110 protein-coding genes, 5 tRNA genes, 4 pseudogenes and 1 riboswitch (1 of these 120 only partly in view) are annotated in these 108,984 nt (G+C 49.7%); of the genes and pseudogenes, 55 read left to right on the top strand and 64 right to left on the bottom strand.

Going from position 1 to position 108,984, the window contains the following annotated elements; genetic code table 11:
- The 3 genes and pseudogenes from DNK57_RS09175 to DNK57_RS07355 all read left to right on the top strand — a co-directional run.
- A pseudogene (locus DNK57_RS09175) lies at positions 1-326 on the top strand (hypothetical protein); the annotation flags it as partial.
- 12 nt (positions 327-338) lie between these two features.
- The gene (locus tag DNK57_RS07360; RefSeq protein WP_192962295.1) at positions 339-737 is read left to right on the top strand and encodes a hypothetical protein; all 399 of its coding nucleotides are present in this window, start codon (positions 339-341) and stop codon (positions 735-737) included.
- Positions 738-781: 44 nt separating this feature from the next.
- Entirely contained in the window at positions 782-1,138 is a 357-nt protein-coding gene (locus DNK57_RS07355) for a hypothetical protein (RefSeq protein ID WP_192962294.1), read from the top strand.
- 560 nt (positions 1,139-1,698) lie between these two features.
- Here the strand turns inward: DNK57_RS07355 and DNK57_RS07350 are convergent.
- Complete coding sequence (locus DNK57_RS07350; RefSeq protein WP_320056878.1) at positions 1,699-2,463, bottom strand: MBL fold metallo-hydrolase; 765 nt, start codon at positions 2,461-2,463, stop codon at positions 1,699-1,701.
- A 62-nt stretch (positions 2,464-2,525) separates the two neighbouring features.
- Entirely contained in the window at positions 2,526-3,455 is a 930-nt protein-coding gene (locus tag DNK57_RS07345) for a DUF2121 family protein (protein WP_192962293.1), read from the bottom strand.
- 237 nt (positions 3,456-3,692) lie between these two features.
- Between DNK57_RS07345 and DNK57_RS07340 the strand changes: the two genes are divergently transcribed.
- The 5 genes from DNK57_RS07340 to DNK57_RS07320 all read left to right on the top strand — a co-directional run bounded on the left by DNK57_RS07340 (position 3,693) and on the right by DNK57_RS07320 (position 9,619).
- Positions 3,693-5,720, top strand: a complete 2,028-nt coding sequence (locus DNK57_RS07340; RefSeq protein ID WP_192962292.1) for a thioredoxin domain-containing protein — start codon at positions 3,693-3,695, stop codon at positions 5,718-5,720.
- Positions 5,690-7,705, top strand: coding sequence for a heavy metal translocating P-type ATPase (locus DNK57_RS07335; protein WP_226891163.1), 2,016 nt, complete (start codon positions 5,690-5,692; stop codon positions 7,703-7,705). The genes DNK57_RS07340 and DNK57_RS07335 overlap by 31 nt, the downstream gene beginning before the upstream one ends.
- 86 nt (positions 7,706-7,791) lie before the next feature.
- Positions 7,792-8,376, top strand: coding sequence for a rubrerythrin (rbr, locus tag DNK57_RS07330; protein ID WP_192962291.1), 585 nt, complete (start codon positions 7,792-7,794; stop codon positions 8,374-8,376).
- A gap of 9 nt (positions 8,377-8,385) precedes the next feature.
- A complete protein-coding gene (locus DNK57_RS07325) occupies positions 8,386-8,760 on the top strand; it encodes a desulfoferrodoxin (protein ID WP_192962290.1) in 375 nt (124 codons plus the stop codon).
- Positions 8,761-9,130: 370 nt separating this feature from the next.
- Entirely contained in the window at positions 9,131-9,619 is a 489-nt protein-coding gene (locus tag DNK57_RS07320) for a hypothetical protein (protein ID WP_192962289.1), read from the top strand.
- A gap of 13 nt (positions 9,620-9,632) precedes the next feature.
- Here the strand turns inward: DNK57_RS07320 and DNK57_RS07315 are convergent, their stop codons facing one another.
- The 3 genes from DNK57_RS07315 to DNK57_RS07305 all read right to left on the bottom strand — a co-directional run bounded on the left by DNK57_RS07315 (position 9,633) and on the right by DNK57_RS07305 (position 13,144).
- Complete coding sequence (locus DNK57_RS07315) at positions 9,633-10,832, bottom strand: cation:proton antiporter (RefSeq protein ID WP_192962288.1); 1,200 nt, start codon at positions 10,830-10,832, stop codon at positions 9,633-9,635.
- Between the two features lie 40 nt (positions 10,833-10,872).
- Positions 10,873-10,935, bottom strand: a riboswitch (Fluoride riboswitch).
- 133 nt (positions 10,936-11,068) lie between these two features.
- Entirely contained in the window at positions 11,069-12,220 is a 1,152-nt protein-coding gene (locus tag DNK57_RS07310) for an MFS transporter (protein ID WP_192962287.1), read from the bottom strand.
- Positions 12,221-12,376: 156 nt separating this feature from the next.
- Complete coding sequence (locus tag DNK57_RS07305; RefSeq protein WP_192962286.1) at positions 12,377-13,144, bottom strand: prenyltransferase/squalene oxidase repeat-containing protein; 768 nt, start codon at positions 13,142-13,144, stop codon at positions 12,377-12,379.
- Positions 13,145-13,242: 98 nt separating this feature from the next.
- Between DNK57_RS07305 and DNK57_RS07300 the strand changes: the two genes are divergently transcribed.
- Positions 13,243-15,420 (top strand): DHH family phosphoesterase, encoded by a 2,178-nt coding sequence (locus DNK57_RS07300; RefSeq protein ID WP_192962285.1) that lies wholly within the window; start codon positions 13,243-13,245, stop codon positions 15,418-15,420.
- Positions 15,421-15,525: 105 nt separating this feature from the next.
- Here DNK57_RS07300 and DNK57_RS07295 read toward each other — a convergent pair whose 3' ends face one another.
- The 4 genes from DNK57_RS07295 to DNK57_RS07280 all read right to left on the bottom strand — a co-directional run bounded on the left by DNK57_RS07295 (position 15,526) and on the right by DNK57_RS07280 (position 20,657).
- Positions 15,526-16,122, bottom strand: coding sequence for an endonuclease III domain-containing protein (locus DNK57_RS07295; protein ID WP_192962284.1), 597 nt, complete (start codon positions 16,120-16,122; stop codon positions 15,526-15,528).
- Positions 16,123-16,209: 87 nt separating this feature from the next.
- Positions 16,210-16,668: a GTP-binding protein gene (locus DNK57_RS07290; RefSeq protein WP_192962283.1), complete on the bottom strand. Its 459-nt coding sequence runs from the start codon at positions 16,666-16,668 to the stop codon at positions 16,210-16,212.
- Positions 16,669-16,734: 66 nt separating this feature from the next.
- Positions 16,735-17,994, bottom strand: a complete 1,260-nt coding sequence (aroA, locus tag DNK57_RS07285; protein WP_192962282.1) for a 3-phosphoshikimate 1-carboxyvinyltransferase — start codon at positions 17,992-17,994, stop codon at positions 16,735-16,737.
- 29 nt (positions 17,995-18,023) lie between these two features.
- The gene (locus tag DNK57_RS07280; protein ID WP_192962281.1) at positions 18,024-20,657 is read right to left on the bottom strand and encodes a valine--tRNA ligase; all 2,634 of its coding nucleotides are present in this window, start codon (positions 20,655-20,657) and stop codon (positions 18,024-18,026) included.
- Positions 20,658-20,798: 141 nt separating this feature from the next.
- Between DNK57_RS07280 and DNK57_RS07275 the strand changes: the two genes are divergently transcribed.
- A complete protein-coding gene (locus tag DNK57_RS07275; RefSeq protein WP_192962280.1) occupies positions 20,799-21,158 on the top strand; it encodes a hypothetical protein in 360 nt (119 codons plus the stop codon).
- A gap of 65 nt (positions 21,159-21,223) precedes the next feature.
- Here the strand turns inward: DNK57_RS07275 and DNK57_RS07270 are convergent, their stop codons facing one another.
- A complete protein-coding gene (locus DNK57_RS07270) occupies positions 21,224-22,054 on the bottom strand; it encodes a hypothetical protein (protein WP_226891161.1) in 831 nt (276 codons plus the stop codon).
- A 378-nt stretch (positions 22,055-22,432) separates the two neighbouring features.
- On the opposite strand from DNK57_RS07270, the gene pheT reads away from it, so the two are divergent.
- Complete coding sequence (gene pheT, locus DNK57_RS07265; protein ID WP_192962279.1) at positions 22,433-24,088, top strand: phenylalanine--tRNA ligase subunit beta; 1,656 nt, start codon at positions 22,433-22,435, stop codon at positions 24,086-24,088.
- Positions 24,089-24,103: 15 nt separating this feature from the next.
- Here pheT and DNK57_RS07260 read toward each other — a convergent pair whose 3' ends face one another.
- The 9 genes from DNK57_RS07260 to DNK57_RS07220 form a co-directional block, all read right to left on the bottom strand.
- Positions 24,104-24,517: a secondary thiamine-phosphate synthase enzyme YjbQ gene (locus tag DNK57_RS07260; protein ID WP_226891160.1), complete on the bottom strand. Its 414-nt coding sequence runs from the start codon at positions 24,515-24,517 to the stop codon at positions 24,104-24,106.
- Positions 24,518-24,764: 247 nt separating this feature from the next.
- Complete coding sequence (locus DNK57_RS07255; protein WP_192962277.1) at positions 24,765-25,892, bottom strand: DUF362 domain-containing protein; 1,128 nt, start codon at positions 25,890-25,892, stop codon at positions 24,765-24,767.
- Between the two features lie 41 nt (positions 25,893-25,933).
- Positions 25,934-26,896, bottom strand: coding sequence for a methenyltetrahydromethanopterin cyclohydrolase (gene mch / locus DNK57_RS07250; protein ID WP_192962276.1), 963 nt, complete (start codon positions 26,894-26,896; stop codon positions 25,934-25,936).
- Positions 26,890-27,558 carry a thymidylate synthase gene (locus DNK57_RS07245; RefSeq protein ID WP_192962275.1) on the bottom strand — a complete coding sequence of 223 codons (669 nt, stop codon included), beginning with the start codon at positions 27,556-27,558 and terminating at the stop codon, positions 26,890-26,892. The genes mch and DNK57_RS07245 overlap by 7 nt, the downstream gene beginning before the upstream one ends.
- Positions 27,559-27,569: 11 nt before the next feature.
- On the bottom strand, positions 27,570-28,496 hold the full coding sequence (locus tag DNK57_RS07240; protein WP_192962330.1) for a methionine synthase: 927 nt from the start codon (positions 28,494-28,496) through the stop codon (positions 27,570-27,572).
- Positions 28,497-28,506: 10 nt separating this feature from the next.
- Complete coding sequence (locus DNK57_RS07235; RefSeq protein ID WP_192962274.1) at positions 28,507-28,812, bottom strand: DUF1894 domain-containing protein; 306 nt, start codon at positions 28,810-28,812, stop codon at positions 28,507-28,509.
- The gene (locus DNK57_RS07230) at positions 28,809-29,282 is read right to left on the bottom strand and encodes a DUF1890 domain-containing protein (RefSeq protein WP_192962273.1); all 474 of its coding nucleotides are present in this window, start codon (positions 29,280-29,282) and stop codon (positions 28,809-28,811) included. The genes DNK57_RS07235 and DNK57_RS07230 overlap by 4 nt, the downstream gene beginning before the upstream one ends.
- A gap of 51 nt (positions 29,283-29,333) precedes the next feature.
- On the bottom strand, positions 29,334-30,410 hold the full coding sequence (locus DNK57_RS07225; RefSeq protein WP_192962272.1) for a hypothetical protein: 1,077 nt from the start codon (positions 30,408-30,410) through the stop codon (positions 29,334-29,336).
- A gap of 109 nt (positions 30,411-30,519) precedes the next feature.
- On the bottom strand, positions 30,520-31,017 hold the full coding sequence (locus tag DNK57_RS07220; protein ID WP_226891158.1) for a GNAT family N-acetyltransferase: 498 nt from the start codon (positions 31,015-31,017) through the stop codon (positions 30,520-30,522).
- A gap of 84 nt (positions 31,018-31,101) precedes the next feature.
- Here DNK57_RS07220 and DNK57_RS07215 point away from each other — a divergent pair.
- Positions 31,102-31,175, top strand: a tRNA-Ala gene (locus DNK57_RS07215).
- 181 nt (positions 31,176-31,356) lie between these two features.
- Here DNK57_RS07215 and DNK57_RS07210 read toward each other — a convergent pair.
- Genes DNK57_RS07210 through hypA form a run of 3 tightly spaced genes read right to left on the bottom strand, consistent with a single transcriptional unit; the run spans position 31,357 to position 33,440 of the window.
- Positions 31,357-32,385 carry a DUF354 domain-containing protein gene (locus DNK57_RS07210; protein ID WP_192962270.1) on the bottom strand — a complete coding sequence of 343 codons (1,029 nt, stop codon included), beginning with the start codon at positions 32,383-32,385 and terminating at the stop codon, positions 31,357-31,359.
- A 20-nt stretch (positions 32,386-32,405) separates the two neighbouring features.
- Positions 32,406-33,059, bottom strand: coding sequence for a hydrogenase nickel incorporation protein HypB (gene hypB, locus DNK57_RS07205; RefSeq protein WP_192962269.1), 654 nt, complete (start codon positions 33,057-33,059; stop codon positions 32,406-32,408).
- A 12-nt stretch (positions 33,060-33,071) separates the two neighbouring features.
- A complete protein-coding gene (gene hypA, locus DNK57_RS07200) occupies positions 33,072-33,440 on the bottom strand; it encodes a hydrogenase maturation nickel metallochaperone HypA (protein ID WP_192962268.1) in 369 nt (122 codons plus the stop codon).
- Positions 33,441-33,532: 92 nt separating this feature from the next.
- Here hypA and DNK57_RS07195 point away from each other — a divergent pair, with 92 nt between their 5' ends.
- On the top strand, positions 33,533-34,390 hold the full coding sequence (locus DNK57_RS07195) for a ribose-phosphate diphosphokinase (protein WP_192962267.1): 858 nt from the start codon (positions 33,533-33,535) through the stop codon (positions 34,388-34,390).
- A gap of 173 nt (positions 34,391-34,563) precedes the next feature.
- Here the strand turns inward: DNK57_RS07195 and lonB are convergent, their stop codons facing one another.
- Positions 34,564-36,498 (bottom strand): ATP-dependent protease LonB, encoded by a 1,935-nt coding sequence (gene lonB / locus DNK57_RS07190; RefSeq protein WP_192962266.1) that lies wholly within the window; start codon positions 36,496-36,498, stop codon positions 34,564-34,566.
- A 144-nt stretch (positions 36,499-36,642) separates the two neighbouring features.
- Positions 36,643-37,884, bottom strand: a complete 1,242-nt coding sequence (locus DNK57_RS07185) for a PAS domain S-box protein (protein ID WP_192962265.1) — start codon at positions 37,882-37,884, stop codon at positions 36,643-36,645.
- 160 nt (positions 37,885-38,044) lie between these two features.
- Between DNK57_RS07185 and cobQ the strand changes: the two genes are divergently transcribed.
- Positions 38,045-39,559, top strand: a complete 1,515-nt coding sequence (gene cobQ, locus DNK57_RS07180) for a cobyric acid synthase CobQ (RefSeq protein WP_192962264.1) — start codon at positions 38,045-38,047, stop codon at positions 39,557-39,559.
- 217 nt (positions 39,560-39,776) lie between these two features.
- Here the strand turns inward: cobQ and DNK57_RS07175 are convergent, their stop codons facing one another.
- Positions 39,777-41,192, bottom strand: a complete 1,416-nt coding sequence (locus tag DNK57_RS07175; protein WP_394354491.1) for a DASS family sodium-coupled anion symporter — start codon at positions 41,190-41,192, stop codon at positions 39,777-39,779.
- A gap of 144 nt (positions 41,193-41,336) precedes the next feature.
- Entirely contained in the window at positions 41,337-42,053 is a 717-nt protein-coding gene (locus tag DNK57_RS07170) for a heparan-alpha-glucosaminide N-acetyltransferase (protein WP_192962263.1), read from the bottom strand.
- A gap of 127 nt (positions 42,054-42,180) precedes the next feature.
- On the opposite strand from DNK57_RS07170, the gene DNK57_RS07165 reads away from it, so the two are divergent.
- The 4 genes from DNK57_RS07165 to DNK57_RS07150 all read left to right on the top strand — a co-directional run bounded on the left by DNK57_RS07165 (position 42,181) and on the right by DNK57_RS07150 (position 44,817).
- Positions 42,181-42,254, top strand: a tRNA-Gly gene (locus DNK57_RS07165).
- A gap of 2 nt (positions 42,255-42,256) precedes the next feature.
- Positions 42,257-42,330: transfer RNA gene (locus DNK57_RS07160), tRNA-Gly, on the top strand.
- A 283-nt stretch (positions 42,331-42,613) separates the two neighbouring features.
- Complete coding sequence (locus DNK57_RS07155) at positions 42,614-43,654, top strand: hydroxymethylglutaryl-CoA synthase (protein ID WP_192962262.1); 1,041 nt, start codon at positions 42,614-42,616, stop codon at positions 43,652-43,654.
- 11 nt (positions 43,655-43,665) lie between these two features.
- Positions 43,666-44,817, top strand: a complete 1,152-nt coding sequence (locus DNK57_RS07150; RefSeq protein WP_192962261.1) for an acetyl-CoA acetyltransferase — start codon at positions 43,666-43,668, stop codon at positions 44,815-44,817.
- A gap of 319 nt (positions 44,818-45,136) precedes the next feature.
- Here DNK57_RS07150 and thsA read toward each other — a convergent pair whose 3' ends face one another.
- On the bottom strand, positions 45,137-46,753 hold the full coding sequence (thsA, locus tag DNK57_RS07145) for a thermosome subunit alpha (RefSeq protein WP_192962260.1): 1,617 nt from the start codon (positions 46,751-46,753) through the stop codon (positions 45,137-45,139).
- Between the two features lie 129 nt (positions 46,754-46,882).
- Between thsA and DNK57_RS09170 the strand changes: the two genes are divergently transcribed.
- The 4 genes from DNK57_RS09170 (at position 46,883) to DNK57_RS07135 (ending at position 48,892) form a co-directional block, all read left to right on the top strand.
- On the top strand, positions 46,883-47,104 hold the full coding sequence (locus tag DNK57_RS09170; protein WP_226891187.1) for a pseudomurein-binding repeat-containing protein: 222 nt from the start codon (positions 46,883-46,885) through the stop codon (positions 47,102-47,104).
- A 76-nt stretch (positions 47,105-47,180) separates the two neighbouring features.
- Positions 47,181-47,648 (top strand): hypothetical protein, encoded by a 468-nt coding sequence (locus DNK57_RS09165; RefSeq protein ID WP_226891156.1) that lies wholly within the window; start codon positions 47,181-47,183, stop codon positions 47,646-47,648.
- Between the two features lie 51 nt (positions 47,649-47,699).
- Complete coding sequence (locus tag DNK57_RS09160) at positions 47,700-48,080, top strand: transglutaminase-like domain-containing protein (protein WP_320056877.1); 381 nt, start codon at positions 47,700-47,702, stop codon at positions 48,078-48,080.
- A gap of 218 nt (positions 48,081-48,298) precedes the next feature.
- Positions 48,299-48,892, top strand: coding sequence for a cyclase family protein (locus tag DNK57_RS07135; protein WP_192962259.1), 594 nt, complete (start codon positions 48,299-48,301; stop codon positions 48,890-48,892).
- A gap of 50 nt (positions 48,893-48,942) precedes the next feature.
- Here the strand turns inward: DNK57_RS07135 and DNK57_RS07130 are convergent, their stop codons facing one another.
- The 9 genes from DNK57_RS07130 to DNK57_RS07090 all read right to left on the bottom strand — a co-directional run bounded on the left by DNK57_RS07130 (position 48,943) and on the right by DNK57_RS07090 (position 55,714).
- Positions 48,943-49,479: a hypothetical protein gene (locus DNK57_RS07130; protein ID WP_192962258.1), complete on the bottom strand. Its 537-nt coding sequence runs from the start codon at positions 49,477-49,479 to the stop codon at positions 48,943-48,945.
- Between the two features lie 236 nt (positions 49,480-49,715).
- Positions 49,716-50,192 (bottom strand): phosphatase PAP2 family protein, encoded by a 477-nt coding sequence (locus DNK57_RS07125; RefSeq protein ID WP_226891154.1) that lies wholly within the window; start codon positions 50,190-50,192, stop codon positions 49,716-49,718.
- Between the two features lie 90 nt (positions 50,193-50,282).
- Positions 50,283-51,326: an aspartate-semialdehyde dehydrogenase gene (gene asd / locus DNK57_RS07120; RefSeq protein ID WP_192962256.1), complete on the bottom strand. Its 1,044-nt coding sequence runs from the start codon at positions 51,324-51,326 to the stop codon at positions 50,283-50,285.
- Positions 51,327-51,338: 12 nt separating this feature from the next.
- On the bottom strand, positions 51,339-52,160 hold the full coding sequence (gene dapB / locus DNK57_RS07115) for a 4-hydroxy-tetrahydrodipicolinate reductase (protein ID WP_192962255.1): 822 nt from the start codon (positions 52,158-52,160) through the stop codon (positions 51,339-51,341).
- 12 nt (positions 52,161-52,172) lie between these two features.
- Positions 52,173-53,063, bottom strand: coding sequence for a 4-hydroxy-tetrahydrodipicolinate synthase (gene dapA / locus DNK57_RS07110; protein WP_192962254.1), 891 nt, complete (start codon positions 53,061-53,063; stop codon positions 52,173-52,175).
- Complete coding sequence (locus DNK57_RS07105; protein WP_192962253.1) at positions 53,060-54,280, bottom strand: aspartate kinase; 1,221 nt, start codon at positions 54,278-54,280, stop codon at positions 53,060-53,062. Before DNK57_RS07105 ends, dapA begins: the two co-directional genes overlap by 4 nt.
- 50 nt (positions 54,281-54,330) lie before the next feature.
- Positions 54,331-54,519, bottom strand: coding sequence for a 30S ribosomal protein S17e (locus tag DNK57_RS07100; RefSeq protein WP_192962252.1), 189 nt, complete (start codon positions 54,517-54,519; stop codon positions 54,331-54,333).
- A gap of 1 nt (position 54,520) precedes the next feature.
- Positions 54,521-54,817, bottom strand: coding sequence for a chorismate mutase (locus DNK57_RS07095; RefSeq protein ID WP_192962251.1), 297 nt, complete (start codon positions 54,815-54,817; stop codon positions 54,521-54,523).
- A 36-nt stretch (positions 54,818-54,853) separates the two neighbouring features.
- Positions 54,854-55,714 (bottom strand): shikimate kinase, encoded by an 861-nt coding sequence (locus DNK57_RS07090; protein WP_192962250.1) that lies wholly within the window; start codon positions 55,712-55,714, stop codon positions 54,854-54,856.
- Positions 55,715-55,957: 243 nt separating this feature from the next.
- Between DNK57_RS07090 and sppA the strand changes: the two genes are divergently transcribed.
- The 7 genes from sppA (at position 55,958) to DNK57_RS07055 (ending at position 62,001) form a co-directional block, all read left to right on the top strand.
- Entirely contained in the window at positions 55,958-56,821 is an 864-nt protein-coding gene (gene sppA, locus DNK57_RS07085) for a signal peptide peptidase SppA (protein ID WP_192962249.1), read from the top strand.
- A gap of 75 nt (positions 56,822-56,896) precedes the next feature.
- Positions 56,897-57,154: an MJ0307 family thioredoxin gene (locus tag DNK57_RS07080; protein ID WP_192962248.1), complete on the top strand. Its 258-nt coding sequence runs from the start codon at positions 56,897-56,899 to the stop codon at positions 57,152-57,154.
- Between the two features lie 81 nt (positions 57,155-57,235).
- Complete coding sequence (cbiD, locus tag DNK57_RS07075; protein ID WP_192962247.1) at positions 57,236-58,321, top strand: cobalt-precorrin-5B (C(1))-methyltransferase CbiD; 1,086 nt, start codon at positions 57,236-57,238, stop codon at positions 58,319-58,321.
- Between the two features lie 35 nt (positions 58,322-58,356).
- Positions 58,357-58,830 (top strand): cyclic pyranopterin monophosphate synthase MoaC, encoded by a 474-nt coding sequence (moaC, locus tag DNK57_RS07070; protein ID WP_320056886.1) that lies wholly within the window; start codon positions 58,357-58,359, stop codon positions 58,828-58,830.
- Positions 58,831-58,840: 10 nt separating this feature from the next.
- A complete protein-coding gene (locus DNK57_RS07065; RefSeq protein ID WP_192962246.1) occupies positions 58,841-60,913 on the top strand; it encodes a DEAD/DEAH box helicase in 2,073 nt (690 codons plus the stop codon).
- Entirely contained in the window at positions 60,858-61,364 is a 507-nt protein-coding gene (locus DNK57_RS07060; protein WP_226891152.1) for a DUF2115 domain-containing protein, read from the top strand. The genes DNK57_RS07065 and DNK57_RS07060 overlap by 56 nt, the downstream gene beginning before the upstream one ends.
- A 55-nt stretch (positions 61,365-61,419) precedes the next feature.
- Entirely contained in the window at positions 61,420-62,001 is a 582-nt protein-coding gene (locus tag DNK57_RS07055; RefSeq protein ID WP_226891150.1) for a DUF2115 domain-containing protein, read from the top strand.
- On the opposite strand, the gene DNK57_RS07050 is transcribed toward DNK57_RS07055, so the two are convergent.
- From DNK57_RS07050 to DNK57_RS07040, 3 genes are all read right to left on the bottom strand, one after another.
- Positions 61,998-62,477 (bottom strand): DUF308 domain-containing protein, encoded by a 480-nt coding sequence (locus tag DNK57_RS07050; protein ID WP_192962245.1) that lies wholly within the window; start codon positions 62,475-62,477, stop codon positions 61,998-62,000. The two genes, DNK57_RS07055 and DNK57_RS07050, sit on opposite strands and share 4 nt — an antisense overlap.
- A gap of 82 nt (positions 62,478-62,559) precedes the next feature.
- Entirely contained in the window at positions 62,560-62,859 is a 300-nt protein-coding gene (locus DNK57_RS07045; protein ID WP_192962244.1) for a DUF2098 domain-containing protein, read from the bottom strand.
- A gap of 12 nt (positions 62,860-62,871) precedes the next feature.
- Positions 62,872-63,141, bottom strand: coding sequence for a PRC-barrel domain-containing protein (locus tag DNK57_RS07040; RefSeq protein WP_226891148.1), 270 nt, complete (start codon positions 63,139-63,141; stop codon positions 62,872-62,874).
- A gap of 73 nt (positions 63,142-63,214) precedes the next feature.
- Here DNK57_RS07040 and DNK57_RS07035 point away from each other — a divergent pair, with 73 nt between their 5' ends.
- From DNK57_RS07035 to DNK57_RS07020, 4 genes are read left to right on the top strand one after another with little or no spacing between them, the layout of a single operon-like run.
- Positions 63,215-64,237 (top strand): CBS domain-containing protein, encoded by a 1,023-nt coding sequence (locus tag DNK57_RS07035; RefSeq protein WP_192962242.1) that lies wholly within the window; start codon positions 63,215-63,217, stop codon positions 64,235-64,237.
- A 55-nt stretch (positions 64,238-64,292) separates the two neighbouring features.
- Positions 64,293-65,900: a tRNA uridine(34) 5-carboxymethylaminomethyl modification radical SAM/GNAT enzyme Elp3 gene (locus DNK57_RS07030; RefSeq protein ID WP_192962240.1), complete on the top strand. Its 1,608-nt coding sequence runs from the start codon at positions 64,293-64,295 to the stop codon at positions 65,898-65,900.
- Positions 65,901-65,909: 9 nt separating this feature from the next.
- Positions 65,910-66,575, top strand: coding sequence for a deoxyribose-phosphate aldolase (gene deoC, locus DNK57_RS07025; protein ID WP_192962239.1), 666 nt, complete (start codon positions 65,910-65,912; stop codon positions 66,573-66,575).
- Between the two features lie 4 nt (positions 66,576-66,579).
- Positions 66,580-66,936: a cyclophilin-like fold protein gene (locus tag DNK57_RS07020; RefSeq protein ID WP_192962238.1), complete on the top strand. Its 357-nt coding sequence runs from the start codon at positions 66,580-66,582 to the stop codon at positions 66,934-66,936.
- Positions 66,937-66,988: 52 nt separating this feature from the next.
- Here DNK57_RS07020 and cofH read toward each other — a convergent pair whose 3' ends face one another.
- Positions 66,989-68,104 carry a 5-amino-6-(D-ribitylamino)uracil--L-tyrosine 4-hydroxyphenyl transferase CofH gene (gene cofH / locus DNK57_RS07015; RefSeq protein WP_192962237.1) on the bottom strand — a complete coding sequence of 372 codons (1,116 nt, stop codon included), beginning with the start codon at positions 68,102-68,104 and terminating at the stop codon, positions 66,989-66,991.
- 152 nt (positions 68,105-68,256) lie between these two features.
- Here cofH and hmtA1 point away from each other — a divergent pair.
- Both hmtA1 and DNK57_RS07005 read left to right on the top strand, forming a co-directional pair.
- Positions 68,257-68,464: pseudogene (hmtA1, locus tag DNK57_RS07010) on the top strand (histone HmtA1).
- Between the two features lie 167 nt (positions 68,465-68,631).
- Complete coding sequence (locus tag DNK57_RS07005; RefSeq protein WP_192962236.1) at positions 68,632-69,123, top strand: rubrerythrin family protein; 492 nt, start codon at positions 68,632-68,634, stop codon at positions 69,121-69,123.
- Between the two features lie 102 nt (positions 69,124-69,225).
- Here the strand turns inward: DNK57_RS07005 and DNK57_RS07000 are convergent, their stop codons facing one another.
- Positions 69,226-71,346 (bottom strand): PAS domain S-box protein, encoded by a 2,121-nt coding sequence (locus DNK57_RS07000; protein ID WP_192962235.1) that lies wholly within the window; start codon positions 71,344-71,346, stop codon positions 69,226-69,228.
- Positions 71,347-71,685: 339 nt separating this feature from the next.
- On the opposite strand from DNK57_RS07000, the gene DNK57_RS06995 reads away from it, so the two are divergent.
- Positions 71,686-71,757, top strand: a tRNA-Val gene (locus DNK57_RS06995).
- 4 nt (positions 71,758-71,761) lie between these two features.
- A tRNA-Phe gene (locus tag DNK57_RS06990) sits at positions 71,762-71,834 on the top strand.
- A gap of 213 nt (positions 71,835-72,047) precedes the next feature.
- Here the strand turns inward: DNK57_RS06990 and DNK57_RS06985 are convergent.
- From DNK57_RS06985 to tes, 6 genes are all read right to left on the bottom strand, one after another.
- Positions 72,048-73,322 (bottom strand): tRNA (N(6)-L-threonylcarbamoyladenosine(37)-C(2))-methylthiotransferase, encoded by a 1,275-nt coding sequence (locus DNK57_RS06985; protein WP_192962234.1) that lies wholly within the window; start codon positions 73,320-73,322, stop codon positions 72,048-72,050.
- A gap of 99 nt (positions 73,323-73,421) precedes the next feature.
- Complete coding sequence (locus DNK57_RS06980; RefSeq protein WP_192962233.1) at positions 73,422-74,075, bottom strand: protein-L-isoaspartate O-methyltransferase; 654 nt, start codon at positions 74,073-74,075, stop codon at positions 73,422-73,424.
- Between the two features lie 99 nt (positions 74,076-74,174).
- Complete coding sequence (locus tag DNK57_RS06975) at positions 74,175-74,783, bottom strand: HVO_0476 family zinc finger protein (protein WP_192962232.1); 609 nt, start codon at positions 74,781-74,783, stop codon at positions 74,175-74,177.
- A gap of 2 nt (positions 74,784-74,785) precedes the next feature.
- Positions 74,786-75,298, bottom strand: coding sequence for a homoaconitase small subunit (gene hacB, locus DNK57_RS06970; protein ID WP_192962231.1), 513 nt, complete (start codon positions 75,296-75,298; stop codon positions 74,786-74,788).
- 53 nt (positions 75,299-75,351) lie between these two features.
- Positions 75,352-76,329, bottom strand: coding sequence for a beta-ribofuranosylaminobenzene 5'-phosphate synthase (locus DNK57_RS06965; protein WP_192962325.1), 978 nt, complete (start codon positions 76,327-76,329; stop codon positions 75,352-75,354).
- Between the two features lie 15 nt (positions 76,330-76,344).
- The gene (gene tes / locus DNK57_RS06960) at positions 76,345-77,829 is read right to left on the bottom strand and encodes a tetraether lipid synthase Tes (RefSeq protein ID WP_192962230.1); all 1,485 of its coding nucleotides are present in this window, start codon (positions 77,827-77,829) and stop codon (positions 76,345-76,347) included.
- A 148-nt stretch (positions 77,830-77,977) separates the two neighbouring features.
- On the opposite strand from tes, the gene DNK57_RS06955 reads away from it, so the two are divergent.
- Positions 77,978-78,493 (top strand): CDP-2,3-bis-(O-geranylgeranyl)-sn-glycerol synthase, encoded by a 516-nt coding sequence (locus DNK57_RS06955; protein ID WP_192962229.1) that lies wholly within the window; start codon positions 77,978-77,980, stop codon positions 78,491-78,493.
- A 185-nt stretch (positions 78,494-78,678) separates the two neighbouring features.
- On the opposite strand, the gene DNK57_RS06950 is transcribed toward DNK57_RS06955, so the two are convergent.
- The 7 genes from DNK57_RS06950 to truA form a co-directional block, all read right to left on the bottom strand.
- Complete coding sequence (locus DNK57_RS06950; RefSeq protein ID WP_192962228.1) at positions 78,679-79,344, bottom strand: hypothetical protein; 666 nt, start codon at positions 79,342-79,344, stop codon at positions 78,679-78,681.
- A 31-nt stretch (positions 79,345-79,375) separates the two neighbouring features.
- On the bottom strand, positions 79,376-80,404 hold the full coding sequence (locus DNK57_RS06945; protein WP_192962227.1) for a hydantoinase/oxoprolinase family protein: 1,029 nt from the start codon (positions 80,402-80,404) through the stop codon (positions 79,376-79,378).
- Positions 80,405-80,568: 164 nt separating this feature from the next.
- Positions 80,569-81,543, bottom strand: coding sequence for an ATP-grasp domain-containing protein (locus tag DNK57_RS06940; protein ID WP_192962226.1), 975 nt, complete (start codon positions 81,541-81,543; stop codon positions 80,569-80,571).
- Positions 81,540-82,868, bottom strand: coding sequence for a nucleotide sugar dehydrogenase (locus tag DNK57_RS06935; protein WP_226891146.1), 1,329 nt, complete (start codon positions 82,866-82,868; stop codon positions 81,540-81,542). The genes DNK57_RS06940 and DNK57_RS06935 overlap by 4 nt, the downstream gene beginning before the upstream one ends.
- Position 82,869: 1 nt before the next feature.
- Complete coding sequence (wecB, locus tag DNK57_RS06930) at positions 82,870-84,186, bottom strand: non-hydrolyzing UDP-N-acetylglucosamine 2-epimerase (protein WP_192962225.1); 1,317 nt, start codon at positions 84,184-84,186, stop codon at positions 82,870-82,872.
- Positions 84,187-84,205: 19 nt separating this feature from the next.
- Positions 84,206-85,552 carry a DUF460 domain-containing protein gene (locus DNK57_RS06925; protein WP_226891145.1) on the bottom strand — a complete coding sequence of 449 codons (1,347 nt, stop codon included), beginning with the start codon at positions 85,550-85,552 and terminating at the stop codon, positions 84,206-84,208.
- Positions 85,553-85,683: 131 nt separating this feature from the next.
- Entirely contained in the window at positions 85,684-86,514 is an 831-nt protein-coding gene (truA, locus tag DNK57_RS06920; protein ID WP_192962224.1) for a tRNA pseudouridine(38-40) synthase TruA, read from the bottom strand.
- A gap of 174 nt (positions 86,515-86,688) precedes the next feature.
- On the opposite strand from truA, the gene DNK57_RS06915 reads away from it, so the two are divergent.
- A complete protein-coding gene (locus tag DNK57_RS06915) occupies positions 86,689-87,606 on the top strand; it encodes a DMT family transporter (protein ID WP_192962223.1) in 918 nt (305 codons plus the stop codon).
- 97 nt (positions 87,607-87,703) lie between these two features.
- Here the strand turns inward: DNK57_RS06915 and DNK57_RS06910 are convergent, their stop codons facing one another.
- On the bottom strand, positions 87,704-88,285 hold the full coding sequence (locus tag DNK57_RS06910) for a V4R domain-containing protein (protein ID WP_192962222.1): 582 nt from the start codon (positions 88,283-88,285) through the stop codon (positions 87,704-87,706).
- 126 nt (positions 88,286-88,411) lie between these two features.
- Between DNK57_RS06910 and hisA the strand changes: the two genes are divergently transcribed.
- Entirely contained in the window at positions 88,412-89,152 is a 741-nt protein-coding gene (gene hisA / locus DNK57_RS06905) for a 1-(5-phosphoribosyl)-5-[(5-phosphoribosylamino)methylideneamino]imidazole-4-carboxamide isomerase (protein ID WP_192962221.1), read from the top strand.
- A 12-nt stretch (positions 89,153-89,164) separates the two neighbouring features.
- A complete protein-coding gene (locus DNK57_RS06900; RefSeq protein ID WP_192962220.1) occupies positions 89,165-89,620 on the top strand; it encodes an FAD synthase family protein in 456 nt (151 codons plus the stop codon).
- 52 nt (positions 89,621-89,672) lie between these two features.
- On the opposite strand, the gene DNK57_RS06895 is transcribed toward DNK57_RS06900, so the two are convergent.
- Positions 89,673-90,542, bottom strand: coding sequence for a transglutaminase-like domain-containing protein (locus DNK57_RS06895; protein WP_226891144.1), 870 nt, complete (start codon positions 90,540-90,542; stop codon positions 89,673-89,675).
- A 279-nt stretch (positions 90,543-90,821) separates the two neighbouring features.
- Here DNK57_RS06895 and argC point away from each other — a divergent pair, with 279 nt between their 5' ends.
- From argC to DNK57_RS06865, 6 genes are all read left to right on the top strand, one after another.
- Positions 90,822-91,826 carry an N-acetyl-gamma-glutamyl-phosphate reductase gene (gene argC, locus DNK57_RS06890; protein WP_192962219.1) on the top strand — a complete coding sequence of 335 codons (1,005 nt, stop codon included), beginning with the start codon at positions 90,822-90,824 and terminating at the stop codon, positions 91,824-91,826.
- A gap of 80 nt (positions 91,827-91,906) precedes the next feature.
- Complete coding sequence (locus DNK57_RS06885) at positions 91,907-92,404, top strand: flavodoxin family protein (protein WP_192962218.1); 498 nt, start codon at positions 91,907-91,909, stop codon at positions 92,402-92,404.
- Positions 92,405-92,429: 25 nt separating this feature from the next.
- Positions 92,430-93,272 carry a protein translocase subunit SecF gene (locus tag DNK57_RS06880; RefSeq protein WP_192962321.1) on the top strand — a complete coding sequence of 281 codons (843 nt, stop codon included), beginning with the start codon at positions 92,430-92,432 and terminating at the stop codon, positions 93,270-93,272.
- A complete protein-coding gene (locus DNK57_RS06875) occupies positions 93,269-94,480 on the top strand; it encodes a preprotein translocase subunit SecD (protein ID WP_192962217.1) in 1,212 nt (403 codons plus the stop codon). The genes DNK57_RS06880 and DNK57_RS06875 overlap by 4 nt, the downstream gene beginning before the upstream one ends.
- A gap of 98 nt (positions 94,481-94,578) precedes the next feature.
- Positions 94,579-95,049 (top strand): aspartate carbamoyltransferase regulatory subunit, encoded by a 471-nt coding sequence (gene pyrI / locus DNK57_RS06870; protein WP_394354490.1) that lies wholly within the window; start codon positions 94,579-94,581, stop codon positions 95,047-95,049.
- A 10-nt stretch (positions 95,050-95,059) separates the two neighbouring features.
- Positions 95,060-96,793: a pseudomurein-binding repeat-containing protein gene (locus tag DNK57_RS06865; RefSeq protein ID WP_226891142.1), complete on the top strand. Its 1,734-nt coding sequence runs from the start codon at positions 95,060-95,062 to the stop codon at positions 96,791-96,793.
- Positions 96,794-97,030: 237 nt separating this feature from the next.
- Here DNK57_RS06865 and DNK57_RS06860 read toward each other — a convergent pair whose 3' ends face one another.
- The 4 genes from DNK57_RS06860 to DNK57_RS06845 all read right to left on the bottom strand — a co-directional run bounded on the left by DNK57_RS06860 (position 97,031) and on the right by DNK57_RS06845 (position 101,047).
- Positions 97,031-97,825: a succinylglutamate desuccinylase/aspartoacylase family protein gene (locus DNK57_RS06860; RefSeq protein ID WP_192962215.1), complete on the bottom strand. Its 795-nt coding sequence runs from the start codon at positions 97,823-97,825 to the stop codon at positions 97,031-97,033.
- 104 nt (positions 97,826-97,929) lie between these two features.
- Positions 97,930-99,102 carry a GMC family oxidoreductase N-terminal domain-containing protein gene (locus DNK57_RS06855; protein ID WP_192962214.1) on the bottom strand — a complete coding sequence of 391 codons (1,173 nt, stop codon included), beginning with the start codon at positions 99,100-99,102 and terminating at the stop codon, positions 97,930-97,932.
- Positions 99,103-99,119: 17 nt separating this feature from the next.
- Positions 99,120-99,506, bottom strand: coding sequence for a 4Fe-4S binding protein (locus tag DNK57_RS06850; RefSeq protein ID WP_192962213.1), 387 nt, complete (start codon positions 99,504-99,506; stop codon positions 99,120-99,122).
- Positions 99,503-101,047: a homocysteine biosynthesis protein gene (locus tag DNK57_RS06845; protein WP_192962212.1), complete on the bottom strand. Its 1,545-nt coding sequence runs from the start codon at positions 101,045-101,047 to the stop codon at positions 99,503-99,505. Before DNK57_RS06845 ends, DNK57_RS06850 begins: the two co-directional genes overlap by 4 nt.
- A 168-nt stretch (positions 101,048-101,215) precedes the next feature.
- Here DNK57_RS06845 and DNK57_RS06840 point away from each other — a divergent pair, with 168 nt between their 5' ends.
- The 8 genes and pseudogenes from DNK57_RS06840 to DNK57_RS06810 all read left to right on the top strand — a co-directional run bounded on the left by DNK57_RS06840 (position 101,216) and on the right by DNK57_RS06810 (position 107,110).
- On the top strand, positions 101,216-102,580 hold the full coding sequence (locus DNK57_RS06840) for a TldD/PmbA family protein (protein ID WP_192962211.1): 1,365 nt from the start codon (positions 101,216-101,218) through the stop codon (positions 102,578-102,580).
- Positions 102,577-103,155, top strand: a complete 579-nt coding sequence (locus tag DNK57_RS06835) for a TIGR00296 family protein (protein WP_192962210.1) — start codon at positions 102,577-102,579, stop codon at positions 103,153-103,155. Before DNK57_RS06840 ends, DNK57_RS06835 begins: the two co-directional genes overlap by 4 nt.
- An 85-nt stretch (positions 103,156-103,240) precedes the next feature.
- Positions 103,241-104,272: an NOG1 family protein gene (locus DNK57_RS06830; protein WP_192962209.1), complete on the top strand. Its 1,032-nt coding sequence runs from the start codon at positions 103,241-103,243 to the stop codon at positions 104,270-104,272.
- On the top strand, positions 104,214-104,681 hold the full coding sequence (locus DNK57_RS06825) for an Hsp20/alpha crystallin family protein (RefSeq protein WP_226891141.1): 468 nt from the start codon (positions 104,214-104,216) through the stop codon (positions 104,679-104,681). The genes DNK57_RS06830 and DNK57_RS06825 overlap by 59 nt, the downstream gene beginning before the upstream one ends.
- A gap of 482 nt (positions 104,682-105,163) precedes the next feature.
- Positions 105,164-105,364 (top strand): annotated as a pseudogene (locus DNK57_RS09390) (hypothetical protein); the annotation flags it as partial.
- A gap of 213 nt (positions 105,365-105,577) precedes the next feature.
- On the top strand, positions 105,578-106,186 hold the full coding sequence (locus DNK57_RS06820) for a hypothetical protein (protein ID WP_264291561.1): 609 nt from the start codon (positions 105,578-105,580) through the stop codon (positions 106,184-106,186).
- An 83-nt stretch (positions 106,187-106,269) separates the two neighbouring features.
- On the top strand, positions 106,270-106,860 hold the full coding sequence (locus DNK57_RS06815; RefSeq protein ID WP_192962208.1) for a hypothetical protein: 591 nt from the start codon (positions 106,270-106,272) through the stop codon (positions 106,858-106,860).
- The gene (locus tag DNK57_RS06810) at positions 106,820-107,110 is read left to right on the top strand and encodes a DUF483 domain-containing protein (RefSeq protein WP_192962207.1); all 291 of its coding nucleotides are present in this window, start codon (positions 106,820-106,822) and stop codon (positions 107,108-107,110) included. Before DNK57_RS06815 ends, DNK57_RS06810 begins: the two co-directional genes overlap by 41 nt.
- Before the next feature lie 8 nt (positions 107,111-107,118).
- Here the strand turns inward: DNK57_RS06810 and DNK57_RS06805 are convergent, their stop codons facing one another.
- The 4 genes and pseudogenes from DNK57_RS06805 to DNK57_RS06790 form a co-directional block, all read right to left on the bottom strand.
- Positions 107,119-107,712 (bottom strand): DedA family protein, encoded by a 594-nt coding sequence (locus tag DNK57_RS06805; protein WP_192962206.1) that lies wholly within the window; start codon positions 107,710-107,712, stop codon positions 107,119-107,121.
- 362 nt (positions 107,713-108,074) lie between these two features.
- On the bottom strand, positions 108,075-108,314 hold the full coding sequence (locus DNK57_RS06800) for an ATP-binding protein (protein ID WP_394354494.1): 240 nt from the start codon (positions 108,312-108,314) through the stop codon (positions 108,075-108,077).
- A 54-nt stretch (positions 108,315-108,368) separates the two neighbouring features.
- Positions 108,369-108,770 (bottom strand): annotated as a pseudogene (locus tag DNK57_RS06795) (histidine kinase dimerization/phosphoacceptor domain -containing protein); the annotation flags it as partial.
- Between the two features lie 89 nt (positions 108,771-108,859).
- Positions 108,860-108,984, bottom strand: the 3' end of a protein-coding gene (locus DNK57_RS06790; RefSeq protein WP_320056876.1) for a PAS domain-containing protein. Its footprint extends 145 nt past the window's final position; the window shows 125 of its 270 coding nt (coding positions 146-270); the start codon falls outside the window, past its right edge — the gene reads right to left on this strand; its stop codon occupies positions 108,860-108,862.

The following is a 108,984-nucleotide window of genomic DNA, read 5'->3' as shown; positions in this document are numbered from 1 at the left end:
CTAATAATCCGGCGCAGGTTAACGAATCCACGGATCAGACAAATAATCAAACAGATCAAGGCAATGAAAATACAAACTCGTCAGAATCTGCAAATAACTTGATAGATACCAGCTCAACCGGTGTGCAAGCAGACAACAGAACCTTGACTGATGAGGAAATGAAGAAAATCAAGGGTAAGTTCTTGCAGGTCATCTGGGAGGGTATCCAGGCATATATGGGAGTTTACGGGCTAATTGAGTGGTATGGTGATAACGTTAATCCTGGATTTAAGAGGGCATATATTAGATCTTACAGGTGGGTTCACAGGTATCGTCTCGACAGGTAAAGGGTGTTTTCAATGATATGGAGATCTCGTGTCCGTTCAATTGGATTAGGGGTTGTTTTCCTCTCAAGCCTTATCTTTTTATTTTCAGGGGAGCTCCCCCTCAGTGACCTCTTTTATAGAATCTGTGATCAAGGGCAGTTCCAACCTATAATTTATCTCTTCCTTAACGGAGTGATCTTTGGGGGTCTGCTGGAATGGTGTGAAGGTAAAAGGTTAATTTCTGCCATGTCTCTTGTTATAATCAACATGATGGGCATTCTTTCTTCAATATATATGGATGCCAATTTAATTAAAAGCACTTTAGAGATTTTATGGTCGGCTTTACCCTCCCTGATAGTGCTTAACTACGCACTCCTTTTATATAAACACGTCTCAGAGAGGGGGTCAGAGAACCGCAGGAATGAGAAATGAGTGATTTTTAATCAATCCCTTATATTTTTTGTTGGGGTTAAAGTATGGTGAGGAATAATTGGGGGATGTTCACAGTCTTTCTAGCAGCCTTCATCATCGTGGTGGTAATATCTGAAATCCGTGACTTAATCCATGGCTATAAGATATCCGTGCCCACTGTCCCCCTCCTACTCTTCCTTGTAAACATACTCCTCAAGGAGGTCCTGGAGGTGGAGTCCTGGTTACTGGATATTCCTGTAGGTGTGCTGATGACAGTATCTACGCTGCTGGTGGCCTGGATCAATAAAACATCCCTACTCTCAGATGAAGTACTGATATTCTCTGGAACGGGAGTACTATTTATCACAGCCGGAATCCTGGATATCATAAAGGGGGCCAGGAGTGGAGGCGGGGATTTGTGAAGTGATAAGGGTCATCACCCTGCTTGCAACTGTCACATCATATAGGGCCTGAAGTGGTTTAAGAAGATAAATTTAGGGGGAAGCCTTTTTAAAGTTCTGTCCCTAACTTTCCACTCTTCTCCATCAAGTAATAGGTTGCAGGTGATCCGTAATATATATGAGTTTTGTGTATAATCCTATTATCAACTGATTGGAGGTGTTTAGGTGAAGGATTTTTATGTCCTGTTGCTGGCTGTTCTTATCTTTATGGTGTCTGTTAGTTCCGCAGCCGCTGCAGACAACCCCACAGCGGATTCCACGGCCTGCAAAGGTAACTTTACAGAGAACACAACCCAAAGACAGCTAGATTACAGCACCGAAAAACCAACCCATAGGATTCCTAAAAAGCCCTTAACTGATTTCAAGACCATGCGAACAGCCGCTAATTTGAGTGATCCTGAATACCCTTATCCTCAAAATCCAAAAAAACCTTTGAAGTTCATTTATACCACCAATAGCTGGATAAATTCAAAGCCCGGGGCTTTGACGGGCCCATGTGTGGATGTGGATGAAGAGCGCCCTCAGGAAATATCAAGGCTGCTCCCATCCAGGTCAAGTTTCATGCCATCCCTCGCTGCCAGTGTCCTGATACCCGTTGCCTCCTGGACCCTGAATGCCTCCATCTCAGGGTCGTTGAGTATCATCTTCATTCCAAGGTGGGTCATCACTGCAATACCCGGCTCCACATCCTCCACGAGTCTTATGAAATCATCCGTACACATGTGACCCCTTATATGCTCATCCCCGGGTCTTATGACGCTTGCTATGAGGACATCCGCCCCCCTGTGGTATTCTGCAAGTCCATCGAAGTACTCTGTATCCGAGGTATAGGAAACTGAAAGGTCATCAGCCCTGAACCTGAACCCCACACCTGTCGGGTCCCCATGAACGGTACCGGTACCTGTGACCTCAAGATCCCCTATATCAACGGTCTCACCGGCTGATAGTGTTATGCATCGTGATTTTCTCATATGGTAATCTGAGATGCATGGTCCCCAGTCCCTGTAACCCTCCATTACACTTAAACTTCCCATGATGGTGCCCCTCTGGCGCGTCATGCCCCTGGTCATTGCCTCTATTAGGACCTCTGCATCGGTGTAATGATCGGTGTGTGAGTGGGAGACCATCACAGCATCCAGCTTCTTGGGGTCAGAGTCGAACTGATAGGACCTCACAAGCGCCCCCGGCCCAGGGTCGATGTGTATGTTCATGCCGGCGATTCCATCAATCCTCAGGCCGCCGGTCATCCTCTTCTGTGTTATGGTGGCGAAATCGTCCGCCACCACTCCCTAGAAACGTTAACCTCATTCAATCACCCATCCTATCTTTATCCGCCGCCAATAAAAATTTATTCCTCCCTGCGACAGATTATGACGTCACAGTCAATCTTTATATCCCTCCCCTCCACGCAGAGGTTCTCATCCCTTACAGCTATTTTCTCGCCGGGTGAGATGGTGCCGCCATCTGCTACCCTCATGAGTACCATGTCACCTGGACCTGCAACCTTCTTCCAGCGGGTGTCATAGGCCTCAACATCACCTGCAAGTTTAACCTCAACGTGGTTTCCCTCCTGCCTCATAACCCTGCCGACCTCGCCCTCTGTGAGGATCCTTGAGGCCAGTTTCATCTCCTCCCGTCGGTCTAGCATCTCCTGTTTGAGTTTGGCCCTCCATTTCTGGAGGAGGCGGACATCCCTCACAATGGTGTCACTCAGAAGTTTGTGGGCGCTCTTCTTATCCAGGGATGGGCTCTTTATGAACAGGTCATATTCGCTGCCAACAGAGGGTGTCTGTGAGGACACATGGTCCATGAGTTCCCTGAAGAGGTCAGCGACATCCTTAAGGCTTGTCTTTGTCCTCCACCTCTTTTTGAGGAACCTGTTTGTAATCTCCTTGGCTATCTTATTCCCGAAGACTATTATTGCAGTATCGCCCTTTTCCATGCTGGTTATCCTTGAACCTGTGAGTTCAATTATCTGGTAGGCCCCTGTTGTTGCGTATATCCTTCTTCTTCTTGTCTCAAAGGGTGTCTTCTGGCTTATTTCACCTACAACAACGTCTCCAAGGCTTCTGACCTTGCATGTGTCATCTGTGACCTTTATATTCACCCCAAGCTCTGACGCCCTCCTCTGGAGTTCATCATCACTCTTTATCTTACCGGCGTACAGTTCATCCTCAAGGATCTCTCTACTTGATTTATCACCAAAGTAGGCTATTCTCCGTTTGTCCCCGGCCATGACACATCCTTTGCTACTTATGTAGGTTATGATGAGACTCATTGCGGATCACCTGATCATTTATACAGATGAATTTGAAGGGAGAATTAATTAAAGGATTCGATCTTATGACAGGATGCTGGAATATTATGGAACAATTTTAATGAAAACCTGGAATGCAAGTATCTCATCTGGCACAGCAAGAGGATGGAACAGTTTACAATCAGCAGACCAGGATAGTAGAATCAACCCCTCAATTAATAAAGTGTCATCAACATATATACCATTGAGGGGGAGCCAATGAAAGATGAGTACACCAATTCTCTCATAAAGGAGAAGAGTCCCTATTTACTGCAGCATGCACACAACCCTGTGAACTGGTATCCATGGGGTGATGATGCCTTCAGAAGGGCCATTGCAGAGAGGAAGCCAATATTTTTATCGATAGGATACTCCACATGTCACTGGTGCCATGTGATGGCAAGGGAATCCTTTGAGAACCCTGAAATCGCAGATATACTAAACAGGGAATTTGTTGCTGTTAAGGTGGACCGGGAGGAGCGTCCGGATATTGATGCCATCTACATGAGGGTCTGCCAGATGATGACAGGTAGCGGTGGATGGCCCCTGACAATCATCATGACACCCGAGGGTGAACCCTTCTTTGCAGGGACATACTTCCCTCCAGATGACAGAGGAGGAGCCCCCGGTCTCAGGACAATCCTTGAGAGGATTGCGCTGCTCTGGAAGAACGACCCCGACGGGATAGCTGAGACCGCGAGGAAGGTCGTGGAGGCCCTGAAGGAAAAGTCTTCTTCATACCAGATTAAACTTGAAACCGTGGATATGGCCTACGAGTACCTCAGAAGGAATTTTGACAGGAAAAATGGAGGTTTCGGGTCCCAGCAGAAATTTCCCACCTCCCACAACATCCACTTCCTGCTCACCTACCACCTCAGGAGGGGTGACGGGGAGGCCCTTGAAATGGTCAGACTCACCCTTGAGAGGATGAGGTACGGTGGAATATATGACCAGCTGGGTTACGGTTTCCACAGATACGCTGTTGAGCCAACATGGACGATACCCCACTTTGAGAAGATGCTCTATGACCAGGCACTCACAATGACAGCCTACCTTGAGGCCTTCCAGGTGACGGGTGAGGAGCTCCACCGGAGGACCGCCCTTGAGATTTCAGAGTATGTCCGCAGGGACCTCCAGTCCCCTGAGGGCGCATTCTACTCGGCCGTGGATGCTGAGAGTGGTGGCGTTGAGGGCGGTTACTACCTCTGGAGGGCATCAGAGATACGGGAGGCCCTCGGTGATGATGCAGACATCGTGATGCGCTACTTCAACGTCCTTGAGGATGGTAATTTCAGGGGCGAAGTTAGGGGTGAGAACATACTCCATGTGGACTCCCCTGAGGGGGTGGCAGAGGAGTTCAACCTGACCCTGGAGGAACTCAGTGAGAGAATAGAGGAAGCAAGGAGGGTGCTGCTTACCAGGAGGCTTGAGCGCCAGGCCCCTGCAGTGGATGACAAGATACTGACAGACTGGAATGGTCTGATGATCGGCGCCCTCGCACGCTGCAGCAAGGTCCTTGATCACGATGAATCCCTCAGGGCAGCTGAAGGGTGCCTTGAATTCATTGAAGATAGGCTAATGTCCGATGGGGTGCTGCTCCACAGGTACCGCGATGGTGAGGCAGCCATAAACGGGAAACTTGATGACTACGCATTCCTGATATGGGGCCTCCTTGAAATGTATGACGCAACCCTCAGGGAGGGCTACATCAGAAAAGCCCTTGAACTCACAGAGACCCTCAGGGATAACTTCAGGGATTCTGATGGTGGCTTTTATCTGACGGATGATCCGGACGTTATTGTGAGGCCAAAGGAATCAGTTGATGGTGCGATTCCATCAGGTAACTCTGTTCACATGCAGAACCTTCTGAGGCTCGGTGGCATCCTTGAGGATGATGAACTTATAGCTGAGGCCCGGGGGATACTGGGCGCCTTCGCCAGGAGGGCTGAATCCTCTCCAGGGGCCCACACCTTCCTCCTGTCATCTGCAGAGTGGGCCATCCATGGTGGAAGGTCCCTTGTGGTTGTCTGCACTGGAGAACCAGAAATACCTGCAGTTCTCAGGAAAACCCTGATACCGGATTTCACCCTCACAGTAATGGGGAAAGACTGGTCCTTTGCTCCGCCACACCTCAATGAGAAGGTGGCGCTGGGTGATGGCTGCACCTACTACCTCTGTGATAGAAAAACGTGTCACCCACCAACGGAGGACCCTGAATGGATCATGGAGTACCTGGGGGTGAAATGATGGACAGGCACAGGAATCACGGAAAGGAGAGTTCAGATATGATGGATATGCACAGGCACCACGAGGAGGACTACAGGAGGAGGTTCATGGTATGCCTTCTACTGACGGTTCCCGTCATCCTTCTGGGTGAACTTCCAACAGGCAAGGTCCTGTTCAGTTTCAAGGGCAGCGAATACTTGGTGCTCATCCTATCATCAGTGATATTCCTTTATGGTGGATACCCCTTCCTGAGGGGGTCCCTGGGGGAGCTATCATCACGCAGCCCCGGTATGATGACACTCATTGCAGTTGCAATCACGGTGGCATACACCTACAGCCTTGGGGTGATTCTGGGCCTCGAGGGGATGGTATTCTTTGTTGAACTCGTCACACTGATAGATGTTATGCTCCTGGGTCACTGGATAGAGATGAGGTCCGTGGGGAGTGCAGCGGGGGCTATTGAAAGGCTTGCAGGGCTACTCCCAGGGAGGGCCCACCTTGTGGTTGATGGCAGGGTTGAGGATGTTGAGGTTAGCACCCTCAAACCAGGCGACCTCGTGGTTGTGAGGGCCGGTGAGAGGATACCCTCAGATGGAACCGTCATCAGGGGGGAGTCCCATGTCAATGAATCGCTCCTGACAGGCGAATCAAGGCCCGTGAAGAAGGTGCCCGGGGATGCAGTCATCGGGGGTTCCATCAACATTGGAGGATCCCTGACAGTGGAGGTTGAACGTGTGGGTGAGGAGTCCTTCATCTCCCAGATCATTGAACTTGTGGGCAGGGCCCAGGAGGGGAGAACAAGGACCCAGGTGCTTGCAGACAGGGCCGCCTTCTGGTTAACATCCATCGCCCTCCTGGGTGGGCTTCTAACGTTCATGGCCTGGTATTTACTGGGGATGGGTGTCTTCTTCTCCCTTGAAAGGGCCGTCACCCTCATGGTCACCGCATGCCCCCATGCACTGGGACTTGCAATACCCCTCGTCATAGCAGTCTCAACAGCCATCTCCGCAGGTAGGGGTATACTCATAAGGAACCGTGAAGCCTTCGAGAATGCCAGAAAACCTGATGTGGTTGTATTTGACAAGACAGGCACCCTCACCATGGGTGAACCTGGAATAACCGATGTTATATCCTTTGACCCTGAAATGGATGAGGGTGAAATATTGTCCTATGCCGCGGCCGTTGAATCAGGATCCAGCCACCCAATAGCAAGGGGGATAGTTGAAACCGTGGATGAGGTCCTCCCGGTGGAAAACTTCAACTCAATAGAGGGTAGGGGTGTGATGGGACGTGTTAACGGCTCAATGGTTAAGGTGCTCAGTTACGGCTACACAGAGGAGCTTGGTTTCAGAATCAGTGACCCCCGCGTTGATGAGCTGATGGAGCAGGCCAAGACCACCGTATTTGTGATTGTGGATGATGAACTCAGGGGCTGCATCGCCCTGGGAGACATGATAAGGCCGGAGGCCAGGGAGGCTGTAAGGATACTCAGATCAAGGGGTGTCAGGTGCCTCATGTTAACAGGTGACAGCAGTGCAGTGGCTGGGTGGGTTGCCTCAGAGGTTGGTATAGACGATTACATGGCTGAGCTCATGCCCATTGAGAAGTATGATGAAATAAGGAAGCTTCAGGAGGAGGGGCTGAGGGTTGTGATGGTGGGTGATGGTGTAAATGATGCCCCGGCCCTTGCACAGGCAGATATTGGTGTGGCAATAGGGGCCGGCACGGATGTTGCAATGGATAGCGCCGATGTCGTCCTTGTGAGGAGCAACCCCCTCGACGTTGTGGATCTCATGGACCTTGCAGCAGCCACCTACAGCAAGATGAAGGAGAACCTCATCTGGGCAACAGGATACAATGTCATAGCCCTCCCACTGGCAGCAGGAGTCCTCTACGGGCAGGGCATCATCCTAAGTCCTGCGGTGGGGGCAATTCTCATGTCACTGAGCACCGTCATAGTCGCCCTGAACGCAAGGACCTTCAGCTTCAGGGGGCACAGTGGATAGCAGCTTTGCTTCAACCAGCAGATGAAATGAAATTATTAATATCATTATGTTCATAAATATTGATGTAAAAAGTGATGGGTGAAAAAATGAAAAGAACCCTTGAAAACCTTACAAAGGCCTTTATCGGTGAGAGCCAGGCAAGAAACAGGTACACCTTCTATGCCAAAATCGCCAAGAAGGAAGGATTCGAGCAGATATCCGAGATATTCCTGACCACAGCAGATAATGAGAGGGAGCATGCCAAGTGGCTCTTCCGCCTGATAAATGACCTCAGGAAGGAGGCCGGTGAGGATCTCAGCTCAATTTTGGTGGATGCAGAGGCCCCCCTGACACTTGGAACCACAGATGAGAACCTCATAGCCGCCATTGAAGGTGAGCACTATGAGAACAGCGAGATGTACCCTGAATTTGCTGATGTGGCAGAGGAGGAGGGATACCCTGAAATTGCAAAGAGGCTCAGGGCAATAGGAGAGGCTGAGAAGCACCACGAGGAACGCTACAGAAGGCTCCTCAAGCTGGTTGAGACAGGTAAGGTTTACAGGAAGGATGAACCCGTGGCCTGGGTCTGCAGAAAATGCGGCTACGTCCATGAGGGAACAGAACCACCCGAGAAGTGTCCATCATGTGACCACCCCAGCAGGTACTTCCAGGTGAAATGTGAGGAATACTGAGGGTCTCCCATGACAGAAACAAACCAGGTATTCAGGTGCAACGTCTGCGGTAACATCGTTGAAGTCCTTAACCCTGGAGCTGGACAGCTTGTATGCTGTAATCAGCCTATGGAACTACTGGTTGCAAGAAGAACCGATGTTGGACCAGAGAAGCACGTCCCGGTGGTGGAAGAAACCGGTGCTGGCATCAGGGTCAGGGTGGGTGAGGTTCCACACCCAATGGAGGAGAACCACTACATCCAGTGGATAGAGGTCATGGCAGGAGACAGGGTCTACAGAAAGGACCTTAAACCGGGAGATAAGCCGGAGGCAGAATTCCCCCTTGAGATGGCTTCAGAACTCATGGTGAGGATATACTGCAACATACATGGCCTCTGGTACTGAGACCCTCAAATTACCTTTTTTCAGTGGTATTGAGACCGAATACACACCGCATCCTCAAATCAAAAGGCTATAAAGATCAGACACGCCACCACTTGCTTGATGACATGGATTGCCTTGAACTCAGGGTTTTATGGAGTTCAGGACAGCCAGCAATTATGATCCTGAACTTTAAGAAACAGCAATCCTGAATGACCTGAGATTAGGTGGTCAGCATGAGCCACCATACAATGGGTCGGGTGCTGGGGCATTCACAGGGGAACCTGATCGAGTCCTTAGCCAGCTGAGCACCTTCAGTCAACAAATAAATCAATGCAGTGTATCCGCCCTTAACCCCAAAACTTTTATTTTCCAGATTATAAAGAGATCCAACATGAAGCGTATCCAGTTTATCACCCTTTTAATTCTCGTTGTGGCTGTGAGTGGCTGCATAAACTCTGGAAACAGCAGCATAAATACGCTGGTGCCCGAGATAAACGATCATATAAAGAAGGGCGACTCCTATTTCAATGAATCCGCCATTGCAGCCAACAGCTTCAAACTCGATGAGGCACTATCAAAGTGTGAACTCGCAGCTTCAGAGTACAGATCCGCCAGGGACCTTGCATCCGAGGCCCTGGGCTATGCCAGGAATGGTGGAGATCCGGTAATTGTTAATTACCTTGAAATCCTCGTATCTGAACTTGAAGCCAAGATAAACGCCACCAGTGAACTTAAAAATGCCATCCAGATGTTCAGCCTCAATCAGACAGAGAACGGTAACTCCAACATTGAAATGGCAAACAGCTACATGAGAACAGCAAAAGAACTTGAAAGTGAAAGGATGGAGATTGTTAAAAAAAATCCTGAAAAATTTGTCTGATCAACAATCAGTTTTAATCCGCCCTTTCAACCTCCAGGAACCTCTCACCCGTCCATTTCACAGCCAGGGATCCGAGGGGTGCTGTGAAGAGGATAGCAAGCACAGCCATTGCAAGTATTGTTTCACCAGCAGCCACTCCGGCGGCAAGGGGTATTGCACCTATGGCCGCCTGTACCGTCGCCTTTGGTATGTATGCCGCGATGCAGAACACCTTCTCCTTCAGGTTAAGATCCGTTCCTCTAAGGGAGACCAGCACACCGAGACTCCTCACCATCAGTCCAATGGTGATCACCGCAAGCCCCAGCAGGCCAACATGGAATATGAGCCTCACATCCACCTGTGCACCGACAAGGACGAAGAGGAGTATCTTCGCGAATATCCAGACCTTGTTGAACTTCTCAGATAATTTGAGACCAGTCTCAGGCATCCTCTCGAGGATGACAAGTCCCACCACCATGACGCCCACAAGGGCGGCGACTGGAATATGGGTGCTGAGAACGTCACCAATGTTCTTGAGCAGAATGGCCGCACCCAGAATTATGAGCGTCTTCTCTGTGTTCCTTATCTCAAACCTCCTGAAGAGGTATACCAGACCAAGACCAAGAGCAAGGCCTGCGATTATCCCGGTCAGTATCGATAGTGGAACTCCAATGGCCTCAACAAGCAGGTTAACTTGCTGTCCCTGGTATATGCCCAGGAATACAGAGAACAGCGTTATTGAGACCACATCATCAACTGATGCCCCCGTCAGTATGATCGTGGGTATGCCCTTGGCTGTTCCCATCCTCCTCTCGATGAATGATAGCATCTGGGGGACTATGACTGCCGGTGAGACTGCGGCTATAACAAAGCCCAGTATACCCGCCTCAATGATGGGAAGTCCGAGTATGTAGTGTGAGGCCACCATCACTGCAAGGCCCTCAACGACGTCGGGTATGAAGCTCATCTTGACTGCAGTCATTCCCACCTTCCTGAGGCTCTCAAGGTTTATACCAAACCCTGCCCTCAACAGGATTATTATGAGGGCTATAACCCTGAGGTCAGGGGATATATCCATTATGCTCTTTGAGATCAGGTTCAATCCATGGGGCCCTATAAGGATACCCAGTATCAGCATCCCAAGGATTCCCGGGAGCCTTGCCCTTGTGAAGACCTTGTTGAATAGCAGACCAAGTAGTATGATAACAGCTACGCTGAATGCAACATACTCCAAGTTAATACCTCCATTAGGAAGACAGCTCCTCCTACATTTTTTTTATGCAGGAGTCATCAGCCAGAAAAAGCGGTTAAAGGTGGACTCCATCACCTAATGGATACACTTTATCTGTTAACATTTATCCATATATACTTTAGGATGATAATGCTGAATCTGATGGTATGTTCTTTTCGGTCGAATATAAATTGTGGAAAATCCGCAGGTCTAAGGAAATTCCATGTTGCGGGGGGCTTTTAACTAACAGACCTGAATCTTTCAAGGCTCAGAAGAATGATCAGAGCCGCGGACTGTGTGATGATTGAGAATGCCACAAGTCCATGTACAGACACTCCATAGAGGTAACCCATGATGAGGCTACCTGAAAACCAGGCCACACCGAAGATTGTATTAAATGTGCCGTAGGCAGAACCCCTCCTCTCTGGGGATGAGAAGACAGAAACAGCAGCCCTCATAACAGACTCCTGGGCCCCCATACCCACACCCCAGAGGACAGCACCCACAAATGCAGCCCATGAACCTCCAAGGAATGACAGTGGTGCATAGAACATTGAAATGAGAACTGCAAGGGCCATGACCCTGAAACCGTACCTGTCAAAGTATCTGCCAAATAAGGGGGCTGAAAGGGCGTCGGTGAGCATGGCGAGTGAATATATAAGGGGGATCTTTGAGGGCTCCAGCACACTACTGACTCCAAGATGATATCCGATCAGGGGGAAATCAGCATAGCCGAGGGCAACGAAGCATACCGAGGCAAGGTAAAGCCAGTAAGCCCCCCTGAGATGTCTGTAATCAATCTCACCTGATGCCTCAAGTTCAGATGGCCTCGGGAACAGGATGTAACCCATTGTGAGAACTGCAATGGCAACAGTGGCGGGTGCCAGGAGGACCAGAAATCCCTCCCTGTAGCTTCCACCTGATGCCAGGACCATGAATAGTATCAGGGGACCAGCAACTGCCCCTATCTGATCAAGGGCTTCATGCAGTCCAAATCCAGCACCATGACCCATATCAGATGATGCATAGGATAGCATGGCATCCCTTGGGGGTGTCCTGAGGCCCTTACCGAGCCTCTCAAGTATGATCAGCAAAACCGCGACCTGCCAGTTACCTGCAAATGCAAGGAGGGGGACTGCAAGCAGGTTTATCAGGTATCCTGCAAAGGTTATGAGCCAGTACCTCCCGGTTCTATCAGAGATGTATCCTGAGAGAAACCTTACAAGATAGCCTGATAGCTCCCCGAAGCCGGCTGCAAATCCGACCATGAAGGCACTGGCACCAAGGAAAGCCAGGAAGGGCCCCGTTATCCCCCTGCCACCCTCATAGGTCATGTCAGCGAAGAGACTCACGATTCCAAGAATTACAATGAATGCCGTTGATTTTCTCATAATAAGAGACTCACGATTCCAAGAATTACAATGAATGCCGTTGATTTTCTCATAATTATACTCCTTAGAATGATTTCTCAGTATTGGTATCTTCAGGATCAATTCGTTTTTGTAGAGCTTAAAGAGAATGATTTCATCATATGCTATTGTGGTTCATCATCCATGAATACGTGTCAGCATGTAGATTGCCCTGTATGTGTATTCCGGTTCAGAGATTCCCATGTAAACTGACCTCCTGAAGCCGCCATCAGGGTTCCTTATTTTCATTACAAAGTCTGTTACATCCTCCGCTCTCCCTCTCAAGATCTCATTGATTCGGAAGCCAGAGTGGACGGTTTCAATGTAGGGCGGATATGATATGGGTGTGAAGTTCCATGCACCATCCGAGAAACAGGAATCCGTGAACCCGAGGACCCTGTCAACCTCAATCTTCACTCCATGGGAACTGAGTATTTCAACCGCAAATCGGGTGTTGATAATATCTGAACCATAGACCCCGAATCCCCCATCCTCATTCTGAACTGAGAGCACCCATTCAGGTATTTCATCAAGGTACTCACCATGCATCCTCAGGATGGAGTCCATGTAGTAGGTTATCTCAATGTTTGATTTCCTGTAGGATCTCCTAAGCATCTCAGTGAATTTCTCAGGTATTTCAAAGTCCATGCCATAATCTCTGAGGATACTGCACCTGTAGAAGAGCCCCTGGGTAGCGAAGGTCCCTCCCCTGTGGAGGTCCTCGAGCCAGTCAAGGGTCTCCTCAAGGCCGGGGGGTTCGTAGTCAAGGACCTCAAAGGATCTGATGGCATAGAAGGTGTTCTTTGAATCAGGGAGGCCCTCGTAGAGCGTGTAACCTCCACCGGGATGTCTCCTTTTATTGAAAAAATTTATGACTGAATTTTTCAGTTCCAGTGGATCAAACATACACAACCTCCGGTGACACACAAATATATATGGATCACGGTTTAATATAATAAATCTAACATTTATCATCTAAATAAATCGTTTCTATGAGGAATACCATGATTCAGTCATGTAGTGAATGTAAGGGTAAGGGTTACCGTGTTAAGAGTTACAAGATATGCAGCGCATGCCATGGAACAGGTTTCAGATCAACAGAGGATATAAAGGATCATTTCAAGGGTGTTTCAAACAGTGCAAGGCAGAGGTTCGACCTGGAGGACTCCCATGAGGTCCCCTGTGATGTCTGCAGGGGTAAGGGTGAGGTGGAGGTGAGGGAGACCTGCCCCACCTGCAAAGGTAAGGGTGAGGTGAACATCTGCCCATCATGTGGAAGGATGATAAAGGGTAGGGATGAGTACTGCCCGGACTGTCAGAAGAAGGAGAAGGTCTACATCCTCCACCCTGCATGCACAATGGACGACCTCGAGGTTGGAAGCATATACCGTGGAAGGATAACCAGAGTGGAAAAATATGGGGTCTTTGTGAGCCTCAACAGTCACGTCTGGGGACTCATGAGGGGAGTGTTCCCAGACTACAAGGTGGGGGATGAAATATTCGTCAGGGTATCCCAGGTGAAACCCTACAAGGGCGAGGTTGACATGATCCCCGCCAGTATAAAGGGCCCCTACGAGGTTATCAAGTTAAAGAAGGACCTGCCAAGGACCAGGATATCAGATATAGATACAAAGAGCCTTGGTAAAACCGTGCGGATAGTGGGAGAGGTTATACAGATACAGCAGACATCCGGTCCCACCATATTCACAGTATCCGATGAAACAGGGACCACATGGGCCGCCGCCTTCGACGAGCCAGGTATAAGGGTCTACCCCCACATACAGATCGGCCACATAGTTGAGGTTATAGGGGAGGTTAACCAGCACACAGGAAAGATTCAGATAGAATCCGAGTCAATCGAACGCCTGATAGGTAAGGAAGCCGCTGAGGCCAGGCGACTCATAGATGAGGCCATAGACAGAAGGGCTGAACCAGAAAGGAAGGACCTGCTAATTGAAAGTGAAACCCTTGAAAAATTAAGGCCAAAGCTTGTTGAGGCGGCCAAGGCAATAAGGAGGGCTGTCTATGATGGAAGATCAATCCTTGTGAGGCACCATGCAGACGCTGATGGTATCTGTGCCGGTGTCGCCATTGAGAAGGCCGTTTTACCCCTCCTCCGTGACCTCAACCCCAGCACAGATGCTGAGTGGCACTACTTCAAGAGGGCCCCCAGCAAGGCACCGTTCTATGAACTTGAGGATGTCGTGAAGGACCTCTCATATGCCCTTGAGGACCTTGAGAGGCACGGGCAGAAACTTCCCCTCCTTGTACTCCTGGATAACGGGTCAACAGAGGAGGACATCCTCGCCCTCATGAAGGCCAAGATATATGACATTGAAATCGTGGTTGTGGACCACCACTACCCTGGCGAGGTCCAGGATGGACGTGTTGAGGTTGATGAATACGTTGACACCCACGTGAACCCATACCTGGTCGGTGGCGACTCCCAGATAACTGCAGGGGCGCTATCAGTGGAGATAGCCAAGATGATAAACCCTGAAATTGCAGAGAGGATTATGCATCTCCCAGGTATAGCTGCGGTTGGTGACCATGCAAATTCCCCTGAAGCCGAGGCCTACATTGAGCTTGCAGCCGAGCGCGGCTATGAGAGGGAGGACCTTGAGAGGATCGCCGCATGTATAGACTTTGAGGCCTTCTATCTGAGGTTCATGAATGGCAGGGGAATCATTGACACCATACTCGGGCTTGGAAGTCTTGATAAACACAAGAAACTTGTTGATGCACTCTACAGGGAATACGAGAGGAAGGTTGACACCCAGCTCCGGGCAGCCATACCCAACCTCAAATCCACAAGGCTGCCCAACGGGATACTCTTCAATGTCCTGGATGTTGAGAAGTACTCACACCGCTTCACATTCCCTGCCCCCGGCAAGACCTGTGGATTCGTCCATGATTACATGGTCCAGAAGCATGGCGAGGAGACACCTATAATCACCCTGGCCTACGGGCCTGACTTCGGTGTTATAAGGGCCACTGATGCTGTCAATGAGAAATTTGGATTCAACCTCAACGAGATAGTCTGGGAACTCGCAGAGGAGATCCCTGAGGCAGTGATAGATGGTGGTGGCCATGAATGTGCCGGTTCACTCAAGTATATCGAGGGACTTTCAAAGAAGGTGCTATCAGCCTTTGCAGAGAAGGTCGCTGCACTTAAAGAGTGATCCGATCAACCTATAGATGTTCCCGGCTTTTTAGAAGGTCTGATATGAGCTCTTTCCGATGTTACTAGAAAGGCAAAAAACGGACGTGGTTTATAGATCACTTCCTTAAACCTTCTCCTTGTCTTCTTCAATGTTAATCCTGAGGTAATAGTCGCAGTGATCTGCTATGGGGCACTCCTCATGGCGTGGGCCCAGGGGCCTGCATATGTCCTGGCCGAACTGTACCATGAGGTCATTGAGCTCTATCCAGTACTCCTCTGGAATCACCTCCATCAGTGCCCTCTCGGTCTCCTCGGGGGTCCTGGTATCCACAAGCCCTATTCTGTTGGATATCCGATGGACATGGGTATCCACCGGTATGGCTGGCCTGCCAAAGGCATAGACCAGTACACAGTTGGCTGTTTTCCTTCCCACACCCGGGAGTTTAAGAAGTTCATCGATGTCATCAGGAACCTTCCCATCATATTCCTCAAGGATTATCCTGGAAACCTCCCTTATCCTCCGGGCCTTCACATGATAGAAGCCTGCCTTCCTGATGAGGGCTTCTAGTTCCTCGAGGGGCGCATAGGCCACATCCTCAATGGAAGGGTACCTCTCAAATAGAGTGGCTGTGGCCTCATCTGTGTTCTCATCCCTCGTCCTCTGTGACAGGATGGTCCTTATAAGTACACGGTAGGGGTCCCGGTCCTCAAAGACACGCATGGAGTATACCCTCCTCAGACCCCCAATTATGGCATCAATATCCTTGATGAGATCACCAGAAAAGCTTATTATCCTAAAAAAATGAAATCAGTTGAGCTTTTCAAGTAGAACTTCAAGGCCCTCCATGAGCCCACTGCCCTCTGTTGCAACTGTAGGAAATACCTCCACGTCGAAGTCTATCTCCAGTTCAGAATCATCAAGGTCCTGTTTATTTGAGAATACAACATAGGGTATGTTTTTCTCATCAAGTTCAGCCATTATCTCCTTCTCCGCCAGGGTGACGCCCCTTGAGTTATCAACAACTATTATTGCAGCGTCAAGGCCGTTTGATATTATCTCAAGCATGAACTTGAACCTCTCATGGCCCGGTGTTGCAAAGAGGTGTATCTTCTCACCATTAACAATGCAGTTACCATAATCAAGTGCAAGTGTTGTGCCCTTGTATTCCACCTTGGTTATCTTATCACAGAGCTGTTCAAGGGTTGTTGTTTTACCGGTATCATAATCCCCAAAGATTACAACCTTTGTCTCCTTGGCTTTCTTCATATAATCAACTCACAGTCATTCAGTTAGTCTAACATTTGAATATGGGTTAACCATATTTTATATATTTTAGGATAACTTCATTCTGCAACCAATCTGCATCATTCTCTCTGGAAAATCCGGGAAGGATACCCTGAAAACCTCAGCATCCCTTATCCTTATACCCTCCCTGAGGCCTATGAGTGTGAAGGCCATTGCAAGTCTGTGGTCACCATGGGACCAGACCGTACCTCCACTAACACCGCCCTCTATGATCATGCCATCCGGGAGTTCGGTGACATCAACTCCAAGCCTTCTGAGTTCAGCTGCACATGTGCTTATCCTGTCTGTTTCCTTGTACCTCGCATGTTCAACACCAACTATCTCAGTATAGCCAGAAGCAAGGGCTCCGAGGACAGCCACCGTTGGCAGAAGGTCAGGGGCGTCGTGGAGGTTGACAGAGACCCCTGAAAGTTCACCTGTTGAGGATATCCTCACATTATCCTGGCCCATCCTCACCTCGGCCCCCATATCACTGATTATGTCCAGTATGATGCGGTCACCCTGCCTCGAATCACTGAAGAGGTTCTCTATCCTGACATCACCGCCTGCAGCAGCCACTGCCCCTGCAAGGTAGGATGCTGATGAGTAGTCACCCTCAACCGTGTAGTCTAATCCCCTGTAAACTGCTGGTTCAACCCTGAAGGTGCCTTCAGAATAATCAACGGGGACAGCGAACCTATCCATTACATCAACTGTCATGTCAACGTAGGGTCTTGATATGAAGTCGCCCTCCACCATCACTTCAACACCCTCTGTGAGGGGTGCTGCGATGAGGATGGATGATATGAACTGTGAACTGACATCCCCCCTGATGGATGTGCTGCCACCCCTTAAACCTCCCCTCACGATAACCGGTGGTAGCCCATTCATCCTTGAGGAAATTGCCTCGGCACCGAGTGGTTTCAGGGCATCAAGGAGTGGCTGCATTGGCCTTGTCCTGAGGGATTCATCCCCTGTGAGTACCGTGTAGTTTTCTGCAAGAGATGCCACTGAGGTCATGAGGCGGAGGGTTGTGCCAGAGTTCCCAAGATAGATAACGTCATCAGGGGTTTCAAGTTCCCCTCCGCTTCCATGGACGGTCCAGGTTTCACCCTCATCAATTCGGACTCCGAAGGCCCTGCAGGCGTTAAGGGATGATAGTGTGTCCTCTGCCACGAGGGGGTCCCTGATCTCTGATACCCCCTCTGCCAGTGCTGCGATTATGACTGCCCTGTGGGTGTAGCTCTTTGATGGGGGTGCCTTAACGGTTCCTTCAAGGTTCCCTGACCTTTCAACTGTGAGATACATACAAACACCTGCAGATACCCTCAAATGGATCAGCGCACTATCTCGATTATGACCTCTGGTTCGTCAAGGTTCAGAACATCAACCCTCTCCCCTGATGTTCCGATGACCTCCTTCCTGAAGCTTATGTGATCCATGGTGAGTTTCTTACCCTCAACCTCGATTTCACCGTCCATCTGGATCTCCTCGTAGACCTCCTGGGGATCAGCGCTTGTGAGCCAGGATATTATGGCGGGGGCATCGGATCTGAACTCTGGACCTATCCTCTCCATCCTTGGCTCCAGTTCCACGGCCCTCTCGGTTATCTCTGGTCTGCCAGCCACGAGGCTGATGTCACCTATGTTCATTGTACCGGCGATGTCATCCAGGAAGGGTTCTATCATCTCTGCGGATTCCTCATCGGTGTAGAGTGTGGCTGCTCTGAGTGGCGCGTTGAGGGGCATCTTGGATGATGACTTGAACCTCCTGATCTCCCCTATAATTTCGACTGCAAGGTCACCGCTCCTTTCTATTTCAGGGTCAGCGATTTCAGGTATGTGCTCTGGCCAGCCCCTCATGTGGATGGATCCATCCCCCACGTGCTGGTACACCTCCTCTGTGAAGTGGGGTGCCACGGGGGCCAGGAGCCTGAGGCATGTGTCGAGTACCCTCCTGAGGGTGTTCTGGGCTGCCATCTTTGACTCAGGATCCTCATCTGAGTATAGCCTGTATTTAACTGCCTCAATGTATTCATCGCAGAATTCATGCCAGACGAAGGTCTGGACGCGGTTAACTGCAGCTGCGAAGTTGTACTCCTCGAGGCTCTCTGTCACCTCTGCCACGAGGGTCATGAGCTTGGAGAGTATCCAGCGGTCCAGGGGTCTGGCTTCAACCTCCGGGTTCTCTTTGAGGTGTATGCTTATGAATCTGAAGGCGTTCCAGAATTTTCTCAGGAACTTGTAGCCGTACTTCACGTCCTTCCATGCGAAGGGAACATCTGATCCCGGCACACTGCCTGCAGCCCATAACCTGAGGGCGTCTGCACCGTAATCCTCCAGGACCTCCTCGGGTGCTATCACGTTTCCACGGGACTTGCTCATCTTGTGGCCGTCCTCTCCGAATACCATACCATTTATAACTATCTCGCTGAATGGTTTATCACCTGTGAGGGCCATGCATCGAAGTATTGTGTAGAAGGCCCAGGTACGGATTATGTCATGTCCCTGGGGTCTCAGATCGGCAGGGAAGAGTTCCCTGTAGGACTCATCTGGCCATCCTGCAACTGAGAGGGGTGATATTGAGCTGTCCATCCATGTGTCAAGGACGTCCTCCTCTCCTATGAATTCTGTGCTTCCGCATTCACATGTTATTCCTGGTTCATCCCTTGTGGGGTCTACTGGCAGCATCTCCTCATCTGCCACGTGGACCCTGCCACATTCACTGCAGTACCAGACAGGTATGGGTGTTGCGAATATCCTCTGACGTGATATGCACCAGTCCCAGTCCATTGAACCCGTCCAGTTGAGTAGCCTTGTCTTCATATGTTCAGGTACCCATTTCATCTCCTCTGCAGCTTCCCTCACCTGGGGTATTAGTTTCTTGACAGCAACAAACCACTGCTTCTTGACAAGGATCTCGATGGGTGTCTTGCACCTCCAGCAGGTTCCAACGTTCTGCTTGACAGGTTCCTTCTTTAACAGGAACCCTTCACGCTCAAGATCCTCCACTATCTTCTCCTTGCACTCTGCTATGGTAAGTCCCCTGTATTTACCTGCGGACTCTGTCATGTACCCCCTTTCATCTATCGCCTCTATCACGTCGAGGCCGTGCCGGTTGACCCAGCTCACGTCGGTTTTATCACCGAATGTGCACACCATAACTGCCCCTGTACCGAATTCAGGGTCCACTTCAGGGTCCTTTATGAGTTTAACCTTCTGTCCGAAGAGGGGCACCTCTATGAGTTTGTCCTCAAATTTCCTGAACCTGTCATCATCAGGGTGTACAACAACGGCCACACATGCAGCCATGAGCTCTGGCCTTGTTGTTGCTATTGTGATGTGTTCATCTGCACCCTCAACCGGGAACCGGACGTAGTTAAGGTTTGTCTCATTCTCAACGTATTCGACCTCTGCGAAGGCTATTGCAGTCTCACACCTCGGGCACCAGTTCACAGGGTGCACTCCCTGGTATATGAGTCCATCCTGGTACATGCGGAGGAATGATAGCTGGGTCCTCCTCATGTACTCCGGGGTCATGGTTACGAATTCATGGTTCCAGTCCTGGCTGAAGCCGAGGCGCTGCATCTGCTCCTTCATCATCCTTATGTTTTCCTGTGTGAGTTCAACGCAGAGGCGCCTGAATTCTTCACGTGAAACATCACTCTTCTTGATGTTATGTGTCTCCTCGACCTTGACCTCAGTTGGGAGGCCGTGGCAATCCCATCCCTGTGGGAAGAGAACATCAAAGCCCCTCATCCTCTTGAAACGGGCTATTATGTCCATGTAGACCCAGTTGAGCACGTGGCCCATGTGTATTGAGCCTGTGGGGTAGGGTGGTGGTGTGTCTATAATGTACCTTGGCTTTGTCCCTGACCCTATGAAGCGGTATATGTCCTCTTCCTGCCATTTTTTCTGCCATTTAACCTCGTTTTTATGGTTGTAATCCTTTGGGATCTGATTATCGGTCATCTTATTCTCTCCCTGATAGAAGCTGTGATTAGTGCTCGGTAGTTATAGATAATATTCACTACCCAATCTTTATAAAGATGTTTGAATACTCTAACCTTGTAGGAGAATTAAGGGAAGCAAGTTCTCATATGGTGAATATCGATGGAGTTAATCTGGTTCTACATAGCACTCTTCCTTGCAATAAGTGATGAGATACATACAAAGATACTCTGGAATGTGTTCTTTGACTTCTACATACTCCTGGCGGGGATCCTCAAGGAGACCTTCTCATCGAATATACAGCTCTGGCTGGTCCATGAGTGCCTGGAGGCCCTCTTCCACTTCCTGATCCTATCGGCTGTGTTTTTATCCCTCGAGGTAGGGTTCCTTGCCGCCACAATACACCTGGTTGTTGACCTGTACCACCAGGTTAGCGGGGTTGATCATGGCTGGCTGTACCACAGGGCGCTGCACTTCACAGTTGAATCCCTCTTCTTTATAATGATATTCTCAGCAGCATAGCTAAGTTATTTAAAGCATGATAATAAATTAAAAAGGATAATATGGGGTTTATGATGTTCATTTAATCATTTGGCCATTCTTGCAAGGGTTACAGCCCCAAGGAAACTTGTCCTGGGTATCCGTGGAATTGATGATGCCCTGACATAATTTCCAAGGAACAGAAGGTTATCCGGCCTTCCCCTGTATCTCCCTATGAGTCTTCCCCCATCAAAGGTTACATGGACCTTCACGGATGTTGAGTTTCCTCCTGATGTCTCATAGACCAGTATGTTGCGTCTGTTAAAACCCCACCTGTCTGTTCCGGCCGCATAAACCGCTGCCTTCACAGGGTCCCTGCTCCAGCAGGAATAGTAGCCCCTTCTGTAGTATGAAGGACTGTTCGGGACATTAATGTATTCGCCGCTCTTCAACCTGAACACCGAAAGCCTTGAATATCCTCTCCGGTAAATTGAGACTCCCGTCTGTCCTCCAGGACCCCTTATAACGAAGTGGCCAAGTCCCAGTCTCCTCACAAGGCTGTGGGCCCTCTTCATGTCACTGTAGGTCACATTACCATGGCGTATAATGTCGCCGCCAATGGACTCAAGGGCCCGGTTTATCCATACAACGTCGGGACCCCCTGAGCCCATCATCCAGCCCCCCTCAGAGATTACTGTGTGGAAGAAGTAACCGTTGGTGGTCTTGTATTCCTTGAGGGTATCCCTGCCATTCCATGCCGTCCTCTGGATGTTGAGGCGGGCTGCGTAGGTCGAATCCCTCCGGTAGGCGAAGACCGCGCATGTATCATTTACGTTCACGATGACTGAACAGCAACCATATGATGTCTTGACATGTGAATGGTTAGCTGTGGATCCCCATCTGCTCCATGTCTGATTTTCAGGTGCCGCTGAAACCATTCCAGGGGAGAGTGCAAGAAAAATCAGAACAGCAACCCCCCAGTATTTATTTATTAATACACCCCACATTTAAAAAATCATCTCCAAAATTAATATGATTTTAGAGGTATATGTAACTATGGTTACACACCATACCAGAACCACACCTCCTCAATGACCAGGAAAAAAACCAGTGATAGGCAACCATCAGAACCTAATGATCAGAAAAAAGCCTTCCTCCAGAACCCCCCATGGAGACCATCGAGAGGGTGGAAGTCCTCCGCAATCATCAGAAAAGGTTTTCCTCCCTGAACCTCCGAAGAATACTGATGGTGGCGGTTAATTATTTATTTGATACCCATGATAACATTGAAACATCACATTTACTGGAGGATCACCATGCCTGTTATAACGTTCGATTATGATGACCTGAAGGAACTGGGCATTGATATTGACAGGGAGAAGCTCCTTGATGTTCTGCCGATGATGGGAAGCGATATAGAGGACTTTGATGATGAGAGCATTAAGGTTGAGTTCTTCCCCAACCGTCCTGACCTGCTCTCGGTTGAGGGTGTTGCAAGGAGCCTCCGGGGATTCCTTGGGATTGAAAAGGGTATGCCCTCCTATGATGTCCATGACTCCGGGGTGGAGGTCACAGTCGATGAGTCTGTACTGGATGTGAGGCCCTACCTTGGAATGGCAGTCATAGAGGATGTCAGTTTCACAGATAAAAAACTTAAGCAGGTGATGGAGTTCCAGGAGGACCTCCACTGGGTCATAGGCAGGGACCGGAGGAAGGTGGCCATAGGCATCCATGACCTTGACCAGGTGGAGCCACCCTTCCTTTACAGTGGCGTTGAACCGGAGGGGGTCACATTCACACCCCTTGACAGCCTTTGTGAGATGACACCCCACGAGATACTTGAGGAGCACCCCAAGGGTGTCAGTTACGCCCACCTCCTCAGGGACCATGACCGCTACCCCCTGATAACAGATAAGAAGGGGGACGTCCTATCCATGCCACCCATAATAAATGGGGAACTCACCAAGTTAACCGTTAAAACCAGAAGGATACTCGTGGATGTCACAGGAACCGATGAGAGGGCCGTCAACCAGGCCCTGAATATCATCTGCACATCCTTTGCAGAGGCGGGTGGAAGGATAGGCTCAGTAAGGGTTAAGCGCCCCGACGGGGAGCTGCACCTACCCGACCTCAGACCGGGTGAGATGAGGGTATCTGTCTCAGAGGCCTCAAGGATAACAGGAATTGAACTTGATGCAGATGAGGTCATGGATCTCCTCATGAAGGCCCGGATGGACGCCCGGCTGATCTCAGATGATGAGGTGGTTGCTGTTATACCCCCATACCGGGTGGATATACTCCATGAGGTTGACCTTATTGAGAACATAGCTGTGCAGCACTGCATCGGGAGGATTGAACCCGAACTTCCTGATATAGCGACCATTGCAGAGGAGGACAGCTGGAGCCGTGCAGACGCATTTATAAGGGAGGTCATGGTGGGCCTTGGATTCCAGGAGGTTATGAGCCTCATGTTAACCAGTGAGGAGAGTCACTACCATAGGATGAGACTTGAGGAGGATGAGAGGGTTGAGGTTGCCCAGCCCATCTCCCAGGACAGGACCATGATCCGCAAGAGCCTCCTTAATGGTCTCCTTGAATTCTTTGAGGACAACAAGCATGAGGACCTGCCCCAGAAGATATTCGAGGTCGGGGATGTGGTGTACATTGACCCTGAATCTGAGACCCGAACCAGGGTCGTGAAGAAGCTTGCATGCGCCGTCACACATTCCAGTGCAGGTTTCACCGAGATGAAGTCCATTGCAGCGGCTGTGGTTGAGAATCTAGGGTACAAGTTCAGGATAGAACCCCTTGAACACCCGTCCTTCATTGATGGAAGGTGTGCGGCCATAGAATCTGAGGGCAAATCCTCAGCTATAAGAGGATTCTTCGGTGAGGTCCACCCAGAGGTTGTAACAAACTTCAACCTGGAATACCCTGTCATTGCCCTTGAAATCGAATTTAAAGAGAAATAAATGGAAAGGGAACTTTCAGGGTTTCCCAGCCACTGAAACCCTTATCCTCCTGTTTCTGGGTCCGTCGAATTCTGCGAAGAATATGCTCTGCCAGGTCCCAAGGTCCATTGATCCATTGATGACCGGAACTGTCTGACTTCCCCCGAGGAGGACGGCCCTCAGATGGGAGTCTGCATTGTTGTCGATGATGTTGTGTCCATAGGATGCATCCACCGGCACTGCACCCTCAAGCATGGATTCAATGTCGCTGAGGAGTCTGCTTTCATTTTCATTTATGAATATCGCTGATGTTGAATGCCTTGAGAAGACGTTCAGTATCCCGTTCCTTATCCCTGAGGACTCAAGAACACCTGTAACCATGGAGGTTATGTCAATGAGTTCAACCCTTCTTGAGGTCCTCATGGGGAGTTCCTGTGTATAGACTTCCATGAAAACACCATATTCCATTTATGTACCTCATTTAAATAAAAACTTCGCCCAGAAAAGCAGGGTTTTGAGGATATACTGCCAGGATGCTGGAGGCTTTGAGCTGGATGGTTGAGGAAGACATGCCTAACTTCAGCCATTCCACAGTAACCTGGAAAGGCCACTGGAAGAAAGACAGACCAGCCTATTTCAGGACCCCTGAAGGAAGAACTTAAACTGCCTGATGCAAAGACAAGAAAGACAAACCAGCCTATTTCAGGACCCTTGAAAAGAGGCTCGTGAACCTGTACATGAGGCTCCTGTCCTGATAGAATGCTGCGTGGGGACATACCTCCATGCAGCAGAGACAGTTGATGCAGCGGGAATAATCGAATTCCGGTATAACTGCCCCTGCCTTCAGGGCCTCAACCGGGCAGCTCTCAACACAGACGCCGCAGTTCCTGCACCTCTCAGAATCTATGGCTGGCCTGGACCACCAGAGCTTCATGATGGCACGTGCAAGGGCAGATGGTAGGAGGTCAAGGGTGTAATAGATGTTTGATGGCCACCTGAAGTCATCCACCCTTTCAGGTTCATAACCTGCAATTTCAAGTTCACCTGGATCCGGGGCGAGTCCCTCCATCCTGGCGGCCTCATTGACCGGGACCCTGAAGGGGTCCATCCCCAGTAGCCACGGGATGTATACGTCAAGTGCGATTGCATCCTCTGATGCCAGAAGGATCCCAAGGTCCCTGGGGTCTCCCCCCGATGGACCGTTCCCCTCCATCCCGACCACACCATCAACCAGGGTGAGGGATGGTTCTGTGAGAAGGTAGATTTCAAGGAGCCTCCTGGCAAACTCGGATGGTCTGGGGTGCTCCCTGTGGTAATCTGCCTTCCTGAATCCAGGAACTGCACCGTACATGTTCTTAACGGCACAGGTGAATATGGTCATGCTGTGGGTCTTCAGCTTGGGGAGGTTAACGACAAGGTCACTGTCCACAACCGGCCTTGAAATAGGATACCCTGAACCCATGATGTAGGACCCCGAGGCCTCAAAATTCACGGCTTCAATATCCAGTCGCCTGCACACGTCAAGTATTCCAGTGACCCTCCAGAATCTCTCTATGTTCCTGAATGAACCGCCAGGACTGTCCCCTATGGATACCTCAGCCCCAATGTCCAGAAACACCTCTGCCACGGCCTCGATGACTGCGGGGTGGGTTGTGACGTGCCTCTCTGGTGGTGCCGCCATGAGCATGTTGGGTTTGAGTAGAACCCTGTCCCCCCGGGAGGCGAACCTCCGGGCTCCACCCAGAAGTTCAATACACTCATCGACCGATTCCCTTACCTCCTCAGGGTCATAGGAACGGCACCCTGCTACCGCTATCCTTGTCATTTTTCAGGTGCTCCAGAAAAAATAGAAGTGTTCAGGGATGTTTAAAGTCCGAAGGATTTCATGAGTAGCTCTTCATTGACAAATCCTGCCCTGAAGACTTCACCTGTCCTCAGGTCATTTATAACGACCTCTGCAGGTGCAAACATTCCCTTGTCTATCTTGTAGAAGTCGTAGTCGGCCTCCCTGAAGATGTCATAGAAGGGTTTACCATAGCCCTCAGAGGCCGAGGATGGTAGGTTCTCTGCCAGGGATTTTATGTCATCTCCTTCCTCAGATTCTATGTAGTAGTAGGTTCTTCCACCGAAGAGGACCGCGTCATTGGTTTTACCCATGGCCTTGAGGCTGTCAGGGTCAACCGGGGCTATCGGAGCTATACCCGCAGCATATCTGACCTTGTTAACATCGAAGTGGAGTGCCTCCAGCATCTTGTAGGTACCATTCTCGACTACACGACCTGAAATCTGTATTGAACCAACCAGGGAGGATGTTGGGGCAACCAGGACGTAGACGTTCTCTGCTGCCACATCACACTCCTCTGCAATCATGTCTGTGACATCCTCACCGGGAAGCTTGTCTGCCTCAAGGGTGAGTATTGCAATATCTGCATCATCCCTGTATCCTATCTCCTCATAGGTCTCTGCGGGTTTCAGTGAGAGGGCCCTTGCAGGTCCAGAGCCCAGTGCAAAGAAGTCACCCACACTGACAGACCATCCAGCCTTCTGGGCTCCAAGTGTTGATACTGCCGGGAAGTCTGTTTTTATCTTAACGGATGGAAGTGCGAACCTCTCTGAAAGGTCGCCGGGTATGGAGATCCCCACATCTGCAAGTCCTCCGAGGCAGACCCCTGTGTAGAGTTCACCCGCCTTGATGCTTCCGTCAACGTTAACTCCGCAGTCGATGACTGTTGAACCATTTTCAAGTTTATCAACATTTATTTTAAGGTCGTCTGCCCTTTCAATCATTCTGTCGACTATCTTCTTTGCCTCAAGGTTTACACTTACCATTTGATCACCTCTTCTGCTTCTTTAAAGTTAACCTCATATATATGAGCGCTAATGGAGTGGATGGTTATGTGACCCACTTCAACACCCACCTCTGATGCGACGTGATCTGCAAGGTATGCCAGGCCCACCGCATTGGGGAACCATGCACCGTAGATGTCATGACTTCGCCACAGTGCCGTTGTGAAGAGCCTCCCATCCCTTATCTTGAAGTCAACCAGGATCATGCAGGGGACCTCATCACTCTCGGTGTCCTCAGGAGGATCCCAGGTTACCATGGTGGCCCTCCTTGATTCCGTGCAGTTTTTAAGTCTCCCTATGGCCTCATTCACCTGGTCCACACCGAAGTGGGCCCTCAGCCGGTTACCATAGGTGTAGACAAAGCCCTTTCGGTCTCTGGAGAGGAACTGTTCAGAGTACTTCTCAAGTTTTTCGCCGCTCCAGAAGTAGCCCTCAGGTACCTTTATGTTGAGCAGTGAGCCCCTCCTGATATGGTAGAAGTCATCTGATTTACCGAGGGGCTCCTTTATGGTTACAACGGTGTTCATGACCTCCCTTGTAAGGGATCCCCTTTCGTCCCTTATCTCCCTACCATCACGCATTATCTTCTCAACCAGTTTCTTCCATCCATCTGCAATTTCACTGACTTCTATACTGTAGGCCATCATGAACACCCTCAATTACCTGCTGCCATAACCATGTTGCGGAGTTTACTGAAGGCTGCCTCCCTTGGGAGTTTTCTCATTCCACAGTCAGGGTCGATGTAGAGGTTCTCCTCTCCAACTATATCAGCACCCCTTTTAATAAGGTTTCTTATCTCCTCGATGGACTCAACCCTGTCTGTTGTGGTATCAACACATCCGAATCCTATCCCCTTATCACCCCGCCATTTCTCCTCGAGGACCTCCAGGTTGGAGGGTCTCCCCGCGAATTCAAGGTCCAGCACATCAACCCTAAACCTGAGGAGATCAGAGAGGACGTCCCTTATGTCCCCGCAGACATGCAGGGATACCTCAACTTCGAGATCGGCTGCAATGTAATCTATGGCCCTCTCAGCTGTTTTAATATCCACAATTCCGGTTGAGAGGAATGGTTCATCTATCTGTATCATTGCAGCACCTGCATCCTGAAGGTGCTGAGCCTCTATTTTAAGAGCCCCTGCCATGTCCATGACGGCCCGGTCCCTCCTCATGGGGTCGTAGAATCCCTCTATCCTGGATGCGTGGACCATGGTTGATGGTCCCGTTATTATTCCCTTAACACCCCTTGATTCGTCATCTGTGAGGTTCCTTAAAATCCTCTGCGCATATCTGAGGTCATCTGCACCTATGGAACCTGCAGGTGGTGTTATCCTCGAGTATATGATTGATGTGCCGTCCTCGACCCTCATGCCCCCGATTGCCGCTGCGAAGTGTCCCACCATGTCGCCCCGGACCTGTCCATCAGATATTATATCAACTCCCGCCCGGACCTGGTCCCTCACAGCAGCCTCTATGGCCGGTCTGTAGCTATCGTAGGACCCTAAAAAACTCATTAAACGTTCACCCAGTGTCTCAGGACCCCTGGGGTCTGCAGGGTAGCTTCCAACGACTGTTGTGATCACAACATCACCCTCAGGGCTCTGCAAGTTCAAGGATTCTCTTTATCTCCTCTGGATCAACCGGTAGCTCAACCACTGCTGTCCCGTAGCATGGCTTGGTGTATGGTATCATGACGGTTGATCTTTCCTCATCGATACCTATGGGTACGGGTGGTATGCCGATTATCCTTGCGCCAAGGATCTTCTCACCGGGCTTTATGTGGACGACCCTCCGTGCCTTCTTTTCTATCATTGCTGCACATTCCCTGAAACCAGCCCTCTTCATGTGGACCTCATAGTCCCCTGACTGCTGCAGATAGGTCTCAAGGCAGAATGTCATGGTCTCTCCTCCATGAACCTGTCTATCCTCACCCGCAGGGGTGCCGGGTTGTGGTGTGCCCTTGCAGCTATGATCTCTGCGTCAAGGTTCTCCATTATCTCATTAACGAGTTCCTCAAGAACATCCACATCCCTGTCAAATACTACTGCCAGGGTTTCCGTATTCAGTATCCCTGCAAAGGTAACAAGGTATGCTGCAGCAGCATCGTTGGGTACAAAGCCCGTGAGAAATTCGTAGTCGCCCTCAGATAACTCGTTGAGGCAGGATTCAAGGTCCACCATTTCATCGGTGTATATGCCCTCAGGGTCCGCGACCTGGACAAGCCGTAGTGCGGCTGGATTGGCTGTCACCGTAACCCTGAAGCCCTTCCTTTTGAGTTTATGTGATGTGTATATTGCCAGAGGGATCTGCACCGGCGATTCCGGGCATCCCAGCACCATTAAAGCCTTCCCTGTTGATTCAGTTTTCATGAATTATCTCCCCCACATCATTGGGTTCTTGATTATCAGAAGAGGGCCATCCTACTCCTTCACCCCGACGGAGTTTGCAAATATGAGTGCGCTGAGGAAGATGAAGGTAAGGAGGGCTGTCCCGTTTATTGTCCTGTTTATCACGAAGAGTCCTATTATGGCCTGTGACATGAAGGCTGCGAGGGCCCCGGTCAGCAGCACCTCCCTTCCAAGGTAGCTTCTTGAGCCATTTTCACGCATTTCGCGGTATATGCGTAGCACCTTTAAACCCATTATAATGATACCCGCACACCAGATCAGGAGGAAGAACAGTGTAATGTATCCAAAGTCATAGGCCCACCCAAATACTCCTGGCACCATGTAATCTATCACGTCCTTCTTGTTAACCAGTATCCCATAGAAGACCGGGAAGGGCAGGCCAAAGAAGAGTATGAGCTGAAGTGGAAGTGAAATGTATCCATCGCCAAATCCGGTTGATAGTTCACCCCAGTAGGACGACATTGGATTGTGGCCAAGGAGGGTGGTGTTCTTGAGGACAAGTTTGATGCTCGGCAGCGAAAAGGTTTCAAGTCTCTCTATACGGAGAAGAGGGCTTAGAACAGGCATCTGGAGTATCCTTGATAGTAACTCGAGGCCCCCGAATCCTGCCAGTGCAAGTAATGTGAAGCCTGCGACCCGCTTAACTGTGATGATGGACCTCTGTCTCATGGACTTTGATATTATGAAAAGTCCTATAACAAGGCCCAGAAGCCATAGAAGAAGGAATGACCTGTGCATAAGACCCCCAAAGATTGTTATACCCGCCATGAGCAGGTAAACAAAGCCTCTGAGACCCCTCACATCAACCCCGGATTCCTCCATGATTGCAAGGGCTGCAAGAGAGGACACTGACACGAGTAGTGCTATGGGGCCAAAGGGGTGGGTGAATTCGCTCTGACCGAATGATATGAAGAGCGCAACCACGTCCAGGCCGAAGATTATGTTGAATCCGATTCCGAGGACTATGCAGATGAACAGAATCATACTAAGGGATAGGGGTGCAAGGTTGAGCAGAAAAACCATTGCTGCGTAGAGTATTATACCAACCTCAATTATTAACTGAAGGTGGTTCTGTGCTATAAGGGCCAATTTAATCCTCCCGGGTGTTTATGACTGGGACTGCAGACATGTTCAGGGCGAAAATCCGGGCCCTGAAGCCACAGGTATATGGGGTTGCAACTAGATCATATATTGCGGGTTATCTTAAAAAGTTTTTCTGGCCATGGATGGATTTTCGGAAGACAACCATGTCCTCTCCGGGACCATTATAGTCTGCTAAAGCCACTACAGGGCCAGCATCAACTGTTTTACCCTCTTCAACTGGTCTGAAACCGTTTTTAAGGTAGAACCTTATTGCGCGGTGGTTTGATGGTTTTGTGATTAGGTATATCTCCCTCGCACCCATCCCCCTCACGGTTACTGTGAAACTCTCAAGAAGCCGCCTGGCAGTCCCCCTTCCTCGTAGGGATGGTGAAACACAGAGGAGGTGGATGTATGCCTCGGAGGGGTTATCCTGTGATATGAAGCCCAGGAGGAAACCCATGATTTCATCCCCATCTTCAGCCACAAAGGATGTCGTGCTGAAGAACCGGGTGAATATATGGTAGATGGAGTTTCTCTCTGTGACCATGGGCGGACATTCATATGCCAGTTCAGCTATTGCCAGGAAGTCCTCCTCCCGGACGTTCCTCACCATCACATGAATCACCATATTAAGTATCCATGGAATATTTAATAAGGTTAAGTTTAAATATTAAAAGGCTTAATGTATACTTTGTTAGGGCTGGTAGCTCAGGTTGGTAGAGCGTCGCCTTGGCATGGCGGAGGCCCCGGGTTCAAATCCCGGCCAGTCCACTCAAAATTGTTTTTAGACTGTTTTTATGGTTCTAGATTTATTTTACTCATCATATGAAGGTTTCATGTTCATTAAATGAAAATCATCAGGAAAATAATGACTTCCGATTCTGGTTTATGAATCCAGAGCCCCTACCTTGCATCTATGGACTGCCACCAGCACCTTTTTAAGGGCGACCCCCTAACTGGACTCTGCGGCCTCATAGACCATGTCAACTATGATCCTGAAGAGGTCATCCGTCCTTAACTTCTTCCTTTTCCTCTTTGAGACAAGGAGTCTCAGGGCTGTGTTCACGATTTCGTCCACGTCGGTGGATCTGTACATGAGGCCATTATCTATATAGAACCTGTCCACTGAAAGGGGCTTGCCAGGGTAACATGATATGACAGGTGTGCCGAGGAGAGCCGCCTCCCTGTTCATGGTCCCGCCGGCGCCTATAACAAGGTCACATCTCTTCATGAGGCTGAAGGTGTCAACGGGTGGCTTTATTATGGTAACATTATCATATCCCTCGAAGATCTCTGCCTGTTCCCTGAACCTGGGTATTATGAGGATGTTGGCATAATCCTTCAGGACCTCCACTATGGGTGTGAGGACAGATTCATGGCAGTCAGCGTCAAGATAGGATGCCAGTGAAGGCTCCGGCCTCATGAGTATCGTCTTCTCCCTGTCAAGTTTCAGGTTCAGGTCCTCGAATATGTTCTCATTGTATTCAAAGTTCTGGAAGTGGATTATCTCGGAGGTGCCCCTGTACCTTTTTATCCTGTTTGGGTCAGCACCGGTCCTCATTATGTCCCAGAGGTCAATGACCTCAGGCATTATTATATTGTCACAGAGTGGGAGGGTTAACTTGTTTGCTGCCAGGGCATGCTCGTTGTCAAGCACATAGACACTTGGGATTCCCAGACCAAAGGTTACCCTGGGGAGTTCTATGGAGTGTTTTGAAAGGCCAACATCTGGTTTCTGTTCCGCTATAAACTTTGAGAGTTTATATGCTCTCTTTGTGCTCTCAATGAGTTTCTCGGAGAGGGTTACTCCATGTTTGCCTATTGATGTGAATTCAAAGCCGAAGAGCTTCATGAGCCTGTGTATATCACCGAACTTCCTGGCGGTGATTATGACATCCTCGCCCTCCTCCTGGAAGTAGGTTATAACGTCCCTGAAAAACCTGACGTGGGGGGCGTTGGTGATATCAATCCATATCTTCAAGGGAAACCACCATAAAAAATTTAGTCCGCCATTTCCCCTTCAATGGCGTCTATGATCTCCTGAACACCCTCACCGGTCTTGAGGCTGGTCCTGAGTACCTTCACGGTAGGGTTGATTTTTTTAACATCACTGACCATCTTGTCAAGGTCCGCGCCAACGGCCTCTGCAAGGTCGGCCTTGTTAATAACAACCAGGTCCGCCTCCCTGAATATGAGGGGGTGCTTCTCGACGGTGTCGTCGCCCTCTGTGGAACTTACAACAACAACCCTCATGTGTGATCCGAGGTCAAAGTCCACCGGACAGATGAGGTTGCCGACGTTCTCAATGAACAGGAGGTCCACGTCGTCAAGGGGGAGGTCCTCAAGTCCGTGCTCAACCAGGTGGGCGTCAAGGTGACACTCCTTACCTGTGTTGAGTCCAACGACAGGTACTCCATACTTTTCGAACCTTCCAGCGTCGAATTTGCTTATAACGTCCCCTGCGATAACCGCAACCTTCCTGTCCATGTTCTCAATGAGTCTCTCTATGAGAGTTGTTTTTCCGGACCCTATTGCGCCAAGAAAGTCAACTGCAAAGACATTTGCCCTGTCAAGGCGCCTCTGATTCTTCCTGGCGAGTTTCCTGTTTGCAAGTAGTATGTCATTCTGAATTTCAACCTCTGCTACCTTATGCATTGAATTCCTCCTCTATTCCCTCTTTTCAATCTTTATGTTTTTAACGTTGCATTCCCTGCCAGCCCTCACATGGAACCCATGGCCGCCACAGCCAGGACATGCTATAACCGGGGTGAAGTGGTCAAGTTCATCTGCCTCAACCACGCCCTCATATCCGCATTCACACTCTATCTCCACCGGGACAACCTCAAGGTTGAATCTGGCACCTTCAAGTATTGTGTCCTCGCTGAGGACCTCCAGCATGAATTTTATCTGTTCAGGGTTCAGCAGGGTAAGCTGGCCGATCTCAACTGTGACCTCAAGGACCTCAACGGCGTCATTCTTCTCTGCAGCATCGATAACCGTCCTTACAATTGCATCGGCCATGGATAGTTCATGCACCCATTTCACCTCTTTAGTCTGACAAAATTTTATAATTAGAATTAATAGAGTTATCTATATAAAAATTGTTAATTACCTGAAGGTGATTTTTCATGATAATAGGTTGTTCAGCGTCACAGAAACTTGCTGCATCAGTTGCAGATTTATTAGATGAGCCTCTATGTCCGGTTGAAACCCGTAAATTCCCTGATGGGGAACGTTACATCCGGGTTAAGGGTGAAGTGGATGGAGAGGTTACCGTTGTGCAGTCAACAGGTTACCCCCAGGATGAGAATCTTATGGAGCTCCTTTTCATGATAGAGAACCTCAAGGACCTGGGAGCTGATTATGTGCGTGCAGCCATACCTTACTTTGGTTACGGGAGGCAGGAGAGGCGTTTCAAGAGCGGTGAAGCCGTTTCGGCGCGGATAGTCGCCCACCTCCTTGAGTCTGCCGGTGCAGATGAGATTGTAACCGTGAACCTCCATGAGAACTGCCTCACAGGGTTCTTCAGTATACCTGTAAGGGAACTCTCTGCAATGCCCCTCATCGCGGAACACATCTCCTTCCTTGATGATCCTGTGATCATCGCCCCTGATAAGGGTGCCCTCGGCCATGCCCGGGATGTTAGCAGCATAGTTGGATGTGAATGTGACTACATGGAGAAGGTCCGAATATCCCCTGAGGTTGTTGAGACCCGTGTTAGGGACCTTGATGTTGAGGGTAAGGACGCTGTGATTGTTGATGACATCATAAGCACCGGTGGGACCATAGTAAACGCCGCCGGGATTTTAGGGGAATGTGGAGCCTCAAGCATAACTGTTTGCTGTGTCCATCCTGTACTGGTGGAGGACGCCCTCCTGAAGATATTCTCAGCCGGTGTTGAGAGGGTCATTGCAACAGACACCCTGAAATCTGATGTCAGTGAGATCTCGGTTGCACCGCTTATTGCAGATGCCATAAAGGATTAATCTAAGTAACCTTTATTCATTATGGTTCCTGAATTGGGATCAAACTATTATTACTTTTTTAACCATCATACCTTAATCAGAAAAGAGGGCATGCAAAGCAGCATATAAAAACACATTTCGCCCTTACAAAAAAATCAGATCTAAGATATTCCAAAAAAGAGTTAAATGGAGGATCAATGCATAGCAGGTTTCTTCATGATTGAAGGCACAATATCACTTATCTTCTGCATCCTCTCAATGAGGCTCTCCTTACCCTTACCGATGAGTGCATGTTCAAGGACATCCCCGAGGGTCTCAACCGGTATTATCTCAACCATGTCCTCATACTTCTTCTCAATCATCACATCGCCCATGTTGGATGCAGGTATCAGTACCTTCCTTATGCCTGCCTCTGCAGCAGCCTCGATCTTCCCTGTGACCCCCCCAACCGGGAGCACGTCTCCACGTATGCTCAGTGAGCCGGTGAGGGCAACTGACTGGTCAACGGGTATCTCCTCAAGGGCTGATATGACGGCTGTTGCAACTGAGACACTTGCACTGTCACCCTCAACACCATCATAGGCCTGGAGGAACTGTATGTGGATGTCATAGTTGGATATGTCTGTACCTGTGTACTTCTTTATGAGGGCGCTAACATTCTGCACAGCCTCCCTTGCGATTTCACCGAGTTTACCTGTTGCTATTATCCTCCCCTCCTCCTTGCTCTGGGCAGGGGCAGCCTCTGCGGCTATTGGGAGTATGATTCCACTCCTATCACCGATTATTGCAAGGCCATTGACGCGTCCGACCTCTCCACCCTCTGATTTGAAGACACTGTACTTCTTCTTCTGAACGATGTATCTATCTGCAATCTGCTGCTCAAGGGTCCTTGAAAGCTTTTTAGCCTCTATAACGTCCTCTGTCTCCACAAGTTCTGCTCCGCGGCTCTTGGCGATGTCACCTGCAGCCCTTACAAGACCCCCCAGTTCACGGAGTTTGAGGGTAAGGGAGTCCTTCTTACCGGCCCTCCTCTGGGCCTCCCTTATTATCTCCTCAACTGCCTCCCTGCTGAAGTGAGGGATCCTGCCATCCTTTTCAACTTCCTGCGCAACGAACTGAACGAGTTTGTCCCTGTTTTCTGGTGTGTCCGGCATCGTGTCCTTCATGAAGACCTCGTATCCGTATCCCCTTATTCTTGAACGGAGGGCAGGGTGCATGCCCTCAAGTACCTGGAGGTTACCTGATGCCACCAGTACGAAGTCACAGGGAACCGCCTGTGAGCGTACCATGGCGCCGCTGCTTGTTTCGCTCTGGCCTGTGATTGAGTACTTCTTCTCCTGCATTGCTGTGAGGAGTTCCTGCTGGGTCTTCATCTTCATTGTGCCTATCTCATCTATGTAGAGCACTCCCTTGTTGGCCCTGTGGATCATCCCTGCTTCCACCCTCTCATGTGCAGGTGTGCCCAGACCACCTGACTGGTAGGGGTCATGCCTCACATCACCGAGGAGGGCCCCTGCATGGGCTCCGGTTGCATCGACGAATGGTGCGACCTGCCTTCCCTCATTGTTCACCAGGAGTTTCGGGACCATGACCGTTGTCCGTGGCCTGAACTGCTGCAGTGCCAGGAATATTATACCTGCAGCTATTATCGCTGCCAGGAACTGGTTCATCATGAACCCAAGGACAAGGATGAAGGATATTATGAGCATCATGAAGAGGTTCTTCTTCTCATCCTGGGCCCTTGCCTTGTTCTTGTGGTTCATCACGATCTTACGGCCCTCTCCTGCTGGCACGGCCCCTATGAGGGGATTGTTGGGGTCCTCTATGTTGGGGTAGACCAGTATGTCCTGCAGCTGTTCGCGTGGCAGCAGCTCTGCCATCGCCTTTGCCAGCATGGATTTACCCACACCTGGTTCCCCTATTAATAAAACGTTACGCCTCTGTTCAGCCGCCTTCTTTATTGTCTCAACGGCCTCTTCCTGCCCTATGATCTGATCTATGAGTCTTTCTGGGACTTCTATATCCTTTGAGGTTTCATATGAAAGGGCCTTCCCTGTTCCCTTTTTAGTCTCGTTACCCTCATATGAAACAGATTCCTGAGTTCTGGAGTTTTTAATGGTGGTTTTCATTTCTATTCAGATGCCTCCATTAAGTGAAGTGGTTAAAATTAAAATCACAGTTCCCAATTGTTTCTTCTACTTAAAATATTTTACTTACAAATTTTTATTTTAATATATGTGGGTCCCATTTATAAAGGTATCCCCCATGGCAGGTCACCTGTTTATTTCAGATATAAGGGCCAGGGCGTTCTGTATGAATTTCTCAACTATTTTACGGTACTTCTCCTCGCTCGCCTCCAGTGCCTGCTGGGTCCTCTTCATCTCGGTGATGTCCCTTGCAATGGTTGAAATCCCTATGATCTCACCATTGAAATCCCGTAGTGGTGACAGGGATATTGAAACCCAGATCTCCTCACCATCCTTCCTTATACGCCTTGCCTCAAAGTTTGAAACTGAATCCCCTGATTTAACCTCCGATATCAGGCCCCGAAGCCTCTCAAGTTCCTCCTCGTCCATTAGGATGGAGATGTTCTTCCCCTTAACCTCATCTGCACTGTAGCCATAGATCACCTCAGCTCCCCTGTTCCAGTCCATTATGTTACCCTCAAGGTCATAGCTGATGATGCCATCACCTGAGGATTCAACTATGGCTGCCAGTCTCTCAAGTTCCCTCTGGAATTTAATTTTCTCTGTAACGTCCCTGAAGATCGCCCTGCTGTATTCGACCTTCCCGTTCCTCATCCTGACATTGACGTTCCCCTCAACGAATACCTTCTCCCTGTCACGGGTTATGAAGGCCGTCTCGACGGTGGGTATGTTCTCACCTGACATCACTCTCCTGAAAAGTTCACGACACTCCTGGAGTTTATCCGGGTGTATCACATCGAAGAGTGTGAGTTCCTCAAGGTCCCTGTCGGTGTAGCCAAGGGTCTCCTTCCATGCCCTGTTAACATAGACGAATTTACCCTCAGGGTTAACGGCCTGTATCATGTCAGTGGCGTTCTCAAGGAGGTCCCTGAACTGTTCCTCACTGCTCCTAACTTCCTCCTCCATTTTCCTCCTCTGGGAGATATCCCTTATTATTGAAGTTATATACCGCCCGGTAGGCGTTTCAGCAGGGTTGATGGTCATCTCAACAGGAAACTCTGTCCCATCGGATCTGAGGGAAACCGTCTCAAAAACCCTTCCGCTGAGCTCATGTCTACCAGCAACACGGTACTCCTCCATTTTAATGTGGAGATCATCCCTCATGTGTTCAGGGACCAGGATATCCAGATTTTTACCCCTAAGTGTCGGGTATCCGTACATCCTGTCTGCTGCAGGGTTTGAGAAGACTATGACACCATCCATGTTAGCCGTTATTATGGCATCAGGACTTTTACTGATAACAGTCTCAAAAATTGTCTTAAGATCCTCTTCAGACATTTCAGGAACTTCAGGGGGAACAGAGGCCATTTAATCATCTCCCACAATGAACATCTTGAGTAATATTTTCGCCAGCAATGTATTTAAGATTTTAGTGTCCAATATTGTTAGGAACAGGCTCCAGTTAACCAAGGTCATATTAAATAGAAAACAGTTAATGGGGCAATTTCCACTGATCAATGGTGAGGCCATGAGTGCAAAGTGTATAATGGTTCAGGGCACGTCATCGAGTGCAGGTAAGAGCGTCCTGGTTGCAGCCCTCTGCCGTATATTCTCAAGGAGGGGCTACAGGGTTGCGCCCTTCAAATCCCAGAACATGTCACTGAACTCCTTCACAACAGCTGAGAACAGGGAGATAGCTGTGGCCCAGGTCCTCCAGGCAGAGGCCGCAGGGATAGAACCATCACACCACATGAACCCCGTCCTCCTCAAACCCAAGGAGGACTTCACATCCCAGGTAATAGTCCATGGAAGACCCGCAGGGAACATGAACTTCCAGGAGTACCAGACAGAATTCAGGGATACCGCCCTTGAGGCGATAAGGGAATCCCTCGAGTACCTTAAGAGCAGATATGAGCTTATAGTGATAGAGGGGGCAGGATCCCCCGCCGAGATAAACATGAGGGACAGGGACCTCGCCAACATGGAGATCGCCCACCTTGCAGATGCCGACGTTATACTGGTTGCTGACATAGACCGTGGGGGTGTCTTCGCATCAATTGCAGGCACCATGATGCTCCTTGATGAACCTGACAGGTCCCGGATAAAGGGTGTTGTCATAAACAAGTTCCGTGGCAACATTGACATACTGATGCCCGGCATTGAGAGGATCGAGGAGATCACAGGAGTCCCAGTGCTGGGTGTTCTGCCCTATGATGAAGGCCTGAAGCTCCCTGAGGAGGACTCAGCATCCCTATCCCAGAGGAAGTACCGGGGGAGTGGGGATATAAGGGTTGGAGTTATGAGGCTGCCCCGGATATCAAACTTCACAGATATAGACCCCCTTGAGTACGAGGAGGACGTTGCTGTGAGGCTCATAGAGACGGGTGACAGCCTTGATGACCTTGACGCCATCATAATCCCCGGCACCAGGAACACAGTAAGCGACCTCATCCACCTTGAGGAGAACGGCTTTGCTGACGAGATCCGGGACTTAAGCCGTGAGATACCCATCTTTGGCATATGCGGTGGCTTTCAGATGCTGGGGAAGAGGATCATTGATGATGCCCGGCAGGAGTCCCTTGCAGGGAGTGTTGAGGGTCTTGGTCTTCTTGACTGTGAAACCCGGTTTACAGGGGAGGGTAAGATAATATCTCAGAGCAGGGGAAGGGTCCTTGGTAACGGGATCTTCAGTGGTATCAGGGGAGAGACCGTGGAGGGCTATGAACTACATGAGGGGACCACAGTCCTCGGTGATGTGAAGCCCTTGCTGCGGGTTGAGAGTGGTTTCGGGAACACAAGGGGAGGAGGATTTGATGGGGCGGTCGATGGAAACGTGGCCGGAACCTACTTCCATGGAATATTCCATAACTTCCGCTTCAGGAGGTACTTCACGAATATCCTCAGGGAGAGGAAGGGCCTTGAAACCCTTGATTATGTGGACGATAACTTCAGTGCCTCAAGAAGGTTCTCAATTGACAGGCTGGCAGAGATCGTTGAGGAAAACATGGACCTCTCCATCATCGAGGAGATCCTTGAAGGATAGATTTTAAGGACCCAGTCTTCATTTTCAATCTTAATTCTTTTAGAGGATTAAGGACGCCATATTTTAAAAGAGACTGTTCCATGCATTAACCAGAACAGACATCCTGTCAGGATTAAATTCTGGACTCCCAATCTCTAACAGAATTCCTTTGAAGTTCAGCATTTAGAGAGGACCATCATCAGTTAAAAAATAGGGGGGATGCATCTGCAGACCCGGGTCATGATATGAAGGGCACTGCCAGGGTTGTGATCACAAGGACCGTCAGGATGATACCCACAGCTATGATGGGAATCCCGGCCCTCGGTATATCCCTCAGCTTAACGTAGCCGGAACCGTAGGCCATTGCAACCGTGGGGTCTGCCATCGGGAGCATGAATGACAGTGAACATGCAATTGCCACTGGTACCGCGTATACCCCGATGGGCTGGTGCTGGGCAGATGCAAGGGTCACCGAGAGGGGGACGAGGATGGCTGACAGGGCTATGTTGGACATCACCTGGGTGATGATCACCGCCACAGCCATAAGCAGGAGCATGACAACCACAGTAGATGGATCTGAACCCAGCATGCCCACAAGTTTATCAATTATCCATGCAGCCGCCCCGGTCTTGAGGAGTGCGCTTCCAAGGGATAGTGCCCCTCCAAAGAATACCACGAGGCCCCAGTCAATGTTCTTCTGTGCGTCCTTCCATGTTATCACACCCGCGAATATGAACATCACAGCGGCTATAAGTGACACTGAGTAGCTGTTGATGCCTGTAAAACCTGCTGTAACCCATAGCAGTATTGCGAATAGGAGTATCCCTGTGCTGAGCTTCTCATCCCTGCTCAGTGGACCCATCATCCTTATCTTCTCACCTATCAGGGCCTCCCCGTTTTCGAGTGCCCTTACCTCGCTGGGAAAGATCCTCATAAGGAGGAACCATGTGACAAGGAGCATTGCAATCGAAAGTGGGAGACCGAATATCATCCAGTTAAGGAAGGGTATGCTGGTGTAGGCAGCTGCCATGAGGTTGGGGGCTGTTCCTATCTCTGTACCGAATCCGCCGGCAAGGGACCCGAATGATGCCCCGAGTATCATGGCCTTTGCATAGTTACTCTTTCCCCGCTCAGGTTCGGAGCAGCCCATTATATCCACTATCTCCTTTATGATGGGTAGGAGCATTGCAAAGGCGACAACATTCTCAATCCATGCAGATAGAAGACCCGTTGAGAATATGCTTACAAACAGCCCCCTCTCCGGTGAGGTTCCAAGCCTCCCCAGGAGGTAGTAGGTGAATCTCTGGGCGAGACCACTCTTCCTTATGGCCTCCGCCATTATAAATCCCCCGATCATGAGGAAGAGTATGGGATTTGCAAAACCTATAACCGCGTTTTCAAAACTTTCAACACCAATGAGTGGCTGTGCAAAGAGTATTATGAGTGATGTTACAGCCAGTGGGACGGCCTCTGTTGCCCACATTGTAACTGCAAATACAAGTAAAGCAATTGCGGCGTGTCCTGAAGCCCTCAGACCCGGTAATGGTACCAGGTATACCCCAAGGGCCAGCAGAAAACTTAGAATGAATCCTTTTCTGGCATCCGTAATATTACCTCCATCAGCTAATAAGATATAATCCGGATTTAAAGCCAAATTTGCTTTAGTTAATAAATCCGGATGTAAACTCGAGACTTGATTTTACATTTTATTGTTAATAAGTTTTTTGATAATTAGTGTGTGGACCATTTACTGAGGTTATTTACGTCATGAAGCTTCATTCCAGCATTCTGGAGTCATTTAAGAGTTTAAATCCATTAATAGCCAGATTATCCCCACTATCACAGGCTGATGGATCAGGTAGACCTTCAGTGAGTTTCTTCCAATCAGCTGAAGTAGAGAGGGACTCCATGCCCTTAATCCAAATCTTCTACGGTATCCCGGGTAGAGGGTGTCCCCTGTGAAGATTCCAAGGAGCACAACACCCAGCCACGGGAAAAGCGGGAAGTAGTCAAGGGTGTAAAGATTATAAGGTCTGATTCCAAGCCACATCAGGAGTGGAGTTTCAACACGCACCCCTGACATGATGAACCCCACCGTGATTGCAATAGCCGATAATGTAAGTGCAGCGGCTCTCCTTCCGGCAAGGGGGTATGTAAGTATAACTGCAAGGCCTATGAAGTGGAGCACCCCAAAGACTATGAAACCCTTGTGGGGGTAGATCCATGTTGCGGCGGTGATGACCATCCCCCAGAGGAATATCTTCAAACCTCTCAGGATGTAATGTCTGGCATTAACTTCCCTCCTTGAATGGCTCAGGCTGAGGGACACCCCGACGAGGAATATGAAAAGGAACGCCGTCAGCCTTCCGGTGAACCAGATAACCGGGGAACCCATGTCAATATCCAGGACCCCCAGGAAGTCAAGGTCAAAGAGGGCATGATATCCAATCATCATCAGGACAGCAGCCCCCCTGAGCGCATCAACCTCCCCGAACCTTGCATGAGCTGTAACCATGGAGACCTCCATTTATATGTGGAACCCCTGAGAATAAAAACCGCGTGCTAAAATTCATTGCCTGAACAGACGAAAAATAGAAAACTTTATATACTATGATCTCAAATCTTTTCTATGCCTACGAATTGCGGCGTTAGTCCAGCCTGGTTAAGACACTGGCCTGCCACGCCAGCGACCCGGGTTCAAATCCCGGACGCCGCATAGCGGTTGTAGTCTAGTCTGGTTAGGACTCGGGCCTTCCAAGCCCGCGACCCGGGTTCAAATCCCGGCAACCGCATATATCTATTCTGAATTAATGCCCCCTGGATTTTAATAGGATCTTTTTCTAGATACCCTTATCAAGGACATCTTCTTCTATTCCCACCATACCCCTCTGAATGGAGATTCCTTAAAGGATTTAACCTTTCATTTTTCAGATTTACATGGTTTTACAGAGTGTCCACATCAGGCAACCATATATCAGTTATATATACTAGAAGCCATGATAGTAGAGCAAGGGATAAGTACTTTAATTCTAGAATAATAACAGGATCCAGAATGATATTAATGGTGTGATATTCATGGCTGGAATAGTTGGATATGGAGTTTACATTCCATCATACAGGATAAAGGTTGAAGAAATCGCGAGGGTCTGGGGAGACGACCCCCAGGCCATATCACGGGGTCTGGTTGTGGAGGAAAAATCAGTCCCTGGTCCTGATGAGGACACAGCAACAATCTCAGTTGAGGCAGCACGTAATGCCCTCAGAAGGAGTCAGATAGATCCTTCAGAGATAGGAGCTGTCTATGTGGGGTCAGAATCACACCCTTACGCTGTTAAGCCAACAGCAACAATAGTTGCAGAGGCTGTTGAGGCGACACCTGAGATGACAGCAGCCGACCTTGAGTTCGCATGCAAGGCAGGTACCGCAGGTATACAGGCCTGCATGGGGCTTGTTGACTCAGGCATAATCAGGTACGGCCTTGCAGTTGGCGCTGACACAGCCCAGGGAGCCCCCGGCGATGCCCTAGAGTACACTGCATCAGCAGGCGGGGCAGCCTATGTTATAGGTGGAAAAAACTGCCTTGCAGATATAAAGGAAACCTACAGCTTCACAACAGACACCCCCGACTTCTACAGGAGGGAAGGCATGCCCTACCCCCGGCACGGGGGAAGATTCACAGGTGAACCCGCCTACTTCAAGCACGTCCTTGGAGCCGCCAGGGGTATGATGGAGAAGACCGGCCTCAGTGCAGATGACTTCGATTACGCTGTTTTCCACCAGCCAAACGGGAAATTCTACCTGAAGACCGCCCGTAAACTGGGATTTGACAGTGAACAGGTGAAACCAGGACTCCTGACACCCGTGATAGGGAACACCTACTCAGGTGCGACACCAATAGGCCTTGCAGCAACCCTTGACGTTGCAGAGCCCGGCGCAAGGATACTCGCAGTGTCCTATGGTTCAGGTGCTGGAAGCGACGCCTTCATAATAGAGGTTAATGACCTCATAGAGGAGAGGCGTGACCTTGCACCATCTGTGGCCGAGATCATCAGGAATAAGAGGTACGTGGACTATGCCATATACGCCAAATTCAAGGGCAAACTCAGGATGGCTTAAGAGGTGATATAATGAGGGATGTAGCAGTTATTGGAGTTTCACAGACAAAATTTGGAGAACTCTGGGATGTCTCCTTCAGGGACATGATAACCGAGGCCGGACTTGGAGCCATAGAGGACGCAGGAGTCGAGGGCGCCGACCTTGATGCCATGTACGTTGGTAACATGTCAGCCGGTCTATTCATAAAACAGGAACATATATCCTCACTAATCGCGGACCACGCTGGCCTGACACCCATACCCTCCACAAGGGTTGAGGCAGCCTGTGCATCAGGTGGACTCGCCCTAAGGAGTGGCATAATGGCGGTTGCATCAGGATACCATGACATCGTGATAGCTGCAGGTGTTGAGAAGATGACCGACGTTGTTGACCCGACACCTGCCATTGCAACAGCATCCGACCAGGAGTGGGAGGCCCAGCAGGGTGTCACCTTTCCATCACTGTATGCAATGATGGCCAGAAGGCACATGTATGAGTACGGTACCACAAGGGAGCAGCTCGCCATGGTCTCAGTTATAAACCATGAGAACGCATCAAAAAACCCCAGGGCCCAGTTCCCGATGAAGGTCACGGTTGAACAGGTCATGAACTCAACAATGGTTGCGGATCCCCTCAGGCTCCTCGACTGTTCACCGATATCCGATGGGGCTGCAGCGGTTATACTGTGCCCTGCAGACATGGCGAGGGAGTACACAGACACCCCTGTATATGTGAAGGCATCTGCACAGGCCTCGGGTACCATTGCACTCCATGACAGGAGGGACATAACAAGGATTGATGCTACAGTTAATGCGGCCAGAAAGGCCTTCAAGATGGCTAAGATGACTCCAGGGGACATAGACCTCGTTGAGGTCCATGACTGTTTCAGCATAAACGGTATACTGGCTGTTGAGGACCTTGGATTCGTTGATAAGGGTGAAGGTGGAAGGGCCTTTGAGGAGGGTATAACAAGGATTGATGGTGACATGCCCGTTAACCCCTCAGGTGGGCTCAAGGCACGTGGTCATCCACTTGGAGCTACCGGGATAGCACAGGCAGCTGAGGTTGTATGGCAGCTGCGTGGTGAAGCCGATAAGAGACAGGTGGAAGGTGCTGAGATCGGTATGACCCACAACATCGGTGGAACCGGTGGAACAGCAGCAGTCCACATATTTTCAAGGTAACCACCATCCACCATTATTTTTTTGAAGCTGAGCCCAGAATTCTTGAATAATGACATTTTCTCATTCCAGAACCAAAGTTTTTTCCTGAAATAAAGAATCGTAGTAAACCCAAGGAGAAAAAGTTACTAATAAATAAGAAACGTGCCCACGAACCCTCAAAAACCAGAGATTACAGTGCCAAAAAAACCTCATTTTATCCGTGAGTTACTGCATTAAAATTTTTTATGGAAAAAAGATCTCCACCCCATCAGTTTATGGGTTCAGTCCTTCGCAAAAAAGAGCTATAAGAATGGATTAAATAGAAAGATTGGGGGATGCCTTACATTGGAGGCATTCCGCCCATGCCGCCCATTTCATCCATTCCTTCATCCTCGGAACCGGATGATGATGCGGCTATGACGTCGTCTATGCGCAGTATCATCTCAGCTGCTTCAGCTGCAGACTGGATGGCCTGTTTCTTGACCCTGTGTGGTTCGATTACTCCTGCTTCCTTCATGTCGACGATATTACCATCGAATACGTCGATTCCCATGTATGGTGACTCCTCGTGGGCTGCCCTGAGGTCAACGAGGACGTCGATGCTGTCAAGACCTGCGTTCTCTGCAAGGGTCTTTGGCACGATTTCGAGGGCGTCTGCAAAGGCTGAGACTGCCAGCTGCTCCCTGCCGCTTATTGAGTCAGCGTAGTCCTTGAGCCTCTTTGCGATTTCTATTTCAGGAGCTCCTCCGCCTGCAACGACCTTACCGTCCTCAACTGTTGCGGCGACGACACCTATTGCGTCTTCGATTGCCCTTTCAACTTCGCTTACAACGTGCTCGGTTGATCCCCTGACCAGTATTGTCACTGCCTTTGGTTCCTTGCACTCTTCAACGAAGATCATCTCTTCGCCTGAAATCTTCTTCTCTGATACGACTCCTGCTTCACCCAGGTCTTCTTCACCCAGGTCCTCGATGTTTGTGACTATGTTTGCTCCTGTGGCCTTGGAGAGTTTCTCCATGTCGGACTTCTTGACCCTCCTCACTGCAAGGACTCCTGCCTTGGCCAGGTAGTGCTGTGCCAGGTCATCGATGCCCTTCTGACAGAATAGGACGTTTGCGCCTGTGTCAACAATTGAGTTGACCATGTCGCGGATCATCTGTTCTTCCTGTTCTATGAAGGCCTGCATCTGTGATGGATCTGTTATCCTGATCTCTGCGTCCACCTCTGTCTCCTTGACTTCGATTGGGCAGTTGAGGAGTGCTATTTTGGCGTTTTCAACCTTCTTTGGCATTCCTGGGTGGACCCTTTCCTTGTCGATTATGACACCCTGGACGAGTGTTGAGTCGTCCACTGCTGCGCCTTCCTTCTTCTCTATCTTTATGTGGTCCTTCTCGACTTCGCCGTCCTCTTCAACCTGCTTGACAGCATCCACTATGAGCTGTGCCAGTGGTTCCCTTGCCTTTTCTGTTCCTTTTCCTGTCATTGCGGTCATAGCAACCTTCATGAGGGTGTCCCTGTCGCTGGCGTCGATTGCGATGTCGTCGAGTATTTCCTGGGCCTTTTCAGAGGCCTGCCTGTAACCCATTGCTATTATTGTTGGGTGAATCTCCATTTCAAGGAGGTTTTCAGCCTTTTTGAGCAGTTCACCAGCTATTATGACTGCTGTGGTTGTACCGTCCCCTACCTCGTCTTCCTGAGTCTTTGCGACCTCGACGAGCATCTTTGCTGCTGGGTGCTCTATGTCCATTTCCTTGAGTATTGTGACACCGTCGTTGGTTACGACAATGTCCCCAAGGGAGTCAACCAGCATCTTGTCCATACCCTTAGGTCCAAGGGTTGTCCTCACGGTCTCTGCGAGTATTTTACCTGCAAGGATGTTCATCCTCTGTGCGTCTCTTCCAAGATACCTGCTTGTACCTTCGGGCAGTACAAGAATTGGCTGCTGTCCCTGTGCCATTCAATCACCTCAGTTTTATTATAAATCAATATGCAGTTATCAATGGGTTAGAGGTTCTATAAATAATTTTCGGTTGTTTCCAGAAGAGTATTTAACGAAGATAGGACCTAATATAAATATGTGGTTGATATGAGGCAGCTAAGCAAAGCCTCAGTATACCTTACCATGGCCCTGATTTTAATTGTGGCTATGGAAGGTTCATATGCCCTTGAGAATGACTCAGAATCCCTTAACAGCTCTGAAGTCCTTCAGGCAAGTGTCAGGGTGGCTAATTTCATGGAGAAGTATCAGAGGCTGCCTGAAAATATAAGTACTGGAAACAGAAGTCTTGACTGTGCATCCTACACCTAGCCCTGAGCAGGTACTGAGAGGCTCAAAGACCGTTGAATGCAGAGCTTTGAAGCCACCAGGCCTCGATATTCGCCGTATGTCAGTGAAGCTAAGCGCATGGCAGTACAGTGAGATAACAGAAAGATTTCGTGACATGACAGATAGATACAGTAGATGCCCTTCAGCAGTACCATACAGTGGGGGTAAAATCGATTTCTACAATACCGTATACCTCCTCTCAAAGATCGGCCGTTACAGATACCAGACGGGAATGATGCCGGCAGGCGTATATATAAGGACTCCAGTACCCCTCAATGCATACCGGCTAAACTCCCGTGACGTTGATTTACATATAAGGAACATAAACTCAGAGATCAGGAAGACATCCGCCCTCATCAAGAGGACCCTGGCCAGGATAAGCACCGCAAGGAACAGAAAAACCATCATAATACTTCAGAACAAGCTCAGGTCCCTCGAGAACAGATACAGGTATCTTAAGGGGCGGTTAAGAAGGGTCTTAAGAGCAGCCCATGGTACGTGCCACCATCCCTCCGAATGTATCTGAGTTCAACGGCCCACTGCAGCGTCACGGATCCCAACATGGTTTACCTGGCCCGTGAACTCTCAGGGAATACCAGCTACTCCACTGAACCTGTTCACCTGGGTACGTGACAGTGTCGACTACTCATTTTATTACAGGACACTTTATGGTGCCCCAGGTACACTGAGGTTAAGGAGGGGAAACTGTGTCGACCAGGCCCACCTCATGGTAGCCCTTGCAAGGACCAGCGGTATACCTGCACGCTACGTCCGTGGTTACTGCAGATTCATAAGCGGGAACTGGTACTCCCATGTATGGGCCCAGGTATGGATAAGGGGTCATGGCTGGGTTACTGCAGACACAACCCACTCCCTGAACAGACTGGGACATTTAAGTAACTGGAACACGACTGTCTCGAAGGTTGATGGTGTCCTCCTCCAATACAGACTCAAATAGGGACCAATAATCAGGAGAGCATGGGGGTCCCAGTAGGGGATCCATGTTTATAGTTTTTTTGAAGTGGAGGGGCTTATAGGGTGATTCAGCCCCAGGTTCCATGTTTATACAGTGGCAGAGAATGATTAATATATTCAGAGGTTGCTCACTTTAGGGTATTTGGTTACAAATACCGTGGCAGAGAATGATTAATATATTCAGAGGGGAAGAGTCACACCATGAAAATAATCGACCTGACCCATAAGGTTGAGGACTCCATGCCGGTCTTCCCGGGTGATCCCCCTGTTAAACTGAGAACTGAGAGTTCAGATGAGGACTACATTACATCCTCAGTGTCCATGGGCCTGCACGCAGGGACCCATATAGACGCCCCCCTACATGCGCGCTGCAGTGACCTGACGGTTGACGGGATCGGACTCAGGGAACTCACAGGTGAGGGTTTCCTCATATCCAGGGAAGAGATTTTAGGGGCTGGTGACATTGCTGTAATCAAAACTGGCTGGAGCTCAAGGTGGGGCTCGGAGGAGTACTTCACAAACTATCCAGGTATAAAGAGACGGCTTGCAGAGGAACTTGTGGAACATGAAGTTCTGGGGGTCTGCATCGAGGGCCCCAGTGTTGACAGGCCCGGAGAAACAGAGATCCACAGGCTCCTACTCAAGAATGGGATATGGGTTGTGGAGAACATAACAAACACGGACCTCCTACCACCTGAATTCAGATTATTCGTTGTCCCCCTCCCTGTGAGGGCAGAGGCATCCCCTGCAAGGGTATTTGCAGTTACAGGTTCTGAGCAGGGTAACCTCCGATAGGAACTCAACCAGTACAGTTCACTTCAACAGGAACACAGGAACCCAGTACATCACCTCTTAACCTTCTCCCAGAGGGTCAGACTGTCCTTCCTCACCGACCGGAAGTATCCCTTCCTCTCAAGGTTCCTGAGTATCTGGACCATGTTCTCAAGTTTCAGGTCCTTAAATCCTATCCCATTTATGAAGTCAAGCATTTCCTCTGTGGTGGCTCTCTCATCAGGCAGAAGGCGGTAGATCTGCGACTGGAATGATGTTAAATCCTTTTCAGGCTTCTGTGTAAGGGCCTGGAAGTATTCCCTGTACCTTTTGAGGTCAGATATCCGGGATTCCTTATCTGCTATGATGCCGTTGAGTTCCTGTATCAGCCTGTCCTTTTCAGCCACAAGTCCCTCAAGTTCATCTATACGTCTGTCCCTGAGTTTAAGTGCATCCTCAAGTTCCTTAACCCTCTCACAGTTATCCGACTTCTCACGGCATTTGCGAAGATCCATCTTGAGCTTGCTTATCTCAAGCATGCACGCCTTTACAAGAAGCTTGAGCTGTTCCTTTTCTGAATCCCTCATGAACCTCATGGTACCCCTTTCCATTTAATAGATAACACGTGAAAGCTTAAAAACCTTCCCAAATGGAGTCCAGGGATCAACTGGAATGCAGTGCACCTTATAGCCACCACAGAACCCATGTATGAACCCCTATCGATAATCATCTGATTCTCTAATTAGGGGTCCCCTTAGGGTGATGAAAAAAATCCATAATCCGCAGTGTGGGCCTGGAAATAAGTTGGTGGACCCGGGATGATTCACTCCACCCCGGAGGTACTCCACTAACGTTGCTGCAACCTTTCAAAGCGGCAGAGACCAAAGCATTTAACCCTATCCTCTATCTTCAGGGCCATGAATGCACAGATGACTCCGATAAAAGCACCGGCAAGGACGTCGGTGGGGTAATGGAGGCCAAGGTAGATCCTCGAAATCCCCACAAGTGATGCGAGGATCAGAAAAAGCCAGGGTCTCCCGAACTTGAAGTAAAGTGAAGTGAAACCGGCGAATGCTGCCACAGTATGGCCCGATGGCATAGAATAGCCGCCAGCAACCGTGGTGTGCCTCACCCACCAGATCACCTCATAGGGTCGTGGCCTTGCGATAACCATCTTCAGGAATTCGCTCATGAAGAAGCCCATTACCAGGGCGGTGAGGGCTATGAATGCGGCCTCCCTCTCATCCTCCCCGCCAAGAAGATAGAGAAGAAGGCAGAGTATCACCCAGAAGGCCTGGGTCCCGCCGAAGGTTAAAACTGGCATTAAAAAATCAAGAAATGGTGAGCTCAGAACTGAATTAAAAAAGTAGAGGATGGTTAGATCAGCTCCCAGAGGGTTGGGGTGCATGGTATCCTACAGTATCTCATTTATGAGTTCAGCGTTCAGGATAGATGCCCCTGCAGCACCTCTAACTGTGTTATGACCCACAAGGACGTACCTTAAACTGTTTTCGAATGCAGCGTCCTCCCTGAGTCTTCCAACAGTGACAGCCATTCCACCATCCCTGTCCCTGTCCATCCTTGGCTGGGGCCTGTTCTCCTCATCCCTGACAACCACCGGTTTCTCTGGGGCTGAGTGGAGGCCCAGCTTCTGAGGGAGCCCCCTGAATTTATCCATGGCCTCCCTTACATCATCAATTTCAAAGTCGTCATCCAGTTCAATGAAGACCGCCTCGGTGTGGCCGTCAACTACGGGTACACGGTGACAGGATGCGCTCACACCAAAGCTGGCTGGTTTCACCACGCCATCGTCGAGTTCTCCCAGGAGGTGGAGGGTCTCTGTTTCAATCTTCTCCTCCTCACCCCCAATGAAGGGTACAAGGTTGTCAAGTATGGCCATTGAGGGGACTCCATTGTAGCCGGCCCCTGAAACTGCCTGCATGGTTGAGACGTAGACCCTCTTTATGTTGTAGGCGTCGTAGATCGGCTTTAATGTGAGGGTAAGGGCTATTGTTGAGCAGTTGGGGTTGGTAACGATGAACCCATCCCATCCCCTCCTCCTCTGCTGCACCTCTATTAGGTCAAGGAACTCGGGGTTGACCTCGGGTATCACGAGGGGGACATCAGGCTCCATCCTCATTGCACTTGCATTTGATGCCACTATGTATTTCTCTGCAAATTCTGGTTCGACCTTCCTGGCCACATCTGCAGGGAGGGCTGAGAAGAGTATATCAACGTCCCCAACAGCTGAGGGATCCGTTTCAACGACCTCCATGTCCCTCACAGATTCTGGCATCTCAGAGTCAAGGTACCAGTTAGCCACCTCCCCGTAGGGTTTTCCTGCGGATCGTGAAGAAGCCGCCAGTGTTGTAAGTTCAAATTCAGGATGTTTATCAAGCATCTGAATGAAACGCTGTCCAACCATCCCTGTTGCTCCCAGAACACCCACATTAACCATAATATCACCTTATCATTTTATTCCCAGCACATCCCCCATATCCATTATCCTTCCGGGTTCTGCTTCCTCAATGAACCTTATGGCCCTTATAACTCCACCTATGAAGGCATCCCTGCTGTGAGCCCTGTGAACTATCTCAAGGCGCTCACCGTCACCTGCAAAGAGGACTATGTGGTCCCCGACGATGTCACCACCCCTAACTGCATGGACACCTATCTCCTCTTTACTCCTCTCACCTGTGAGTCCAGATCGGCCATGGACGGCCACCTCATCGGCCCTTCTGCCTGTGGCCTCTGCAATGACCTCCAGTGAACGTACAGCTGTCCCTGATGGAGCGTCCTTCTTGTGCCTGTGGTGTGCCTCGATGATCTCAACGTCATAGTCAGAGAGGATCAGTGCAAGGTCCCTGAGGACCTTGAAGAACACGTTGACCCCGACTGCCATGTTAGGTGCGATCACAGCCCTCACACCTGAACTGCCTATGCAGTCCCTTACTGTCTGCATCTGCTCCTCTGAAAATCCTGTTGTGCCAACCACGAGGTTAACACCGGCCCTGGCTGAAGTCTTTATTGTTTCGACTGCCGCGGATGCGACTGTGAAGTCAACAAGGACGTCGGGTTCTGCATCTGCGAGGGTTTCTGCAAGATCGGATGCATCTGTGACTGCAACTCCAACCCTGCCTCTGCCTGTGAACTCTCCTATGTCCCTGCCCCTGAGGGGTGTGCCGGGAGCCTCAATGGCTGCCACAAGTTCCATGTCATCCTCCTCGAGGACCCTGCTTATTATCCCTGAGCCCATGCGCCCGCATGCACCTGTAACTGCGACCCTTATCAAACATGACACCCCCTAGATCAGCGCCAGTTCCTCAAGGACCATCCTGAGCCTCTCACGGTTTGCATCCTGCAGGGGTGCGAGGGGCATCCTCACATGACCAGCGGGCCTGCCCATCATGTTAAGGGCCTCCTTGACGGGTACCGGGTTGCTCTCAATGAAAAGGACCTTCATGAGGCTGTAGAGTTCGTAGTGCGTTTTCATTGCAGCTTCAAAGTCTCCTGATAGGGCCTCGTTAACAAGCCGGCTCATACGGGCAGGGTCGACATTTGCAACAACCGATATCACTCCCTCAGCACCCATGGATATCAGTGGGAGTGTAAGGTTATCGTTACCTGAAAGGATGGTGAAGTCATCAAGACCGAGGTCCATGAGCCTTGACCTGAGCATTGACACCTTGTCCAGGTCGGGACTGGCCTCCTTTATTCCTATTATACCGTCGAGTTTTGCGAGTTCAGCGACCGTGTCAACATCTATGTCGGTTCCTGTCCTTGAGGGGACATTGTATATTATGAGGGGTATGTCGGCGGCTTTCTCCAGCATGGTGTAGTGTTCAATGAGTCCATGGGGCTGGGGCTTGTTGTAGTATGGGGTTATGACAAGGGCTGCGTCTGCACCGGCGTCCTCTGCATACTCCACGAGGCCCATTGCCTCCCTGGATGAGTTGCTGCCTGCACCGGCAACTGTCCTGACGCGGCCGTTGACCTCATCCACAAGTATATCGATCATTCTCCTCTGCTCTTCATGGGTTATTGTAGCTGATTCACCGGTTGTCCCGGCAACCAGCAGACCGTCAACCCCGTTCTCTATAAGGTAGTTTATGTTCTCCCGCAGCCCGGCCTCATCCACCACATCGTCCTCTGTGAATGGAGTCACCATGGCCACTACTGTGCCTTCAATCTTCATTCAAGAACACCCCTTACAAGTTCATACGCCTTTTTACCATCATTCCAGTCAACAAAGATAACCACAGATGTCTGTGAGGATGAAATTTCAACTATGTTAAGGTCATTATCCCTGAGGGGCTCGGTGATTTCAGATATTATGCCTGGTGTGTCTATGAAATCCGGGCTTGATATGGTTATCATCGCGATGTCCCTTCCCAGTGAAAGTGAGCTGAGGTCATCGTCTGCAATGACCACATCATGGAGGAGCCTGTGGGCCTCATCGGCGTCCTTCTTATCAACAAATATCGTGACCGAGTTCTGTCCTGTTGAAATTCCTATGATGTTTATGGAGTTCTCTGCGAGCCTTGATGTTAACCTGGCCAGTATACCTGGCTTGTTCAGTATCTTTTCACCCACAACAGCAACCACGGATATTGGATCCGGGTTGAGGGTTGTTGTCCTGACCATCTTGTTCTTTGATGGCCCTATTATCTCGGTTCCAGGGGCTGATAGGTCCCCGTGTTCAAATCCTATTATCTTTGCCTTTATATCCGGGTCCTTGTATTTTAGGGCGTGGGGGTGGAGTACCTGGGCCCCGTGGGTTGCAAGGTCCCTCATCTCCTCAACTGATATCTTATCAAGTTTCTTTGCGCCCTGAAGCTTGTTGGGGTCAGTGGACATGACCCCTCCAACATCTGTTACTATTATAACCTCATCTGCCTTAAGGCAGTGCCCAAGGAGGAATGCTGTTATGTCACTTCCACCCCTCCCCAGGGTGGTTATGTATCCATTGGGGTCCCTTCCAAGGAAGCCGCAGACCACGGGTATTATTCCCTGATCAAGGAGTTTAAGCAGCTCCTTTGACTTCTCCTCGGTTGCCTCAAAATCCACCTTAGCATTTAAAAGGTTGCTATCGGTTATTATTGGCCATTCATCCATGAAGGGGTCTATATATTCTGATTTAACTCCTAGCGCCTCTATGGCGGATGAGAATATCCTGACGCTGGTCATCTCACCCATGGATACTATTTCAGCCAGCTGCTTCTCTGTGACAGCGTCTTCCATTGCCTCGTCCACTATCTGGAGGAGTTCATCGGTTGTCTTGTTTATGGCAGATACAACGACAACGACCTTCTTTCCCTTCATGTACTCCTTCACAACTGAACGGGCCGCCTTCTTAATTCGCCTACCATTTCCTATTGATGTACCGCCAAATTTAGCAACTATTAACTCCATTAACCTTCACAACCTTTTAAATGTTGGAAAAAAATGAATAAATTATGGTTTTATTTCTGCTGGCTGATGATCCTTGTGATGTAACCTGCTATCTTGTTTCTGAGGTGTTTGGTGCTTACTGTTGAGAACTCCTCCACAAGTTTCTTGTTCTTGTCAAAGTCGTCTGTAAATTTTCCTGGATGAGTTTCTATCAGTTCTTTAGCTATTCTTTTTACAAAGGATGTCCTTATGTTTCCCATTTCATTGCCTCCTTAACATTTCTTTCTGTTCAGTTTTACTGAGATCCATCAGAATCTTCATCAGCTCTATAAGTTTACTCTCATCGATACCATTTTCCCTGGCGATTTTCCGGGTCCTCTCTATAATCTGGAGTTCCCTTTCAGGGTCCAGGATCTCCATTCCAAGGACCCCCTTGGCCTCTGCTATCTCACGTGCAAGGGATATCCTTGAGGATATCAGGTCAAGTATGTCCCTGTCTATCCCATCTATCTTCTGCCTGGATCTTCTGAGGATCTCCCGTGCTCTGGATTCATCCATAATCATTCCCCTTTTCTCTGTTCAGGGTTGCTGGAGTTATTCGAGGACACGTGTACCCTCGTTGTCCACTGAGGTTACAATAACCTCGCCCTCAAGGTTCTCCCAGGCATCAATGATGTCAGCTGCAGAGTCATCACTGGCCAGGGCAACGAAAGATGGCCCGGTTCCTGAGAGACCCGCTGCCAGGGCACCCGCCTCAAGGGCGTCAAGGGCTATTCCCGGATCGAATCCCAGGGATGCACAGTAGAGTATCCCGTTGAGTGTCAGGGCACTGTGTACCCTTCCATCAAGGACCTCCCTGAAGGCCATATCAACCCAGGGAGCCAGCAGTTTCATCCTCGGGACATCTGATTGTGCAGTCAGTGATCTTCTGTCCGGCATATATATTAATACCTTTTGATTTTCCATGCGCTCCCTTAGGATTATGCGCCTCTCCATGTTATCTGTCACGGTTAGGCCGCCGTAGAATGATGCGCTTGCATCATCATAGGCCCCGGTAACACTAACACCCGCCTTCAGGGATGCGTCAACTGCCATGTTGAGCATCACAGAGTCCTCCATGGGTTCAAGACAGAATTCCTCTGATAAGAGGGAGGAGACTGCCATCACAGTGGCATTGGAGGCCGCGCTGCTGCTTGAAAGTCCGCTGGCAACTGGGAGGTTCGAGGATGTTACGACCCTGACACCTGCATCCACCCCGTAATATTCAATCACCATCCCTGTGCAGAGCTCCATTAGGGCCGTGTCAGCTCCCTCCCGGGAGATGCACTCTACCCCCGAGTCAATCAGCTCTGCCTCTGCCACCACCCTGAGTCCTATGCCAAATGCTGAGCCCCTCCCAGTTGCAATCGCATTAATCACGGTTGCGGATCCAGGGGACCTTACAGTCTTCTTCACAACAATCACTCCCGGATTCTATGATCTTTCACTGAATAGATTAGGAAAGCACTCCAGAGAGCACCTCAAGTTCTCAAACACTGCAAAGTGTATTCATCAATAAATAATAGTATCTAAGTGCAATATTTATATAGCGGTGGACATTCTATTAATAAAAATGGTGAAAAATTTAGGATGGTAGATGAATGTCTGATATAATAAAAACTCCTGAAAACATGACTGGAGGTAAAAAGGTCTGATACCATGGATAGAAACAGCAAGATAGTCGTCGGTCTCGTCGCGGTTCTCTCGATCGCGGGATTGGTGCTTTCATTAGCCGGTCTGCTGGAGGGCGGCGAGGGTACGATAGCAATAATACCTGTCCACGGAGCCATAGCCTATGACACGGCTGGTTTCTCTGATGCTGCGAACCCCGATGAAATAAAGGAGCTCATCGATGAAGCCAACAGCGACCCCTCAGTCAAGGCCATAGTCCTCGATATAAACAGCCCGGGAGGGACACCTGTTGCAAGTGAGGAACTCATGGAAGCCATAAATAAATCAGGAAAACCTGTGGTGAGCTGGATAAGTGATTCAGGAACCTCAGGAGCGTACCTTGCAGCATCAGCATCTGACAGGATAGTTGCAAGTCCATCAGCATGGGTTGGAAGCATAGGCGTCATACTCGACCTCACGGATCTCTCCCAGATGTACAGGCAGATGGGGATAAACAAGTACGCCATAAAGGCGGGTGAGTACAAGGACATGGGGGCCGATTACCGCATGATAACAGATGAGGAGAGACAGATGCTGCAGTCGATGGTCAACGAGGAGTATGACTACTTCATAAGAACCGTGGCTGCCAACAGGAACCTCAGCGTCTCCTACGTTAAGAACCTGGCAGAGGGGAGGATATTCACAGGCAGACAGGCACTCCGTAACCGTCTGGTGGATTACACTGGCGGGAAGGACTATGCAGTTGAGGTGGCTGCAAAGCTTGCAGGTGTGAAGAACTATGACACCATAACCCTTGAGCCATCTGGTGGCCTTTTGAAGGTCCTATCCAGCATGTTCTCAAGGCTGGGTTTTGCATCAGGGAATGCGACGGAAGAACTGCAGCTCCATTGATTGAAGTGGAAAAGGATAAGTATTTATCTAAAAAGGGGGAGAAGATAATCATATTACTCTCACGGAGGTTAAGACATGGTTGTTAATATAGAGGTTTTCACATCCCCAACCTGCCCCTACTGTCCAATGGCAATCGAGGTCGTTGATGAGGCCAAGAAGGAATTCGGAGACCGTATCCAGGTTGAAAAGATCGACATAATGGTTGACCGGGAAAAGGCCATAGAGTATGGCCTGATGGCTGTACCGGCCATAGCCATCAACGGTGTTGTCAGATTCGTTGGGGCCCCAAGCAGGGAGGAGCTCTTTGAAGCAATAAAGGATGAACTGGAATAGCTTCAGCAAGAGAAACTCTCTAAAGCCAGAGAAGGAGATTTAATAACTTATTTTTCACATTAATTTTTAAGGATTTTTCTGATGAAGGATGAGAGGGTATTCGGGATTACAACTGGAACAGCTGCCACCGCAGCAGCCCTCGCCTCACTCCTGTGTCTGAAGGGCTGTGAAGCAAGGAAGGTCAGGGTCAGGACCCCCTCAGGGATCCTGGAGGTTGACGTTGAATACGTTGAGCGTATCTCAGATGACACCGCCAGGGCCTGTGTCATCAAGAGGCCCTACCCCGACCCCGATGTCACCGTGAACCTTGAGATCATTTCCACTGTCCAGATCACAGGGACCCCTGAAATCATGATAAGGGGTGGTGAGGGTGTTGGAATCGTCACGAAGCCTGGCCTCCAGGTCCCCCCCGGAGAACCGGCAATAAACCCTGTGCCCAGGAGGATGATGGAGGAGAACCTCAGGGAACACCTCAGGGATGATGAGGGTGCTGTGGTCACGGTATCCGTACCAGAGGGGGAGAGGATAGCATCCAGGACCATGAACCCCCGTCTAGGGATCACTGGGGGTATCTCCATCCTTGGGACAAAGGGTATAGCCAGACCCATGTCCAGTGAGGCGTACCGTGAATCCCTTGCCTGCCAGATAGGCATAGCCACCGCCCTGGGTTTCAGGGAACTGGTATTTGTACCGGGTAACATAGGTGAGAGATTCGCCGTGGAGTACTTTGAATCCATCGAGGAGGAGAGGATAATCCAGATGGCCAACTTCCCGGGCTACATGCTGGAGGAGGCCGACAAGAGGGGGGTTGAGAGGATAATACTCATGGGACACGCGGGTAAACTGATCAAGCTGTCCGCAGGAATATTCCAGACCAAAAGTTCAGTTGCAGATGCCCGCCGCGAGATAATGGCTGCCCACGCAGCCCTTAAGGGTGCTTCCAGAGATACGGTGACAAGGATATTCAACCATGGAACAGTTGAGGAGATGATATCTGAACTCGATGGTGAGGGGTTGACTGTGAGGGTCTTCGATGGCATAGCAGATGCCATAAGGGACAGGTGCACTGAGAGGTACTCCTTTGATACCGATGTCCTGATTTTCAGTCTGGATGGCCGGGTACTAAACTCAAACTTCAAAACTGGAAGTAACCACCGATTCGACTGATGAAAGCCAAGTTAGAAGGAATTTCATGAGTGATGATAATGAAGGAATTCACACATACACATGAAAAGGGGGTCCGCATGGTCGATGTGGGCTCAAAACCAGTTCTCAGGAGAACAGCGACGGCCGAAGGCCATATATTACTCAGTGAGGATACAATAAACCTGATACGTGAAAAGAGGGTTGAGAAGGGGAACGTCCTTGCAACGGCCCAGATAGCAGCCATAGGGGCCGTTAAGAGGACCTGGGAAATAATACCCCTATGCCACCCCCTCCCCCTCACAGGTGTTGATGTTGAATTTGACCTTGGGGAGGATAGGATCACTGCCAGGGTGACGGTGCGGTGCGACGGAAAAACCGGTGTTGAGATGGAGGCAATAACCGGTGTCTCGGTTGCACTGCTCACAATCTGGGACATGGTTAAAAGTGTTGAGAAGGATGATGATGGACAGTACCCTGAGACTGCGATCAGCAACATAAGGGTCCTTAAAAAGGAAAAGCTGGAGCCCTGAGGGTGTTCATATGAAGTCCCTCCCACCTGAAATGAGGCAGATCCTCAGGGACTGCTACCCCCATATAAGGGAGCTTAACCCTGCCCAGAGGAGTGCCCTTGAAGCAGGTTACCTAGAATCCAGGGAAAACTACATAATAGCCATACCCACCGCCAGCGGGAAGACCCTCCTGGGGATCCTTGCAGCCCTGAGGACGGTCATGGAGGGTGGGCGCGTGATCTACACCGTGCCCCTCCTTTCAATCCAGAACGAAAAGATAAAGGAATTCAGTAAACTTGAAGAGCACGGTATAAGGGTCGGTAAGGATCCCAGGACCTCTGACATTGCAGTCATGGTCTTTGAATCCTTCGACAGCCTAACCAGGTTTTCATGGAATATCCTCAGGGAGGTGGACCTCCTCATCGTTGATGAATTCCACATGATAGGTGAGTACACCAGGGGGCCGGTGATTGAATCTGCAATTACAAGGACACGGATCCTGAACCCCTCCACACGTATAGTTGCACTCTCAGCAACCCTCTCAAATATGGATGAAATAGCCGGATGGCTAGGAGCCCGGGTGGTGGAGCACGACTACCGGCCCGTTCCACTGCACCGGGAGGTCCTTGACACGGAGATGTTCGGGGTCAGGGAGAAGAACGACGTTGTCCTAAAGGTTCTTGAGAGGTCCCTGGAGGATGGTAGCCAGACCCTGGCCTTCGTATCCACCAGGAGGTTCACAGAGTCCCTTGCATCCTACCTTGCAGGTAAGATATCAGGGAGGATACCCCCTGATATGCGGGAGAGGTTCAGTGAGGTGGCAGCAAGAATCCTTGAGGTTCCAAAGTCCAGGGGCTCCCCTCCAACCTCAACCTGTCTGAAACTTGCAGAGTGCCTGGAGGCGGGGATCGCATTCCACCATGCAGGCCTCTTCAACAGACAGCGGGAGATAATAGAGGACGAGTTCAGGGAGGGGAATATACTGATGATAACAGCCACCCCCAGCCTCATGTACGGGGTGAACCTCCCATCAAGGACCGTTGTGATAAGGGACTACACAAGGTGGACGAGGCAGGGCCCCAGGAGGATCCCTGTATTCGATTATGAGCAGATGTCAGGGAGGGCCGGGCGCCCACAGTACGATGATGCAGGATACTCCTACCTCATAGCCAGGAGCCATGAGGAGGCATTGGAACTGGAGGAGTACTATGTGATGGGGGAGGTTGAGAGGACCAGCTCCCGTATAATGGAGAACAGGGACGCCCTTTACAGGCAGATAATTGCACAGGTGGCCTCCGGCCTCTCAAGGACCGTGGAGGAACTTGTGGACTTCTTCAGGAACACGTTCTATGGCTACCAGATGATTGAAGGTCCCTACAGCGATTCATTCGGGATGGACAGTATCCAGTATGAGATAGAGAACGCCGTGGAGTTCCTTGTGAGGAACAGGATCATTTACAGGGGCCCCGGAGGATTCTCTGCCACAGAGTTCGGTCTCCTCATAGCAAAATCAAGTTACAGTGTGGAGACTGCCATAAAGCTCCACCAGTTTGCATCAGAGATGGATGATATGGACATCTATCGCCTTATCTATGAGATAACCAGGACACCTGACATACCCATCATATCATTCAAGGGGCGTAAGAGCAGGGACCCTGTACGTGATAAGCTCATGGAACATGGAATATTCGTCATGGACGTCGGGAACGAGGAGGCCACTGCAGCCGCCCTCATGGAGTGGATATCTGAAAGGACCGAGTATGAGATTGAGAACGCCTTCAATGTCTACGCCGCCTCAACAAGGAGGGCTGCCTATGAGGCCTCAAGGCTCGTTAAATTCTTTGGAAGTATATGCGATATCCTTGGAGTCTACGGTTATGCAGATAAACTTGATACTCTATCCGCAAGGCTCTACTATGGTGTCCGTGCGGACCTTATACCCCTGGTTGTCGGTGTGAGGGGCCTTGGACGCAGGAGGGCCCGCAGGGTCGTTGAAACCTTCGGGGAGGATCTCAGGCATGTCCGGAAGGATGAACTCAAACGGATCGATGGAATCGGAGAAAAAATGGCAGAGGCTATTAGACGGTACTGTGAAAGACTCTGATGCCCTGATGATGGTCCTGAGGAAAATGGCGGCCACTGTAAATGTTTACGATCTCATGGAGGTGCGTGTATTCCTAGAAAGGAGCTGCAGATTTGTTCAGGAGAGATACAGGACCGTATATATAGATTCATATATGTCTATGGTCGTTGACTCGGTGCTTGATCTCAGGGCCCGATTCCCGGGGGTGTCTGAAACAGCTTCTGAATGGTATAGACTCCATGATGCCTCAAAAAGGCTGGATGAAATGAATGCTCCAATTATTGTTGGTTTAACAGTTTTATACAGAACATTTCTTAAGGGTGAACCACTCCACCCCCCTGGAACACCATTCCCTGGAGGCTTTGAGGTTGAAAGGAAGGACGGGGTCTACTACTGTCCAGTTAAGGATAAGCAGAAAGATAACCCTAAGGCCCTCTGTGATATATGCATCGCCAGACAGACCCCCATTTGATGTTTCTGGAGGAATCAGCCAGATTCCGCCGGTTGAAATGCCTGGATGTTTCCCCATGAGGAATGATAACCATGAACTTTACTGGGATGACCTGGGTCTCGGGGAGGATGTTATTATAAGAAGCAGTAATATTCCAGAGAAGATGTCAAAGATGCAGCTCCTTGAAATGCTTAAAAAGGAAGCCTCAACCATCCATATAAAGGATATAATGAGTGCATCAGTCTATCTGAGGGAGGACGCCCGTTACATGCCTCCACGGGAGCAGAGGGAGTTCATTGAAAGGTTCACCAGGGCCTTCTTTAACAGGATAAGGGATATAAAGAATGATAAGAACCACTACCCCGGCAAAGTCGACACTGAAAAGTTAAGGGAGTTCATGGAATTCCTTGACCAGCAGCTGAGCCACGCGGAAACAGAAAATGAAAGGTGTTTTCAGAGGATCGCCCGTATAATAACAATCTACGTCACATTCGTAAGGGAGGAACCCGTCCATCCAGTGGGGACCCGTTTTCCTGGAGGCCTCACGGTTAGAAGGGAGGGGGATGTATTCTACTGTCCTGTGAAGGACAAGCAGATAAACACTCCCGGCGCCCTCTGCCGTTTCTGTGTCAGCATCCAGGACCCCTCTGTCCACTAATACATCAGCAGCCCGATTCCATCGATTATCAGTGAAAGGCCGATGAGCCAGGCCAGGAATACAGGGTTTGTTACAAGTATCCCCAGGATTATATAGATGATCCCCAGAACCACAACGGATATACCCGCAGCCCTTCCAGCCCGGTGCTCCCTTGAGAAAAGAGCTGTTATACCTGCAATTATAAGGATTATACCTGTTATGTATATCCAGAATGCTGTGAGGAAACTGAAGAGGACCACATTACCTGCAAGGGCCGCTGCAACGATTACACCGAGCACCCCGAGGAGAATGTAGAGGGCACCTGCACCCCTGCTGACCTTCCATGTCCCGGCACCAAGGAGGAAGAGCCAGACCGCAACAAATAGCACTGCCACTCCCGTGAGGACACTCAGGGTAAATACTGAAAACACTGGAAAGAGAATCACCAGAATCCCCAGGATAAGAGATATGATACCTGGAATCTTTGTGTCAAACACATTTTCACCCCCATAAGTTTATAACATTAAAAGAGACAATGGTCAGGGAAAATCCCGGCATAAAAAAGGAGGGGAGGATAAATCAACCCCCACCATCACAAACCTCTGAGCCCATATCCACATCAGCAAAGTCTTCCTTCATCTTCCTGATACGGTCAATGGTGTCACCGGGGCCCTCCTTCCTGACTGCCCTCCTGAGTTCGGATTTATCAACAACCTCAAGGTAATCTGTATTGTACCAGAGATCTGAGTCCTCAAGGCGGGCCCATCCCTCGCCATCCTCAACCTTGATGGCTGAGATCTCACCTGTGGTCCCTGTACCAGTGTAACGTACAGCCATCCCAACCGTCAGAACATTTCCATTAATGTCCTTTACCTCCATGCTATCCACCCATCATTCAGGGGAGATCTCCATGGACTCCTCCTCTTCGGGGGCCTCCTCCGCCTCCTCTGCAGCTATTGCAAGGACGACGTAATCGCCGACCCGGCTCACGCTCTCCATATCCACGATGAAGGTCCTCTGCTTGAGGGACAGTTCACCCTTGGATATTATGAGGGACTTTATGAGGCCCTCCTCCGGGTCCACTTCCAGGTCAGAGACCTTACCTATCTCCATTGCATTTTTATCCAGCACCTTACGACCGAGGAACTCCGTCACCTTCATTTGAACACCATAGAATCTTATGTCAGTCATGCTATAAAAAATGATTTATTCATAGCACCCCATATAATATAACATGACTTCAGTTAAAATATTCAGTGTCTACGGGATACCCATTGAACTCGATTTCTCATTTCTACTTCTGATGCTTTTCATATACCTCCTCGCCTACCTCGGCTTCCTCTCACTGAACCTGGCGGTTCTAATAACCCTTGTATTTGTAACGGTGGTGATACATGAACTGGCCCACTCCTATGTCGCCCTGAGGTTCGGTGTGAATATAAAGAGCATACTTCTACTCCCCATCGGCGGTGTTTCAAGGATGGAGGAGATACCCAGAATACCACGCCAGGAGTTCCTGATCTCAATCGCCGGGCCCCTCACAAATATAGTCATAGCCCTAATCACAGGGGTCCCCCTCCTGCTTGGTCTGGGGGGAGCCGCTGCAGGATTCGCAGGCGACTTCCTTGCTGTGAACCTGCTTCTTGCAATCTTCAACCTCATACCCGCCTTCCCCATGGATGGTGGCCGGATACTGAGGGCCATACTGGCTGAGAGGCTGAGTTACATCAGGGCTACAAGGATAGCTTCGAACCTTGGAAAAATCATAGCGGTCATCATGGCTGTAACAGGCCTTTTCTACAACTTCTTCCTGATACTTATCGGCTTCTTCATCTACATCGGCGCAGAGCAGGAGTACCAGGCAACCCTCATCTCGTCACTGCTGGATGGCATCATGGTGGCGGATATTATGACCGAGGACCCTGTGACCCTCCGCCCTGACATGACAGTTAAGGATGCCCTCGATGTGATGTTCCGTGAAAAGCACATGGGTTACCCTGTGACTGAGGACGATGAACTGAGGGGTATTGTAACCTTCCATGACATATCCGATGCCAGACGGGACCTCAGGGTGGGGGATGTCATGATAGGGGACGTTGTAACGGTGAGGGACGATGATGAGGTCACAGCGGCCCTCGAGAAAATGAACCGGCTGCAGCTTGGGAGGCTCCCTGTGATGAGGGACGGTGAACTCATAGGCATAATTTCAAGGACAGACATAGTCAGAACATTAAACCTGATGAACAGAACCGAGTAAATCAATATATGACGATAATGGATTGCTGGATGAAAGGGAAAGAGGGATTAGGATCATGAAGGACGCGTCACGTCTCATAATCGATGAAATAATTTCAGGAAAAATAAGGACAAGGAAGGACCTTGAGAGGTTCAAGCACAGGGTCTGCCGTGAAATGGGACTTGAGAGGTTCATGAGCAACTCTGAAATCCTTGAACATGCAACCCCTGATGAGAAAAGGGTTATAGAGGGGCTTCTGAGGAAAAAACCCACACGGACCATCTCAGGGGTCGCCGTCGTTGCTGTGATGTGCCAGCCCAGGGAATGCCCCCATGGCAGGTGCCTCTACTGTCCAGAGAGCGAGAAGGCACCTCCAAGTTACACTGGAGAGGAGCCTGCTGCCCTCAGGGCCAGGATGTATGACTTCCACCCCTACAGGCAGGTGTACAATCGCCTGGAGCAGCTCCACAGCATAGGCCACCCCGTCGATAAGGTTGAACTCATAGTTATGGGGGGGACCTTCCCATCCCACAGCCTCTGCTACCAGGAGTGGTTCATCTCCAGGTGCCTGGAGGCCATGGTGGACTTCGGGGCTGAACTCAGGGGCATCAGTGTGGATGTGCCCGGCCACCATGGATACGTGAAGGTTGAGGACGCCCAGAGGCTCAACGAGTCCTCCCCTGTTAGATGCGTTGGCATGACCTTTGAGACAAGGCCAGACTACTGCAGGGAGGAGGACGTGGACAGGATGCTGGGCCTGGGGGTCACCCGGGTCGAGCTGGGTGTTCAGACCATATACAACTACATCTACCAGCGAATCAGGAGGGGTCACAGCATAGAGGATGTTGTGGAGTCCAACAGGATCCTCAGGGACTCAGGGGTGAAGGTCGCCATGCACCTCATGCCGGGCCTCTTCTCAGACTTTGACAGGGACCTCCGCATATTTCGGAGGATATTCCAGGACCCCTCCTTCAGGCCTGATATGGTCAAGATATACCCCTGTCTTGTTATCCAGGGCAGTGAACTCCACAGCCTCTGGGAGAGGGGCCTCTACAAGCCCTACTCAACCGAGGAGGCGGTTGAGCTCATCGTGGAGATAAAGAAGATGATGCCAAAGTGGGTGAGGACCATGAGGATACAGAGGGATATACCCTCCCAGCTCATAGTGGACGGTGTGAGGAAGTCAAATCTGGGTGAACTCGTCTACAGGCGCCTTGAGGATGAGGGGGTGAGGTGCAGGTGCATAAGGTGCCGTGAGGTTGGGCACATGTCAAGGAGGGGTGTGATGGTTGACGAGGATGCTGTTACCCTCATGGTGGAGGACTATGAAGCCACAGGTGGGCGGGAGTTCTTCATCTCACAGGAGGACCCTGAAAATGATGTCCTTGTGGGTTTCCTGAGGCTGAGGTTCCCTTCTGAGGAGGCCCACCGTCCTGAGGTCCATGATAAAACAGCCCTTGTGAGGGAACTGCATGTATACGGTTCAATGCTCCCCATAGGAGAAAGGGGGGATGCTGTTGGTCAGCACAGGGGCTACGGTGAGGAGCTGCTTGCAAGGGCAGAGTCCATTGCAGCTGATAAGGGGATGGAGAAGATACTCGTAACAAGTGGAATAGGTGCCCGTGAATACTACGGTAAATTTGGATACCGGAGGGAGGGCCCCTACATGGCAAAGAAACTTTAGGTGGTTAAAATGATTGTTGAAACAAGGGATGAGCTTGCATCACTTATAGACCACACCAATGTGAGGGCTGATGCAACAGTGGATGATATTGAGAGGCTCTGCAGGGAGGCTGTCAGCTACGGCTTCAGGTGCGCCGTGGTCACACCCACCAATGTCAGGCTGGCAGCTGAACTCCTTGAGGGGACCGATGTGATGGTCTGCTCGGTTGTTGGTTTCCCGGCAGGCGTCAGCACCTCCCGAGTTAAGGCCCTCGAGGCCTCTGAGGCTGTTGAGAACGGGGCAGAGGAGGTGGATATGGTCATGAATATCGGCGCCATGAAGTCTGGTGATGGGGATCTGGTCTACAGGGACATAAAGGGTGTTGTTGATGCCGCGGGGGTCCCCGTTAAGGTCATACTTGAGACAGCCTACCTCACAGACAAGGAGAAGGTCGAGGCGTGCCTCATAAGTAAGGAGGCGGGGGCGGCATTCGTCAAAACATCAACAGCCTATGGTGGATTAGCTGGAGCCACAGTTGAGGATGTGATGCTCATGCGAAAAACTGTGGGTGATGACATGGGTGTCAAGGCGGCTGGCGGAATAAGGGACATTGAAACAGCCCTTGCAATGATAGATGCAGGGGCTGACAGGATCGGGACATCAACAGGTGTGCAGATAATCGAGGGATGGAGGTAGTGCTTTGAGGAGGATAAGGATAACCGTTGAGGGTAAGGGCCAGGCCACAGCCGAACTTGATGATAGAAACCCTGAGTCTGCAAGGAGAATCTATGAAAGCCTACCACTTGAGGGTAGGGCCCTCCTCTGGATGGAGGAGGTCTACTTTGACATACCCGTGGATCTTGACTATGAGAACCCCTCCGATGATGCCTCAGCCGGTGACATCTCCTACTGGCCACCCGGCTATGCCCTCTGCATTTTCTTTGGCTCAACACAGCCCTATTCACCTGTGAACCACATAGGCAGGGTAACCGGGAACCTCGACCTCTTCTTCAGTGTGGATGAGGGTGACAGGATAATAATTGAAAGGGAGGATTAGATCCAGAAATTACACGCAGAATAAAATTAAGGCCACCAGATTGCCTGATACACTATACATCCTCTATATCACGGTAGAGGGTGTCCCTCCTTGCTGGGATCCTTCCTATGTCCCTCACAACCCTTATAATCTCCTCAGGCTCTGTCCTCACACCATGTGATGCCCCTGCAGACCTTGAAATGTTCTCCTCGCCAAGTGTGCCCCCAAGGTCATTGGCGCCTGAAAGGAGGGCGACCTGGGCAAACTTGAATCCCAGTTTAACCCATGAGGCCTGTATGTTCTCAATGAGGCCCCTGAACATGAGCCTTGATACTGCGTAGACCTTGAGGTCATCTGCACCCGTTGCCCCGGGCATTGCAATGCCCTCACGGTATATGGGTGCACGGGGGTGCATGAAGGGTAGGGGTACAAACTCTGTGAATCCCCCTGTCCTCTCCTGGATCCTCCTGAGTATATCCATGTGCTTAACCCTGTGTTCAGGGCCGTCTATGTGACCGTACATCATTGTGCATGTGGTGGGTATCCCCACACGGTGCGCTGTCTCTATGACCTCAACCCATTCAGCTGTACTCAGCTTGGTGGGGCATATAACTGCCCTGATATCGTCATCCAGTATCTCCGCAGCTGTGCCAGGCATTGAACCAAGGCCAGCCCTCTTAAGTATCCTCAGGGCCTCTTCAACCGTTAATTCAGCATTCTGAGCCCCATAGTAGACCTCCATGGGTGAAAAGGAGTGGAGGTGGACATCGGGAAACTCCGATTTTATGGCCCTGATGATGTCCTCATAGAAGTATGTGTCGAGTCCCGGGTAGAGGCCTCCCTGTATGCACAGTTCCCTGGCACCATTCTCAACAGCCATGCCTGCGATTTCAAGGATCCTCTCTGTTTCAAGGTAGTAGGAGTCATCATCCACAGCATCCCTCCTGAATGCACAGAACCCGCACTGACCCGAGCATATGTTGGTGAAGTTGATATTCCAGTTCTCGATGTAGGTTATCCTGTCGCCTGCTTCGGCCTCCCTCACCATATCCGCGGCTATCATAAGGGCCTGGAGATCCCTGCCCCTCACATTCATCAGGTAGAGGGCTTCATCATCTGTGATTGGCTCATCCATGGCCTTCTTTAGTATTTTTTCTGTGCGGGTCTTGATGTTCATGGTGCCAAACATGCGATTTAGTATCTGGTTCTGCAAGTTTAAAATTTTTGGTTTCAGTGAGATTCATACCCATTAAACCCCATATGGCCCATGTGGTCCAGTAATCAGGCCGAACCAATAAATTTAAATATTAGAGCGTACCAGCTTAGTTTGGAGGTGAAATTATGGCTGAATTACCAATTGCACCAGTAGGTAGAATAATAAAAAATGCCGGTGCCCAGAGAATAAGTGACGATGCAAAAGAGGCTTTAGCAAAGGCCCTTGAAGAAATGGGTGAAGAAATATCACGCAAAGCCGTTGAACTTGCAAAACACGCCGGCAGAAAAAACTGTTAAAGCTACAGACATAGAAATGGCAGCTAAACAGTTATAAATAGACCTATTATCACTATTTATTTATTTTTAGGAAAACTGCAAACCCTGATCTAATTATCAGGTTATCTGCTTCTCTGTATTCATTCCTGTTCAGTTAGTTTCTGCGATAAGAATATAAATTAAGGGTAACATATTATTACTTCAGAAGCAGTGAGGTGATTTGTTATGTCAACAATGGATAACCTGAAGGAAGCCTTTGCAGGTGAATCCCAGGCAAACAGGAAGTACCTTGCCTTTGCAAGGAAGGCCGATGAGGAGGGATACCACCAGGTTGCAAAGCTCTTCCGTGCAGCCGCAGCAGCAGAGACAGTCCACGCCATGAACCACCTTGATGCCATGGAGGCTGTCAGGAGTACCGAGGAGAACCTCAAGGAGGCAATAGAGGGGGAAACAGCTGAATTCGAGGAGATGTACCCTGGTTTCATTGAGGAGGCCGAAGCCGAAGGCCATGAACAGGCCCGATGGAGCTTCGACGTTGCAAACAAGGTTGAAAAGATCCATGCAGAGCTATACAAGAAGGCCCTGGAGAACCTTGGAAGTAACGTTGAGGTGGACTACTACGTCTGCAACTGGTGTGGTAACACCGTTGAGGGCGAGGCCCCTGAAAGGTGCCCTATCTGTGGAGCTCCCAGGGATGAGTTCAAAAGGATAGATTAACCCAAAAAACCTTTCCTTTTATACATGTAGATATCAATTCCTTTTATGGATTATTTCACCAAATAAACACACAGAAACTCCTTTTATACGTCAATGCAGGGATTATTCAGTGGCAAGTCCCTTCTCCTTGAAGGTTATCCTGAATGTTGTCCCGCCATCTGATATCATCTCGACCTCTCCATCTATCTGTTCGGTGAGGCTCCTTACAAGCTGGAGTCCAAGTGATGGGCTGCTCTCCCAGTCAATGTCCTCTGGAAACCCTTTGCCATCGTCGCTGACCTCAAGGATGACCCTGCTGTTCCTCCTCCTGAGGGAAACCGTTACGGTGCCCTCCCCATCAGGGAATGCATGCTTCACGGCGTTTGTTAAAAGTTCATTGACTATGAGGCCCAGGGGCACAGCTGTTTCCACGTCAACCCTCAATTCGTCTATCTCAAGGTTCATGCGGATACGTGAATCTGCAGAGTAACTCCTGAATATCTCCGATGCAAGTCTGCCCAGGTACTCTGCAAGGTCAACGTTCTTCAGGTCCTCTGAACGGTAAAGTCTCTCATGGATCAGCGCCATGGACCTTGCCCTGTTTTCGCTCTCCCTGAAAAGGTCCATGGTCTCCTCGTCCTTAACCTGTCGTGACTGGAGGCTGAGGAGACTTGAGATTATCATCAGGTTGTTCTTGACGCGGTGGTGGATCTCCTTGAGTAGGAGCTCCTTCTCGGCAAGGGACCTCTCAAGCATACTCTGGGTCCTCTTGAGGTCTGAGATGTCACTCAATACTACCAGGAGGCAGTCCCTCCCCTCTGCGTGTATGAGCCTGGTGTATACCCTAACGTTATATTCCCTTCCGGATGGGTCTGTCATGACCATCTCATAGGGTTCCACGAAACCGTCCCTCATTATTATCTCCAGTTTGGACCTGAATTCCTTCTTAACATCATCAGAGAGGAAGTCAAGTTCATAGATGGATCTTCCCCTGAGGTCTCCGGGGTGTATTTCAATGGTCCTGGCGAGGGTTGAGTTCACATCAAGTATCTTCCCATCACCTGGATCCAGGAGGAGTATGTATTCCGGTGCGAGGTTGAAGAGGGACCGGTACTTCTCCTCACTCTCCCGCAATCTCCTCTCATTCTCCAGTCTCTGGCTTATATCCCTTGCAACGGATACAGCCACCTTCCTGCTACCGAGTTCAATTAGCCTTGAGTTCACCTCAACGGGTATCCTCCGGCCGTCCCTGGAGATGTAGGTTCTGTTGAAGGTCCCACCCCCTTCCCTCAGGAGTTTTCTTATATTATCAGTTATCCCGTCACCCTCCATCCCTATATCGAGGGGTGTCATTTTGAGAAGTTCCTCCCTTGAATAGCCCAGTTTCTCAACCGCTGCCCTGTTAACCTCAAGGTATCTACCTGGAAGGCCGTTATCATGGATCTCTGCCATGGTTATTATATCCTCAACTCCATCAAAAACCGCCCGGAATTTCCTTTCACTCTCAATCAAGGCATTTTCTGCCATTTTTCTTTCAGTGACATCCCTTATAAATGCAGTTACAAATTTTTCATCCATATTCTGCCAGCTGAATACCGATAGCTCCACAGGGAAGTGAGTTCCATCCTTCTGAACAGCCTCAACATCTGCTATGCTGAGTGAAACATCCCTGTCACCAATCCTGCTAAAGTCATGTTTTTCCCGGTTAATCTCAGATATCAGGGTGTTTATATGTTCTCCCATCATTTCGGCTTCACTGTAGCCGAATAGCTTCTCAGCGGCCCTGTTCCAGGAAACCACCTTTCCACTCCCATTGACGGTTATTATGGCGTCCCTTGCAGCTTCAATGATTGTCCGGTATTTCTCCTCAGTCCTGCCACGGGCTTCCTCTGATTCCTTAAATGATTCAGAGAGAAGCACCGTGATGGTGTTCACGAATAACATGACAGATATTCTCATCAGATCCTCATATAAACTGCCCAGGGATGCGAGGACATTAGTCAGGACGAGTAAGGTTCCCAGGATGGCTGTTACAGCATAGGATTTCCTCCCGAACCACAGGGCGGCAAGGACTATGGGTATGTAGAAGAGGTGGGTGAATACGACCTCAACACCCAGGACCATGTGGGAATACAGGGTGACGGCTGCGCAGATTACTGTCAGTGATGTGACCAGGACCAGCCTTGCACCCCTATTCCAGTAGGATTGCATTTTCTCGGCAACTGCAAGAATCCTGTAAGTCAAAAACATCCCCCATGAAAGTTGCGATGGAATCATATACTATTAAATTCAGGCACATTGACTTATAGTAGGTTAGATTATCCACAAAGCAGTATTTAATCCCATGCTCTAGCTTATTGCATGAACGTGATGAGTATTAAATAATTTGATTTGAGAGAATTTAATGGAATAAATGAACCCTCAATGCTCCAGTTTAAAACTTTGTCTAGCAGGGGATCTCCAGGTGAAGCTAATGGGTGCACCCCACCTTTTATTGACATAAAGGAGATCTTTATCATCGTATCCACACCGTGGGAAGGGAAAAGCTTATATACAACCACTTCCATAGTTTAGAAGGAACACGGGCCGGTGGTCTAGGGGTATGATACCTCCCTGACACGGAGGTGATCACGAGTTCGAATCTCGTCCGGCCCATCATGCCGTGGTAGTTCAGTTGGGAGAACGCCAGACTGAAGATCTGGATGTCGCTGGTTCAAGTCCGGCCCACGGCACTTATAACCACCTCTCTTTTGACTGGACTTAAATTTAATTTTTTTTGAGTAACTCTAAACTGTTTCCCAATCCGAAGCCCTGAAAAGTTCTCTGTATTATAATTTCAATCTTTAATTTCAATCTTCACAGTTCTCTACTCAAGCTAAATAACAACTAAACATTATTTAGAAAAGTTTGGTAGGAGGGCTTCAGAGTCAATTGAATTCTGGACTCTAATCAGCAAGGAGGTACGTGCCCGTGGCATCCCTTATCCTGACCCTCCTGAAGGAACCCGGCTCACCGCTTCCCGTAACAACGGGGATGTATGAACCTGTCCTTCCGATGAATCCACCCTTCCTCCCCCTCTCAACCACAAGTACCTCCTGGACCGAGCCCACCAGCCTCCTGTTTTTCTCCTCAGTTATCCTCATCTTGAGTTCTTCGAGGGCCCTGGAACGCCTCCTGAGTTCCCTGAAGTCGATCTCATCAAGTGAAGATGACCTGGCACGTGGACGGTGACGGTACTTCGAGAGGTGTATGAAGCTGGGTTTAACCTCCTCCAGAAGCCTGCAGGTCTCCATGAAGTCCTCCCACTCCTCGGTGGGGTAGCCAACGATTATGTCTGTTGCAATGGATATGTCGGGTATCTCTGACCTGAACCTCTCAACGATCATCCTGAACTCATCCACTGTGTGGCCCCGCTCCATATCTCTGAGTACGCGTTCACTGCCGCTCTGCACCGGAAGATGAAGGAAGCTGTAGACCTTCTCTGATTTGAAGGCCTCAACAAGGCCGTAAAGATCCCTGAGGACGCTTGCAGGGTGCATCATGCCCACACGTACCCTGAACTTCCCTGGGATCCCTGATATCCCCCTGATGATGTCTGATAGCTTTTCACCCGTATCTACCCCATAGGCGGCTGTGTCCTGTGCTGTGAGCTGTATCTCCCTGCAGCCGCTGGCCACTGCATCCTCTGCCTCCCTGATGATGAGGTCAGCAGGATAACTCTGGATCCTTCCCCTGGCAAATCTTGTGCAGCAGTAACTGCAGCTACCATTGCACCCCTCACATATCTGTATGATGTGTATGAGTGGATTAGATCTGACCCTGGGGACATTCACCTTCAAATCCGTGGTGAATCCTGTTATTCGCTCAACAGAACCCGTGCTAGCGGCCCTTACAGCCTCCGGGGCCCTCCTGAGCTGGTGTGGTCCGAGCCATGACGCGTCCCCTGAGATGGCCTCAAGTTTACGGGGGTCTATCTCAACCATGCAGCCAGCCACAACGAGGCCCTTCTCTGGGTAGGCCTCCTGGATCTTCTTTATCCTGTTTATAACCTTGTGTTCTGTGGGATGCTTGACATAGCATGTGTTGATGATTATGACGTCAGCATCATCTATTCCTGTGAGGACAGCGCCCTCCTCCCTGAGGACGCCTGCCATGATTTCAGAGTCTGCCTGGTTAAATGTGCATCCAAATGTCTCTATATAAACCCTGATACCATCCATCGGAAATCACTCTATCAATTTTAACTAAACCAGGATCTCCATAAACAATCCCCGGGACATCCCTCAATTTTAACCAAAAAATGGATTATGGTCTCCAGTTCAATGAAATTTCCATCCATGTTTCCCTATCAGTGGGACGAAGGCGACACCACCGAGATTCCTGGACCTGTAGTCATCGGCGGAGGTCCGCTCAACCAGAACAAGTTCCTGATAGAATTTATCAGAACCCACGGGTATTAAAAGTTTTCCCCCTATCTCCAGCTGCTTCATGATGGGGTCAGGTATGTATGGTGCAGCCGCAGTCACATATATCCTGCTGTAGGGTGCCTCATCAGGGAATCCCTGGCTGCCATCACCGTGTATGACCGTGACGTTATCATATCCGAGGCTCCTGAGTTTTCTGCTGGCCCTCTCATAGAGGATCTCTATCCTTTCAACAGTGTAGAGGTGTCCCTCTGGTCCTATGATTTCAGCTATAACAGCTGCATTGTAGCCGCAGCCGGTGCCTATCTCAAGGACCTTCATGCCTGGTTCAAGGTCAAGGAGCTCCGCTATCATGGCAACCATGTGGGGTGCTGATATGGTCTGGCCCTCACCAATTGGGAGTGGCATGTCCATGTAGGCCCTGTGCCTCTCCCCCTCAGGGACGAACTCCTCCCTTGGCACCCTCTCCATGGCCCTCCTGACGGCCTCAGATTTTATGTATCCCCTCTCCATGAGGTCCTGAACCATTCTCCTCCTCTCATCCATCATGTGACCACAGCAGATCAGCCATGAAATCAGGCCGGTTTATTAGTTCATATATGTTATTCTGCTTTTATCAACCACAGCAGATCAGCCATGAAATCCGGATCACACCACCCTGTCGGTGAGGTCATAACTGAACCTCCTATTAACAGGGACACCGTAGATCCTCTTAATGTTGTGTGCAGGTGCTGAGCCCCTCCTTATCATCCTGTCCCCTGTCTTCATGCTTTTTATCCTGAAGACGTGTTCACCTATTTTGAGGACGTCACCAACCCTGAAGATGAAGTCCCTGTCCACCTCAACCTTCCTGGAGTAGACCTCACCATGGAGGTCAACAGAGACACCCACACGTGCTGGTGCCTCAAGAGAAACCGCCCATACAGTCTCGATGTCCTCTGCATTGGCCCTGTCAACCCTTTTACCGCCCCTGAGTTCAAGGGAGGTCACCTCAACGAGTTTACCTGAAACACTCAGGGCGTCACCGGCAGATAGCTCCTCGCCGGGGTAGAGTTCCACTTCATCCCTGTAGGATTTCCCGTGCTCACTTACAACTACCCTGTGGGGTGTGGGCTTTTCAATGACGATGCTATCCCTGAAGACCGTGCTGCATTCCTCACATTCGAGTACAAGGTGCTTTATCTTCCTTGACCTTGACTCGTCTGTTCTGCTTTTCAGGACCCTGAATGATCCTGATCCACAAATAGGGCACTGCATCTCTACCCCTCATCTCCTGATGCGCCACTGTCGATTGTTTTGAGGTAGTGGTCCACGAGGCCTCCGTCCTCGAGGATTGATAGCATGTAGTCGTTGAAGGGCTTCATCCAGTATTCCCTCCCCGATGTCAGGTTCCTGATCTGGCCGCTTCTAAGGTCAACTGATATTTCATCACCATCATCAGCATCCACCTTCGCCATTATAACTGGCAGTCCTATGTTTATGGCGTTTCTGTAGAATATCCTTGCAAAGGATTCAGCTACTATTGCAACAACACCCGCATGTTTCAGGGCGACGGGGGCCTGTTCCCTTGATGACCCACAGCCGAAGTTGCGCCCTGCCACGATAATGTCTCCCTTCCTGACCTCAGTGGCAAATTCTGGCCTCGCCCCCTCCATCACATGGGATGCCAGTTCATCCAGACTGAAGGTCCTCAGGTAACGGCCCGGTATGATCATGTCTGTATCTATGTTGTCACCGAATCTCCATACTCTTCCCTTTATGATTCCTTCCATTGTATCTCCCTTACCTGGTCTTCTATTTGAGCATAAATCATTCATTTCAGGGTTCATTTTATCATGAAGGCTCCCCTGTTGCGGCCTCCTGTTATCAGTATCCTCCCTGGACCCATGACCTCGGCCACTGCTCCAGCCACATTTCCAGGTTTTTCATCGGTGACCGAGTAGACTGTGGGTCCAAAGGAACTCATACCTGCGCCTGCAGCCCCCGCAGATATCATGGAATCTATTATCCTGTCTAGGAGGGGGTCCTGGAGTTCCCTTTCAATCCTCTTGAATCCTGTCCCCTGTATCTCATTCAATGACTCCCCGAAGGCCTCTATGTCCCCCTCGATGACCGCCGGCATCATCTTCATGAGGATTATATGGGAGAGCCTCTCAACGTCCCTCAGGGGAATTGGGCAGTATTCCTGGAATATGTTAACCTCCCTCCTCCCTGAAACGGATCTGTCGATCTCAGGGATGGCTATTATGATGTTCCATTCCTCTGGGAAATCATACCTTGCAATGACAGGTGGTGGTGAGGCACTTGAGGCAGAGGATGGCAGAAAGTCTGACTTCTCCCTGGTGCTGTGGCCTGCATCCACTATGAATCCTCCCTCCTCAAAGGACGCCACACCTATACCGGAGGTTCCGCCCCTCCCCACGATGTGGGCAAGTTCCCTTGCTGTGAATTCTGCTCCATGATACTCTGCTATGAGCCTGGCCGTGGCGAGGGATATCTGGGTCCCTGACCCCAGACCCGAGTGGGGCGGGAACATGCTCCTTATGGTGAAGTGAAAGTTCTCATCACTCCCGATGTGCTGGAGGGTCCTCCTGGCCGCCTCCATAATCTTTGACCTGTACTCCTCCCTGAGCTTCTCATCGGTGTCGGGAGTGAATTCAGCGCCCATCTCATCCGAGGCCTCGAGGCCCATTACAAGTTCAGGTTCCTTGAGTGTGATCCCAACTCCACCGTCAAGGCGGCCCCTCTCACCGTTGAGGTCTATGAGGGTCAGGTGTAGTCTGGATGGTGTGTTTATGATCAATTCAATTACCACTCCTTAATCATCGGATTCCTTAAGGGGCTTTGCGAACTGCCTTTCAACATCTGCCCTGTGTATCGAGTTCATTGTGCAGAAAGGTACTATTCTACCGTCGGGGAGGGCGTAGTGTATGACGCACCTCCTGACCCTGTCGATGTCAAAGTTCCAGGGGTCCATGAAGTGCATGCATGATATCAGGAGGGTGTTGTAGTGGAACTCTCCGAGGGCACTGTAGGATCTCTCCCTGAATACAGATGTGAGTATGCTCTTTATATCCACTGATTCGGGTGCCTCAGATTTATCGAGGGTTCTGGGTAGCTCTATTGTCGACTTTGCAATCACCCTGGCCTTTGCAGCTATTCCTCCCCTCTCAATTTCATCCTTACCCTTCTCAAGTACCTCGAAGAATCTGTCAACGTCTATGAACCTTGTTATTGGGATTATCCTTCCGTCATCTATGAATATGTAGGTTGCTGTCCCGCAGTGCTGGTGGCATGTGAAGGTGACCTGGGGTTCTCCCTCAATGGCGGCCACGAAGTCAGATATGGGGCGGACAGATGATGCCGGGTAGAAGTCGTCCACTGATATCTCTGAGCCTGTCTGTTCCTCCACCAGTTTCTGGAAGTCCGGTATCGTTATGCGCTGTTCCTCGACCCTGTCGGCGGGGGTTCTTCCTGCGAAGGAGACTGGCTGGAAGTTAACGCCCCTTATGATGTCAATGTTGTCAATTGCGAATCTTATGATGTCCCCAACCTGGTTGTCGTTCAGTCCCCTCACCAGTGTCGGGACAAGGACAACTCCAAGACCAACCTTTCTACAGTTCTCTATTGCCTGCAGTTTTATGGGGAGGATGTTTTTACCTCTGGATACAATGTATGGTTCCTCTGTGACACCATCGAACTGGAGGTAAACCGTGTTGAGACCTGCCTCCCTGAGTTCAGCTGCAAGTTCAGGTTTACGCGCCAGTCTGACACCGTTGGTGGCTATCTGCACATGGGTGAAGCCCTCCTCCCTTGCAAGTTTCACCAGGTCGACTATGTCCTTCCTGACGGTGGGCTCACCCCCTGCGTACTGAATCGCAGGTGTCGGAACCGGCCTGTTTCTGCGGAGATTTCGCAGCATCTCCCTTATCTCTTCATAGGTTGGTTCATAGAGGTAGTTGGACACTGCTGCATTGGCAAAACAGATGGGACATTTAAGATTGCATCGATTGGTGACATCAATAAGACCAAGAACAGTGTGGCTTTCGTGTTCAGAGCAGAGCCCACAGTCCAGTGGACATCCCTTCAGGGGGTCTGTCTGTGGATTCAGGAGCCCCTCACCTTCCTCATCATAATTTTCCGCCTTATGGTAGACCTTGGAATTGCTCCAGTAAACATTTTCAAATTTTCCATGTTCCGGGCATTCTTTCCTTATCAGAACCCTGCCCTCATCCTCAAAGACCTCCGCATCAACCGGTCTGAGGCATTCGGGGCAGAGACTCCTAGTTTTTTTTATTACCACAACAGTCACCTGTTAATCTGGATGTTAAAACGCATCAATCAATTCATCGGCAAATGTTATATATCTGATCCTTGAAATTATCCATGTATCCTCTTCTTTAAATTTAACCCACTCTCATGGGATCTTAAAATCTTTGCGAGGTGTACAAGTGAATACCGATATTATCAATATTATAGATGTCCTCTATGTAATATACTTTATGTTGCCAGCATATATGGCAAATATAAGTGGTCTAGTCTTTGGTGGGGGTAAGCCCCTTGATATGGGGATGAGCCTGGCTGATGGGCGGCGCCTCATAGGTGATGGTGTGACCTGGAGGGGCACCGCCGCTGGTACCTTCGTCGGTCTGGTGGTGGGAATAATTCAGGGCATCATCTCGGGTTCAGTGATAACCGGAGCCTTCACAGGACTTCTTCTTGGATTCGGAGCCCTTATGGGAGACGCTGCAGGTAGTTTCATCAAAAGGAGGCTCAGGATAGATAGGGGTAGACCCGCCCCAATCCTTGACCAGCTCGACTTCGTCTTTGGTGCACTGATACTTGTGTCCCCCATCACTGTGCCACCCCTTGACCAGATAATCCTCATAATGCTCATTACACTGGTTCTCCATCTGTCAGCCAACATAATAGCCTACCTCATAGGCATGAAGGACGTCTGGTACTGACGAAAAAACATGATATGATGCCTTATAAGGAAGAAAGAGGATTCTTGATCAGCTTATTTTCGGATATATACCTCACATTTATTATTCCATGAATCATCCGCACACGGTCTTTTATAAGCTTAAATTCCGCCCATTATTCTAAAAATTGTGTCCTGTTCGCGTTTTATTCAGCACCACCAAAAGCTTCAGGATAGAAGGGAACTGCTGCTCCTAAGGAGCTTGAGGGTCATGAGGAAAACTTCGAAGGGTGATGACCACTCAGGGACCTCATAGACGAGGGTGGGGTAGCCTGCAGCTGCCAGGGGCCTTGAGAAGAGTCTCCCGGATGAACTTTTATATTTAGCCCTGCCTGAGACCGGGTAATAGTTGAATCCATCCTGCTTAACCCTCTCAGCGATCTCCACCGACGCCCTGTCCATCTGGGGGGTTGCCACATAGAATCCCTCCCCGTAGCCTGGCTGATGGGCGTGTGCAATTATAACTAGGTCATAATCTGACCCCTTTATATCTGGCAGGATGTAGGTGGCTGCAAGACCCTCACCGTTGGCCCTGCCCCTTGAATAATCCTGTGGGCTGTCCTCAACGTTGATGCTGTAGATTATAACCTCCACAGGTAGGAGGGCGAATACACGTCCAGCCCACTGAACCGGGGCTATTGATACCCTCTCCCTTGGATGTATACCTGTCACAATGGCTATCTTCACACCCTGCTCGCCGTAGTGGGCGTAGATGTCCCTCGTCACGTACCCCCTTGAATCCGAGCCTATGGTTGAATGGTCAGAGAGGTTCAGTATCACGGTCGTGGTGACAAGGAACACGACAATGGCTGCAAGTACAAGCCTTAAACGCATGTTACCAGCTTCGTCTAAGATTTAATGTTCATCATCCCTGACCCTGAAGGTAATCCTCCATGAGGAGTGCTGTACCCACTGCAGGGGCCACCACACACTCCTCCTCTGTTAAGAATTCATCCATGGTCCTGCATTCCAGTTCAAGCACCTCTGCAGCCCTCTTTGCGAGTATCTTCATCCCGAGGCCGGTCGTAACAACCTCCTCAAGACCCTCACGCTCCGAAACCTCGGCTAAACCCTCGGCTATCTTGAGGATCTGCTGGTGGTAGATGTACTCTGCAACTTCAAGCACATCAGAGGGACTGATGAGTTCAAGGTCAGCGCATAGAACCCTGGCTATCCTCAGCATGCACTCCTCCACTGACTTCCCGGCCCCATCGGGTGTGCTGCAGGTGTAATCTGATTCCCTGATGTTCCCCAGTACCCTGTGGACGTCTGCAGTGACTGCGAAGAGTTCAGATGCCACCCTGAACCATTTATCCTGGAGTGGCACCCTGTCAACTATAGTGGCCACGTTGGTCCTCAGGGTTCCCGTGTATACCAGTTCACCTGTTGAGAGCCTTTCAAGGTCGTTCCTACCCCTTGAAGCCTCGAATCCGTCTTTTATGGGTATTATGTCCGTTGTGGTGCTCCCAACATCCACCATTATGCAGTCGCTGCTCATTGCAGAGGCTATCTGGGATGTTGCAACCCAGTTGGCTGCCGCTATATTCATGGGGTCAGTGAGGGCCTCTGATGCATCAACCATCCCTGAGAGGCTCACATATGCGACTGGAACATCGAAGGCCCCCTCCACCCTGTCAATTATATCGGCGACACCTGCCGCCTTGCTGGGGTATGCGTCCACCAGTTCAGCAGTCATGCACACACCCACACCCTCAAGTTCATCAAGGTCCTCACCCACCATCTCGAGGAGGGCATCTGCGAGTTCCTCCCTCCTGAGCCACATCGGGAGGTACCTGAAGTCAACCCTGACATCCTTCATGTCTCCGTCAGAGCCGAATTCTATTATGGCCATGTCAGTGTTTGCTCCTCCAATATCAAATCCTGCGATCTTCATGAACTTCATCTCCATAATAATGAATCAATCTAATGAATCAATCTGTAAGGTTGATGATGTTCGGGAACTCCCTGTTCCCGGTAGTAGCAGTAATCAAACCCAGCATATAAACCAGTTCCTGAGCATCAGGGCAATCAAATCAAGGGATATGCAGACAACCCAGATCAGTATCCACTGAAGCCTTCATTGACCTCCACAACCATGCCATCGGTTCCCTTCCTGAAGGAGGCCGTGCCATTGAATTTAACACCAGAAGGGAGTCTTCCAAGGACAGCTTCGAGTATTAGGTGCCCGAGGTTCGCCTCAGAAACCCTCCTGAGTCCTATGTACGGTGTTGTGATCCTGGAGTTTATCTCAACAAGGTAGGGTTCATCGGCAAGTATGAGGTCCACCCCAACGTAGCCCCTTAAACCTGGAATGGACTCCACAGCCCTCCTGGCAACAGTGAATGCATCCTCCCTCATCCCATGATCCAATGGTGCGCTCCCACCACAGTATCCCAGTTCACCACCTGTAACCATGATGTCCTGCCTGTTGAGGCTCATGGGGAGTGCCCTCTCACCGTCAGAGAGGAGGCTCACACTCACACTCTCACCCTCAATGAAGTCCTGTATGATGACATCATCTGAGAAATCAGGTGCTTCACCAGGTTCAAGGATCCTTATCCCCTGGCAGGCAACCCCGTCTGCGGGTTTAACTATGAGCCTTGACCCGGCAACATCAACCTCTCCAGGTTCATAGGTCCTGATGAGGGGGACCCTCCCCTCGAGGGCCCTGTAGGTTAACCTCTTATCTGAACACGTCCTGACCGCATCTGCTGATGATCCTAGGAGAAGCACCCCTGATTCCTCAACAAGGCGGGTGAGCCTGTAAAGTTCCATATCCTCCTCTGCTGCTATGAAAATGCATGCATCGAATTCCTCGAGGTTCTCCTGGAGCCAGTCATCCAGATCACCGATGAGGGATGGTCTGAGCCCTGCCCCGATGTCCATATCTGCAAACCTCTCAGAGAGGAGGAACTCCACATCAAAGTCTCTGAAATCTGCAAGGAGGGCCTCCAGCATTGACCGGCCCTCAAGGAATATTTCAGGGTCGTCTATGCCTGAGGCGGTGGCATATTCAAATACAAGGAGCTTCAAGGACGGCCCACACCCCTGAATGTTATACCCCGCACCCTGAATTCCTCTGGATCCAAGACGGGCCGGGTGCATATGAATATCCCGCCCACTATCATCTCGGGTTTTATGTCAAGATACTCTGTGTGGTCTGTCATGAGCACCACACAGTCAGAGTTGAGGGCGTCCTCAAGGGGGACAGGTTCAACACCCATCCCCCTTATGATTTCCGGGCTGACATGGGGATCATTCACAAGGACCCTGGCCCCCTCAGATAGGAGGGCTGCGACCAGGGGCCTTGTCGGTGTCTCCCTTGCATCAGCCACATCACCCTTGTAGGCAACCCCAAGGACCCCCACAGTTGAACCCTTGAGGCTCTTACCCCTGGATTTCAGGGCCTCCCTTATGATTTCAAGGACGTGCAGGGGCATGGATTCATTCACCTCCCTGGCCGTCCTTATAAGCCTTGCAGACACGCCCTTCCTCTCCGCCATCTCCACTATGAAGTAGGGGTCTATTGAGAGGCAGTGCCCACCAACACCTGGCCCGGGGGTGTGTATGTTTACCCTTGGGTGGTGGTTAGCTGCCTCGATGGCCTTTATAGCGTCTATACCGAGGGCCTCACATATAACTGCAAGCTCATTGGCCAGGGCTATGTTGGTGTCCCTGTAGGTGTTCTCCATCAGCTTAACCATCTCAGCTGTCATGAGGTCATCCACGACTATTACCTCGCCTGAAGTAATCCTCCGGTAGAGTTCAGCGGCCCTCCGGGCGCTTTCAGGGTCCGCGCCCCCTATTACCCTTGCATTGTTCTGCATCTCATGGAGTGTGTTGTTGGGCAGGGCCCTCTCCGGGGTGTAGGCGAGGCCAAAGTCCTCTGAGACCTTAAGGCCTGTCTTCTCGAGTATTGGGAGCACCACGTTCTGACAGGCCCCGGGGGGTACCGTGCTCTCCACTACCACAAGGTCCCCTGGTTTAAGGCCCCTAGAGATTGTTTCAGCTGCAGATATAACCGCAGATAGATCTGATGTGTTGTCACTGTTCACGGGTGTGGGCACAACTATTATCATGACGTCTGATTCCGATGCAGCCCCTTCACCGTCCATGGTGGCATCCAGATTGCCTGTTCCAACGACCTCGGCCACCAGTTCATCAAGGCCTGGTTCAAGGACAGGGGACCTCCCTATGTTAACCTTCTCCACTGTCTCCTGGTTTATGTCAACCCCTGTGACCCTGAAGCCTGCCCTTGCGAAGAGTGCTGCTGTTGGAAGACCTATGTGTCCAAGACCAAATACTGCTATCCTCTGATCCATATCAATTCCTCCAAATACTGCTATCCTCTGATCCATATCAATTCCTCCGGGACCCTGATTCTATGAGAACATCCATTCCCCTGATGTTGAGGTCGGGGTGAGGGAAGAGAATTTCACCGGCAGAGTAGACCATCCTTACAGATGCATCCTCCCTCTCAGCGAGTCCTGAGACTGTTATATCCTCATCAACGTGTATCAGTCTCCTTGAGGGGATGGACATTACCTCCTCGGGGGGTTCCATTCCAAGTTTACCCTCCCTGTGGAGGCGGAGGGTTTCTTCGATTATCCTCTCTGAGGCATGGCCGTCCCCGTAGGGGTTCTCTGCCTCCATCATCCCCCTCCTGAAATCCGGGTCCTCAAGGAGTCGTCTGGCCGTCTCTGTTATCATATCCCTGTCGGCGCCCACAAGGATGTTTCCCCCGGCTTCAACTGTCTCGGGGCGTTCTGTGTTGTACCTGAGGGTCAGACAGGGTACGTTGAAGGTTATGGCCTCCTCCTGGAGTCCCCCCGAATCTGTGAGTACCATGAAGGAGTTTGAAAGGAGAAGAAGGAAGTCCAGGTAGCCCATTGGCTTCATGAGTGTGACGTGAGCCGCGTCCTGGAGCACGCTGTAGAGTCCGAATCTTTCAAGGTTCTTTCTGGTCCTTGGATGGACCGGGAAGACTATCCTGAATTCCTCAAGTTCAAGTATGGAGTCTATTATGGATCTTAACCTCTCGGGGTTGTCCACGTTCTCTGCCCGGTGAAGTGTGAGGGCGACGATTCTGTCATCCTCTGAGAACTCTGCGAGGATACCTGATTTCCTTGATGCTATCTCAATGTTCCTGAGGCATGCGTCCACCACCGTGTTCCCTGTTACAAGTATAGTCTCTGGATCCACACCCTCCATGAGGAGGTTGATGGCTGATTCCTCTGTCGGGACGTAGTAGAGCTTTGAGCAGACATCTGCAACCATCCTGTTTATCTCCTCGGGCATGGTCCTGTCAAAGGATCTCAAGCCGGCCTCAACGTGTCCAACAGGTATGTGGAGCTTGACCGCCGCCAGTGCCCCTGCCAGTACGGCGTTGGTGTCCCCCTGGACCATCACAATGTCGGGTTCCTCCCTTAAGAGCACTTCCTCCAGGCCCTTGAGCATCTCAGCCGTCATGGCCCCGTGGCTCCCTGAGCCCACCCCTATGTTGTGGTGGGGTGCCGGGAGTTCAAGGTCAATGAAGAACTGGTCAGACATCTCATGGTCATAGTGCTGACCGGTATGTATCAGTGTAAATTCCATGCCACGCTTCCTTATCTCATCTATAACCGGGGCCATCTTGATTATCTCTGGCCTTGTCCCTAAAATAACCGCAATCTTCATTTTAACCACTAAAAGAGTCTCATTTGTGATTCCTTCTTCGCTGAGCCCTGTACTCGGTTATTACCTTGAGGAGCTCCTCTTCTTCTTCCTTCTTCCTTCTTTCATTTAATCTGTGTTTCCATTTTTCTATCTCTCTATTTAAATCTTGAGTTTTAACTGACCCGAAATCATCATGTACCTCCATCTGGAGTGATCTGACCGGTATAACCGGGACCTCTGCCTCCTCAAATACCTCAAGGGCCTGGTGGGACATCTTATCCTCAGTTATTATTGCCCCTGGCCCGAGATCCAGGAGTATCCTCGCGGTCTGCGAACCACCCCCCTCTGAGCTCCTGAGGAGCAGCACATCTCCGGCCTTTATCTTCCATCTGGAGCAGGCCCTCCGTATCCCATCCCTTGTGAAGGTCTCTATGATCTTGATGGGTGTGGTGTCCCCTGAGGACTCCATGTCCCTTATCTGGAGGAGGGAATCAAGGTCCCTTTCAAGTGCCTCCCTCCTGGATTTTTCCTCTGTGTATTTCCTCTGAAGCTTCTCTATAACCTTTAATTTATGGGAAAGTTCTCTGTTTAAAAGCAGATCCCTTGAGTACTCATACTGGATTCTTTCAAGTTTTTTCTCGAGCCTTGACTTCTCATCCTCCAGTTCCCTTATCTTCTTCAGCAGGGACTTCTTCTCCCTCTTCAATCTTTCAATGGTTGATCCCTGGTTTCTCAGCCTTGATCGTTGGGCCCTGATGGTCCTCCTGAGCTTTTCAACATCATATTCATCGCCAGCAGACTCCTCTTGCGAAATTTCCGGGGTTTCAGATTCTTCTTCCGCTTTCAGGGCCCTTATCGCCTCTGCAATTGGTTTTCCCATGATTACGAGGCCCTTGACCCTGAGGGTGTCGGAGGGGCCCATACCGGTTTCGCTGGTCTTTCTTTCTATCTGCTTCAGCTTCATCTCATAATGCCTGTAGGCCTTCACTGCGGCCGCAAGGGCGTCCCTTTCGTGTGAGTTTTCAGGGGTGAAATCAGTTTCCCTCAGGAACTCTGATACCAGTTCATTCTTGAAGGATATGGTCATGACCCTTTCAGGGGTGTACAGCCTTGCATTCAGCATCGAAGCTATCCTTTTGACTGCACCTGGGGCTGGGTGGACGTCTGATGCTACTATAACTGGCTTTCCGTGCTCGATTATCCTCTCAATTATATCGGACCTTGCCGCCTCCTTCATGCTTCCGAGGTGGAGGAGTCTTCCCTCAAGGTCAACTATGGCAAGGCCGACTGTGTGGCCCGGGTCGATACCGACTATTGTGAGGACCTTCATCTCCACTTCGGGGTTTCTCTTCTGCTGCAGATTATGATCCTCCAGAACTGTGTCCATCAGTGGAACCTTATATTTAATAAATTACTTAGAGTTTTTGATAAATCCGGCGGAGAACATGGCTCCTGCATGAGAGGTTGAAGCCGGATAGTGAGGATGTGGCTGCACTGGCACGGAGCCTGTTTCCTGACTCAATCCGTGGATATAGTGTCCTGCAAATTCCTTAGATGGTCACTCATAGCTCTCCTCACCAGGCTCATCTCCCTGTATGCCCTGAACTCCTCTTCAAGGAGGGATATGAATCGTTTAAATGCATATTCATCGTGCCTCAGTTTTATCTTAACCCCATATTTTAGGTCCATGAGGATGAGGTTCTCGGGGGGCATGGGCTCCAGGAACACCCTCTGATCAGTATCCAGCAGTCCTGCCATGTCATCAGGGGCAAGCTCCCCCTCAGACACCATTACAAGGGCCCTTACCATCTTACGAACCATCTGCCAGAGGAAACTCTCTCCGTAGACATCGATGATGATGGAATCACCGACCTCGGATACCCTGACATCCCTTATCCTCCTTACCGGGTCCCTGTCTCTCCTCCTTGAGAAGTTGCTGAAGTCATGGGTCCCCCTGAAGTGGGCTGCTGCCTCAGCCATTAAATCTGTATCCATGGACTCATCCCGGTACAGGATGTATCGGTAGTGCCTCTCAACTGGATACCTTACCTTGAAGGGGTACATGACCGATGCCCATGCCAGAACCCGTATATCCCTTGGGAGGAGATCGTTGATCTGGTTCACATGGATATCCTCCTCTGTGAAAAAACTCACGAAGTTTCCCAGAGCATGGACGCCTCTGTCGGTCCTGCCAGCTATCTGGAATCGTGCCCTTCCAGGATCCTCAATGATTCCTGCCCCTTCCAGGGCCTCCAGGAGTTTCCCCTCAACCGTTGGGACGTCTGGCTGTCTCTGGAATCCATGATAATTTGTACCAATGTATGCAACCTTCAGAGCTATCTTCCTCATAGGATCACCTTGTATTGTGGGGATAAGAGAAACAGGTAATTAAAACAGAGCGATTAGTGGGTTTATCGCCTGTGGAGTTATCCGGTGCACTTCAATTTCTGCCGGGTAATCATTTATTTAGGTTTATCATTTATATCTTATACCACCAGCATGGGATAATGAGGCGGTGCATATATGCGCAGACTATGGGGTTACATCAGTATTATAACTGCAACCATCTTCTTTGGTATCTCTGCAACACTCGATAAGATAATGCTCTCCAGGATGCATCCTGTGACCATCGGGGCCTACACCTATATAATTGCAGGGCTCTTCCTCTTCCTCATAAGGGATACACCCCTCAGGGAGCATGTTCTTGATGCCATTAACAGCGAGGGGGAGGGTGAGACCCGGATAAAAAGAAAAGATTACCTGATCCTTATTCTCACAGCCCTCCTTGGCACAGTGATAGCTCCACTACTGTTCCTCACAGGCCTTGGAGATACAACAGCAGTTAACGCATCCCTGATACTTAACATTGAGGTACTATTCATTATTCTCTTAGGCTATCTCATCTTCAGGGAGACCCTCCAGCTCAAGGACGTCCTCGGGATACTCCTCATCATAACTGGTGGGGTGTACCTCTTAACTGAGGGTGAGTTCACGGATATTGTAAGAAACGTTGCTGTTACCGGAAATTTCCTTGTGATGGCTGCAGCCTTCTTCTGGAGCCTTGATACAGTCCTGAGCAAATTCTTAAGCAGAAAGCGTGATCTGATATTTATATCCGGGGTTAAGAGCTCGGTTGGTGGCTTTGTGCTCCTCCTTATCATGCTTATCACCGGCATAAACACTGCACTCCCCCCTGAAATGCTCCCCTATGCACTGGGGGTTTCAGTTTTCAGTATAGGATGCTCATTCATACTCATCTACATCGCGATAAGGGAGATAGGGGCTTCAATGGTCGGGGCCCTATTCCCATTGTCATCCCTCTTCGGCGCAATATTCGCCTTCATAATACTCAGGGAACCATTTTCTGTTATGCAGGGAATTTCAGGTATCGTGATGCTAACAGGGGTCTTCATACTCTACTGGAACGGTAAGAACAATTAGTGCAAGGGAACGCAAAAAAAGTGCGGGGAAAGGAACCCTTTAAGGAACAATGAGAGGTCAGAAGGGGTCAAAGAATGAATACAATGAAAAATGAACCCTAGATCCTTGCCTTAACATCAAACTGACAGCAGGAGTAACCATTGGTCCAGCAGCGCCGCTCATATGCATCCGCATCACAGTCGAGTATCTCCGATAGGGCCCCGGCAATTATACCCGCCTCAAAGAAGCATATGGGGCGTCCTATATTGGGAAGACCCGAGCATTCAATGCACTCATAGACCCTCACATCCATCCTAAGGTATCCATCCTCCTCCCACTCAGATACAGCATCAAGGATGCCCAGTTTCTGCTCTAGCATGAAATCTGCAAGGGAGTTAATGTCGTTAGCCATGCCCTCAGCGATGATGGTCCTTCCAAGGTTAAGGCCTCCAATGTAGGAGACACCGGCCGCTGAACCTGAGATTATATCAGGAATATTGAAGTGTCCCATGCGGAAGCTTGAGACATAACAGGCATCATCATCAGAACTGGAGAAGAACCTCCTCTCCGGACTAAAAAGGTCCTTAAATTCTATATTATCCTTAACAGGTCTCCTGGGACCTAAACCATCTCTTTCAGCCCTTATCTCATGGTCTGTGATTCTCCGGTATTCCTCAATGAGGGCCCCAATACTCTCCATTGCACACCACCTTCACTTCTCATTTATATCCATGGATACTTAAATATCTTCAAGGACCGGGAAAGGAAATTTTAAATATCCTCCCGGGAAAACCCAGATCAGGAAAGCATTAACAGCAGTGATAAAATGAGCTTTCATAAGAACAGGATGCTTATAATACCGGCCGTGGATATAAAGGATGGGAAGTGTGTGCAGCTTGTGCAGGGGAAACCAGGGACAGAGCAGGTTGTGCTTGATGATCCCGCCGGAGTTGCCAGGAACTGGGAATCCCTCGGGGCTGAAACAGTTCATGTTGTAGACCTCGACGGGGCCCTGGGTCTTGAGAAGAATACAGGTATACTTAAGGAGATCATAGACGAGGTTTCAGTGCCTCTGCAGATCGGTGGAGGTATAAGGAGTAAAGAATATGCAGGAAAACTCCTTGATATGGGCTTTGAGAGGGTTATACTGGGCACCATGGCCATAGAAAACCCTGAAGTCGTTGAGGAGCTTGCAGCTGAATACGGCTCAGAGCGTATAATGGTCTCACTCGATAGCAGGGACTCAAGGGTTGTTATAAGGGGCTGGACAGAGAAGGTTCCATTCACAGCAGAGGAGATGGCCCGGAAATTAAAGGCCCGGGGGGCTGGCAGCATACTATTTACAAACGTGGACTTCGAGGGCCTCCTATCAGGATTTGACCTTAAACCGGTGACTGAACTTGTGGATGCAGTTGACATACCAGTAATTTACTCTGGGGGTGTCAGCAGCCTCGACGACATAGGGATGCTGCAGGGGACCGGTGTCAGGGGGGTGGTTATAGGATCAGCCATCTACAGGGGCCTTATAGACTTCACTGAGGCCCTTAAATACCAGGACATTGAATAGCGGGATGATAAAATGAAGACAGTTATGGCGACGGGCACCTTTGACATAATACACCCGGGACACGGTTTCTTCCTTGAGGAGGCCAGGAAACTTGGGGGGAGGGATGCCAGGCTTGTGGTTGTCCTTGCAAGGGACTCCACAGTCAGGGCACGTAAGAGGACCCCCATAGTCGGTGAGAATCAGAGGCTTGAGGTTGTCAGGATGCTTAAACCTGTTGATGAGGCCTACCTTGGCAGTGAGACCGACATGTTCGAGATAGTGCACCGCATAAAACCTGACATCATCGCCATCGGCCCCGATCAGAAGTTCGATGTTGATGAGCTGCGTGAGGAGCTCAGGAGGAGGGGCCTTGAATGTGAGGTTAAGAGGATAGAGAAGTACAGGAACTCTGAACTCGACAGCACCTGCAAGATAATTAAAAGGATCCGTAACATGGACTTCAATGAGGACGCCCTTAAGAACTGCTGATTCTATAGCAGGTAAAGCTGCAAAAAATAAAAAAATAAATTAATTTTTAAGATCAGAATGGTAGCTCCGCGTAAACGCCCTTGATAAATACACTGGACCTATCCCAGTTATTCACTGTTCCCAGGGTGTTTGAGAAACTTGTTGCATCGGCGTCGTACCATCTTCCGTTGATGTACAGCTGTCCCCAGACGTGTCCATAGGTGTTACCGCTCCTGAATAGACAGTTACCATGCATGTACCTTGCGGGTATGCCGGCCGACCTTGCAAGGGCGACAAGAAGGTGTGTATGGTCGCAGCAATTCGCTGATCCACTGTGGAGCGTTCCCAGGGCTCCTTGACGTGTGTTGTAGTAGAAACTGTAGTCCAGGCTGTCACGGACCCAGTTAAAGATCCTCACAGCCCTGTCATAGGTTGAGTTACAGCCTGATGTGAGGTTACTGCTCAGAGAGGAGATCTCCTCATCCGAAACCTGACAGTTAGCTGTTTCCTTCAGATAATCAGAGAGTTCAGCGTATCCCACCCTCGTAACCTTCCGGTATCTTGTCTCGGTGACCCACCTGTAGGTCTTCTTGTACCTGGTAACGTAGGTGTAGGCGTAGGTGTATCTGACTCTGTACTTGCCCTTCCTGTAGTAGTAGTTCCTGGTGGCCCTTTTAACCTTCACTGTGTATGGTTTAAGGTAGGAGACCTTCACCTGCACCTTGTAGGGGACGTATTCATGGTAGGTGTAGTTTACTGTTGTCGATGCTGATGCCTTTGTATATGCAACAGTTGTGTTTCCGGTTGTATCTGCTGTTAGATTTGATTCAGCAGCATTCACATCTCCAGCAGGCAGTACCACCACTCCAAGAAGCAGCAGTAATGCAAGTATCGAGTGACGCTTAATTTTACCGCCTCCATTCATGAGGAAAATGATCCCCATGGACAGTTAAAGGTTGTCCCCTGTATACTTATAAATTTTGGTGGCCATGACCTGGGGTCAGGAAAGGATTGGAGTGTGAAGGGGTTTTATGGGAGTACTCTAGATCCATTGGTCAGGGAACATCAGGTGGATAAAGGGCTTGGATATTTGTGGTGATAGGTTAGGCAGAGGTGATGACCGGACACTTGAAGTGGACCGGGAGAATGAGACATCCCCCCATGACACCTTATTTAAATTAGTTCACCAAAGTAGTTATCACAGTTGATTAAGGTGATTGAGATGATAAGTGTGGGTATTATCGGAGCCAGTGGATACACTGGAGGTGAACTGCTGCGACTCCTCGAGAACCACAGGAAGGTGGAGGTGGTCTCAGCCACATCGAGGCAGTACAGTGGTGTTCCCGTATCGAGGGTGCATCCACACCTCCAGGACACTGACCTGAACTTTGAGGATGCCGGTCCCGGGGAAATCGATGCGGACCTTGTCTTCACAGCCACCCCCCACGGGGCCTCAATGAAGATCGTTCCCCAGCTCATGGAGAGGGGTATAAGGGTGGTGGACCTCAGCGGTGACTACCGCTTTGATGACACTGAAACCTATGAGGAATGGTACGGGATAAAACATGAAAGCCCCCTCGAGGCGGTTTATGGACTTCCTGAGATCCACAGGGAGGAGATATCCTCCGCAGATCTCGTTGCAAATCCTGGCTGCTTCCCGACAGGCGCTATACTTGCATGTCTCCCCCTGGTATATGAAAAAATCGCAGACACATTCATAATTGATTCAAAGACAGGAGTGAGTGGTGCGGGTGTTAAGCCAACGCCACTGACCCACTACCCCCACTGCAGTGATAATGTAATCCCCTACAATGTAACAGGCCACAGACACACACCTGAGATAAGACAGGAACTCTCAAGGCTGAATCCTGTGAGGCTCAGCTTCACACCCCACCTCGTCCCGGTGACAAGGGGCATCCTGACGACGGCCCACACCTTCCTCCTTGAGGACCTGAAGCAGGATGAAATCGCAGATATATTCAGGGGATTCTATGATGGTGAACCCTTTGTGAGGGTTGTTGATGGAATCCCACGACTCAGTGCCGTCAGGGGCTCCAACTTCTGCCACATAGGATGCTTCGAGGTTGACGACAATCAGCGGGCTGTTATAGTTTCTGCCATAGACAACCTCGTGAAGGGCGCATCCGGGCAGGCCATCCAGAATATGAACATAATGTTCGGGTTCAGGGAGGCTGAGGGTCTTGATTTCCCCGGGATGCACCCATAGCAGGGCACCGTTATTAAATGGGCAGAGATATATATTATACCGTCCAGATCATACCCAAGGTGACGAAGCTGAGTGATACGATGAAGACATGTGTAATTTATTATTCGCGTACCGGGAACACTGCGATGGTTGCAAGGACCCTTGCAGAGGAACTGGATGCTGATCTTATTGAGATCAGGGACCTTGAGGATAGAAAGGGGTTCATGAGCAGTTTCAGATCATCCATAGACGCCATCAGAGAGTCCAAAACGCCCATAAAGCCAGAAAAGGTTGATCTGTCCGGTTATGACCTCATATACGTCGGGACACCTACCTGGGCAGGTAAACCCGCGCCGGCGATAATAACCCTGATAGACCGGGCGGATTTCCTCGGGAAGGACGTGATACTATTCACCACCATGAGCCGGCAGGGCGGTGAGGGTGCAATAGATCGGATGTCAGAGAAGATAGGGGCGCGTGGAGGAAGGATCATAAATTTCTTCATCCAGAAAACAGCAGGTAAAGAGCTCATCCAGGTGAGGGAGGATACCCTCAGGATAATCAATGAGAAGGACCTGAAGATATACGAAGCCAGGTGACAGGAAAGATAAACTATTAAAGGTGATAACCTTGATTGACCGCATTTTAAAGTCATACAAGCTTCTCATAGCAATACCCGCAGCCATAACTTTAATCGCGCTGCTTCTGGTTACCTTCAATGGACTCAACGAGAGTGTGGACCTTAAGGGGGGAACTCTTGCAGAGCTGACCCTCCATAAGAGTGTTACCCAGGCTGAACTGGAATCGCTACTCAGGGAAAAACTGGGCACAGGAGACGTTAAGGTCCTCTCCATAAGGGGTGAAAGGGCGACGGTACAGTTCGGTGCAGACCTGGATGTTGTGAAGGTGAGTGAAGCCCTCAGGGGCACAGCAACCATCAACAGTTACAAGTCAGTGGGCCCTGTGCTGAGCAGACAGGCCATGAACCAGATCTACTGGGCCATTGGCTTCGCATTCCTATTCATGTCGGTGACTGTTTTCATAATCTTCAGGGCCCCTGTCCCCTCACTGGCTGTTATACTTGCAGCGGCATCTGATATCATAATAGCCGTGGGTGGGATGTCAATCCTGGGCATACCCCTCTCACTGGCATCTGTTGGTGCCATACTTATGCTCATAGGTTACAGTGTGGACACAGACATCCTACTCACCACAAGGGTCCTTAAACGCCGGAAGGGTAGCATCAATGAGAGGGCCCTCGGGGCCATGAAGACAGGTGTTACAATGTCCATATCTGCAATCGCTTCAATGGCGGCACTCTACCTCGTGACGGTATTCCTGATGCCGGAGGCCAGGGTGCTGAGTGACATAGCCTCTGTTCTGATAATAGGGCTACTGGCGGATATCCTGACCACGTGGCTCATGAATCTTGGAATTCTGAGGTGGTACCTGGAGGTTAAATCATGAACAGGAAGGTCTCAAAGTTTATTAAGGACTACCGCGTGCTACTCCTCATAGTCCTGGTGGTGGCGAGTATCACTGCAATATCAACAATGGGTATCCAGCAGGGACTTGACCTGCAGGGAGGGTCCCTCATACAGATACAACTCGAGAGGCCTGTTGATGCCGCGACCATGAACACCGTGACCAGTGTACTTGATAAGAGGCTCAACATATTCGGTGTGAAGGACGTGAAGGTGCGTGCAAGCGGAGACCAGAACGTTATAGTTGAAATTGCCGGTGTCCAGCCAGACCAGGTCGCAAAGATAGTCGGTAAACCCGGTAAATTTGAGGCAAAGATCGGTAACGAGACCGTTCTGACAGGTTCAGATATTGTGAGCGTACAGTCCCCAATAATAACCGGTAATGAATGGGAGGTCCCCTTCAGGCTCTCACCAGAGGGTGCCAGGAAGTTCGCAGAGGCGGCCCGGGGCAAGGCAGGGGAGCCAGTTAAAATGTACCTGGATGACCGTCTCATAACATCCCCTGAAATATCAGCGGAGGTTGCAACAGGAAAGCCTGTCACCGATGTCAGGATAACAGGTGCAGAGAACAGCAAGGCAGAGGCTGAGGTCCAGGCAAAGGAGATAGAAACCCTCCTCAAAACAGGTTCACTGCCTGTTAAGGTTAAGATTGTCGGTGTGAGCAGCGTATCCCCTGAACTCGGAAAACAGTTCACAGAGGGTGCGCTGATCGCGGGACTCCTTGCTGTGCTTGCAATCGCCTTGATACTCATAGTGAGGTACCGCAGTCCCCTCCTGGTCCTGCCAATATTCTTCACAACCCTCGCAGAGCTCATACTCATACTGGGGGCGGCCGCGGTTATCAGGTGGAACATTGACCTTGCAGCCATAGCAGGTATACTGGCGGCGATAGGTACAGGGGTGGACGACCAGATAATCATAACAGATGAAGTCCTCTCCGGTGAGGGCAGGAGAACAAGGCGTAAGTTCAGGATAAAGGATGCCTTCTTCATAATATTTGCATCCGCAGGTACCCTTATAGCTGCAATGCTCCCACTGGCCTACATAGGCTTCTCAAGGGGTGCCACCGGTATAGGTCTCCTTGCCGGCTTTGCATTCACAACGGTCCTCGGTGTCCTGATAGGGGTCTTCATCACAAGACCAGTCTACGCCAGGTTCATTGAAACATTCAACGTTGCCATGAGAAAATAGGAGATCATCCGATACCGCCTAAAACAGGGATATCCTCCAGATATGATGGCATCCAGGGGGATGTCATCCCGGAGGTATCCTTCAATGTCACAGGAGGGATGGATATGAAGAAACCCTTCGAACTGAGGGTCAAACCAATAAGGAACGGGACCGTTATTGACCATATAACTGCAAACAGGTCCCTGAATGTCCTCAACATCCTTGGACTCCCTGATGGGCATAGCAAGGTGACGGTTGCAATGAACATGGATTCCTCCCAGCTCGGATCCAAGGACATAGTTAAAATAGAGAACAGGGAACTCAAACCCTCAGAGGTTGATCAGATAGCCCTGATAGCCCCCAGGGCCACAATAAACATTGTAAGGGACTATAAGATTGTTGAGAAGGCCAAGGTGAGGCTCATGGAGGAGGTCAGGGGCATCCTGAGATGTCCGAACCCCAACTGCATCACAAACAGTGACGAGGGTGTTGAGAACCGTTTCTATGTCATCTCAAAGGAACCTGTTCTGCTACGCTGCTACTACTGTGAACGCCTCATTGAGGCCGATGAGATCGAGTCACAGTTCTAGGAGTGATAGCATGAGATATGAATACCATTGCAACCTCCAGGTCATCCAGAACACGGTAAGAGTTCTGGGAAGGATGAGAGTGAAGTTAACTGTCATGCTGATGGCGTTACTCCTTTTGGTTTCACCTGCATCTGCAGCTGTTTTTGTAACGGATCCTTCCCATGCCATCATAACTGCACCCGCCGCGGCCCATACAGATGGCCGGCTGATAATCAGCAGCCACACCCCTGAGAAGTCCGTGATGAAGTACCTCAGGGGCCAGAGCCCTGTGGTTGTTGGTGACGTGGGGGTGAATGGGACCCGGATCCCGGCGAGGACATCCACACTTGCACGTTACTGGAGCCGGAGCGACGTTGTTGTCCTGGGGACGGGGTCAGACATTTCAGCAGCATACATTGCAATAAAGAATGATGCGCCCCTCCTATTAGCCGGTAAAACATTACCATCAGCCACCAGGACAGAGATAAAACGTTTAAAGCCCAGGAGTATAATCATATGTGCATCCCCTTCAGCAATACCCTCCTCGTCCCTGAGGGGTATTGGAATACCCTGGAGGCGGGTCTGGTATGGAAGTGACTCTGCAACCCTCAGCGCTGTTCAGCCAGCATCCCCACAGCGGGTCTCAGCGCCGGGGACGCTTCTACCGGTTGCCATGACAATCTGGAAGACCAGGGCATATTACAGTACCTCAACAGGAGTGAGGGTTAACGGGACCTCCCTATGGTCCTCAGGGTACCCCACAACATCGGTTATAATGAACCGCTACGCTTCCAGGGACCTCGAAACCATCTACATAAGCTCTGACAGGCTCAGTGGTGTGGATGGAAGGAGCCTCATGGAGTCCATAAGGGCCGAGATAGGTGGTTCAGCAAGGGTCATTGTCGATGAGAAGTCACCTGCTCCAGGAGAGGCTGACAGGGCGATTAAGAACGCCCCTAAGGGTTCGCTGGCTGTTTACATTGCCGCGGCATGTCCCGGTACAATGTATGGTGTTGTCTCAGGGGTGAAGAGGGGGTACCTGAGATCCTATGCCAGTGGACTTGATGGTATCGTCTATGTGAACTATGGAAGCCTCAAACTTTCAGCGACTGGATACCTTCCAAGGGCCTGGGACGACAACTTCTCCAGCCCCTACTTCGCAGGGATAAATGAGCCCTCCAGATTCCTCAGGGATGCGGGCATACTCCTCATAGAACCCAGGAGCTTCAGCAGTGATGAGCAGATACACCTCACAGCCATGAAGCTGATTGAATATGCCTACTCTGCAGATGGGGAGCACCTTGGGGATATGGACACCTCCAGGTACGTGGCAAGGCATGAGATTGACCCCACAACCCTATCCACAGATGCCCAGAGGATAGTCAGGGGAGAGGCCACTGTGATGCCCAGGCAGGAATGGGTCTACCTTGCATCACAGTACATTGCAGGCCTCCCTGTAAGGAAGAACACCACGAGGATATCCGATGCCCCATCATCCAGTAACACCTACACCGGGACACTGTCAAGGGCAGGGTACCGTGACGTTGCAAGGAGGGTCTATGAGTTCACCAGGAGTAATGGCAGGCTCCCATCATATGTGCAGGTTGGTGCTGATAGGATCGGCAGGGATGAGTACACGGCCATGTTTGCACAGATAATCCAGAACCACACAGACAGGAGCCGGATGGTGTTCCCATCCTCTGTGAAGGTTGGTAAGGGCCTGATTGATACTGTGGTGGAGTTCGTAAAGGACCTCATCACATGAATCTCATTTTTTGACAGTGCTGTGGAGAGAGGTTCATCAGAAAAAGACTGTTCAAAAAAAGAGCAAGCCCACTCCTTCCCACCACAGGAGAGAGTTCCGTCAGAAAAGGACCGTTCAAAAGACAGCAAAAATCTCCACCATTAAAGAGATGGATATTTTAGAAGCTCAAAATCTTTTCAAAGGAAAAAATGAAAATTTTTTACGACAAAAGGGGGGATGCTGAACCCTTATAGGGAATCAGACGATCCCATTGTACTTTAAGAAGCCCATCATCTGGGTGTAGGATTTTGTGACACTTCCAGATGCAACATAACCATGGGGGGATTTAACCTCAGCCGTCACTGCAGGGATACCTGCAAGGTTGCATACATCCTCAAGGGCTCTCGGGTAATCCTTACCTGCAACCTGGGCAGGTATGAAGGCGGACCCACTGTAACGGCTCATGTAGTATGCCATCCTGTAGCTTTCATAGGTTGGGATCCGTGTGCAGAGGATGGATGTTTTCCCTGGCACTCCACCGGGCCTTGTTGAGTGGAAGTCGCCAACCGCATCCACGTCCCTTGAAAGTGCAATCTGGAGTATCCTGTTTGTGGGTGTGCCCCTGATATTTGCTATGCTGTTGGGGTTCTTACCATTCCAGTACCTGGAAGTTCTCGCGGTGGATGATGGTATGAGGAAGGGCACAACGTAGACCGTGCCCCTGATCTTCTTGCCTGACAGGTAGTTTATGAGTTTAACAGCAGCTATGGATGCCGGGAGTTCATTCCCATGGACCCCAGCGACTATCATGACCTTCTTACCCCCACCATCTCCAAAGGTGAACATGGGTGTCCCCCTCCTGGCCGCCTGGAACACCTCTGAAGTCACCTGGGTCCTGGGGGTGTACTTCTCTATGTAGTAGTTCTTTGTCACATCTCCCCCTGTACCTGTGTAGATTATCTCGGTTTTGAGGGCCGAGGCTGCCTGCAGGGTGGAGAATAGGAGTACGGCCGAAAATAGAAGTGTTATGAGTTTGATCCGTGAATTTTTCATAATTTCACCTTGGAAGTATGTATATTCAAGGTGTCTTATATTATGTGCTGTGTTCTCCTTATAAACTAAATTGAATAAACACACTGCAGGTCTGAAAAACTCTATTATAAAATCAAAGCTATATGGCGTGCCAGACGCCTTGCAAGTGCCATTATGGTCAGTATGGGAGGAGCACCAGGTGCTTCTGGCAGCACACTCGCATCAGCCACAAAGAGGCCCTCAATGGAGGTCTCCAGGTTCTCATCAACAACCTCCCCCATGGAGGCGGTGCCCCCAGGATGGGCCCCCCTGGGTACGGTGGACCTCAATGTGTCCGCCCTGACACCAGCCCCTACTAGTATGCTCCCGGCGATGGCCGTCCCGCCGGAAAGGAGACTGACATCCCTGGCTGTGTGATGCTTGACAACCCTGTCGGCCTCCACACGTCCAGACCTCTCATCGGCTATCTTAACCATGATACCGAGGACGTTCCTCTCCTCCCCAGGGAAGAGGAGGGTTGAGAAGTGGGGTGATAGTATAAAACCATCAAGTTCTATGAGGGCGTTCATCTGGACCTCATCACAGAACCCGATCCCCTCAAGTATCCCGCCCACAGTCACAAAGGTGTCCATGAAGAGTCCGTTACCTGCATCTATCCCTGCCCTCATGAGTATCCTGGGGGTTTCGATGGCTCCGGCTGCCAGCACAACCGTTTCATCCTGGAAATCTCCCCGGGATGTTTCAAGGCCAGAGACTGAACCGTTCCTGACAATTACATTCCTAGCCTCGGTTTCTTCAATGAGAACAGCCCCGTGTTCAAGTGCCTCATCAAGGAATCTCCTTGCAGACCACTTAGCAGCCCTCGGGCATCCGAATGAACATTTACCGCAGGGCCTGCACTTAGCGGGGTCTATGAATTTAGGCATCCTCCTTACCCTGAGGCCCAGGGACTCCGCAGCCTCCATTATCATAGCTGTGCCGGTGCCTGTATGGCTTTCCGGGAGCTCTCCTACATTGAGTTCAGCCTCAATGGCATCGAGGTCCCCGCCTATGTCAACCCCGTAGCCCCTGAGGGTATCCTCAAGGACCCTGACAGCGTTTCCTGCAGCAACAAGGGTTGATCCTCCAACACAGTTTGTCCTCAGGATATCAACGTCACCAGGGTCTTCATAGCACAGGAATGCATCAGAATCCTTAACATAGGGGCCCCTCTCAATTACGGTAACGTCAATGCCCCGGATGGCGAGTTCCCTTGCAAGGGTTGCGCCGCCAGCACCTGAGCCAACCACCAGAACCATGGGATCCTTCCAGAGAGTCAGTCAAAGAGCACTATGGCCCCTGTGGGACAGGAGTTCACACAGAAGCTGCAGCCGATACATTTATTATCATCGAGGAGGATCTCCCAGTCATCCTGGATGCATATGGCGCCAACCGGGCAGAGGGATACACAGGCGCCGCAGTCCATGCACTTCTCAAGGTCCTTCTTCACGACCCTAACCGCCGGGTGCACCTCTATACCGGCCTCCTCTATGAATTCTATCCCCTCCCTCTCCTGGGGGCCGCTGATCTCAACGAGCATCTTACCCCCGCGGGGTGTGATGTTTGCCCTCAGGATGTTGAATTCGATGTCATACTTCCTGATGGCTTCTGATATTATTGACTTGTTAACAATATTCGGTGAGAATTTAAGCCAGGCCTTCATATTGATTCTCCCCTGTTATCCACTTTCCCTATTAACCTTGAAATGTCCTCCGCGGTTATTATACCCTTAACACGGTTTTCATCATCAACTATGGGTAAACCTGAAATGTTATACTTATCTATGCGTCTTGCCACAACGTCGACGGGCTCATTTTCCCTTGCAACAACCACCCTGCGGGTCATGATATCCCTGAGCCTCCGCTTACCCCTTGCCACCGCGTCTGCAATGTCCCATGATGTCACTATACCCCTGAGGATGCCCTCACTGTCAACGACGGGTATGTGGTTTATGTTGTTGTCAACCATCTTCCTGGCCACATCCTTCAGGTCATCCTCCTGGTGGGTTATGATGACGGGTTTGCTCTCGAGCTCCCTCACCATGATGGATGGCCTTCTTATCTCAAGGGGTCTGGTGGATGATCTTGAGGGGAGGCTCTTAACTGGCTCTGTGAGGAGGAAGTCACCCCTTTCAATCCATGATTTGAGTTCCTCTGCAATCTTGAGGGCCCTCCTGATTGATGATAGGGGTGATGTCGGGACCTCCATCCCGTTTATTTCAATCTTCCCTGATTTGAGCTCCTTATAATTGGTCTCCTTCACCACGGGTCTTGATCTTCGGGGCACACCATAGTCAATGACCCTGCAGACTATTTCCTCATCTGATATCCCTGTTGCAGCCGCTATGTCCTCGTTGAGCACAGGTATGGGTATCCCGGCTCCCACGTAGAGTGTTGGGCCATACCTTGGCATTGTGGCTCCACGCACATATTCAGGGTCCATCTCCTTCATGTTACCCTTCAACATGAGGGTGCCTGATGGCGAAACAGGCACACCATTTCTCCTCTCAGATTCAGTTGAGTGCTGTGTACCCTCCCCCACTATGTAACCCTCTGCACCGCAGAGGAATATCCTTGTACCGACACCTATGGTCTGGAAGTATGGATCATTGATGAGGGGGCTGAGCTCCCCTGCACTTGAGTAGGTGACGTTTCCATAGTTGGGGAGCAGTGTTCCCATGTAGGTGTAGAGTGTCTCCTCTGTGGAGTTAACCGCCACTGCATAGTTCTGGTAGCAGTTCCTCGGGTTAACCATGACCGCCTGGTTTATGGTCTCAAGGCTTATGAGGGTCTCAACATTCTTGAGGGGGTAGCAGTCTGTTCCATAGGCCTCTGCCACCAGCTCGACCTCCTTCCCCCTTATGAGGTCCTCGATTACATGCGAACCCCCATAGCTGAGCCCCACCTCGGGGTCACGGTTTGGCTGTGCTGCACCTATGTATGCATCAACTGCTGCGAGTCCAGAGTAGGCCTCAACACCATTGAGGTAGGTCCTCGCCATCTTTATGGGTGGATCTGAGTGTCCGAAGTTGAGGAAAGCGCCTGAGGAACACATAGCACCAAATGTACCTGTTGTAACAACATCAACTTCCTTTGCAGCGTCCATGGGGCCGTTTTCAGCAACTATCCTTGTCATCTCAGCGGCTGTGACAACCACAGCATCCCCATCCCTGATCTTCTGGTTTATCTCCTCAATTGTCTTCAATATACCACATCCGGTGCTATCTATAAAATGAACTGGTTACTGGTATATGGATGTTCATTTAAATATTTATTGAGTTCATAGACCCTGTGATAATCAGGGAACATCAAAAGAATCATAAGTCCCCACATACAAGATTAATTAATAGAAACTTTTGAAGGCTGATGGGAAATGGAGATTGACATCGATTATCTTGGCGGCATACTCAGGGACATAGAGGATATGGTGGAATATGCAGATATAAGGGCTGGCACCTCCAGGACAAGCTCAATTCTAATGAAGGACGGCAACCTGCAGGAGGTTAAATCTGGGAGCGCCTCAGGTTTCAGGGTAAGGGTGCTGAGGAATGGTTCATGGGGATTCGCCTTTACAGATGAACCATCCCAGCTGCCTGAAATGGCCCTGAAGGCCATAAAGATGGCCGGGTCCCTCAGGGGCGATGTCCAGGTTGGTCCAGGTGCTCCCTCTGTTGATAAAACCAGGGTAAGGTCATCCCGGCCGCCCTCAGATGTCCCTGCAGACGAGAAGAGGGAGCTGGTATCAGATGCACACCATGCCGCATCAGTCGATGGTGTTGTGAGCACCACTGTGAGCTACGTTGACATGGAGAGTTCATCTGTCTTCCTGAACTCGGAGGGTTCACAGATTGAGATGGATGAGACCCGGGTCGCCCTCTTTCTAAACGCTGTTGCCTCTGATGGCTCAGGGATACAGTTCGGCCATAAGAGCTGCGGTGGAACCGGTGGCTTCGAGATACTGGAGGGGGAGGACATCGAGGAGCTTGGTCGCAGGACCGGTGAAAAGGCTGTCAGGCTCCTGAGGGCGAGTCCGCCGCCATCAGGACGTTTTGATATAGTGACCGACCCCGAACTTACGGGTGTATTCATACATGAGGCCCTGGGGCACGCAGCCGAGGCAGACCTCATACTGCAGGGTGACTCAATACTCGAGGGTAAACTGGGTGAGAGGATTGCATCTGAGGGTGTTACCATCATCGACGACCCTACAGTTGAGGGCTTTGGAAGTTACAGCTACGATGCAGAGGGTGTGAGGGCCGCCGAAACCGTCCTCGTGGAGAAGGGAGTCCTCACTTCACTTCTGAACTCCAGGGAAACAGCCTTCAAACTTTCTCTTAAACCCTCAGGAAACGCCCGTTCAGCCATAGGGGACCAGCCCATTGTCAGGATGAGCAACACATACCTTAAACCTGGTGATTTATCCTTCGATGAACTCATAGAGGATATCATGGATGGTGTCTACCTGAGGGGTTCAAGGGGGGGTCAGGTGGATACCGGTAAGGGTATCTTCCAGTTCAATGCTGCGGAATCATTCCGTATAAGGGACGGTGAAGTGGCAGAACCCGTGAAGGATGTCTCCCTCTCAGGGAACGTCCTGGAGACCCTCAAAAATGTTGACGGGGTCGGGTCAGACTTCAGGCTGGGGATCGGCTTCTGCGGAAAGTCCGGACAGAGCGTCCCCGTGGGTGATGGGGGCCCCCACGTGAGGATAAGGAATGCCATGGTTGGAGGAACATGAAGTACGCACCATTATCCCGGGATGAAGGTAGAATTCTTGTTAAAATCGCGAGGATGGCCATAGAGGAGCACCTGCGCGGATCAGAAACCCTCAGAATCCCGGACGACCTACCTGATGTTTTCAGGGAGAAGAGGGGGGTTTTCGTTACACTTGAAAAGAACGGGAATCTGAGGGGATGTATAGGCTATCCGGAACCTGTGAAACCCCTCATCGATGCCCTTGTTGAGGCTGCAATATCCGCTGCAACAGGTGACCCGCGGTTCCCTCCTGTTAAACCCGAGGAGCTCGATGATATAGAGATTGAGGTCAGTGTGCTGACACCGCCGGAGCCCATTGAGGTTGAAAACCCGGCCGAATACCCCCGGCTCATAAGGGTCGGTGTCGACGGCCTCATAGTTGAGAGGGGATGGGCCAGGGGGCTTCTCCTTCCACAGGTCGCCACGGAGTGGGGCTGGGACAGTGAGGAGTTCCTCTGCAACACCTGTATGAAGGCGGGTCTTCCACCTGACTGCTTCTATGACCCTGAAACCAGGGTCTACAGGTTCCAGGCCCAGATATTCCATGAGTATGATTAAATCCGTGCTGAAAAGAACCAGCCAGTGAGAAATACATTAGATAAATGGATCCGCAGAGTTATTAACTGTTAATGAGAGTGATTTTATGATTATACCCACAGTTCCAACCACAGATGAACTTCTTGATAAGGGTTTCAGGAGGGCCAGGAAGGCCGCATCCCTTAAGAGGAGTTCAAAGATTCCCGGCCAGAAGAAGGCCAAGATCATTGAATCAACACGTGTCCAGACCGCATGCCAGGTCATAAGGGACCGGTTGAAGATGATAATCCAGAGGATACCAGATATAGAGTCCCTTCCAGAGTTCTACCAGGACTACATCGACGTGACAGTGGGGGTGGATGAACTCAAAAAATCCCTCGGGGCGCTTAACTGGGCCGTTGGAATACTTAACCAGCTTGAATCAGACTACATGAACCGTATAAAACGTTCGAAGCCCTCTGATGCATCCCGTCTGAGGCGGGAAGCCTTCGGAAGGATATCATCAGTTATAAAGAGGATCGAGGGCGACCTTGACTTTCTTGACTTTGCAAAGAATAAGTTGAGGAACATGCCCACGGTGGACCTTGACGCCTTCACGGTCGTCATAGCAGGCTTCCCGAACGTCGGGAAATCCACGCTCCTCAGGACCCTCACAGGTGCAGAGCCTGAGGTGGCAGATTACCCCTTCACCACCAAGGGGATCCAGATAGGTCACCTGGAGCGGAAGTGGAACCGGATACAGGTCATAGACACGCCGGGGCTCCTGGACAGACCCGTTGAGGATATGAACAACATAGAACTCCAGGCCATGGTGGCCCTTGAGAACATAGCCGATGTGATAATGTTCATCTTTGACGCCTCTGAGACATGCGGATACACCCTTGAAAACCAGTACAGCCTCTACCTCGGCATAAGGAGCATCTTTGACATCCCTGTGGTCACGGTATTCAACAAGATGGACCTTGCAGAAAATGTTAAGTATCTGGAAGAATATATTAATATGGTTGAAGATCCACTGAAAGTTTCTGCATTCGAGGGCAGAGGGGTCTCCAAGATAATAAAAAAACTGGAGGGGTTATATGAAAAAGAAACTCGAGAAGCCCATGACAATGTTCGAGAAAAGAAGGTTGATGGCTGAGAAGATGATGGAGGACATGATAAAGAACATGAAGGAGATGCAGAGGGAGTTTGAGAAGAAGATCTCAGAGTACGCAGAGAACATACCCGAAAAACTCAGCATGGACGTCATGGAGACAGATGACGCCATAATCATCAAAACCGACCTTCCAGGTGTAAAGAAGGAGGACATCAACATAGAACTGACAGAGAACACCATCTCCATATCAGCAGTCTTCGAGGAGGAAGTGGAAATCGAAGAGGCCAATTTCATCAAGAAGGAAAGGAAGTACGGTGAAGCAAGAAGGGAGATGAGGCTACCTGAAAAGATAAGGGTAGAAGATGCTAAGGCCAAATTTGAAAACGGTGTCCTGACAGTTGAACTTCCAAAGGTCGAGGTCAAGAAGAAACAGACCCTCAAGGTGGAATAAAACCACCACCAACTCTTTTTTTCAAAAAAATGGCTCTGTAGAAATCATGTTCTAACTAGTTCCATGAGGCTCTACTTGCCCATGTGAACCGTTTTTTGTTGGTTTCTTTGTCCTGGATTAGTTCTCGTCATTGCGGATATGACATCTAGGGTTTCTTTGTCAGGCTCTGATGGTACCCAATTATTAATATATGACATTAAGGGATGATGATCATTAAAATGTTTTTTCTGTTTATGATAAGATAGTAATCGTTTTATGTTATAATTTATTATATTGTTGTTTGGAGACTACTGGGAGGGTTTATTATTGAGACGGTTTGTGTTTGTCCTGGCAGCTTCTGTCCTTGTTTTTTGTCTTGCAGGAGGTGCTGAGGCGGTCAGTCTCAACTACAATGAGATCCTCCGACGCCTCCAAACTAATCAAAAACTACAAAGAACAGCAGGGCAAGATATCCCAACAGACTATAATATGAGAACAAGACCATAAGAGCAGATGATTATCTCTACGCCGCCTCCAACACGATAATAAACCTCAACCAAAACAAAAGAGTTGAGATAACATTCAACAGCATCCAACCCCCTACAAAACCTGCAGGGTCAACCACAGGAACACTAACAAAACAGGAGTACCTACAGACAGCCCAGAACATTAAAAACTTCATAGAAACCAAGAAAAGATCGCCAAACTATGCCACAACAAAGATAGGACAAATCAGATACGAAACCCTAATCTACACCTTCGCAAAAATAATAAACCACTACAACACAACAGACAAACTACCAGACAGCATCCAGATAACACAAACCACTGGAATAGGAGAAACCATAACCAAAGACACCACACCACCCCTTACAAGTATATCTCCTGATCCTGGAGTATATGATCATCCGATAACGGTGACTATCACAGCAACCGACAACAAAGACAACAACCCCCGGATCAACTACCAGGTAGATGGGAGGAGCTACACAGGCAATAGAATAGCAACAATAAGTCTCGGTGAAGGCACACACACCATCAACTATTACGCAATCGACAAAAATGGTAACAAAGCCCAGCAACAAACAGCAACATACATCATCGGAGAAGACGCACCTGTGAGATGTTCTCTTACCTTAACTTCAACAGCCTTTACAGGGGGGCCTGTACTTAATCTGGATAAATTACACGACTTTTATGAAATCTATGGGATGTCTCCTGAAGAATATTTTATGGTAAATTATGGCGATCCTTATGTCTGGGAGTATGAGCCAGTCCCTGAGGTTTATGATTTGGGCCTTGTTCCCTTCAGGGTTTCGCTGCCAGTTACTGTTGATGGTCCGGCTAAGGGTATAAGTGTTGCATGGAGGAGGACGGCGCCCTTTGAAGGTGAGATAAGCATCATAGTCGACGGACAAACAATATGCACAAAAAGGTACATTAATGGAGGTACATTAATGGGGCTTGGATACCCATCAAAGATAAGATCGAACAGATTAATGCCTCAGAATTTTATAATGATATAGTTTCACAGTTAGCCATCCTAAAACTAAACAACCTCACAGGAACCACAGAGGGGCAGATGTTATGGCAAATCCACCAATATGGCTTGGAATATCTCAACAATCTCACAGGGGATGATATACGTGACTACACCCTACAACATCTTGAAGAACTTGCAAAGGACACCCTCCATATCACCATAGATTATCCAGGAGAAGCTAAGAAGACGATAATGGGGCTGCCATTCGGGGGCGCGCCAGTAAACCGCGACTTCACAATCTACCACATCAAACCTTTTAACAGGACATACAACGGAGCCTATGATGATCCAGAGCTTGGAATGATAGATGCAGGCTACCAGGGAATAGTATCATACACAGTGGCAACAACAAAAATATCAGATAACTTGCTGAGGGAATGGCTCACGAGAAAACCCCAAACCCCAGGGACCATAAAAGCAGCCTATGGGACAACACTCGCAGCACTCGAAATGATATACCTACACGACAAATTAGCAGACGAAATAGCAAAGAATATAACATGGACCCGGACAAAACCGATAATAGTATCGGTTGCTGACACCCCTAAGGACACGTTTATGATACCGGGGCGACGACTACCAGATAGGCCGACTACTAGGTTACCCAGAATGTTGCATGAAAAGCTTTTCAGAAGAAACAAGATTCGCAATAGATGAAGGTTACCTGAAAGAATTAGAGGAGATGGACATCCCAGAAGACGCATACGCACTCATACTACCATCAGGTTTCATACCCTGCAGTTTAAAATGTCCAAAAGCATGGGAAAATAAACTAATAGCCTATGTAAACCCCAAGGAATACCAGATGATACTAGAACTTGAAGAAGAGCTCAAAAGGGAACTTCCACACTTCCATCTAGGCTACAACGAATATTACGAGAAACTCCCAATCAAAAAAAAGTTATGAATAGAAAATCACCTTCTCCATAAATAGATTAGGAGCAAGGCCAATCCTATGATAATAGCATAATCAAGAAGATGAAATATGGATTCTATGGTCGACCAGCTGGGACCCAGATTGTATCCAACATATGTCAAGGCGAAACACCATGGCACCGATCCTATGAAAGTGTAGATTGTGAACCTTTTCAAGTCCATCTCCGCTATCCCAGCTGGTAATGAGATGAATGTACGTACAATAGGAAGCATCCTTGAGATTAGAACCGCCTCATGACCATACCTCGCAAACCACTCCTCGGCCATTTCAAGCTTTTTCTTTGTGATGAGAATATACCTACCATATTTTTCAAGGAATGGTCTGCCACCATAAAGTCCCACAAGATATGCTATCCATGAACCTACAAGGTTTCCTAGAGCCCCTACAAATGTAACCCCAAGGATGCTCATAGTACCCTTCCATGCTACGTATCCACTGAATGGCATTATAACCTCACTAGGTAGTGGGATGCATGCACTTTCAAGTACCATGCATATAAAAACTCCAAAATATCCTGTTTCTTGGATGAACCCAATAACAATATTACTTAAATACTCTACGATACCAAACATCAGCCTCTTCTTTATCCAACATTAAATATAATCTTATCGAATAATACTAAAACTGGCCTAATAAATGATACTAATAAATGATAGTATCTCATAAAAAAGAGTTTAAAGAGTTTTTTGAAAAACATCCCCATCAAAATATGATTTAGATGTATAGAGTGGTATAGACGGCATAAAAAGCTATGTAGGGTGTATCCTATCTCCGGCATGAACTTACTGCCGCTTGTTGATTGACTTTAGAGAGATGCTTCTAAAAGGTCGCCAAAATGAATATTGAAATTTTGGATTATTCTTTTTAGGTTTTCTGTTGGGGGATTGCTATTTTGAATTGTGTGCCTGGTTTTGTTTTGAGGTTTATTTTTCAGTTAAGTTGTTTTAGGAGGTTTACTAGTTTTAGGCCTAGTGTTTCTGTTTTTTTCTGGTTTGATGTTTTCTGGCATGCCTATTCCGTTATCGGCCACGGTTAGTTCTATTTTATTGTTTTTGGTTGTGAGTTTTATTGTTATTGTTCCTTTGCCGGTTGGGAATGCGTGTTTGATGCTGTTGGTGGCGAGTTCGTTGATTATCAGGCCTAATGGCACGGCAGTGTCTATGTCTAGTTGTATGTTTTCTATTTCTAGTTCTTTTTTGATTTTGGCTTTGTAGAATATTGTCAGGTCTTCTAGGAGTTTTTTTATGTATTCTTTGATGTTGACTTGTGCTAGTGTTTCTGTTTGATAGAGGTGTTCGTGCACCTGGATATTGCTCTTATTCTTCCCTGGCTTTCCTGAAGTAGTCTACGGACTTTTTCATCTTTTATTCTAGTGGTGGAGGTTTAGTAGGCTGGTGATGATTTGCAGGTTGTTTTTTACGCGATGATGTATTTCCCTTAATAATGCTTCCTTCTCCCTGAAGGATTCCCTGATTTTTTCTTCTGTTTTGCACTGTTTGGTGACGTCCTCTAGGATAAGTGAGTAACCTATTATTTTACCGTTTTTCTTTAGGAGTGCGCCATAAGGTATGATTGAAACTTGCTCGCCCTTAATGTTTGTCAGTGTTATGATTCCACTTTTTATCGTCACCCCCTTTATAAGATCCCTAAATCCAGATACTATATCCTCAAGACTCCATTTAATACCTTTGAAACTCAATTTAATCTTGGGGAGTATCTTTATAAACTTTTACCTACCAAATCTTTCCTTTTGAGCCCGGAAAGTTCCAATATTTTCTCATTGACTTCGATTATCTTCCCTGTTCTGTCTAATATTATTATACCAAAAGGTGCAGTTCCAACAA

Origin of the sequence: Methanothermobacter thermautotrophicus, from assembly GCF_014889545.1 — an archaeon.
Classification (GTDB): domain Archaea; phylum Methanobacteriota; class Methanobacteria; order Methanobacteriales; family Methanothermobacteraceae; genus Methanothermobacter; species Methanothermobacter thermautotrophicus_A.
This window is presented reverse-complemented; position numbering and strand designations above follow the sequence as displayed.

Bases quoted from the DNA above. Each gene is read 5' to 3' on its own strand.
- pyrI (WP_394354490.1), top strand. From the start codon at position 94,579: ATGGATATGAAGAAACCCTTCGAACTGAGGGTCAAACCAATAAGGAAC.
- DNK57_RS07275 (WP_192962280.1), top strand. From the start codon at position 20,799: ATGGAGTTAATCTGGTTCTACATAGCACTCTTCCTTGCAATAAGTGAT.
- DNK57_RS06925 (WP_226891145.1), bottom strand. From the start codon at position 85,552: ATGGACACAGTTCTGGAGGATCATAATCTGCAGCAGAAGAGAAACCCC.
- asd (WP_192962256.1), bottom strand. From the start codon at position 51,326: ATGGTTAATGTGGGTGTTCTGGGAGCAACAGGGATGGTTGGACAGCGT.
- DNK57_RS07310 (WP_192962287.1), bottom strand. From the start codon at position 12,220: ATGAGAAAATCAACGGCATTCATTGTAATTCTTGGAATCGTGAGTCTC.
- DNK57_RS06935 (WP_226891146.1), bottom strand. From the start codon at position 82,868: ATGGATCAGAGGATAGCAGTATTTGGAGGAATTGATATGGATCAGAGG.
- DNK57_RS06950 (WP_192962228.1), bottom strand. From the start codon at position 79,344: ATGCGTTTAAGGCTTGTACTTGCAGCCATTGTCGTGTTCCTTGTCACC.
- DNK57_RS07055 (WP_226891150.1), top strand. From the start codon at position 61,420: ATGAGGAATGATAACCATGAACTTTACTGGGATGACCTGGGTCTCGGG.
- DNK57_RS07125 (WP_226891154.1), bottom strand. From the start codon at position 50,192: ATGCCAGTTTTAACCTTCGGCGGGACCCAGGCCTTCTGGGTGATACTC.
- DNK57_RS07100 (WP_192962252.1), bottom strand. From the start codon at position 54,519: ATGGGAAACATAAGGACATCCTTTGTAAAAAGAATAGCTAAAGAACTG.
- DNK57_RS07255 (WP_192962277.1), bottom strand. From the start codon at position 25,892: ATGACAAGGATAGCGGTAGCAGGGTGCCGTTCCTATGACCCTGAGGAG.
- hypB (WP_192962269.1), bottom strand. From the start codon at position 33,059: ATGCATAAGGTAGCAGAGGTTGAAATTCAGAATGACATACTACTTGCA.
- DNK57_RS07295 (WP_192962284.1), bottom strand. From the start codon at position 16,122: ATGCGTGTCTTTGAGGACCGGGACCCCTACCGTGTACTTATAAGGACC.
- DNK57_RS06855 (WP_192962214.1), bottom strand. From the start codon at position 99,102: ATGGTTCTGGTGGTTGGCTCAGGTGCTGGCGGCGCAACCCTTGCAAGG.
- DNK57_RS09165 (WP_226891156.1), top strand. From the start codon at position 47,181: ATGTCAGTGAAGCTAAGCGCATGGCAGTACAGTGAGATAACAGAAAGA.
- wecB (WP_192962225.1), bottom strand. From the start codon at position 84,186: ATGAAGATTGCGGTTATTTTAGGGACAAGGCCAGAGATAATCAAGATG.
- cbiD (WP_192962247.1), top strand. From the start codon at position 57,236: ATGAAGGATGAGAGGGTATTCGGGATTACAACTGGAACAGCTGCCACC.
- DNK57_RS07220 (WP_226891158.1), bottom strand. From the start codon at position 31,017: ATGGTGAGGAACGTCCGGGAGGAGGACTTCCTGGCAATAGCTGAACTG.
- DNK57_RS07235 (WP_192962274.1), bottom strand. From the start codon at position 28,812: ATGACATTCTGCCTTGAGACCTATCTGCAGCAGTCAGGGGACTATGAG.
- DNK57_RS07185 (WP_192962265.1), bottom strand. From the start codon at position 37,884: ATGGCCTCTGTTCCCCCTGAAGTTCCTGAAATGTCTGAAGAGGATCTT.
- DNK57_RS07270 (WP_226891161.1), bottom strand. From the start codon at position 22,054: ATGGTTTCAGCGGCACCTGAAAATCAGACATGGAGCAGATGGGGATCC.
- rbr (WP_192962291.1), top strand. From the start codon at position 7,792: ATGAAAAGAACCCTTGAAAACCTTACAAAGGCCTTTATCGGTGAGAGC.
- DNK57_RS06885 (WP_192962218.1), top strand. From the start codon at position 91,907: ATGAAGACATGTGTAATTTATTATTCGCGTACCGGGAACACTGCGATG.
- DNK57_RS06810 (WP_192962207.1), top strand. From the start codon at position 106,820: ATGAAAAGCTTTTCAGAAGAAACAAGATTCGCAATAGATGAAGGTTAC.
- lonB (WP_192962266.1), bottom strand. From the start codon at position 36,498: ATGAAAACCACCATTAAAAACTCCAGAACTCAGGAATCTGTTTCATAT.
- DNK57_RS07035 (WP_192962242.1), top strand. From the start codon at position 63,215: ATGACTTCAGTTAAAATATTCAGTGTCTACGGGATACCCATTGAACTC.
- DNK57_RS06805 (WP_192962206.1), bottom strand. From the start codon at position 107,712: ATGTTTGGTATCGTAGAGTATTTAAGTAATATTGTTATTGGGTTCATC.
- DNK57_RS07155 (WP_192962262.1), top strand. From the start codon at position 42,614: ATGGCTGGAATAGTTGGATATGGAGTTTACATTCCATCATACAGGATA.
- DNK57_RS06875 (WP_192962217.1), top strand. From the start codon at position 93,269: ATGAACAGGAAGGTCTCAAAGTTTATTAAGGACTACCGCGTGCTACTC.
- DNK57_RS07135 (WP_192962259.1), top strand. From the start codon at position 48,299: ATGAAAATAATCGACCTGACCCATAAGGTTGAGGACTCCATGCCGGTC.
- DNK57_RS06865 (WP_226891142.1), top strand. From the start codon at position 95,060: ATGAGATATGAATACCATTGCAACCTCCAGGTCATCCAGAACACGGTA.
- DNK57_RS07065 (WP_192962246.1), top strand. From the start codon at position 58,841: ATGAAGTCCCTCCCACCTGAAATGAGGCAGATCCTCAGGGACTGCTAC.
- DNK57_RS06985 (WP_192962234.1), bottom strand. From the start codon at position 73,322: ATGGATGGTATCAGGGTTTATATAGAGACATTTGGATGCACATTTAAC.
- DNK57_RS07300 (WP_192962285.1), top strand. From the start codon at position 13,243: ATGATTCAGTCATGTAGTGAATGTAAGGGTAAGGGTTACCGTGTTAAG.
- DNK57_RS06975 (WP_192962232.1), bottom strand. From the start codon at position 74,783: ATGCAGTGCCCTATTTGTGGATCAGGATCATTCAGGGTCCTGAAAAGC.
- cobQ (WP_192962264.1), top strand. From the start codon at position 38,045: ATGAGTGCAAAGTGTATAATGGTTCAGGGCACGTCATCGAGTGCAGGT.
- truA (WP_192962224.1), bottom strand. From the start codon at position 86,514: ATGAGGAAGATAGCTCTGAAGGTTGCATACATTGGTACAAATTATCAT.
- DNK57_RS07355 (WP_192962294.1), top strand. From the start codon at position 782: ATGGTGAGGAATAATTGGGGGATGTTCACAGTCTTTCTAGCAGCCTTC.
- DNK57_RS07260 (WP_226891160.1), bottom strand. From the start codon at position 24,517: ATGGAAGTCTATACACAGGAACTCCCCATGAGGACCTCAAGAAGGGTT.
- DNK57_RS07230 (WP_192962273.1), bottom strand. From the start codon at position 29,282: ATGAAAACTGAATCAACAGGGAAGGCTTTAATGGTGCTGGGATGCCCG.
- thsA (WP_192962260.1), bottom strand. From the start codon at position 46,753: ATGGCACAGGGACAGCAGCCAATTCTTGTACTGCCCGAAGGTACAAGC.
- DNK57_RS07335 (WP_226891163.1), top strand. From the start codon at position 5,690: ATGGATCATGGAGTACCTGGGGGTGAAATGATGGACAGGCACAGGAAT.
- DNK57_RS07170 (WP_192962263.1), bottom strand. From the start codon at position 42,053: ATGGTTACAGCTCATGCAAGGTTCGGGGAGGTTGATGCGCTCAGGGGG.
- DNK57_RS06830 (WP_192962209.1), top strand. From the start codon at position 103,241: ATGATTATACCCACAGTTCCAACCACAGATGAACTTCTTGATAAGGGT.
- DNK57_RS07195 (WP_192962267.1), top strand. From the start codon at position 33,533: ATGATAATAGGTTGTTCAGCGTCACAGAAACTTGCTGCATCAGTTGCA.
- DNK57_RS07045 (WP_192962244.1), bottom strand. From the start codon at position 62,859: ATGGAGGTAAAGGACATTAATGGAAATGTTCTGACGGTTGGGATGGCT.
- DNK57_RS07095 (WP_192962251.1), bottom strand. From the start codon at position 54,817: ATGGATGAATCCAGAGCACGGGAGATCCTCAGAAGATCCAGGCAGAAG.
- DNK57_RS06850 (WP_192962213.1), bottom strand. From the start codon at position 99,506: ATGAAGGCCTGGCTTAAATTCTCACCGAATATTGTTAACAAGTCAATA.
- DNK57_RS06915 (WP_192962223.1), top strand. From the start codon at position 86,689: ATGCGCAGACTATGGGGTTACATCAGTATTATAACTGCAACCATCTTC.
- DNK57_RS06840 (WP_192962211.1), top strand. From the start codon at position 101,216: ATGGAGATTGACATCGATTATCTTGGCGGCATACTCAGGGACATAGAG.
- DNK57_RS07060 (WP_226891152.1), top strand. From the start codon at position 60,858: ATGGAATCGGAGAAAAAATGGCAGAGGCTATTAGACGGTACTGTGAAA.
- DNK57_RS07280 (WP_192962281.1), bottom strand. From the start codon at position 20,657: ATGACCGATAATCAGATCCCAAAGGATTACAACCATAAAAACGAGGTT.
- dapA (WP_192962254.1), bottom strand. From the start codon at position 53,063: ATGAAGATTGAAGGCACAGTAGTGGCCATGGTGACTCCATTCACAGAG.
- hisA (WP_192962221.1), top strand. From the start codon at position 88,412: ATGAGCTTTCATAAGAACAGGATGCTTATAATACCGGCCGTGGATATA.
- DNK57_RS06910 (WP_192962222.1), bottom strand. From the start codon at position 88,285: ATGGAGAGTATTGGGGCCCTCATTGAGGAATACCGGAGAATCACAGAC.
- DNK57_RS07340 (WP_192962292.1), top strand. From the start codon at position 3,693: ATGAAAGATGAGTACACCAATTCTCTCATAAAGGAGAAGAGTCCCTAT.
- DNK57_RS07030 (WP_192962240.1), top strand. From the start codon at position 64,293: ATGAAGGACGCGTCACGTCTCATAATCGATGAAATAATTTCAGGAAAA.
- aroA (WP_192962282.1), bottom strand. From the start codon at position 17,994: ATGTATCTCACAGTTGAAAGGTCAGGGAACCTTGAAGGAACCGTTAAG.
- DNK57_RS09170 (WP_226891187.1), top strand. From the start codon at position 46,883: ATGAGGCAGCTAAGCAAAGCCTCAGTATACCTTACCATGGCCCTGATT.
- DNK57_RS07360 (WP_192962295.1), top strand. From the start codon at position 339: ATGATATGGAGATCTCGTGTCCGTTCAATTGGATTAGGGGTTGTTTTC.
- DNK57_RS07150 (WP_192962261.1), top strand. From the start codon at position 43,666: ATGAGGGATGTAGCAGTTATTGGAGTTTCACAGACAAAATTTGGAGAA.
- DNK57_RS07345 (WP_192962293.1), bottom strand. From the start codon at position 3,455: ATGAGTCTCATCATAACCTACATAAGTAGCAAAGGATGTGTCATGGCC.
- DNK57_RS07105 (WP_192962253.1), bottom strand. From the start codon at position 54,280: ATGGAGTTAATAGTTGCTAAATTTGGCGGTACATCAATAGGAAATGGT.
- mch (WP_192962276.1), bottom strand. From the start codon at position 26,896: ATGGTAAGTGTAAACCTTGAGGCAAAGAAGATAGTCGACAGAATGATT.
- pheT (WP_192962279.1), top strand. From the start codon at position 22,433: ATGCCTGTTATAACGTTCGATTATGATGACCTGAAGGAACTGGGCATT.
- DNK57_RS06860 (WP_192962215.1), bottom strand. From the start codon at position 97,825: ATGAAAAATTCACGGATCAAACTCATAACACTTCTATTTTCGGCCGTA.
- DNK57_RS07040 (WP_226891148.1), bottom strand. From the start codon at position 63,141: ATGAAGGTGACGGAGTTCCTCGGTCGTAAGGTGCTGGATAAAAATGCA.
- DNK57_RS07325 (WP_192962290.1), top strand. From the start codon at position 8,386: ATGACAGAAACAAACCAGGTATTCAGGTGCAACGTCTGCGGTAACATC.
- argC (WP_192962219.1), top strand. From the start codon at position 90,822: ATGATAAGTGTGGGTATTATCGGAGCCAGTGGATACACTGGAGGTGAA.
- DNK57_RS06825 (WP_226891141.1), top strand. From the start codon at position 104,214: ATGAAAAAGAAACTCGAGAAGCCCATGACAATGTTCGAGAAAAGAAGG.
- deoC (WP_192962239.1), top strand. From the start codon at position 65,910: ATGATTGTTGAAACAAGGGATGAGCTTGCATCACTTATAGACCACACC.
- DNK57_RS07005 (WP_192962236.1), top strand. From the start codon at position 68,632: ATGTCAACAATGGATAACCTGAAGGAAGCCTTTGCAGGTGAATCCCAG.
- DNK57_RS07320 (WP_192962289.1), top strand. From the start codon at position 9,131: ATGAAGCGTATCCAGTTTATCACCCTTTTAATTCTCGTTGTGGCTGTG.
- DNK57_RS07245 (WP_192962275.1), bottom strand. From the start codon at position 27,558: ATGGCCTACAGTATAGAAGTCAGTGAAATTGCAGATGGATGGAAGAAA.
- hacB (WP_192962231.1), bottom strand. From the start codon at position 75,298: ATGGAAGGAATCATAAAGGGAAGAGTATGGAGATTCGGTGACAACATA.
- DNK57_RS07080 (WP_192962248.1), top strand. From the start codon at position 56,897: ATGGTTGTTAATATAGAGGTTTTCACATCCCCAACCTGCCCCTACTGT.
- DNK57_RS06945 (WP_192962227.1), bottom strand. From the start codon at position 80,404: ATGAAGATCGCAGGATTTGATATTGGAGGAGCAAACACTGACATGGCC.
- DNK57_RS06900 (WP_192962220.1), top strand. From the start codon at position 89,165: ATGAAGACAGTTATGGCGACGGGCACCTTTGACATAATACACCCGGGA.
- DNK57_RS06980 (WP_192962233.1), bottom strand. From the start codon at position 74,075: ATGATGGATGAGAGGAGGAGAATGGTTCAGGACCTCATGGAGAGGGGA.
- DNK57_RS06835 (WP_192962210.1), top strand. From the start codon at position 102,577: ATGAAGTACGCACCATTATCCCGGGATGAAGGTAGAATTCTTGTTAAA.
- DNK57_RS07305 (WP_192962286.1), bottom strand. From the start codon at position 13,144: ATGTTTGATCCACTGGAACTGAAAAATTCAGTCATAAATTTTTTCAAT.
- DNK57_RS07130 (WP_192962258.1), bottom strand. From the start codon at position 49,479: ATGGAAAGGGGTACCATGAGGTTCATGAGGGATTCAGAAAAGGAACAG.
- DNK57_RS06895 (WP_226891144.1), bottom strand. From the start codon at position 90,542: ATGGGGATCATTTTCCTCATGAATGGAGGCGGTAAAATTAAGCGTCAC.
- DNK57_RS07290 (WP_192962283.1), bottom strand. From the start codon at position 16,668: ATGAAGAAAGCCAAGGAGACAAAGGTTGTAATCTTTGGGGATTATGAT.
- sppA (WP_192962249.1), top strand. From the start codon at position 55,958: ATGGATAGAAACAGCAAGATAGTCGTCGGTCTCGTCGCGGTTCTCTCG.
- cofH (WP_192962237.1), bottom strand. From the start codon at position 68,104: ATGTTTGGCACCATGAACATCAAGACCCGCACAGAAAAAATACTAAAG.